The sequence below is a fragment of the Caballeronia fortuita genome (assembly GCF_001544835.2).
In the GTDB taxonomy this organism is placed as follows: Bacteria; Pseudomonadota; Gammaproteobacteria; order Burkholderiales; family Burkholderiaceae; genus Caballeronia; species Caballeronia fortuita.
The window spans coordinates 224,166-332,225 of record NZ_FCNX02000009.1 but is presented as its reverse complement, the minus strand read 5'-3'; the positions used below and the strand labels follow the sequence as shown (position 1 = coordinate 332,225).

Genomic DNA, 108,060 nt, shown 5'->3' with positions numbered 1-108,060 from the left:
AGCTTCTCTGACATTCGAACCTCCGTACAAACAGAAATTAGCAAATTTCTGCTGTACGCGAAATCGAGGCACGGTCACAAGCAACCTGCGACTGCGTCGCGACCAACGGCGCGTCTGTCAGCGCACCTCCCGAACGGGGTAACAGTTGAACTTGAGTGCTCACGGCACGATGCGCCGCTCGTCACGGCCTTGATCGCCGCGCTGGGAGAGCGTTGATGTTCCGCCTTGATTCCGACCTCCGCGTTTATTTGCATCGCGAACCGATTGACTTTAGGGCGGGAATCAACAGCCTCACGGCGTTGGTTGAGCAGTCGATGCAGCTCGACCCCTTCGCTCGCGCCGTGTTCGCGTTCCATAATCGCAAGCGCAACCGCGTCAAGCTCTTGTTGTACGAGCGTTCCGGCTTCTGGCTGATGTTGAAACGCCTCGAGGCAGACCATTTCGTGTGGCCATCCCGGAAGCAGCCCGTGATCGAGTTGACGACCGAGCAGCTGCATTGGCTTTTAGAAGGCATCGACATCGACGCTGTACGACGTCATCCGGCCCGGCAGTACCATCATACGAGCTGATGCGGCGCGCCTCGTCCAAGCGACGGTCCCAGTAGCTGTTACAAATTTCCGTAAACCCATCGAGCGTTGCCTTTCGCTACCGTGGGTACCATGGATGAACGCGAATTCTCCCAATTGCCTCCTGCCGCGCAGGCTTACATTCGCGAGCTCGAGGCCAGCAACCGCCAGTTGGGCGAACGCGTTCGCCATCTCGAGGAACAATTCCGGCTCGCGCAACACAAGCGCTTCGCGCCAAGCAGCGAGAAGCTCCAAGATCGAGTGTTCGACGAGGCCGAGCAGATCGCAATTGATGACCTTGATGAGGACGTAGACGAACTCGACTTACCAGACACAGGTCTGCCGGAGGCGGCCGAGCCTGCTCGCCGCAAACGAGGACGCAAGCCTCTGCCTGCAGATCTTCCGCGTCAGCGAATCGAGTACGACTTGCCCGAGGAGCAGAAGATCTGCCCCTGCTGCAGCAAGGCAATGCATCGTATGGGCGAGGAAATCAGCGAACAACTGCATATCGAAGTGAAGGCTTCAGTCCTGCAGCATGTTCGTTTCAAATATGCGTGCCGTCATTGCGAGCGTGTCGCTGAACGTACGCCGATTCTTACCGCGCCGATGCCGGCCCAACCATTGCCAGGCAGTCGGGCGAGCGCGGCCATGATCGCCACGGTGATGACGGGTAAATACGTCGACGGCACGCCGCTATATCGGATGGAAGAGGCGCTCGGGCGTGCGAACATTCCGGTGGGCCGAGGCACGCTGGGGCACTGGGTCATCAAGCCAACGCAATTGCATCTCGACCGCCTGTACCGGGAGTTACGCAAGACGTTGCTGTCGCAGCCGCTGATTCATGGCGACGAGACGACCGTTCAGGTGCTGAAGGAACCGGGTAAGGCCGCACAAAGCCAGTCTTACATGTGGCTGTACCGCACCGGGCAGGATAGCGAAGAGCCTGTAGTGTTGTTCGACTATCAACCTGGACGCGGCAAGCAATACCCTCAGGCGTTTCTTGCGGACTACAAAGGCGCGGTGATGTCCGACGGTTATAGCGCCTGGCGAACAGTTAAAGGTGTGACCCACTTGGGCTGCCTTGCTCATGCGCGACGCGGATTCGTAGATGCTCTGAAGACGCAGAAGAAATTAGGCAAACGCGCGCAGCAAGCACTCGAATTCTTCCAGCGACTTTACCGCGTCGAAGCACTCGCGCGAGAGAAACCTCCGAGCGGGGAAACGCGTGCTAGCTATACCTTACGACTGCGACAGCAGCACAGCGTTGCGCTGCTTGAGGCATTCAAAGCTTGGCTGGATGAGCAAGCACCTCAAGTGCCACCCGAAAGCGCGCTGGGCGATGCGATCAACTACACGCTCAATCAATGGGAGTATCTCAGCCGTTACGTCGGCGACGGGCAAGCCCAGTGGACAACAACATCGCGGAACGGGACATTCGCCCGTTTGCCACCAGCAGAAAGGTTTGGCTCTTCAGCGACACGGTCGCCGGAGCAAAAGCCAGCGCCGTCATCTACAGTCTCGTGCTTACATGCCGCGCGTGCAACGTCGAGCCATACGCGTACCTGCTTCACGTACTGACCCAACTGCCTCAACGAGCACAAGACGCCGACATAAGCGACCTACTGCCATTTCGGTTCATGCAGTCTCAGGTTCCGATCGACGCCGGCTGAGCAAAGAAAATACACGCAAACGTCACGCTTCCACGCCAACAGATTTGCGGCGCTCGGCGAAATTCATGCGCGCGCCGGTGCGCTCAAATTAGCGCTTACCATCGGCCAGCCGCTGCCGCTCAGGCGTGCCGTCGCGCTTCCAGACACGATAGCCGTTCGCGCTCACACCAAGGACCTCGGCAGCGCCGCCAGCGGATAGTGCCGGCACTGCGTGTCAATCCAGGCGAACTTCACAGGAGGCCCTTCGCGAAGAACGCCGCCGCTTTTTTTTCGATTTCCGGCTCCATCTGCAAGCGCTTGTTTTCCGCTCGCAGGCGCGAGAGTTCCATCTGTTCTGCCGTGACGACCTTCGCCCCGGGGCCGTTCAGCTTGCCTGCTTCGCGAGCCTTGAGCCAGTTGCGCAAAGTCTGCATCGACATGCCTAGCTCGCGCGCCACGGCGCTTATGCCTTGCCTTTCCTTGACTCGTTGCACAGCGGCTTCCTTGAACTCCGCCGTGTACACCTGGTGCGGTACCTTGAACATTTCTTCTTTCCTTCCTTTCGGTCGAGTTCATACGCGACCTGCTGGAAGGCGAATTTCAGGGAAAGCTAACCGGCCGCTAACAGCGGCACGATACATCGATATGTCGCGAGGGGCGCCTGCGCCATAGTCGGAGTATCCCGGCCTCAGGTATGCATCGAAGTCAAGCCGCCCGCATCTTCACTCGACAAGTGGGCCTTGTTAATGATCGACGGCGACCACCACGTTTAGCAGTTTCCAACCTGATCTTGTACGTTCAGCTGATAATGCGACGGTATCGTACGGCAAATGATTCAATCGCATGATGGCTAACGCCCTAGGGACGTTGTTGGATCCTGGTTGCTCCCGAACGAGGTATGGGAGGAGTGGGGAGATAGGTGCCTCCTTAGGGGTCAGCGGTAACATTGCATCCGCAAGCGACGCAGGGTGCACGTACACTGATGGATCGCGAGTCAACGAATGGATTCTCTTTAGATCGCTGCGACTAAATCGGGCTCTTTGATGCACCAATGCTGCAGCCACACCGTGGTCACGCATTCTCAAGAGCTTGAGCCGCGCGCACAGTTCCTCGATTGCACTCTTTGACTCGGACGGAAGGTACTTCCGAAGCGATTTGTCGAGATCATCATCTGTGATCCACGATTTGATGAGTTCATCAAAAAAAGTCCCTACGTCTTGCGGAACGTCGTATTGTTGTGACGTCTGTGCCGTAAGCTCCGGCAGCAGACTCGGTTTAGAGCGCACATTCCATGTGTCGCTGCCGTCCGGCAGAGTTGTCCCTTCCATGAAATGCACGTCCGGTATGCCCTGCGCTACAAACCAAGCTTTCTTCTCCGTCTTTGTCCGCGCATTAACGAAGGAGCGAACCATCGGCTCCAAACGATCCCAAGTTGCGGGAGAGCGCTTACGCCCGTCGATGTTTGGAAAACCGGTCAATGCCACGTACGAAGCTTTTGCCATTTCTAGCGCATCGTTGGGATACTCGAACGTGAGGTCAGCCTTATGCGAATCTGGGCCGCCTCGAGTCGCTGGGTGTGAAAGTGCCAACTCAGGGCTGCATTTCAATGCTTCACCGCCATCAAACACCGTTGGAAAACCCGCGTTCGACCAAGAATCCTGATAAACATGCATCGCCCCACCAAACAGCGCTAGCATCGACCCTTCTTTTCCTTTAGCTTCTTTGACAATACGGTGGATCTCTTGCCTTGCGGCTTCGCTTCCCGCCACCACTTCACGTTGGGCCGGCGGCGCTGGAACGCTGGTTTCGGAGGGCGCATGCGCACGTTGAACCCTTTTTGCTGCGGCGACGTCAGGCAGTGCGCAGCCATAATCGAGAACCGCGTCAATCGATTGCGGTCCGCCTGAGTCAACCTGTTGGTCTCCTCGGGCAATGGCGTCTGCTTCGTGCGACGCAAACCCCGCCTTGAGCCCGAGCCACTTCGTGAGTCCGAAATGTACGTCGCTCTCGTACGCGACAGCGCTGGAACTCGTCAACAGCAAGTTACTTGTCACTACGACCAGAGAGAGCCACCCAAAGAGTTTTTCAGATGGACTTCTCATCGGGGATACACCTCCAAGCTCCCCACTGTCGTCCCAGACCGGTGCAGCTCTATAGGAAACCGCCCCGTTCGATCCGCGACAAACTCTAATGACGACGTCTTCCCCGGTGCGAGCTCGATCTTTTTATCAACCCCATGAACGTGCAGCTCATCTGCTGCATCTGACTTGGCCGTCAATGAAACCGCATCTCCGCGCTTGAGTTTTATTGCCTTGGCACCTCCTATTACGCGACCTTGTGATATGACCAGGTCCATCCGTACAGTAGGATTCCCAGTTTGCGCCCAAGTTAATCTTCCGAAAGGTAGCAGAAGGGATCCGGCGGCTGCGGCAAGAAGAAGACGGCGAGTAGTCGATAACGTTGACATGTTCACGATGATGGAGAAATTGGTAGAGAGAGGATCCAGAGACCGCTTGCGGTGAAAAGAACCATCAGTCCTAGCATTGGCACCTGACTCAGCGTCGCCTGGCGAGGGGTGTCGAAGCTCCGCAGCGCCTCAAAATGAGCGATCACGACGCTGGCCACATGTCCCACGATGATCAGTGCAACTTGAGCATGCCATATGGTTTCGACATCCAAGTTCACTGGTGGAATGCGCCAAGTGGCGGTTCCAAGAAGATTCCAGCCAAAGCCAAAGGGGTCTGACACAAGCTTGATAAGTTGTGGCCCTTGCATCACAACCAGAAGAAAGTAGTGAGACACATGATATACAAACGCTATGGGAAGCAAACACAACGTAAAGCGCGCTAACAAGTCGCGAACGCTCAATTTAGAACGCCCTGTAATGGAAGAAAACCGCAAGAAGACGGCAAAAACAAAGAAATATAGAAGGGGCGATACAAAGAGAGCTACCCATTGCCACGCGCCGTACAGTGTTGTCGAGGCAACATATCGATTCTGGCCCGCTGCACCCCATAGCGTATCTACCCAGCTGATGTAAGGGTAGACGATTGTCCAGTACAAGTTCATCCAAGGTACGGTCTCATGAATCCCGTCGAAAGCGGTCGAAGAAAGCATGAAAAGTACAAAAAGTATCAATCCGAAATCGCGTCGATATTCTTCGGAAATTCTGAACATCGGTAGTCGAATTCGTGCGTTCCCTCCTCCTGCACGCACCGACATCATCCCCACTAGACGGCACAAAATTCCAAAAACCTCGGCATGAGCGATCCACGTTTCCTTGCCGTAGATCCAGGATCCGACGGTCATGACAAGGCTATAAACTACGAGCGCGACGGATAAACCGAGCGGTTTCACGTGTCCAAAAAGTTCGAGCGCAATAAGCGACATGTAGAGCACAAGTCCCGGAAAGTGCCCTAGGCGGTTGGGGTAACTGGCACGTCCACTGAAGTTCTTTCTCGTGAGCATCTCAATCACAGTTACCAGTCCCGTCCACGGATTGACAGGGGCGTAGAAGTCACCGAAGAATAAAACGGCGTAGGGCACGACAAGGAATAACACGACCCAGAATAATGTCATGTTAATATTTTTAAATACGTCCGTGCTTCCAATAAGCCCGGAGACCACGCAGAGCATCATGAGAGCGAGAACGATGGATTGCTGCCACGTAATGCAATTGTTCTTGCGCTTTGCTTCTTTCGACCTGGTCGGGGTGAGAGGTGAAGTGACTTCTGGGCTCGGGACCTTAGCTAGGACTGCGGCAGCAATAAAAGAAAGAGCAAGCACTACAGCGGCCCCCCCCGCGTAGAGGGAAAACGGCACCGGTAACGAATACTGTTGTACGAAGGCGTGTGCCGAGGCGTCAACGCTTGCACCGCCTAAGGCTACTGAAAACAAATATTTACGCTGCATAAACTCTCGAAGCTGCGTGCCGCGTCTGGACCAGTCAGCCGACGGTTGCAAGTCGGCTAGCCATGAAAATAATGCTATTTCGCGCTTCGCATATTTAGTCGCCCTTGGCAGCTAGACTGACCAAGGGCGGACCTGTTCGAGCATTCGGAGGACGCGTGCCGAACAAATCAGAGCTGCTTGTCAACCGGCGTGCTCGATCCTCGAAGCGGCCACACATTATTCGTGAACTTCAACGCGAAGATTCCCGTGTCTGAGCATCTGCTGAACAGCAGGCCTGTCTTGATATCCAGGATCGGATAGGCGGCACACTGTCCTGGCTGCTTCCCGGCTAGGGCCGGCGGGTTGAAGTACGCAATCTCCTTGATATGCGCAGGATCCCGGATGTCGTAGACGCGCACGCCCGATTGGAAGTAACCACACGCAAGGGTAGTTGCGTCGTCCCGGTTGTCGACGCTGCACATGTGCACGTCATAGACGAATCCCTCGATGCTAGCAATTTCCGGCATCGCACCGCAATTCTTCGGGTCGTTAGCCTCAAGGACGATCTTGTTGACCCGACTTGGATGGGTCTCATCGCTCATGTCGAAGAACTGGACAGTCCCATAAGGCGTCACTCCCGCACTGCATGCACTCTTCACGCCACCGGTGCTGAGTTGGCCCGCTCCGCCCTCGTTCATTGCGATCTGGAAGCGGTGTCCGTTGATCTTTACCGGAATGCTCGTCTGTGCAGCTGAGGCGTCCCGAGTCGACACTGCGGAGATGAAGCGCATGCGAGCATTTGGTTTTCGCGCCTGGATCTCGCTGGTATCGACGGTCATGTACCCGTTTTGCCAAGGTGCGTCGGCGGCTTGGGGCACCATGCCGCCCGGCGTCGTTGGGTCCCAACTCAGCAAAACCATGTACCCGCGATTACCATCGTCGCTGACGGACAGGCCGTGTGCTCCGCCCAGGGGCGACCGGGGTAAAGTCGGATTGTCTGCCGGCCGCGGTCCGATGCTTGGATTTTGAAACGTGGATATGAGCTTCGGTGCAGTCGGATCAGAGATGTCGATTGCGTGGTAAGCCCCGTGCACCGTATCCCCGATGTAGTAGGTCAGCCCATCCGCTGATATGGCCCCTTCGTGCCCATACGTGAGATCCTGGGCCGGCCAGTTTTTAGTAGGATCCTGCTCGATGCCGGCAGTCGAAAAACGAATGTTGGTGCTGCTTGCAAGGACCTGCGGGTGTCTGCAGTCGGTTCCCACGTCATAAACGTCGAACCCGGGTGCGCCCGGCTCTTCCCAAGGCGTCGTCTTGTTGTAAAACGCTGTCACTAGAAGGCCGCGCCCTTCATGCACGCGCAGACCTTCACCGGGATTGAGCATGGCCGCAGTCTTGAGGACTGCCGTCTCCACAATGGCCGCCGGGTTGGTCAGGTCCATGACGGTCGTTCCCGGGTTGCTCAGGAACGCGCCGCCTGCATATCCGCAGGTGTGCCCCGACTTGTCGTGCACAAGCGCAAACTGCTCCCACAGCGCTTCACCCCGGGAAGAGGTGCCGGCAGAGACAACCTTAAGATTGCAGTTGAAGCCCTTGAATCCCGCAGCCCTTTCTGCCATCGGAATTTGACCTTGGAGTCCTGTCTCGGCCCTATCGTCGTTACCGCAAGTGGCCTTGGCGACCGTATCGCTTTGAGCTGATGTTTGCGCCGGCTGGGAACTATCATTTCCTCCGCAAGCTACCAAGCCGGCAGCCACGGCACTGAATGTTGTAGCTAAGCATAGCTGCCTAGCCAAACGGTTGAAGAAGCTCATGATTCTGTCTCCGCTAGAGTCTTTAAAATAATGATGTGTTGGGCTCTGATTAGCATTCTTCGCAATGGCGAGCGAGCTACCAACTTGTCCGGCACGAAACGATCCTCAAAACGTCACTAGTATCTGGTCGCTACAGGCGGCTGCAATTAGCAAACTTCGGCGCAACGTTCACGAGCTTAGCTAGGCACGCCCGCCGATTGCAATACATCGCGTGCTTTTAAGATGATCGGAACATCAACCATCTTGCCGTCCACGGTTGTGGCCGAGCCCTTGCTTTTTTCGACGGCTTTGAGGACGCGCTTAGCCCAGTCAATCTCATCCGCATTCGGCGTGAACGCCGCGTTTACATGAGCAATCTGCTTTGGATGGATACAGAGCTTTCCTCTAAACCCTAGATCGCGGCCACGGAGAGTCTCAAGGCGTAGTTGCTCTCCATCATCGAGCGTCGCGGTAACACCATCGACTGGGCCGGCTAGGCCGGCCAGCCGCGATACTAGCGTGATTTCCGAACGGAAATACTGAAGCTCCTCTCCATCTCCGCGGATGCCCGTATCGACTTGGAAGTCGATAGTACCGAATAGCAACCGCTCGACTTTGGGACTGCGCGCAATAGCACGCAAGCTTTCAAAGCCCACGGCGGTTTCGATCAGCGGCAACAAAACAGCGTGGGGTGGTAATTTCCCCGATACGGTCGCAAGGAAGTCGGCGTCCTCTGCCTTTGGCACAACAATGCCGAGCAGGCCCGCGCAAGTTACGATATCGGCCAGATCGCTCTTAAACCACTCGGTATCCGCTGCGTTCACGCGAACGTATGCTTTTCCGCTCTCGCTGAGCCATTTGCAAACAGCGTCTCGGGCTTCGACCTTAGCTTCCGTCGCGACAGCATCCTCCAAGTCGAGGATGACAGCATCAGCGCCGGAGGCGTACGCCTTTTCGAAGCGCTCAGGACGATTGCCGGGTACAAACAGGTAGGTTTTTGCGGCCATTCCAGTTTCCAATTAGGCAGAAGCTTCGGCTACGTCTGAACGGTCGGCTTTCTTGTCCGGTGTTAGTCCAAGCTCACGCAAGATAGACTCAGTGTGCTGTCCTAACTCGGGAATAGGGTCCATTCGAGGATTGAACGACGCAGGAATGCCAGGCGGGAGAAGCGCCGGAATTTTCCCTGCAGGGCTGTCCACTTCCGTCCAGCGACCGCGCGCCTGCAATTGCGGATGGCGCCAGACTGCATGCATGTCATTGACCTGCGCATTGGCAATGCCTGCTGCGTCGAGTCGGCCGACAACCTCTGCTGCGCTCAGCGTCGACAGGATTGATGTAATGATGTCGCGAAGTTCCCCCTTGTGCGCAACCCGCTTCGGATTGGCACTGAAGCGCTCGTCCTTCGCCAGCGCAGGTCGCTGAAGCACCTTTTCGCAAAAAAGGACCCACTCGCGCTCGTTCTGCAGCCCAAGCATCACGGTTCTTCCATCTCCGGCTTCAAAAGGTCCGTACGGGAATATGGTCGCATGAGCAGCGCCGGCTCGTGGCGGAGGCGGCTGGTCCTCGATGGCATAGTAAAGCGGGAAGCTCATCCACTCGACCATGCTTTCGAGCATCGAAACGTCAATGCGGCATCCTTCGCCCGTCTTCTGGCGCTGCAACAAGGCGGCGAGGATGTTGGTGTACGCATACATCCCGGCTGAGATGTCGGCGACAGAGCAGCCGGCCTTTGCTGTTTCCTCCTGTGAGCCTGTCACAGAAAGGAAGCCGGCTTCACTTTGTATGAGCAGGTCGTACGCCTTCTTGTCTCGGTAAGGGCCGTCGGGACCGTATCCGCTGATGTTGCAAACGATGAGTCGGGGGAACCGCTCGCGAAGTGCATCGTAGCCCAACCCGAGACGCTCGGCCGCACCCGGTGCAAGATTTTGAACCAGGACATCAGTATCTTCGAGAAGAGCGTGGATGACTTCTCTTGCGCCGTCAGCCTTGAGGTCCAATGCAAGGCTCTCCTTCGATCGATTTGTCCAGACAAAGTGAGAGGACATCCCGTTCACGCGGCTGTCGTACGCTCGTGCAAAGTCGCCACTACCAGGGCGCTCGATCTTGATCACTCGCGCACCGAGGTCCGCAAGCTGCCGTGTGCAAAACGGGGCAGCGATAGCATGTTCGAGGGTGACGACTTTGACTCCGTCCAGTGGTCGCATGATTTCTCCAAGTAATTGCTTTCGTACTAGGCCGGGCCTCGGCGCCCGCCGTTGTATCCTGACCATTTAGCGAGAGATTCGTCTTGAGATCAGTGAGCGTCCAGCTCGGGGGCAGACCCGACAGGGATGGCGCTGGGACGATGCGCGTAGTACACGCCCTTCAGGCTCACGGCAGCAGCAGCCAATGCCGCAGGTACTGCTAGGCCGAAGAAAATGGTGCGAAAGTCGTAACCCATCGTCATCAAAATCCCGCCTGTGGAAGCACCAAGAATTCCGCCGAAGCGGCCAATGCCGAGCATCCAGCTAACGCCAGTCGCACGGTACTGCGTCTGATAGAACTGAGCGGCGAGAATAACCATCGACACTTGTGCCCCCATCGCAAAGCCTGCGGCGAAGACGAGAACTCGCAGAAGCGCGACGTCTCCCGGGTGCATCCCGATAGCAACGACACAAACTGCAGCGGCCGCATACGAAACGCCCATGACCACATGGTTGTTCATCCGGTCCATCAGCCAGCCCATCAAGAGAGTGCCGAACGTGCTGCCGAACATGAACATGCCGGTAACGACCGCCGCCTGGGCCAAGGAAATGCCGGCTTCCTTCATGAGCGTCGGAAGCCAACCCGTTAGCATGTAGACCACCACCAGACCCATGAAGTAGGTAGTCCATAGCAATGCCGTTCCTACGCCGTTGTTATGCCGAAAAAGCGCTTTGATCGACGACTCAGAAGCTGCGCCGACGACTTCCGGGACGGTGAACGTCGCGCCTGACAAATCTGTGTCGGTGGAGATGCGCTTGAGAATCCTCGCGACGCGTTCCGCAGACGCGCCCTTGCAGACCAGAAACCGGACCGACTCAGGAAGAACGACGGCAAGCAGCACAACCAAAATCAGGGGAAGGGCTCCCCCAACGATAAGAAGGCTGCGCCATCCGAACGCTGGGATGATATGAGAAGCAACAAACCCTGAGGCGGCCGAGCCGAGCGAGAAGCCGCAGAACATCAGGGTTGTCAGCAGTGCGCGACGTGCGCGCGGCGCATATTCGCTCATGAGCGTGACGGTGTTCGGCATCGCGGCACCCAAACCGAGTCCTGTCACAAACCGGAGAACCGTCAACGACCAAAGTGACCACGAAGCAGCGCTCAAAAGGCAAGCAAGGCCAAAGATGAATGCGGACGCCACGACGACCTTCTTTCGCCCGTACTTGTCTGCCAATGGACCGGCGGTCAGTGCGCCAATAGCAAGACCGAAGAGTGCCGCGCTCATCACCGGCGCGAGCGCGGCCTTAGTTACGCCCCACTCTGTTACCAATGAGGGGGCGATGAAACCCATCGCCGCGGTATCGAGGCCGTCGACCGCGACCACCAAAAAGCACAGTATTAGGATTGCCCACTGAAAGCCAGAAAAGCGGTGGTCGTCCAGAAACTTCTGGACATCGATCACGCGTTTGTTCATTAGTTGTCTCCAAAAATGCTTAAGGCTCTCGCCAAGGCGAGGCTTGCTTACCCCGGCATCGAGCGCAGTTGTAACCGGCGCTGTATCAGGTTCTAGTGTTTCTCGGCGGTAGCATGGAGACAAAGCTAACCTCTATCTCGGCATGGGAGGAAATATGACTTGGCCATGCCGGATATAGTTGAAATCTATCTCCCTCCATATTACGGTGTACCGGTGCCGACGAAGGGTTTCACGTTAGGGTAGCCCCTAGTAAACAACTTGCCGGAAGCAGCGGCAGGGGTGCTAGTTCGCTGTATCGAGCTCCTGACCTTTGCAACAAACTCTCATCCGCCGCGAGACGGGAAGAGAGTTTCCTCACGCAGGAACGCAGCGTAGATAGATTTTTATTCGAAAACTGGCGCTCGCGTTCGTGCAAAACCGTCGGTTCTGTACCCTGGGAGTACGCCAAGCAGCTAATCAGGTCTCAGATGCGCTTCGAGCGCGACGCCCGAGACCTGCTGCGCCACATGTAACTCTGGAGTTCGATTCTGGGCTCACAGGCAAGCTCTGGCGAATTAACTCGACTACGACTTCCCTCGAGGCCTCGATGCTTGAATTTTGGACAGATCTTCACCGTTCCGCGTGACGCGGGGATGCAACTCCGATATAGGCTTGGTCTATGAGGGGAAGAGCTAAACCATATTTCCCCGAGACCTTCGGGCCGTTCAACAATCCTCCGTAAAATTTCGGTCAATCCAAGTGAGGTCTTATATGTTCGCAAGAAAAGGTTGGTGTCTCAACGGTGTGCAGTTCATCGAGGTAACGAAACAGGAGGAGCGACTTAGACTTCAGGGCGTGGAGAAGACAGAAAGAGGATTCAGTCAACCGGCCGAGACACAAAGTGATTGGATGGAAACGGGTCAACCATTCATTTGCACCGAGTGGTAGGTCTTGCTAAGCAGACGCCCGGCTCTTCAAAGCGTAGGTCGGGGCTCCTCCTCGTGCCCGCAGCTGTATGCGACGCTAACTTGAGCCGCCAAGGCCCAAGGGGGGCCTAGGACCCGGGCGATACATGAAATCTGAATTTCGCGTTGCATACGATACAGCGTGAGCGCGGATAAATACTGCACCAATTTCGTCACTTAACCTGAAATCCGATGCTTGGCAAGGAAGTTGGCTAGGAGGCGACACGTTAGGAGGGGCAACTGTGAGTTCATCGATTGAGACTGCACATAAAGCCGGCGCGCGCTCTCGGCAGGCCGTCTTTGACGATTCGCCGCTGCAGGCCGTCGGCGCGATTACCGCATATGCGGCAAAAATGCCCCGAGGCCGTCGGCTTCAAGGCGCTCTGTTAGTCGGGCGGCGGCATGGCCGCGAATTCGCATGGCAACGCCGAGCGCCTGGAATCGGTGATGGGACGCGGAGTTGTTCCCAAACCTCGACTGGCTCACCGCGGCCTCGTATCCAATGATGGGCGTTCCCACCACGATGCTCACGCCGCTTTTTGTCGTTTCCCGCACACCAGGATGGAGTGCGCACATCGTCGAGCAGCGTATCGACAACAAGGTCACTCGGCGCGGCGCAAATTACATCGGGCCCGATGATCTTCAATCCGTAGCGCCCGCCGGACGGTTCCGGAAAAACGATCTCAGGTCCCCCGCGTGAGAAAAGACATGCGCGGGGGGCCCTGCCACTAAATCATTTTGGCAGGGCCTTTTTTTGGCACATCGCTTAACGGAGTGGTGGTCCAGCAATGCCCCCTCGCGAGCGGGCATCGAAGCAGCGCCCAAGCAACCCGCTCTCGGGATCTTCACAATCCTTATCAAGCATGGAACACCAAAGTCCATGATATGGGCCCGACACTTGTCATTAACATATGACCTGCCCCAAGCTAGACAATTCAGAAGCAGGGATTCCCGAAGCCGCTAGAAGACGGTGTCCGCGAAGTGAGAGCGTCGCGCTGCGCAAACCGACGCCCTCTTTTGGTCGGGCATACGCCACTGCGCATTACGATTGGATGGATCATCACTATCCGACTGAAGACGGTTCTTACTTCGTATCGCTTGTAAACCTCGAGCAATAAGGACTTTATGGATAGCTCCAATGCTGCAATCGAGCGCAACGGAAACCTCACGACCTCCGGACAGTCGCAAAACAGCACCGACAAGGATCGCCCTCTCTTCGAAGACGTTCGCTTCCTCGGTCGGCTGCTCGGCGAAGTGCTGCGTGAGCAGCAAGGCGACGCCGTGTACGACGTGATCGAGAGGATTCGTCAAACAGCCGTCAGGTTTCGCCGGGAGGACGATAAGGAGGCGTCGCAGGCGCTGGAAAAACGGCTCCGCGAGCTCTCGCCGGAGCTGACGGTTTCCGTCGTACGCGCGTTCAGCTATTTCTCGCATCTGGCGAATATCGCGGAAGACCGCCACCACAACCGCCGCCGCCGCATTCACGCGCTCGCGGGCTCGGCGCCGCAGCCGGGCACCATCGCCTATGCCATCGAGCGCATGCGCGAGCAGAAAAACGTCAGCGCCACGCGCAAGATGCTGCAGAAGTTTTTCGACGACGCGCTCATCGTTCCGGTGCTGACTGCGCACCCGACCGAAGTGCAGCGCAAGAGCATCCTCGACGCGCAGCACGACATCGCGCGACTGCTCGCCGAGCGCGATCAGGAACTGACCGCCCGCGAACGCGCGCAGAACGAGGCGGTGCTGCGCGCACGCGTGACGTCGCTCTGGCAGACGCGCATGCTGCGCGACGCGCGCCTGACCGTCGCCGATGAAATCGAGAACGCGCTCTCCTATTACCGCGCGACCTTCCTCGCCGAGATTCCCGCGCTCTACGCCGATATCGAAGCCGCGCTCGCCCAGCACGGCCTGCCCACGCGGCTGCCGCCGTTCTTCCAGATGGGAAGCTGGATCGGGGGCGACCGCGACGGCAACCCGAACGTCACGGCGGAAACGCTCGACGCCGCCATCACGCGGCAGGCGACCGTCATCTTCGAACACTATCTGGAAGAGGTGCACAAGCTCGGCGCGGAACTGTCGGTGTCCAATCTGCTTGCGGGAGCGAGCGATGCGCTGCTCGCGCTCGCGGATGCATCGCCTGACCACTCGCCGCATCGCACGGACGAGCCGTACCGGCGCGCGCTGATCGGCATCTACACGCGGCTGGCCGCAAGCGCGCGCGTGCGGCTCGGCGAAGGCGTGGTGGCCGTGCGCAGCGCCGGGCGCGGCGCAGCCCCGATCCGCGCGACACCGTATGCCGACGCCGCCGAGTTCACGCGCGATCTGAACGTGCTGATCGAATCGCTTGCGCAGAACCACGGCGCGTCGCTGGCGGCGCAGCGCCTGTCGCCGCTCGCGCGGGCGTCCGAAGTGTTCGGCTTTCATCTCGCGAGCATCGACTTGCGGCAAAGCTCGGATATCCACGAGGCGGTCGTGGCGGAACTGCTCGCGCGCGGCGGCGTCGTGGCCGATTACGCGTCGCTCGACGAAGCGCAGAAACGCGATGTGCTCCTGAAGGAGCTCGGACAGCCGCGGCCGCTGCGCCTACCCTACGCGCAATATACCGATCTCGCGAAAAGCGAACTCGGCGTGCTCGAAGCGGCGCGGGAAATCCGCGAGAAGTTCGGCGCGCGGGCGGTGCGCAACTACATCATTTCGCACACGGAAACCGTCAGCGATCTGCTGGAAGTCATGCTGCTGCAAAAGGAAACCGGCGTGCTGCAAGGCTGTCTCGGCCGCAAGGACGACGCCGCGCGCGACGGTCTGATGGTGATTCCGCTTTTCGAAACCATCGCGGACTTGCGCAATGCGCCCGTCATCATGGGCGAGTTCTTCGCGCTGCCGGGCATCGACAAGCTGATCGAAAATCAGGGCAACGAGCAGGAAGTCATGCTCGGCTATTCGGACAGCAACAAGGACGGCGGCTTTCTCACGTCGAACTGGGAGTTGTATCGCGCGGAACTGGCGCTCGTCGCGCTGTTCAAGGAACGCAGGACGACGCTCAGGCTCTTTCACGGGCGCGGCGGCACGGTCGGGCGCGGAGGCGGTCCGACGTATCAGGCGATTTTGTCGCAGCCGCCCGGCACCGTCGACGGCCAGATTCGGCTAACCGAGCAAGGCGAAGTGATCGCGAGCAAATTCGCGAACGCGGAAATCGGACGTCGCAATCTGGAGACGGTCGTGGCGGCGACGCTCGAAGCCACGCTCTTGCCGCACGAGAACGCGCCCGCACAGCTGCCGCAGTTCGAAGCGACGATGCAGACGCTTTCGGATGCCGCGATGGCCGCGTATCGCGCGCTCGTCTACGAGACGCCCGGCTTCACCGATTACTTCTTTTCCTCGACGCCGATTGCGGAAATCGCGGAGCTGAACATCGGCAGCCGGCCGGCATCGCGCAAGCTGCAAGACCCGAAGCATCGGAAGATCGAGGATTTACGCGCGATTCCCTGGGGCTTCTCGTGGGGCCAGTGCCGGCTGCTTCTGACCGGCTGGTACGGCTTCGGCAGCGCGGTGACCGCTTATCTCGATGAAGCCGGATCGGATGCCGAGCGCACCCGGCGTCTTGCCGCGCTTCGCAAGATGCACAAGACCTGGCCGTTCTTCAAGAATCTGCTGTCGAACATGGACATGGTGCTCGCGAAGACCGACCTCGCGGTGGCATCGCGCTACGCGCAGCTCGTCAGCGACAAAAAGCTGCGCAAGCTGGTGTTCGACAAGATCGTCGCGGAACACGAGCGCACCTGTCACGTGCTCACCGAGATCACCGGCCGAAGCGAGCGGCTCTCCGACAACCCGCTGCTCGCGCGTTCGATCAAAAACCGCTTTCCGTATCTCGATCCGCTGAATCACTTGCAGGTGGAACTGCTCAAGCGCCACCGCGCAGGTGAAGAGAACCTGCAACTGCCGCGCGGCATCTATTTGACGCTCAACGGAATAGCGTCGGGACTCCGGAACACGGGATAAGAGCCGTCGTAACTGTATTTCGGTAACAAGCGCGCTTTCGTAATAACCGCCCCTCAGGCCACCCATTTGGTGCGGGCCCTGAGGCTAAGCTTTAGTCGCGCGGCAGATAAGGGCGAACGGCGGCGTGACAGCGTCCCGAACTCTTCTTCTTGTCGCAGCGAAAGCAGACCGGTCGGACATAACGCGTCGGCGGCTTGTAATTGAGCACCTTGGATGTCTGACGGGTGCGCGCGGGCGTCCAGGCCGGCGCCGTGAATCGAGCGTCATCGTCCGGTCGTCGACGCAGCGGCGTCGCGCGGCGTGCGTAAGGGTGCAGTGCATCGGTTGCAAGCAGATGACACATCGAACCTGCACACGGGAACGAGCCACACTTAATGACCACCGCCGTCTGTCATAAAAGCGAGATGGCGCATGCGAATTATTCCAAGTAAAAGTGCGCCGCGAAGTGTCGCGCCGCTCTTCAGCTCTTAACATGAAACCGTCGCCATCCATTTCTTGCGGCACCGCTGTGGCAGAAGCTATGCTGATGATGAGCATGCGCACAAACAGTATCATATGATTTCGCTTCATCGCACCCGTAGCTGGATTGCCTACCGCAATGACACAAACCACTGACTTGTCCCTTCACGATCTGCCAGGCCACTACATCCGCCGCCTTCAACAATTGGCGGTTGCCATCTTTCTCGATGAGACCGCCACGTATGGAATCACCCCGGTGCAGTATGCGGCACTTCAAGGAGTTCATGACTGCCCTGAGCTCGACCAGCGCTCCCTTTCGCGCGCGATTGGATTCGATGCGTCAACGATCGGAGGCGTCATCGACCGGCTCGAAAAAAGGAGGCTTATGCGTCGCAGCCCATCATCAGAAGACCGGCGCCTTAAGCTGCTGACGCTAACGGATGAGGGTGAGGCGCTGCTTAGGGAGGTTCGCCCCGCCATGATGCGGGCGCAAGTGCGGATGCTCGAACCGCTGTCAGGGCCTGACCGCGAAAACTTCATGGCAATGTTGAAAATTCTGGTAGATCGATCGGACGATGGGTTCAGGGCTGTGGCCGAATCCGCCGGGTGACAGGTCGGCCTGAAGGCAGTCGACCGCCCCCCTTTACCGACTCGTGAAGCGCGGCATTCCAGGTTGTCCGCTGTGGAAACTGCGTGCGGCACATCCTTTAACACCCATCCATCCGAGCGAATCGCTTGCGCCGCCACACGGCAGCCTATTCCCGCTCGTCTAGAAGCGCCCTACCAAGCATGCTGCCGCCGTCCTGTACCGAACCTCAACAGGGCGACAGGAAGCGGCCTATACGATCGTTTTCTCGTCTGCACCGCACCCCACTCGGTATGAGAATAACTAAAGGTTGATGGGTCTACGGCAAGCTTGGTGCGAACCGGGAAACCGGCTTCGTGTGTTCCCAAAAGTCGTCACGTATCTCGTTGTTTGTCGGCGGTTAGCGTCTCGATGGATACGTCTCCGCGGCACCGACATATGGTACGACCGCCCGCCCACGGCCCCAATCCCGTCGTTGATGGGCATCAAGGGTTACTCCGTATTTGATCGCTTGATGTTGATGCGTATGCTTATGATATGTACACATACGATATTCCACGCTCCACGCAGAGAGCAAACGGCGCGCTCGAACGCATCTCATTACCGGTGAACTATCAGGTCCGACTCAAGGCGAGGGAGCCTGCGGCTGGACAGATCACGGCGCAGCTGCGGTCACCCGCATCCTCGACGGTAGAAACGCTTCTTTCCAGCGATCCATCGTCGACTCCTGACAAGCCGCCACTGAAGGTGTCGACGACGAAGTGGGCGGGACGCGATCGAGTACAAGGTATCTGGGAGTGTGTAGCCGTAACGACGAAGTTGGCGACGTTACCGATTAACTTCCCAGATTGATTCAAGTCTGCAGAATTAGGACATCTACATTATGCCCGTCACCAGATCGAGCACAGTCCCCATGCCGACGGCCCCTGAAGCCGAGCGTGAAGCCAAGCATTTGCGTACCGTGATTTGGATTGTGGCCCTTGCCTTGTTCGGTCTGATATTCGACGGCTACGATTTGGTCGTCTATGGGGCCGTGGTATCGACCTTCTTGCGGGATCCTTCGCAGATCGGCACGGTCACCCCGGTCACCGCTGGCCAACTTGGCAGCTATGCTCTCTTTGGGGTGCTGGTTGGGGCGCTTTTGGCCGGAACCGTTGCCGACTATATCGGCCGCCGCAAGGTGATGCTATTTGCTTACGCCTGGTTTTCGGTCGGAATGGCTATCACCGCAGCTATGACGACGGTAGCCAGCTTCGGCGCGATGCGCTTTTTTACCGGCTTGGGCGTGGGTGCGCTGGTCGCGACCACTGGCGCCATCGTGTCCGAATTTGCGCCCAAGGGAAAAAAGAATTTGTGTGTGGCTATCGTGTATTCCGGGGTGCCCCTCGGTAGCCTGCTAGCGGCCCTGGTGGCCATTCTGCTTCTCGGACACATTGGATGGCGCGGCTTGTTCTGGATCGGTGCCTTGCCGCTCGTCACGTTGCTGCCGCTGGCATATTTCAAGATGCCCGAGTCGGTCGCATGGTTGGTTTCTCGCGACCGCCTTGACGAGGCTCGTGAGATTGCCGCCCGCACCGGCGTGCAAATTCCGCAAGCGACACACTCTGCGCCTGCAACTTCAGCGAGCGTGGCGCACATCCGGGCCGGCTGGCTGGGGCTGTTCTCCTACTATGCGCTACCGACACTGTTGCTTGGATTAGCAAGCGCCACCGGTCTCACACTGGTGTACGCGCTGAACACTTGGCTACCGGAACTGATGCTGCGTGCCGGCTTCAATGCAAAGGGTTCCCTGTCTTTCCTTGTCGTTCTCAACGCTGGCGCGGTGATCGGCGCGCTGCTCGCTTCCAAGGTAGCTGACCGCTTCAATCCGAAGCCGGTAGTCGCGGTCTGCTTCGCCATCGGCGCCCTCTCAATTTATCTGCTAACGCTGGGGGCCAATATCGGCGTGCTGCTGGCGATTGTCGCCATTGTGGGGCTGGGTACCAGCGGCACGCAGACGTTGCTCTACGGCTTCGTCGCCACGTACTATCGGGCCAACTGCCGAGGTGCCGGTGTGGCTTGGTGCGCGGGCTTCGGCCGCCTTGGCGGTGTTGCCGGCCCAATGCTGGGCGGCTATCTAGCTGGCGGCGGCTTCCCTCTCGAAACTATCTTTTACGTGCTGGCCAGCCTGGGCGTGCTTGGCACTGTGCTCACCATTCTGGTAGCTCGCCCCGAATCTGAATAAAGGACAGGGGTAAAAGCGCCACACCCTTCAGGCTTTGTTGCGGCAAACGTAGCATGCGAACAACACCGTCCACGGTAAGTATCACAACAAGACAAGCGCGGAAGATGTTGCCTCTTCTGGAAAAAGTCAAGACTTTTTAGGATATCAAACGAAATGCAATTCTATCTCGACGGCTATGTTCCTGGCGACCCTGACGTCCGCAGGGCGCAACTTCCTGAGGCGCTCGATGTGCTGGTGATCGGAAGTGGCCCAGCCGGCGCGTTGCTAGCCGCGCAACTCTCAACCTTTCGCAACATCAGCGTAGGTCTGGTGGAGCGTCGCAGCGGTCCACTGGAATTGGGCCAAGCCGACGGTGTAGCGTGCCGCACTGTAGAAATGTTTGAGGCATTCGGGCTAAGTGAAAAGCTCGTGCGGGAGGCCTACTGGGTCAACGAGACCGTGTTCTGGCGCCCGGACCCGAGCGACCGTACGAAGATCGTGCGTACCGGCCGCGTCCCAGACGTGGAAGATGGGCTATCCGAGTTCCCGCACCTCATCGTCAACCAGGCCCGGTTGCAGCAGCATCTGCTGGACTACATGCGTCGCTCGCCCTCCAGGTTGGAATGCGCCTATGGCCTCGAGTTCGAGTCCCTGGAAGTGGAAAGCTCGGGCGATTTTCCGGTCATCGTCACGCTGCGCGATGTGGCCAGCGGGGCGGTCAAGACCGTGCGCGCCAAGTACGTAGTCGGCTGCGATGGTGCTCGCAGCAAGGTACGGGACGCCATCGGCGCCGTTCCTGTGGGCGATTTCGCCAACCACGCGTGGGGCGTAGTGGACATGCTGGCGGAAACTAACTTTCCGGACATTCGGCTCAAGGCCGCCATCCAGTCGGCCGACCACGGAAACATTCTGCTCATTCCACGCGAAGGCGGCTACCTGGTACGCTTGTATGTGGACATGGGCGAAATCAATCCCGATAATCGCGACGCATTCCGCAACTTCACCCAACAGGACGTGATCGCCGTGGCGCAGCGCGTGCTACGCCCTTACACGCTGGACGTGCGCAGCGTGGCATGGTTTGCCGTGTACCAAGTCGGCCAGCGCGTGACCGACCGTTTCGACGACGTGCCTGAGAATGAGCGCGGCCAGCGGGAACCGCGCGTATTCTTGGCTGGCGACGCGTGTCATACGCACAGTGCGAAGGCCGGACAAGGGATGAATGTCTCAATGCAGGATACGTTCAACCTCGGCTGGAAGCTCGCTGCCGTGCTCGAAGAACGCGCCAAACCCGAGTTGCTACAAACTTACACGTTGGAGCGCCACGCTGTTGGCAAGGGTCTCATTGATTTTGACAAGGAATGGTCGAAGATCATGGCCTCGCCGCCCAAAGACGCCGAGCATCCCGATGGGGTAGAACCTGAACACCTCGAGGCGTATTTCGTCAAGTCGGGACGGTACACAGCAGGCGTAGCCACGCAATATCCGGCAGAGTCCACCTGTCTCACTGGCGCTGCCGCGCACCAGAGTCTCGGCACGGGCTTTACGGTAGGCATGCGCTTCCATTCCGCCCCGGTGATTCGCGTGGCCGACGCAAAGCCGGTTCACTTAGGACACGCCGCGCGCGCTGACGGCGCTTTTCGCATCTACGCTTTCGCCGACGCTGAGGGAAAGAAACTGCGCGCGCTGCTGGACTTTTTGTGGACATCGCCCAATTCACCGGTGCTCCGCTTTACCCCGAAGGACACCGACATCGACAGCGTGATCGACGTGCGCGCCATCTACCAGCAAGGCCACCGCGACATTAAGGTCGAGGAGTTGCAGCCGATCCTGCTACCGCGCAAGGGACCGTTCAACCTAATCGACTACGAGAAGGCGTTTGCACCTGACCTCAAAAGTGGCGCGGATATTTTCGACATGCGCGGTGTTGATCGCGAGAAGGGAGCAATGATTGTGGTTCGACCCGACCAATACATCGCTGACGTACTGCCGTTGGATGGGCATGACGAAGTCTCTTCCTATTTCGACCGCTTTATGATCAATCAACGGTGACGATAACAGAGACCTTCGTCGTGCCGTGAACACGGTCGTTCGCGACGCTCTGCAAAGGCGACGAAGACAGGTGTCTCGTTTCAGCGCTTACTTTGACGCGCGACGGCACTACGAGGTTCGTGGCCGGGCCGGCTTCGCCGGATCCCGGTACCGGCCACGCGTCGCGTAGGGCAGCGTGCGTCGTTTGCATGTCTACGCATGTTGCGATCAGGAACGGCACGACAGAGATCGGGAAACGCCCTGCAAAGTGACCGCGCTGCTCGAAAGCTCTACAGGCCCTGGCGTCTGGCCTTGATTTCAATTGGAGCTAGAACGTATGTAAGCGAAACCGGACGGTTTTCAGCGGCTACGGAACTCTTCGCGCTCGAAGTGTCCTTCAGAAGGAACAGACGGTTGTTTGAGTTCAACAGCCTTACTCTTCAATACTGCATTCAGGGTCGCCGCAGTCAGATGCGCGACTGTGTCCTACCTCACTCCTAGTGAAATTGAGCATGAACATTCCCTGCATCATTTCTGTTGCGATTACTGGATCACTGCCGCGCAAAAAAGATAATCCGGCTGTGCCGATCACGGTGAACGAGCAGGTTGAATCGACTCAGGCGGCATTCGAAGCAGGGGCGACCCTTGTCCATCTCCACGTCCGCAACGATGACGAAACTCCTACGTCAAATCCCGATCGTTTCGCCCTACTGCTGGAAGGCATTCGAAAGTATGCGCCGGGCATGATCACCCAGGTGTCAACCGGCGGTCGCTCCGGGGCGGGCAATGAGAGAGGGGCCATGCTATGCCTACGGCCTGACATGGCATCCCTGGCAACCGGCTCGGTCAACTTTCCAACCCGGGTCTATGACAATCCGCCGGACTTGGTCAACTGGCTCGCTGCCGAAATGAAAGCCTACGGCGTCAAGCCGGAAGTGGAGGCCTTTGACTTGTCGATGATCTTCCAGGCCGCAGCTATGCAAAAGGCGGAAGCGATTGTTGGTCCTCTGCACATTCAGTTTGTGATGGGCATCAAGAACGCAATGCCGGTCGATCGCGAAGTGCTTGAATTCTACGTTCATACGCTCAAGCGGCTTTCGCCCGATGCGACGTGGACCGGAGCCGGCATTGGCCGCGATCAACTGACGATGGCTCGCTGGTCTCTTGAGCTTGGGGGGCACTGCCGCACCGGATTAGAGGACAATGTACGGATGGACAAGAATACGCTCGCCCCGTCCAATGCCGCGCTTGTACGACAAGTTGCCGATCTATGCCAGGAGTATGGTCGCCCTGTCGCAACAGCAGCCCAGGCTCGCGAGATCCTAAACTTGAGCTGATCGCCGCCGAGCACTTCCGAGTCGACTGTGATTCACCCCAAGCGCCAGCGCTTCGCCGCCGTTGAGCGCGGCGACATCAATCGCGTCCAGTGCGAGCGCATTCGGAATCGTTGCTGCGCGATTTACTTCGACGCGCCGCATAAAGGCGGTGGTGAGGCGGCGCTGTTTGAAGCGCATCGTGCTGGTGTTCTTGAGGTATTCGACTTCCCCAGATTGCTGAGACCTCGCCGTCGTCTGCAAACTGCATCCTTGCGCCAGGACCATCATCGCCGCCGTCAAGCAAGCACGAGCGCCTTATTAACTATCTAGGTGTTGTGCGACGAGCGACCAGTCGAAAATGACTGCTTGGGACGATCAATATTGGACCTGTGACCGGTTACTGGCTGCGAGGACCGATGTCTTACGTAGTGCAGCTCACGCATCGATAAAAAACGGAAGTCCGGACCGCCTGTTTCGCACTTACTACGTTGCTACTACGTCCTCTTCGCAAGGTGCCAACGAGACGTGCCGAACATTTCTCAAGGAGCACTTCCGCAGTATCGGAAGCTACAGATTCAGCCCACGGTCTTTCGCCTCGAAGTTGGATCAAGCCTTGGCGCGTTCAACTCAATGCCGTACTCCAAAATCTTCGTCCTCTGGTGCCGACCGTTTCTCAGCAGTTTCTGAGCCTCGACCGGAACGATAAATTTCGGCGCGGCCTCTCAATATATTAGTGTCGGAGAGAGATACCGATGAGATCAAGACTCGTCTCTTGCGCGGCCGGCGAGCAAACATCATCACGGCTATTCAGCGCCTTTGGGGCAACCGGTTTGTGCCGTCGACAATGTCTACGATCGAGTCGCTGGGTAGTGAACCATGCAGTGACCTCACTCGTATCTGCGACTTCACCGATTCCCGCATATTTTCCTTGATGACCAGTAGGGGTTGATCCGCGGCATCAAACCGATGCTGTGGGCGCGAGTCCCTGCTTGCCGGCGCGCCGCAGTGGTGGCGTCGTGCCGCTTTCATTGAACAGCACCACTTCGTCGTCGCGTCCGGACGTAAGCTGACGGATACTCCCGGGTGCGGTTGCATCTCGGCACTCATTTGCGTCCGATGACCGCTTTATTGAACGCCAGTATCAGATCCTGCACGTGGGCCGGCGTTGTCGGCCCCTTTACCAGTTCGTCCAGCAGCGCCCTAGGCGGTTCAGGCAGACGGCCCTGTGGCCGCTGCGTGAACTTACCGAGCGTTTCTTCGTCACCGGTATATCCGTGAGATTTTACGTTTCATGCTATGCCTCACCCGGACAATGCCGGACAGGTCCCCCTGATGACAACAGGGTCGAAAAGCCGCCAATCGCACCAGTCGCCAACATGCACACCGCTCGCGCCGTAATCATGCAATTCGCGTGAACTGACGCGCAGCCACGTTGACGAACATGGCGCCCGCGCTTGCGCATTTTCAAGTTGCATGCGCGTCCATCAATCGTCGGCCTACCGTCACTTCCGTCGCCGGGATTCGGCGGTTGCAGCCATCAGCTTGCATTGCGTTTTCCGGTGACTAGTCGGCGCGCCGTCGAACTGAAAACAGGTCCAAGGACCACCGGCGTGCAATAAGACTCCAAGCCCCGCCGGGAGCGATGAGCATGGTGACGATCGCCAGCGTTCCAAGGCCAACGAAATACCAAGTTCCGTACCCCGCAGTTGCCTCCCTTAAGGCGAAGTAAATCACCGTCCCGATAATGGGACCCTCAAGAGTTCCAAGACCGCCGAGAATCGTTATGAAGATGGCTTCCGCCGTCCATTGCAAACCAAAGCTGGCGTCGGGCGTAACTTGTAGCGTGCTCATATATGCGACGGCGCCTGCTAGCCCGGTGATAGTTCCGGCTATAACCCACAGCAGGAGTTTCACCCGGTAAATGGGCACGCCGCTCGCTTGCGCCGCGGCGGCGGAGTCGCGGACGCTCATTAACCCTAGCCCGAGCTTGCCTCTCAGGATATGCCGAGCGCCCCAAAGCGAGCCGATTCCTATTGCCAACGCTGCCCAGTAAGCGCCGAAGTTGCGGGTCTCGCGGCTAAACTCGCGCATTGCCATGAGGGGGAGGCCACCGCTGCCACCGAGCCAATCGCAGTTCTGAGCGCCGATACGTAGTACCTCAGCGAGCACCCAGGTCCCGACGGCGAAGTTTGGCCCTGACAAGCGAAACATTGGCCAAGCACTCAGGAGCGCGAATGCCGCGCTTGCCAAACCCGCGATAGGCAACGTCACCCACGGATTGACACCGAACTGGTTCGAGACAGCGAAAAGGGTGTACGCCCCGAGGCCAATAAAAGCATGCTGACCTACCGCGACGAGTCCACCATATCCAGCAAGGAGGTTCCACGCTAGCGCCACAGCAAAAACGGTCAAAATCTCAACCGACAGCCGCAGTGTCCCGAAACTCGCATAATAAGGAAGAAGCGCGAGTGCGAGTGTTATCAATACCGCGACTGACCACTTAGCTATCGCTATGGAGAGCTTCGACGCTGACGGCCGGCGCTCGGATATTTCGGCCCGGCGCAAGGGTATCTCTTTATCGCTCATTTGAGGAATTCCTTCTATTAAAACGCCGCTTGTTTAGCGTGCCGGGGCTTTGAAAATTCCCTCTGGTCGAGTGATTAATGCCACGAGGAATATCAAGTGCCCAAACATAGGTCCTAGGCCTGAGCTCACATGCGCCCCTACGACCTGGGCAAGGCCAATGATCAATCCGCCGATGAACGTGCCCCACAACTGCCCCACGCCACCGAGAACGACCGCCTCAAATGCGAAAAGAAGACGCTCTGGACCAGCGGTCGGGGTGAAGGGAGTACGAATCCCATACAACACAGATGCGAAACCAACCACACCCATGGTGAATGCTGCAACGAGCGCAAAGAACTTCTTGTCGTTCACCCCTATCAGGCGGGCCGTAATCGGGTCATCTGCAACTGCGCGTGCTTGCCGTCCCCAATGAGTCCGCGTTACAAGCGCGTTCGTGCCAGCGTAGACGACGACGCTGACGCCGGTGATAACTAGCGGAAGAACGCCAAACGAAATATCACCGACTTGAACACCAGCTAATCCTAGGGTGCCCGAGGGAAGGCTCTTCGTATCCGCTGTAAAAAACTGCAGCAACAGATTTTGCAAGACAACCGATAATCCAAATGTCACCAACAGCGGCGAAAGTGGCCCTCCACTGATTACTCGATTCAAAAGTAGTCTCTGAAGGAGCCATCCAATGCAAGCCATTATCGGCACGACAATGACAACCGATGACAGCGCATTTATACCAAGGGATGTCACAGCAACACTGGCAATGTACGCGCCAAGAACGATGAAGTCACCGTGCGCAATATTGATGATGCGCATCACACCAACGGTCAAGCTTAGGCCGAGCCCAAATAGGGCATACAAGGCACCAAGCATCAAGCCGTTAGAGACAAGTTCTACAGTTGCGCTCATATCAAACTCCAAAGTAGGCTTCCGCAACCGCATGAAAGTCGGCGTTCGCTGAGTTTCCTTCAAGCACAATACGTCCCTTCTGTATGCAGAAGTACCGGTCCGACTCAACTAAAGCGCGCTGCACGTTCTGTTCGACTAGAACGATTGCTGTTCCCGCGAGCCTTACCTTCTCCAACAGCCGATATACTTCCCCGACAGCAAGTGGAGACAAGCCAAGGGACACTTCATCGCATAAAAGATAGGAAGGGTTGCACACCAACGCACGAGCGATAGCGACCAGTTGCTGTTGGCCTCCGGAAAGTGCGGTCGCGGGACGTTCGAGGAGCGGCTCCAGCGCAGGTAATTCGCCGAGTATTCGCCTGGTCGTCCATTCACCTACCCGACCATTACGTTCACCAAGCAAGAGATTCTCTCTGACCGAGAGGCTGGCGAACAAGCGTCTACCCTCTGGCACCAATGCAATGCCCCGCTCCAGCTGTTGCTTTTCTGTGGAAGCACCGGCAGGCAACCCATTGAGCAACATGCTTTCGCTCGGAGTGTGCAGTGCTCCGGCAATAGCGCGGAGCAGAGTCGTCTTCCCCGCGCCGTTAGCGCCAATAAGCGCAACGGTCTCACCAGGCGCCACTTGAAAATCGACGCCGAATAACGCTTGGAACAGCCCGTAGTAGGCGTCGAGGCCTTTAATCCGCAGCATGCGCCCCTCCTACTGTACTTGGTGGTGACAGCGGAGGAACTTCCTCTTCCATCGCTAGTTCTTCTCCGAGATAGGTCTCTCGCACGATTTTGCTATTAATTACATCAGTCGGCTTACCGTCTGCCAAGAGACTTCCTTCGGTCAGCACTACGAGTCGTTCAGCTACCGATACGAGCGCATGGACGAGGTGCTCAATCCAAATGACTGTCACTCCGCTCGAATGAATTCCCCGAACAAGTTGCAACAACTCGGCGACCTCGGAGTCCGTTAGGCCGCCCCCAACCTCGTCCAGGAGCAACAGACGAGGCGACGTCGCCAGTGCCCTGGCAAGTTCCAAACGCTTACGCTGCAAAAGCGTCAAACTGCCCGCAGGGCTGCTACGCACATCAGATAAACCACAACGATCAATTGCGTCATGTGCTGCGAACGAAGCCTTGCGGCCAGTTAGCTCAGCTCCATACGTCGCTGCGACCAACGCGTTTTCAAACACTGTCATCCCAGCGAACGGCTGGGGCACTTGAAAGGTTCGACCAATCCCCGCGCGGCAACGCGCGTCTGCGCCCAGCGACGTGACGTCGTCTCCATCGAAGAGGATGCTTCCGGTATCGGATCTAAGGTGACCAGCAATCAGTCCGAAAGCCGTCGACTTTCCGGCCCCGTTCGGACCAATAACGCCGACGAACTCGCCTGTATTGACCGAGAAGCTGAGTCCCTTAATGACTTGCGTTGCGCCAAAACTCTTACGCACGTCTCGCAATTCTAGCAACACGTCCATACCCCCAAATAGCAAGTGCGATCCAAACGTGGAGACTGCCCTTACGCCTTCAACAGCTCAAACTTCCTCTGGGTTGGGATCTCCGGGGCCGTTCCGTTTGTCGTGATGTAGATCTCAGGGCTTCCCTTGTCATTGACAAACCATTGACCGCCGACCACACGCATTTTTGAAACGTTCTTGACTCCGCTCCCCGGGAAGTCGATTCGACCGACAATCGTGTCCATCTTCAGGTTTCGCACGGCCTCGACGACCTTCTTTGGATTTTTCGGGTCTGCGCTTGATTTCAGTGCTTGCACCCCCACTTCAAACAAAGCGTGCATTGGCCCGATCGGCTGAGTCCAAGCCTTCTTAGTCGCGCTTTGATATGTGTCGGCAAGTTGCCGGGCCGTTTCGCCAGTCAGGCTGCTCTTAAACGGGTAAGCCGGCGACCACCAGAGCTCGGTAGACATGCCGTTTGCTTTCTGTCCCAAAGCCGCGACGCCTGCCGGGAAAAGAAGTGCTTTAGCCACGGTCTCCGCTGCCGGCGCAAGACCCATCTGGGCCGATTGTTTTACAAAGCTCGCCCAGTCAGGAGGCGAAACAACACCCGTGACGATTTGCACGCCTTCCTTCTTGAAGGCCTGGATGTAGTTCGAATAGTCATCGCTTCCTGGCGCGAATCTTCCGAGGTCGACCACTTTGTAACCCGCGGCGACAGCCATCGCGGGGAAGCCTGTCTTCGGGTCTCCCATCGCGGCCCCTTGCAGGGTGTTCTCGAACAGAACGCCGACTACCTTCTTACCGGGAACGTTCTTCCAGATATCGAGATAGACCTTGCCGATGTCGTCGATACCCCAGAAGAAATGAAATATGTTGCTGAAGCCTTTCTCTGGACTCCCCTTTAAAGGGAACATCCAGGCTTGCCACGGGCTCATCGTCGTGACGCATGGTACCCCGTTGAGTTCACACTGCTGGGCTAGTCCCACGCCGGCGGTCACTTGCCCAAGCATGAGGTCGACGTTCTCGTTGTTGATGAGGTCCGCAGCGATGTTTGCTTGGCGGTCCGGGTTACTTTGGTCGTCCCGGTCGATGATCTTCACGTTGTAGCGCTTACCAGAAATCACCACGCCGCCGGCGACAGCTTTACGAACTTGGCCCAGGACAAAGTCATCTGCCTCGGCGAAAGGAGCGAAGGGTCCCGTTTTATGTGACACGTAGCCTATGCGGATTGTGTCGTCTGCCGCGAAAGCTCGGCGCGGTCCAGCCACAGAAAGGGCAGCGGCCGCGCTAATCGCCGTCCCGAGAAACTGACGACGGCCCGTCTTTGCTTTTGTCTCACTCATCTCTGTCACGCGCCTCAATTGTAGAAATCACAGTCGACTTACACACCTGTGCTTCGCTTAAGCACGGGAGACAGCTTACGCGCCCGGAGAGGGCCGAATCTGGTTGCCAAAAGACACGATTCTTGTCCGTCTCCGGCATGTAGGACCTATCAGCGATCGAATGCGAATGCAGATGAAGCGGCGAGCGGAAGAGCACGACCCGACCTTGCAGTTTGCCCTCGGGCATGCGGGAGACACGACACGCGGAGGCATACGTTGACGGGGACAAAACCGCTTACAGACTGGTCAGTCCGGACCCGCGCTCCTCCACTCGCGAGGAGACATCCCAAACTGTTCACGGAATGCGCGACTAAAATTCGCCGCGTCACTGAAGGCCCAGCCAAAAGCTATCTCACTGATGCTGTGGTTTTTCAGTCGCGGGTCAACGAGGTCGCGGCGGCAAGCTTCAAGCCGCAAGCGCGCAATGAGGCGTGACAGCTGCAGCGGTTCATGTCGGAAAAGTCGAGACAGGTGGTCGCTCGACATATGCATTGCGGCCGCAATCTTACACACCGAGAGATCAGGGTCTCTCAGGTTCTCGTTGACGAAGGCCTTCACGCGCGCGATATGGAACGACGATAGGTTCGAACCACGTCGTTGATTAGCCGCTGGAAGTCCGCGTAGTCCCGCAGCTGCCATGCAGGTCATGGATTCCGCGAAGCTAGACGCTGAACCCGGCGTGAGTTCCTCAACGCCTCCGAGTACTCCCGCAAGCATCTCGTGCAAAAGGCGTGAAGAGAGGTGCCCGGCCGGTATTAGGGTCGCTGTCAAATCCTCGAGGTTGGCCACATGCTGCAGCAACTGGGCTTTCGGATGTCGTATGACCAAGGTGTGGTGAGCGTCAGCGTCGCACCTAAGTTCATAGGGACGCGAGCTATCGTAGATCGCGAAGTCGCCAGGACCGAGGACGCACTGACGGTTATCTTGCGCGATGACAGTACTGCCGCGATGCTGCACGTGGACCAACACACAATCGTCTGCGCTAGCACTTATCAACGATGGCGTTCTGCGTACAACCAACTGGCTCGAACATAAATCGGTCACTACGAGCGGTCCAAGAGAGCACGCCCGAACATCCCCATGTACACGCTGTGCGTCTTCGGTGGTGTCTCCGTCAAGCCCAACGTAAACCCGACAGATCGCGTCGATCCAGTAGGCGAATCTCTCCCTCTCTGGCACTGACTGCGTGGAGAGGTGTTTGATTGCTGAGGGTCTTACGCCCACTTCCGAGTGCAGAGCTTTCGTCATGGCAGCCGACCTCATTCGCTTTCGCGACTGCTAGAGATATGCAGGTTCCGAGTCGCGGGAATCCCGACCGGTTATCCACGTCTTTGTCGGAAATGCGTAAGCTTCAATTTCGCGCAATGCAAAACAGGCGTCTTTGATAAGGCCAAACACGCGGCTCGGCCGACAGTCCGTACCGCATTCGACTGTGGCTGTGGCAGCGTATCCTATAGAACGTACCGCACGCGCATCACTATCTCCCGCGCATGCAAAGAAGGAACAAGTTCGGGGGTCTTGTCCCTTCTTCGTCATGAGCAAAAGTCAGTGTGCGTCAGTTCGTCGGCCCGGTCCCTGTCCCAGCCTTTTTTTGCGCGTCCTGGAGGTTGTGCGGGTAGCTCGGGTCGTTCTGTGTCGGGCGATAGCCAGAGCTTTCGAGCTTCTTGAGTTCTGCGTTTTTCCTCGCGCGCGCTTCCTTACGCTGGCGCTTGCGCTCTGCTTTGTCTGCGGCTTTGCTGATGGGGTTGCTGGTCGGTGCGGCCGAACTAGCTGCAGGCACCGCGGTAGCGTCTTGAGCTTGCGCACTGAAGCAGACGATAAACGATAAAGAAAAAGCGAAAATCAACTGGATGACGCGGCTCATAATGCCTCTTAAAGTTTAAGTGATAAATGGACACGTACGTCCATGCGCGGTGATACGTCTTGAAAAGGCCCGTGTCGCCGGTCCTCGCCGAGCTAGCATGCTTGTAGAGCGGCGGTGCTTCGCGTTTGCCTCTTCAAAAACGGTGCCGCAAGCCGACGCGAACCCCGCTCTGTGTGTTGCTGCTCGAGGGAGCGCCGAGTGCGGCCTCAATCTGTGCCGGATAGGCGTGGTCATGACCGAGAACGCCCACGACATACGCGTCCGTTCGCTTGGACAGCAGGTAGTCAGCGCCAAGGATGAATGTGTTTGCGCTTCCCAAGTTGTTGTTCCGCCATTGCTGCGTGTAGCCGCCCGACAGCACAATGTCGGGCCTCAACGAGTACTGCACGGTCGTTTCGAGCGTCGTCGCACGTGGCTTATTTGTCGAAGACAGCTCCGCCGATGCAATATTTGCTGCTAGTTGGAATGATCCGAGCGTGTAAGCCGCGCCCGCCGCCCATACCGTTTCGTTTGCCGAGCCGTTCGCCGCGTTATGTTGGTTGAAGTATGAGACGGAGCCCGCGAAGTTGCCTTGGGAATAATTGACGATGAAGTTCATCAATTGATTGGTTCCCATTGAGCCGGGTGTGTTACCGAATGCGTACATAGCGCCGGCGTTCAAGCCAGCGAACGTCGGAGAAACATACTTGACAGCGTTGCTAACTTGGTCGCCCCACACGCGATTGTCGAGAATGTAGCCACCGGATGCGTAAGACGAAAGACCCCATCCGAGGAGACCCGCTGGTGTCAACACACCGTTCGAGTATCGCGGAAAGGTTTCCCCGATAAAGTCGAAGTCACGACCAAGGGTCAATCGCCCCCATGGTCCAATCAAACCGACGTATGCCTTCCGATTGAACATAGATCCGCTTTGAATCAATTGCCCGTTCGACAGGCTGAAGCCGTTCTCCAAGGTGAAGATTGCGCGCACGCCGCCGCCGAGGTCCTCAGATCCAGTCATGCCCCATTGCGTCGGCTGAATCACCCCGTCCTGAAACTGGACTGCTTTTCCGTGCCCATTTGCGTTCGAGATATTGCTTGTGTACGTGATACCGGCATCGAGCACGCCGTACAGCGTCACAGAGGACTGAGCGTGGGCGTATGCACATGTCGCCATTGCTGCTGCCGCAGCAAGCGTTTTCCGTTTCATCTTCCGTACCTTCTTCTGTCTAGTTAAATGATTGGATTACTTAACAATGAATAGATAGGAACGACATCTGTTTGATCAGACGCTCGTTCTCGCTCAAGCAACTCTGCACTTCTACCGCCCACCGAGAGTTCCCAGTCAAGCCGACTTTAATGAACGTTTTTTTTAGCCAGCATCATCAAAATTGATGAGGTAACGCATGGAATCGATACCATTTACGGCGGACGCAACAACGCTGATCAGCGACCCTCCGACTTAGTCGTTTTCGGGACGGATTTGCAGCAGCATGGCATCGCCCGGAGAGTACCCAAGCGCTTGGCGCGTTGGCTGTTGTTTAGATAGAGGTCATCGAGCCAGCACTAAGGAGTCCTTTACATGCTGCGGAGAGCTCGTGGCGTCACCCTATCCGACAATGTCTTAGGCGTTTAAACAGTAAGAACGGCTTCCAGGCTTTCCTTCGAGACGTCAGATGCTGCCGCGCGCAGCACAGTCTCTCCATGGTCCAGCGCGATGAAGTGGTCTGCAAGCGACGAGAGGAAGCTAATGTTCTGCTCCACGATGACGAAGGAGGCGCCTTCTGCGGTGCGCTGGCGGACAAGTTCGGCCATTCGCTCGAGATTCTCCTGCGCTACGCCCTCTGATGGTTCATCGATGAGGGTCAACGCCGAGCGCTCACTGAAAACTCGACAGACGGACAACAATTTCTTCTCGCCCCCGCTCAATTTCCCAGCTTGCTGTGCAAGTCGCTCCTTTATCCGCGGAAACATTTTCAGTGCGCTCTCGAAGCGCGCGAAGCCGCGGTCGGGGAAACCAATGGTCAAATTGTCAGCCACGGATAGGTCATCGAATACCATGCGCTCCTGCGGAGCGTAGCTAATGCCTAACTTTCGCCTTGCGTGTGCGGCAACACCCGCGATACTCTCACCATTCCAAATCACATCGCCACTCGAAAGCGGAATGGTTCCCGTCAGTGCGCGCATGAGCGTTGTCTTCCCGACTCCATTGCGGCCCAGCACCCCAATAACCTGGCCCGGCCCGACTTCCCCTGATACGCCTCGAAGCACCATCGTGTCACCATAGCCGGCGACGACGCCGCGGAACTCCAGTGCGTATGACGTAGTAGACACGTCCTTCATTTTCGTCCTCCTGCATAGACAGCTTTCACTTCGCTCGATGCTCTGATGTCTTCGAGAGAGCCCGTCGCGAGCTTCTTACCTTGGTGCAGAACAATAACGTTGTCAGCAATGCGCTCCAAAGCACTCATGTCGTGCTCAATTACGAGCGCCGACGCTTCACTCTCTTCGACAGTCGACTTGATGGCAGTCATCATTTCGTGAGTTTCATGTGCGGAGAGTCCGGCACAGGGTTCGTCGAGGAGATAAAGCTTTGGTTCCATCGTTGCAACCATCGCGAACTCAAGCATCTGACGCAAGCCTTGCGACAGCGAGCCAGCATCGCTCGTTTGCCTTTCCTCGATAAAAGCAAATCGACCCTGAACGCGGGCTTTGGCCGGCGACGTCCAGTGCAGGGGCGAGGATTTCAGCAAATCGATTGGCCGAATTCGGTTCGCCCAAATTGCAATCCGCATGTTGTCCTCGACTGAAAGTCGATCGAAAACAGATGGTATTTGAAACTTCCGACCCACCCCCAGTCGCGAAACTTGCCATGCTTGTCGCCCGACTACGTCCTGGCCGTAAACGACCACCTTGCCAGTCTTGACGGGTAAACGCCCAGTCATCGCGTTGAAGGACGAGGTCTTGCCGGCACCGTTGGGACCGATTACGCAACTTATCCCTTTCCCCTGGACCGTGAGGCTCAGACCATTGAGGATACCAACACCACTTTGCGATACCTCAACATTGTGGAACTCGAGAAGCGGCATCGCTGCCTGGGGGCGTGTGTCACGGTTCAGCGTCGGCGCGGCAATCGGCGTGCTCGCGGCTTTGCTGGCTGTCTTGGCGCCAAGGATCAGGCGGGACCCGATGCGACCGACGCCGGCAAGTCCCTCCGGGAAAAAGCGAACAACTAAGATGAATATCGCTGCGATCAGCACTTGCCAGAAAGAGAACTGGTCACGCCATTGCGCGGCGAGCAATCCGATAATCAAAGCTCCGAGCTGGGCACCAAGCGGGCTGCGACGGCCACCGACGGCGGCCCAAATCACAAACTGAGCCGAGAGTTCAGTGCCGAGCGCTTGCGGCGTTACGATGCCTTCATGGGGAGCGTAAAGGGCACCTCCCAATCCCGCAATACCGGCAGCAATGCCGAAAGCCACCGCCTTGAGTCGATGTGTCGCAAATCCGAAGAACTGGAGCCGGTTCTCGTTCTCCGCCACCGCATTCCAAAGCACGCCGATCGGCCGCTTAACAATCCAGGTCAGAAAAGCTGTGATGAAAATTGCGCAGACCGCGATGACGTAGTAGAGATTGCCATAGCGGTCCGTGAACGGAAGGTCAGGTACCTCAGTGAGACCGTTGAAGCCGCCAGTGACCGAGCTCCATTGGTTGCCCAGCAGAAAACCGAGCATGGTCAGAGCGAGCGTGATGAGCGAGAAAAACGGGCCGCTGTCGATTCGGCGCGCAAACACCATGAGGGCAATGACGTAAGCCAACAATCCCGCTAAAAATGCTGCGACAACTACGCAAATGATTGCCGTCACGGCTGACGCGTCGGCGAACCATTTCAACCCGTAGGCACTCAAATATGCCGCCAGACCAAAGAACAGGGCTTGGCCCAGCGGCAAGAAGCCTGCTCGCCCCCAACAAAGAGCGACGCTCTGCGCCCCCATTCCGTACAACAACAGCAAGCCAACCTGTGTCGCGCTGTAGTCCCCTGCCCATGCCGGCAAAGACAGCAAGACACACGCTATGGCCGCTTGCGCCAACCACTCAAGACCGCGCGACGAGGCCATTTGGCTTGCTCCACAAGAAATAGATTGAGAGTACGAGGACGGCTGTATATCCAGCCGTTTGGTCCATCACGCCGGAGACGACGGACTGCGTGCCGCCAATTGCAATGGTTCCCGTTACTAATCCGAGCAGACTTCCCAAGCCGCCCACGACCAAGACAAAGAAAGACGTCAGAAGATAGTCAAGCCCCATGTAAGGTTCGACGCGGACAATCGGGGCCAGCAGCACACCTGCAATCCCGGTGACGACAACGCCGGTGATAAATGTGCCGCTGGCGAGCAACGTCGTGTTGATCCCCGCCGCCCGTGCAAGAGGTGCATTGCTTGCCATCGCCTTAATGCGCGCTCCGGCCTGACTCTTTGAATACCAGATTGCCAGGCACACAATAAATACAACGACGCCGATGATAATGAGTAGTCTGTAAAGGGGATAAGCCGTGCCAAAGACGCGGATAGGCGAAGAGTCCACGCCCGCCACGTCTTGATAGCCCCGACCGAAAACTGCCGCGACCGCCTCTCTGAGCAAAACAGACAGTCCCCAAGTCGCGAGCAGTGTGTCGAAGGGGCGTTGGTAGAGTGGTCGGATGAGAAACCGTTCGACAAGCCACCCAAGAACGGCACATGTCACAGCAGCTAGAGGAAGCGCCAACGCAATGGGAAGGTGCGCATGCTGCACCACAGCCACCGAGTACGCGCCTATCATGAGAAACTCGCCGTGCGCCATGTTCAGCACACCGAGGAGTCCAAACACGATGGCGAGCCCGAGTGTCGTCATAATGAGCGCGGCGCACGCATATCCGATATTCAGAGAGTAGGAAATCAACATGGGAATATCACATCAAGCATGGTCGATCGGGCATGCCTCGCCGGGGTCGGCTTGCGGGAATGTCTTGACAATGTCGTATGACGTTCCGTTCGCTTTTGCCAGGTATATATCCGAAATGGCGTTTCGTCGCTTCATCGTGACTTTTCCCCGTGGACCATTGAAGGTCGCGCCTTCCGAGGCCGCAGTCAGTGATGCAACGTCGAGGGCCCTAGCCTTTCCGGCCACAGCGTCGAGCATCATGAAACCCTCGAACACTGATTCGCCGACGGTGCTCAATACGGATGTGTTGCCAAACTTGCTGTGATAGCGACTCATGAATGCTTGAATTGCCGGGGTCTTGGCAGACGAGAAAAAGCCCGACGCAGCGTACAAATTTGCGGTCGCTTGCGCCCCGATACCGGCAACAGTGTTCTCTTCGAGAAGCGTGCCGTAACGAAGTACCTTATCGCTCAGGCCAAAGCTCGCGAAAGCCCGATTAAACGTGACGGAAGAACCGCCAACAAGCGTAATGAAGACGGCGTCCGCCTTGCTGTCCCGAATCTTGACGAGAGTCGAGTCGAAGTTATCGACCGTGAACGGAACATATTCCTCGCCTACGATTGAGCCGCCCGTGCTCTGGGCCAACTTCTTAGCAATGTCGTTGGACTTCCGCGGCCAGATATAGTCATTACCGACGAAGTACCAACGCTTGATGTTGAACTGCTGTGCGAGGTATGGCATGACCGGCGCGATCTGCTGCTTGGGCGTCTCACCAAGGAAAAACGTCCCCGGCGAGCAATCCGAACCTTCGTACGTCGGCGTGTAGAAGTACGGAACTTTGCCACGGAAGACGCCCTCGAGCGCCGTGCGAACAGCGCTGTCGTGTGACCCAATGAAGACTTCAGCCCCGTCGCGTCTCCAGAGGCGCAAAGCCGTCTGCGATGCTTCCGCTGGAGCGGTGCCCGAATCGCCCACAAGAAGCTCGAGGGGACGGCCGAGGATGCCACCGCGCGCATTGAGATCTGAGACTGCGAGGGTCGCGCAGTTCTTGCACGCTTCACCAAAAAATGCAGCCGGGCCGCTCATGTTGGCCATCAAGGCTACTTTCAACGGCTTTCCCTCTGCCTGCGCCGCTACCGAAAACGAGGGACCGGCGAAACCAACAGCCGTAACTGCGCCGGCCTTCATGAAACTGCGTCTATCCACGATTTGCTCCGATTTTCTTGAAGGGTTGGTCTGTCAATTCTTGTTACTTGCCGCCCCGTACTCAGGCTCAGGTGGCGGGAGAGGACCAAGCACCGCCTCAACCTCAAGTGCGGTGGCGAGGAGCTGGCGGTCAGTTCCCGGCGCAGCGTCGAGCGAGAGGCCTACCGGAAGACCTTCCGTTGTCAATCCTGCGGGGAGGGTAATTCCGGGCACGCCAGCGTTGCTTCCAGGTTCCATGTTCCGCGTGAATGTCGGAAAAATCGGAACCGAAACGCCGTGCAGAACCATGGTGCCGCTGGTCGAAATGGGGCACGCCGTCGTTATGGTTGTGGGAAACACGAGCGCGTCGGCGCGATGGTCCGCGACGACCTTCTCGTACGCTGCTTTCAACCTGGCACGTTCGTCCAACGCAGCCCGGTACGACTCTTCGCTCACCGCTCCCGGACCGGTAATGCTGTGGGCAATTTCTGCGACATCGGGACTTCCTATTTGTGCGACGATATCGGCGACGGTCATGTCATAGCCGTTTGCGTTCAGATAGCCTTGCAGGCTGGTTTTGAACTCATACATCGCGATCGTCGGAACCGCATCACCGAAGAAGTCGGGGTATTCGCGGAGGTCGACTTCAATCAGCTCGGCGCCGATTTGCTCAAGCTTTGAAAGGGCCGCATTCGCCACTGCTTCTACGTCGGAGGTCAAGCCTTTCCAGAAAGTAGTGCGAGGAACAATGAGTCGAATCCGGCCTTTCGATTTGCGAGCGACAGTCAGCTCTTCATCGCCGGTGATAATCGCATCCAGAAATGCGATGTCCCTCACGGTGCGTGCGATGGGGCCGACCGTATCCCTGGTGCGCGATATTGGCGCCACGCCGCCGCTCGGATAACGGCCGGACGTAGGACGCAAGCCAACTGCTCCACAAAGCGCCGCGGGAATCCGAACCGACCCACCGGTATCGGTCCCGAGCGCAGCCGGAACTACTCCAGCACCCACAAGGGCACCCGAGCCACCGCTGCTGCCACCCGGGATGCGGCTGAAGTCGTACGGATTGCGCACCGCGCCCATAACGCGGTTGTTGTTGGTGACGCCGAATGCCAGTTCGTGCATGTTCGCCTTACCGGCGACCATCGCCCCATGTTTAAGAAGGGACACGAGCGTCGGAGCATTTTGCGGAGGCACCATAGAACGCAACGCCATAGTGCCGTTTCCGGTGGGCATGGCAGCAGTGTCGATGTTGTCTTTCACCGCGATAGGAATACCGAGCAGCAAGCGCGGAGCTTCCGAGGAGCGGAGTTCACGGTCGCAGCGAGCGGCCTGAGCGAGAAGCAGGTTCTCGTCGAAATACGCGAAGCCGTTCAAGTACCGCCAGCGCGCTTGACGTTCGATCAGTCCGAGGGCGTATTCAACGCAGGAAAATTCGCGACGCAGGAGTGCGTTTCGAACTTCGGTAAGCGACAAAGCGACAGATGTGGGCATCGCCGGTGTTCCATTTGACTGTGACAGTCACAGCGTATGGACGGCTTCTTTTGACGCGTATCATCAAAATGTATGACCCTAGTCCGAAGAGGCTGCGGCGCCGGACTTGGTCAGGGAAAATCCCTAGCGACATTGCCGCAAGTCAATCCGCTCGATTTCAACCGAGTGCCAAAACGAGCTGGGCTCGATTCTGGCCCGTGTTTGCCATTATCCGTCGCAGGAGGTACGTAGACGATTCACAAGGTACTAGCTTAGAAGTCTGGGCGCCCCCGAGCCCGCGACGTCCGCAGGTCTCCGAATGCGCCTTCCGCGACCGAATATATGTTGATTCGTGCTGCATGCGCTCTCGTCGCAGGAAAATCGTTGGAGACCCGTGTGTGCTCAGTTCGCGGCGGCCTATGACTTCGTCCACAAGAGTGGCTACCAAGCGGCCAAGCCCACGCGGATAAGTCGTGTAACCTCTGGAAGCACAACGGCCCGGATCGTCGATGGCGGTTTCCGATTCCGCCAGTGCAGCGTGATTTCGAGAACAACCGGCGTTCGCCGAGTAATGCCAGGCCAGTCGTCGTCATGGACCTATTGCGGTGAGATGGTGGATGGCACGCGAGGAGCAAATGCCGCATCACAATTTATCGCTAGACGATACTCGCGCGGGCTAACGCCGAATCTATGGCGAAAGGCGCGACTGAAGTGAGCAGCGTCAGAAAACCCAGATTCGAAGGCGACCTCCTTGATGCTCCTCGCGGCAAACAGTCTGCTGCGAAGTGCCGCCCGCGCGATATCAAGCCGTTCTTGCCAAATCATTTCCGCAACTGACACGCCTTGTCCCTCGAACGCACGGTACATCGCGCTCACGGACATATTCAGCGCCTGCGCAACTCCACGAACACTTAAATCCGAGTCGGTGGCGTTCTCGCGTATAAAGGCTTTGATACGGTCTTCCTGCGCGCGGCTGGATTTCGAGCGCGAAACACCGTTCGCGGGCTGTAGCGAGCGAAGGTTGGCTGCAATGAGGTCAACAACAGCGTCAGACACACACAAAAGCGAATCTGGCGATGACTCGTCGATAGTCTCCGGGAGTCCTCGGAGCAAACCGCCAAGAAGCCGTCCCACTGGGGCTTGTCCCGTTATGCAATGAGCAGTCAGGGCTTCCGCGTTAGGAACTTGTAATCGAAGCTCACCTCTGGGAACGCTCACGACAAACTGCTCGAAATCCCCCGTGAAATCCAGGGCATAGGGCCTGGTGGTGTCATACATTGTGAAATCGCCTGGTGCCAGCGCGGTCCGACGGTCGTCTTGCGTGACGGAGCTAGTCCCTGACACCTGCATCACGACGAGAAAGAACTCGCCTTCATGGTCTGACGCCTTCGGGGACATTCGTTTGAGCGTTTGCTTCGTCGACGAAACTAGTCGCAAATCCAATTCAGATAGGGTCCAGTGCTTTAGCGACGCTTGCAGCGCCCGGTCGGAAGCCTCATCGCTGCGCTCGTACTCGAGCTTGACAAACATCTGCCGCAGCAGGTGCAGCCAAGCGTCAATTTTTTGCCCTCGAGGCACATCTTGGCTCACTGCGTAGTTGTACATGGCCTTCTCCCACGTATTGGCGCCCTCTTGGGCTGACATGCGTAACGGCGCCATGAAAATTCTGAAATTGGTCACATGACCACATCGTGGGCTAGCAACCTAGAATTCCGTTGGAATTTTTATCCAAGTGTTCTGACAAACGTAGTCAACGGTTCATTTTATTGCCTGCTTACCCTGCAACATCAACCCGTCTAGTTTCGTAGCGCTGCGACGGGCGCCTCGACCCAACGCGCTCGACGTTTATGCTCATTAATGGAGGACGAAGTGCAGAGCATCATCAATCAGAAGTTCAAAGTGGCAGCAGTGCAGGCGGCTCCCGAGTTCCTCGACCTGGATGCAGGTATCGCTAAAGCGATACGGCTGATTGAGGAAGCCTCGGCCGCCGGCGCGTCCCTGATCGCGTTTCCAGAGGTCTGGTTGCCTGGCTACCCATGGTGGATTTGGCTCGACTCCCCGGCTTGGGGCATGAAGTTCGTACAACGCCATTTCGAAAATTCCCTCGAAGTTAGAAGCGAGCAGTTCGAGAAAATCAAGGCTGCTGCTGCCGCCAACAAAATTTTTGTCGTACTGGGTTTCTGCGAGCGTGCAGGTGGCTCCCTCTACATCGCGCAGGCAATCATTGACGACCAAGGGCACTTAATTGCAACGCGTCGCAAGCTTAAACCCACGCACGCTGAACGTACCGTCTACGGTGAAGGCGATGGAAGTCATCTCGCCGTCCACGACACTTCGCTCGGCCGGATGGGTGCGCTCTCCTGCGCCGAACACGCACAACCGCTTACCAAATTCGCGATGTTCTCCCAGCATGAGCAGATACACATCGCTGCATGGCCAAGTTTTTCCATCTACCGCGGAGCTGCCTTTCAACTCAGTGCCCAAGCGAACAATGCCGTGAGTCAGGTTTATGCACTGGAAGGCCAGTGCTACGTGCTGGCGCCATGCGCGACTGTCTCGAAGGCGATGCTGGACATGTTGATCGACTCTGACAGCAAAAGCTCCTTGCTCCTGGAGGGCGGTGGCTTCGCAATGATTTACGGTCCCGACGGCGCACCGCTCTGTGCACCTCTTGACGAGAAAGCAGAGGGTCTGCTCTATGCAGATGTGGATTTGGGACAGATTGGCGTGGCTAAAGCAGCGTTTGATCCCGTTGGCCACTACTCACGGCCCGATGTTTTCCGCCTTCTGTTTAACAATAAACCTGCGACCCTCGTTGCCGACTTCGGTAGCGAGCCCTTGCGCGAGGCCGCGAAAGCTCCCGTCGCAGAGGATGCTGACGCTTTGTCGAGCAACACTGGCATGAAGGACTAGGCAACCGCGGGCAAAGCAGGTTACGCCGCGAACGCCTCGACATTCCCGGAAGAAGATCTTATTCCGGGAATGTCGAGGGACTTCCCTTTGCTACTTAGAACGGGTACTTGATAGGCGCGTCCATCGCGCTCACCCACTGCGTCTGGGTGAACTCGTGAATGTTTGCCGCACCGCCAAAGCGACCGCCGTTTCCTGATGCGCCCATGCCGCCGAAAGGCACGTGAAACTCGTTGTTCACCGTCTGGTCATTAACATGGACCATGCCGGACCTGATTCGTGAGGCAAGCGCCCAGCCACGCGACAGCGATCGGGTGTGAACTGCAGCAGCAAGCCCATACGGTGAAGAGTTCAGCAGTTCGACTGCCTCCTCCTCTGTATCGAACACCGTGATAGGTGCCACTGGTCCGAAGATTTCCTCGTTGAATGCCGGCATATCGGGCGTGACATCTGTGAGCACCGTCGGCTGGTAGAAAAGGTCGCTGTACTCGCCGCCAGTGCGCACCTTAGCGCCAGCCTCAACGGTCTTGCGGACAATGTCGTCGACCCGGTCGCGCTGCTTCTGATTAATCAACGGCCCGAGGTGCACTTGATCCTTGAACGGATTGCCGACCCTCAGCGCCTTGGCTCGTTCCACGAGCTTGTTCGCATAGTCCTCAGCCACCGAGCGATGCACGAGATGACGGCCTGTCTGCATGCAGATCTGCCCTTGATGGAGAAAGGCACCCCATGCTCCGTTTGAACTGGCCGCATCGAGATCGGCGTCGTCCAGCACAATGAGCGCATTGTTGCCGCCGAGTTCCAGGGCAACCTTTTTGAGCATCTGACCGCAGGTCGCGCCAATGGAGCGGCCGACTGCAGTCGAGCCGGTGAACGAAATCATGCCGACTTGCGGATGGCGAACCAATGCGTCACCCGCCTCCGGGCCGCCCGGAATGACATGCAACACTCCAGACGGCAATCCAGCCTCCTCAAATACCTTCGCGAGGAGCAGGCCTCCGCATACCGCGCTCTGCACGTCCGGCTTTAGGATGACCGCGTTACCGACCGCGAGCGCGGGAGCAACAGAACGAGTCGCCAGCAGCACGGGGAAGTTCCACGGCGCGATGACGCCGACCACACCGATGGGAACATGACGACAGATGTTCATGCGACCCGGCATGGTGGACGGGTACAGTTCGCCATCCGGCTGCATCGTCAGTGCGGCCGCAGCAATGAGTTGCTCATACGTTGCGTGCAACTCCCACTGCGCTTTGGCCGGAGTGGAGCCGCACTCGCGCACGTTCCACTCGTTGATTTCGCCTTCATTCTGTTTCAACAGGCGAGCCGCTTCGCGCAGAACAGCCGCGCGCTGGTCGAAGGGCGTCGCCGCCCACGCAAGCTGGGCCTTTGCCGCAGACTGGACCGCGCGTGCAATGTCGTCGCGATTTCCATTGCCAACATTGCCTAGAATCTCGCTTGTAGAAGGCTCAACGACATTCGACACGCCGCCGAGTGCGCTCACCCACCCATCGGAGTAAAGGCGACCGCTCCATTCTTTCGTTTCTGCGCCACTGTTCATGGTTTCCTCGCTACTCTGGTTCGTTGAATCGGATAAACGGTCTAATTACTTTACAGAAGCGACCGCGACGTCTGTGTTGCTCTCGGTACCTCGTTTGTTGGACGTGAGCGCGATCGCGATAGCTGCAATAACCCCCGGCACAGCAAAAAACAGGAAGTTCAGATTGACTGGAAGGTCCTGCGCAAACAGGTAGCCACCAACGGCAGGACCAGCCACCGCGCCGAAACGTCCAACAGCAGCGGCCCAACCTACACCGGTCGAGCGCACGTTCGCCGGGTAAAACAATGCTGCAAAAGCATGGACAAGGCCGAGCGTACCAATGGTTGTCGCGCCGGCCAGCATCAGCAAGATAGTCAGTACAATTTGATTCTGCTTGTAGCCAAGACCCGCGATGGAGACTGCCGCAACCAAAAAGAACAGAATGAGTGAGTACTTGCCGCCGATCTTGTCCGCAAGCCAGCCGCTCAGAAGACCACCGAGAATCGCGCCGATGTTTAGGGTCAGGAGGAACGTCAGGCTCGAGCCAAGCGAATATCCATTTGCGACCATCAGCTTGGGAAGCCAGGTCGTCAAGCCGTACATCATCAGCATGCACAGTCCAAAGCCAACCCAGATGAGAAGCGTGTTCAACGCCCGGCCTTCCGTGAAAAGCTGGACGGTCCGAAGCTGCCTGACGCCGTGCTCATGCATATCCATATGGGACGTCACCAACTGCCGTGCCGTACCCTTGAAGCTCGGCGCAATCTTGCACAAGATCTTATCGGCGTCGTCATACCTCTTGTTCGCAAGCAAAAACGAGATAGATTCCGGCAAATAGCGGAGAAGAATGGGAAGCGTCACCAGCGGCACGCCGGCGAGAAAGAAGTTTGCACGCCAGCCAAACTCAGGCGTAACAACTTTGCCTGAAAAGGCAGCAATGACGCCGCCGACGGGAAAGAAGCAGAGCATCGTAGTAATCATGATGTTCCGCTTAGACTTCGACGAATTTTCGGCCATGAGCGCGACAATATTCGGAACCATGCCGCCAAGACCGACACCCGTTAGCACTCGACAGATAATGAACTCCGTGGGGTTTGTCACAAATCCATTGGTCAAAGCCGCCGCGCCGAACACGCAAAGACAGATTAGGATGACGCGGCGCCGACCAAACCGGTCGGACGAGATTCCGAGGGTTAGAGCCCCTATCATCATTCCAAAGAGCGCACTGCTGCCGATAATGCCGGCGAGCACGGGTGAAATTTTCCAGTCCGACATCAAATACGGAAGGACAGACCCGTAGATGACGAGGTCATAACCATCGAAGGTCATGAGCATCGAGCACCAAAACAGGATGAGGAGATGGAATCTGTTCAGTCGCGCTTCTTCGACTACGTAGTCGGTGGTTCCCATGCTCATGGGCGTCTCCAATTGAATTCTGCTAAGCTTTGAGCAGAGCAGTATAGTTAGGTTACCTTATCGTCGGTTAAGAGCGAGTGTCCGTTAGGATCGGTCCTATGTGCCGCCTCTAAACCCTAAAGCGCTCTACCGCTTCCTCGCGCCAGATAATGCCTGCGCCGGCGACATCGCCGAAGTGGACCTTGCCATCCTTGAATTTGAGCGTTGGCTCGAGAACAGGGCCTGCCATGTCCATGCGCTCCAACCAGTGACAGGTGGGGGTGACCGCCAGCACATGAGCACTGAATTCCTGGAAGATGTGGCTTGACAACGGCAGGCGAGCTTGGTCGGCCAACGCCGAGGCGCGAAGCCAACCGGTCACACCGCCAATTTTCATGAGGTCAACCATCGCAAGGTCGCAGGCGCCGACAGACAATGCCAAAGACATTTCTTCCGGACCGAACCAGTTCTCGCCCATCTGGATGGGCGTGTTCAATTCGTCGCGGATACGGGCGTGCCCCTTGTAGTCATACTGCACGGTGGGCTCTTCAATCCAGGCGACCCCTTCCGGCTCCAAAATGCGCCCACGCCGGATAGCCTCGGGAACGGTCTGGCTCTGGTTGTAGTCGACCATGATCTGGATGTCATCGCCAACTGCGTTACGGATGCTTCGGATGACCTTCACATCTTCTTCGACGGTTTGGTAGCCGATTTTGGTCTTGATGGCAGCGTACCCCTCTGCAGCGGCGCGCTTCGCTCGCTGCGTCGCAAGCACGACGCCGTCCATACTGTGGCTGTCGTAGGCAGGAAGGGGCTTCGCAACACCTCCGAGCAGCTCGACGAGCGGGACGTTGGCTGCTTTGGCCTTCGCGTCCCACAACGCCATGTCGATGCCAGCTGCTGCAATTTTGACCAATCCGGTATTGCCGATGAGGCGAAATTTCGATTGAAAAAGCTGGTCAATCTTGTACGGAGCGAGAGCCTCGCCCTTAATGATTGTCGCCAACTCTTCGAGCATCAGCTGCGTAGGCTTGAGCGCCAGCGGGGTGTAAGTAAATACGTATGCGCGACCAACCACGTCGCTGTTCGTCTCGATATCGATAAGGACAAGGGGCGACGTCGCGACAACGCCCACCGCTGTCTTGACGGGGTATTCGAGAGGTACATTGACCGCGCGTGCTCGGAGTCCGGTGATGAGGATGTCGTTCATTGGCTTTTATCTAAGTCAGGCTTAGAGATGAAAAGGGGCAGCAATGTCGGCGTGGCACTCGCTGGCGTCCCATATGAAGTCGCTGCCCAGCTTCGACACAGACGGACAACCAATTTGCGCAAGCGTCCGGTCAATCTCGTCCATGAAAATGCTCAAAACTGCCTCGACGCCTTTGGGCCCTTGTGCGGCAAGTCCATACAGCGTTGCGCGACCCAAGAGCACTGCTTTGGCGCCAAGTGCGACAGCCTTTACTACGTCTGACCCACGCCTAACACCGCTGTCTACAAAAACCGGACCATTGATGCGCGCGGCTGTCGCAGCGACGGTCTCCATGGGAGAGATCGCGCTATCGAGCTGGCGGCCGCCGTGATTCGAGAGGATGACGCCGTCTGCACCAAGCTGTATGCATCGCTCTGCGTCTTCCGGGCGTGCCAAGCCCTTGATAAGAAGCTTGTGCGGCCACTGGTCCCGCAACCATTGAAGGTCGTCGAATGAGAAGCTTGCGTCCATCTGTCGGCTCATCAGAGCAGCCTGCAGCTCTGTGTCTTGAACCTGGTCACTCGCAAAATTTGCCAGTTGAGGCATCCCATTGCGCAGCAGGTCGAGTGACCAGCGCGGGTGCAATGCACCATCGATGAGCGTGCTCAAACTATATTTAACCGGCATGCCGAAACCGTTGCGCATATCACGTTCGCGCTTGCCGTTGACGCCGACGTCGGTGGTGAGAATCAGTGTCGTGTAGCCGCAGTCCAATGCTCGTTTGACAAGGAGCTCGGCGAGCTTTCGATGCACAACGTAGAGCTGGAACCAACGTTCACCATCCGCGCCTCGAGCGACCGCCTCGATCGACGCGGTTGATGCCGTCGACAAGGCGAAGGGAATGCCAAACTTGGCCGCTGCACGAGCCAGCACCAGATCTCCATCCGGCCAAAGAACGCCATTTAGACCGGTTGGAGCAATGACCACCGGGGCTTTCAGGTCCTTGTCAAAAATTTTCGTGCTGATGTCCCGCTTGCTCACATCAGTCAGGCGATGCGGACGGAAACGAATATCTTCGAAGACTTTGCGGTTGTGTTGCATACCGAGCTCGTCCTCTGCGCCGCCTTCCAGATAGTCGAAGACCATCTTGGGTAGCCGCTTACGCGCCAAGGCTCGATAATCCGCCACGTTTATCGGCTTGTTCATTGCACTTTCCCTCTGCCACTCACGCTGACTGCAGGTCAACTTCGATCAGCATTGGCTTTTTGCTCCCAAGCGCCTTGCGCAGCGCAGATGCCAATTCTTCGCTAGACCTCGCGTTGACAGCATCCACGCCGTAACCTTCAGCCAGTGCGCAGAAGTCAAGGCCCGGAACATCAAGACCCGGGACGTTTTCTGCCTCAAGTACGCCGGCAAACCAACGAAGAGCGCCGTAAGTGCCGTTCTTCATGATGATGAAGATCGCAGGGATGTCGTATTGTGCGGCCGTCCACAGGGCTTGAATACCGTAGTTGGCAGAACCATCGCCGATTACGCCAATGACGCGGCGCTCGGGTTTGGCCAGTTGAACACCGACAGCAGCGGGAAGCCCGAACCCCAACCCGCCAGCCGCGGCGAAGTAGTAACTGCCTTGCTCCGTCATGCGTAGCCGCTGCCACAACGCGTTGATTGTCGACGTCGCCTCGTTCACGTAAATGGCGTCGTGCGGCGCGATGTCGTTGAGGATGTCGAATACCCGTTCCGTGGTGAGGGCGCCTGATACTTCGGTCGGCGCCGGTGTGGCCCGCGGAGCCGGCGGCGGACGCCTCGTGCTATGCACATTCTTGCTCAAAGCGGCCAATGCAAGGCCGACGTCGGCAACGATTGCATCGCCCATAGGCGCGCGTGCCGCTTCGTTGATATCACAGGTAATCGAAATGAGTCGAGCGCCGGCGGGGAGGTAGTCGCCTGGCTCATACTGGTGATAGCGGAAGACTGGTGCGCCGACAACCAGAATAAGGTCGTGCCCTTCGAGGAGACGGCTGATGCCGCTAATGCTCGCGGGAAGCAGACCTTGGAACGATGCATGTGTCGTCGGGAACGAGCATCGGGGCGCCGACGGCGCCATCCAAACAGGCATCGCAAGTTTCTCGGCCAGTGTTACGGCGTCGCCATTGGCAAGGTTCGCATCCACGTCGGGACCAACGACCATGACGGGATTGCGCGCGCCGTCAAGAACCGAAACCAGCATCGTCAGCGCGTTGGACGATAGCGCCCCGGCCGACTGCACCGTGCGCTCCGCAAGGTGCTCAAAGCCAGGGCCGGCTTCCTTACTCCAATCGTCATAAGGCACGGAAACATAGACCGGGCCGGGAGCAGGAGCTGCCGCCGTGTGAATCGCGCGGCTCAATGCGAGAGGCACGTCTTGCGCGCAGGCGGGCTCGCAGCTCCACTTCACGAGGGGACGCGGCAGCGAGGCGGAATCCACGTTGGCGAGCAAAGCCTCGACCCCAATCATGGCGCGGACCTGCTGACCAGCGGTCACGACCAGCGGCGTATGGGAGTTCCATGCGTTTGTTAAGGCGCCCATTGCGTTACCCGTACCCGCCGCGGAATGAAGGTTTACGAAGCCAGGGCGGCCCGTGGCTTGTGCATAACCGTCTGCCATCCCTACCACCACAGCTTCCTGAAGGCCAAGTATGTAGCGGAAGTCTTTCGGGAAGTTCTTGAGAAACGGCAGTTCGTTCGAACCCGGGTTGCCGAAAAAAGTTGTCAGACCTTGCTCGCGCAGGATCTGGTAGCAGGCTTGGTGAACGGTTGTCATAGCTTTTCCTTATCAACTAGCCAGATAGTAAAAGCGCGCGCCCACCGAAGCCAATCATTCTTTTTTTGCTCAAAAAATAGATACGGTCTATATCAGGGTATTCACCGAGGAAGGAGTGATATGCATGCGAAGCGAAGGCGGCGACCGCTATTTGGCTGGGCGGGTTTGGCATCCACAATCGCCATCGCTATGAACACCGCCATCAAAAGAGCCCGACAAGGTGCAGCCGGTGGCGTGGCTGATTCAAGCCCGTTGGACGCCTAGCCGCTCCGGCTTTCAGCGACGCCTACTCTGTGGACGCGGAGCGGTCGCCGAAGAAGTATGCATACGGGTTATTCGGATCGCGCAAAGGTTTAATGTTGCATTGCGCAGGCTGAAGTAATAAGTAAGAGATCTCTTAACGATTCGCCGCCGCATTGGCGGTCCCGGCGGTCTCGTCGTTTGCCCAAGGCCAGCCGCTGACGCGCGCCGAGGTCACGGCAGATCCGGTTCAAGTCGAACGGGCCGGCTACAACCCGAGCATTGATCGCGCGACTTATACCGCAGCGATCGAAGCCGCAGAAGCCAAGGTCTCTTCAGGGAACGGCCAGACTGGCTACGGTGGCGACGCCGAGACGTCGTCGGCTTCTATTGGCCTGGCACACACGGGCAACAGCGTCACACCGGTCACCTCGATCATTGATCCGCGTCGAGAACCGACGGCTTCTTTGACCGTTTAAAAGAACTGGCCGCTGTCGGTCTGACAGACGGCCAGTTCCTTTTTCGACGCCGCCACCACCGGCTGAGCCGACGGCTTAGCCAGCGCTTAGCGACAACAGCGTCATCATCAAGGAGCGGTTGACGGAAAGCGCTCATCTTTGCGATCGAATCAGCGCACATTACGCGGAACCTGCGCGACGTCGAAAATCGGCATGGTCTCGTGCTAGATGCACGCTCATGCACGGCAATAACACCGCCGGTGAGACGTGTTAGCCATAGTTCATTCTAAAAATTAAGAGCGATCTCACGTTAACCGTCACCCGTCGAGGCCTCCGGCCAATGAAACTCCGGCAGCACGGTTAATCTGCAATACGCTTGACGATCGTCATTCCCAATCCGATTCCGAGTTCGTCCTGCCCAGAACCGTGATAAAACCGGTCCGATTTCAGACAACAACCGGTATGCGGGTTCGTGCGGGCGGTTCGAGTATTTTGAGTCATGAGGGCCGTGGCATGCCAAGACGGTCGATAGGCAAGGCGCATCGCTCGATTCGACAGTAGGATGCTATTGCGCTACCGGCGCCGGATGTTCGCGGCTACCCTCCCGGTACCCCTTCCGATTCGTCCAACGCCAACATCTCCCGATACTCGCGCGAGCAATGCGATCACCGACGCATCCAGGCGAGTGCATCATTGAGCGACTGCATATTCAGGCATTGATGGTGTCTATAAAGGTCTCTCGATAGGAAGGTAAATCCTTATTGTCTCAAAGAGGCGAACAGGTCAACATGCTTCGTAGTATTTCGGCACATCCATCCTACTCCGGTTCTCAATATTTAATGTTCGGTTAATACTTCATTGCCGCTGTGGTGTAGCCGCATGAGTTCACAGCATTTCCAGCACTAGCGGAATCGACAGGGGCGCGCTGTCGGGGACAGCAAAGAGTCCGCCACGCATCGACGGCGGAGATAGCCACGCAGCTGTAGAGGTCTCTCGTGAATCTTTCCGTTTCTGACATCACTTTGGACGAAATGCGCCTTTTCGGCGACATCGTTGCGCTGCTCGAAGAGTTGGGACCGATTGTCGATGTCAGAGGCGTCGTCCTTCCTTCCATCACAAAGCTCCTACGCGCCGACTATTGTGCGTCGTTTGAGTACGACCAGCGTTCTGGACTGTGGGTCAATGGAATCTCCTACAACGTCGATAAGACGCATGTGTCCCACTACGAGACTTGGTTTCAGCATAACGATCCGATGACGGACACGCTCAGGAAACGAGGGGCTGCCACTTTCGTCGAGGAAGTGATTTCTCGGCATGACCTTGACCACAGTGAGTTCTATAACGACTTTCTGCGACGCGATGGCCTGCATCATGGCATTAACGTTCACTCGTTTGACGGCGGCAAGCACATCGGCGATCTGAGAATTTGGCGAGCACAGTCTCGACCCGAGTTCACGGACCGCGACAAAGTACTTCTCGACGGCATTGAGCCGTTCTTACGACGTGCTCTTACTCGTCGCCGATGCTCGTCAGCGGACCTTACTGAGCGTGAAAACGATGTTGCTCAACTCGTTGCCACAGGATGTACCGACAAGGAAATCTCGCGCATACTCAACATTGAAGCATCGACTGTGCGTACCCATTTGCGTCGAGTGATGACAAAGAAGGGAGTGACGAACAGGTCAAAGCTTGCGGCCGCGCTCGTCTAGCGAATGTCTGCCGAATTGCTCTATTAGCCGAGGCATGCATCACCTGGATCGAAGTTTTGGAACCGCAGTGATGCAATGACGTAACTTCACCTTGTACTGGGTTTTTCAACTAAGCGCACTTGCAAGAGTGAGTTCTTAAACGCGATGGGTTGGGTGATACCGTCGTCGAAGCTGGCTTTGATGGAGCCGCATTACTTAAAGCGTAGCACTGCACGAGCGCCGATTGGTGGCGCGACGATGTTACAGATTCACTTTATTCAATGGTTTGGCGTGTCGGACCCAGCGATGGCAGAGTCTGTATCCGATGTTCCGTTGTATCTTGGTTTCGCGGGCCTGGTGGCGACATGACGCGCTTGCCGGACGAAGCTACAATCATTCGTTGTCGGCACCTGCTTGAGACAGTGGCATTGCTACTCGCAGAAACGGCCCTCGTTCATACCGTCGTCAGCACCGCGGCGAACGTGGATGATATCTACGCGGCACAGACGCTGTTGCATGGATGAAGAAACGGATATGTACGATGACGCCGGATATCAGGGCATTCACCCAAGTGAGTCAACTCGTGCGATATGTGGCGCATTGCGATGCGCTTGAGCGAATGAACGACGTTGAACCTTACTCTACCTGCTAGCTAGTTATATTGTCGATCGCTGTCGGAACGTCAGAGGTCGTGCGCGGCGGCCCGGAAAACTGCGGCGCAACTTCCGTCGTGCCGCAGCAGTTCCACTGCGCGGAGAGTCATCCAGTTCACGGGATATCAATTAGCAATCCTTTGTACCGTTACTGCGCTAATGCTCAGCAAAAGCCATTTGCTGTGCCGACCGACATCGCGCACGGCGGGCCTCCTCCGCTTACGGGGACGGGCGCTGCGCTCTGTGAAATGAAGTTTTGGAAAGAATGCAACCTAGAGACAGGCGCGCTGCCGGCGGCTAAGCCAGAACTCGGGTGGTGCGACAGCTAGGAGCCCAAGGTAAATTCCGGTACGTCTGTCCATTGCTCTGCCTGCATCAGATAAGCCGAGCGCGGATAAGGCCAGTCATGATTTTTTTCATTGTACAATAGATGGTATCTATAAAAGCGCTACCATGAGTACCGACCTCAACTTAGTTCGAACGTTCGTTGCAATATACGAGACACGGAGTGTTAGCGGTGCCGCGAAGCGGCTGAACATCACTCAGCCGTCAGTGAGTTATTCGCTCACGAGGCTCCGCGACATGCTCCAAGACCCGTTATTCACCCGCACGCGCGATGGAATGGTACCCACCTTCAACGCGACGCAGTTATTCAAGTCTTTCAAGAATGCCCTCAATAGCATTGAGTCGGCAATCTCAGCGACCTCCAAGTTCGATCCCACCACGTCTCAGCGCTCTTTCCGGCTAGCGCTATCAGACTTGGGCGAACTGTACTTTCTTCCGCTTCTCGTACGCGAATTACAGTGCATTGCTCCGTCAGTGGGCCTTGAAATCGTGCAGATTGTTAGCTCGCACACAGCGGAATGGCTACAGACAGGTTACGTCGACGCTGTCGTTGGAAACCAGCAGTATGTAGGTGGAGAAGCGAGAAAAACGACCCTGTTCAACGAGAGTTACTCGTGTTTGGTGAGTCGTTCGCATCCAACGATTGGCGATACGCTGACATTGGAAGAATTTGTTGCGGCCAATCACGTAGTCGTCGCGCCATTTACAGGACACCATCTTGTCGAAGACGTTCTCAGCGAGATGGGCCTTACTCGCAAGATCGTGCTCCGCGTGCCGCACTTTACAAGCCTGTTCTCTTCTATCGCCACGACCGACCTGGTTTTGACCTTGCCGACTAGGGTTGCGCGAGCCTATGCGCGCGAAGGACAAATGAAGGTTTTGCCCTTACCGTTTCAAATTCCCGCGTTCGAAGTAAACTTGTACTGGTATCCGCACGCCGAGGATTCGGCGGCCCAGCAATGGTTTTGCGAAACAATCAAGCGCACCCTGAGCGACGTCTAAATGGCGCCCGTCGCACTACGGGAATAGCGTGCAGACCCTTGCGCACCTCGCAGGTCGCTACGCATCATCGAACGACCTAACCATTATCTGGCTGCCCATGAGCCGCCGCCGTTCATTCCAAATCACAACCAACGCTAGCCTAGGAAACTGGAGCTCAGGGCAATTAGCGCGTCAGCAACGAGTCCCGGGCAAGAAAGAAAAGGTTCGTGCCCGGCTTCCAAAGAATACATAGCGCCTGCGCCTGCCGCGCTTGCCATTTTCTCCTGAAGCGCAACAGGAAGCACACGGTCCTTGGTGCAGAAAATATAACCCTTCGGAATGGCTTCGAACCCTGTAGACCACGACGCGGGTTCCACGATCGGCTTCATTGCTTGAGGCGTAAATCTCATTGCGTACTGCTCCGCAGCGCCGGGCTCGCAATCGTGCAAGAAGCTATTTCTAATCGATGCCGGCAACAGCCGCGAGGCGCGTCCCTCTTCTGCGATTTCGAATTCTGGCCCGACTCCGCCGGTCATCTCCATGCCTTCTGCGACAAGCTCCGCTACCGACTGCTGTCGCTGAGGAAGAAACGCACATAGATAAACGAGCTGGTCAAAAAGCTCCGGATCGCTTGCTGCCGCCGCGGTTATCGCCGCGCCGCCCATGCTGTGTCCAACGAGCGCGACGGGACCTGGCGGCAGTGTTCGCGCGCTTGCGATGATTGCTTCGGCGTAGGCAGCGAGGGAGACCTCGCTCGCAGGCGTTGTATCCGTGCCGCTTCCAGGGAGGTCTATCGCTTTGGCGAACAATCCGCGCTCGTTCATTTCCGCGACGACGCCATCCCAAACCCATCCAGCCTGCCATGCGCCGTGAACCAGAAGGAAGCTGGGATTCTTAGACGACTGTTCCTGGTTCCTGCTCCGGTTGGCAATTTGGGGCTCGCCTACGTTTCCTTCTCCGCCAGCACGGGTGACTTTACTCATGTTTGAATCCCTCAAAATAACAATTATTCTTCAACGGGTGGTACGTCAAAGGCTCGATACAAGCACTTAAATTGCCCTCGTAAATCATGCGATGCGACGCCCTCACCTGTGTACTCGAACGCATGGCCGCCATGAGAACACCGCAGGTTACAGGGACGCGATGTCTCCAAGAGTGCAGCGAGCACGGCCCCTGCTTTTTTGTTTGCTGTAGGTCTTGCGGTCTTGCAGAACGATGGTAGGCGCATCGTATAACAGGACAACCTCCCTGGCGGTGTGAACCAAACCCAAGCTTGTGCCTCCTCACGACGCCTTAGTTGCCAGCTAGATCCCGCTGATAGAAGCCCGTGAACCGCTCGAGGTGCCGCGCAGCGTCCGCGGAGTCGAGCCCCGGGTTCAGCACGGCGCTGGAGAAGCCGGTTCGCGCCATTTGAAGCAGTTGGTCGATTTGCACGTCGCCGGTGGCGCGAATGTCTCCTGAAAAGCCAATTCTTCGGCGCAGAAGGTAAGCCTGACTATACGCGCGGCCGTCAGTGAAATGCGGGAAGGCCAACTCGATTCGTTCGACGCCGCTTAACTCATCCACGAAAGTCATCGGGTCGGCGTCATTGCTCAATCTCAGGACGCGCCTTTTGTCGTCGGCTTGCGCCGCGCACGCATCAATAAGCTTCAAGCGAGGGATACTGCTCACTCGGTAACCTCATTTTTTGCTCGAGCGCCATTAGCGGCGACTTTAAACGGGTCGAGGCCTGTTCGATGTAACGTCTCGATAAACCGCTCATAACGACCGTGTCCCCGACGTTCGCGCAGGTCGCGGTAGGCGCAAATAATAGCTTCAACGGCGTCGGGTACCTCAGAGGCAGAGAAGGACGGGCCAATGACCTTCCCCGGCTGGGCCGGTCCGCTGGCCTGACTGCCGTCTGCACCGCCTAGGGTAATCTGGTACCACTCTTTTCCATCCTTGTCGACGCCAAGCACGCCGATGTGCCCGCTGTGGTGATGCCCACAAGAGTTGATACACCCGCTGATGTGGACGTCGATCTCGCCGATGTCATCCAGTTCGTCGATGTCCTGATACCGCTCGGCGAGCGCGTGGGCGATGGGAATGGAACGCGCATTTGCGAGCGCGCAAAAATCGCCTCCAGGACAGGCGATGATGTCTGTGGCCAGTCCGATGTTTGTGCTCGCAAGGCCAAGGTCACTGGCGGCCTGCCATAAGGCGTGAAGGTCATCGACGGCGACCCATGGCAGTACGATGTTTTGCGTGTGAGTCACCCTCACTTCGCCGCCGGAGAAACGGTCTGCCAAGTCTGCGAGCCGTTCTAGCTGTTCCGCCGAAGCATCCCCCGGCGCCTGACCGAGCCGCTTGAAGGACAGTGTCACGATGCGCAGTGACGGTTCTTTGTGAGGCGCCACGTTTCGCTCTAGCCACCGCTCGAACCGGCCGGAAGCGACCGGGATCTTCGTCGGCGAACGCCCGATCGACTTGTTGATTGTCACGGGTGAAACGAACGTCGCGGTGACTCTATCGAGGTCTTCCTGCCGTATGGTATGCGGACCGCCATCGAGCTCAACGATTTGTCTAAACTCCTCCTCAACATCGTCGATGTAACGCTGCCCTTCGGCCTTCACCAAAATCTTGATACGTGCTTTGTACTTGTTGTCCCGCCGGCCGTAGCGGTTGTACACGCGCACGACCGCCTCGATATAGTTCATGATTTGGTTCCAGGGAAGGAACTCACGCAGCACCCTTGCAATCATTGGCGTTCGACCCATGCCGCCACCGACCGAGACGCGAAAACCTAGCTCACCGGAGTCGTTGCGAATCAACCGAAGTCCGACATCGTGCCAATCAGTTGCTGCTCTATCCTCAGTGGCACCAGTAACCGCAATCTTGAACTTACGAGGCAGGTATGCGAACTCCGGATGGAGCGTTGTCCACTGCCGCATCAACTCCGCGAAAGGTCGCGGGTCCGCAATCTCGTCGACGGCTACACCGGCGCGCTCATCGCACGAGATATTTCGGATGCAGTTTCCGCTGGTCTGAATACCATGCATGTCGACCGAGGCAAGCAGGTCCATCACGTCGGCTGCCCGATCAAGCGGAATCCAGTTGTATTGCACGTTTGTGCGCGTCGTGAAATGGGCGGTGTTCGTTGGTAGCTGCGTTGACCCGAGCTTCGCCTGCGCATCCATGGCGCTTCGATATACGGACCGAGCCGGCGCGTCGTACTCGCGAGCAATGCGCGCAAGAACACGCAACTGTGCGCTGGACAGTTCCCCGTAGGGAACCGCTACACGCAGCATCGGCGCGTGCCGCTGCACATACCAGCCGTTTTGAAGTCTCAGCGGGCGGAAGTCGTCTTCCATCAGTTGCCCGGTTTGCCAACGCTCCAACTGGTCGCGGAACTGGGCTGCACGGCTTCTAACAAATTCTTTGTCGAAATGGGTGTAACGATACATGGACGAGAAACCTCTCCGGTCATGCTTTAACCGCGCTCAGCGCGCGGGCCAAACGGCTACGGTAGACGGTTCGACGATAAGCAGGAAGCAGCAGATGGCGGCGATTTCAGCGCAGCAGGCGGAGCTTCCGCGTCGCGCCCCTCGACCTGCCGCCGATTCCGGTAGCATGGCCGCGATATGGCGTTCAGGCGCGGCGTCTGCGCCCTCCGACGCGTTACCTATATCGGCGGTCTATAAGAGCGAGAGATGAATCGATTTGAGACCATTGCCAATAATTTGGCAGAACAGATTCGGTCGGGACATATTCCCGTCGGAACCAAGCTCCCGTCGTTGCGCCAAATTATTTCGCAGTATGGCGTTAGTCAGACAACCGTATTTCGCGCCTACTACTTGCTCGAGCAGTGGGGCCTAGTGCGCGCCGAGGAGCGCGCCGGCTACTTCGTCGCACCTGGCGCAACCCTAGGTGCGACGCCGGCTACAAACAACAGGGAAGATTCACCGAAGAAGGTCGACATTAGCGACCTGGTGTTTTCGGTGCTGGAGTCGACTCGACACCCAGATATCGTGCCCTTTGGTTCGGCGTTTCCTTCGCCGAAACTCTTCCCATCAGCGCGGCTCTTGAAGTCCCTGGTCGCGGGCACGCGGTCGCTCAGCCCTTGGAGTACTGTCGAAGACCTGCCGGGCAGCGACCATCTGCGCCAGCAGATTGGACTGCGATACATCGGCACGGGCTTCGCCGTTGGTGCGGACGAAATCATTGTCACAAACGGCGCTCTTGAGGCGCTGAATTTGTGCCTGATGGCTGTGACGCGGCCAGGCGACGTTGTAGCCGTCGAGGCGCCGGGGTTCTATGCCGCGCTGCAGGCAATCGAGCGACTGGACCTACGGGCGGTCGAGATTCCAGTAGACCCGGTCACGGGGTTAGACCTCGACGCACTGCGGAGTTCGCTGGAGCAACATCCCATCAAAGCGTGCTGGTTCATGCCTAACTTTCAGAACCCAACGGGCACGTCGCTGACCATGGAAAAAAAGCGTACTTTGGTCGAAATGCTGAGGGAGAAGCAGGTTCCTCTCATCGAAGACGACGTTTATCAAGAGCTTCATTTCAGTCGCGAGCGGCCCCTGCCTGCAAAAGCATTCGATACCGCGGGGCTCGTCATGCACTGCAGTTCGTTTTCGAAAACTCTCGCACCGGGCTATCGCATTGGATGGGCGGCAGCAGGCCGATTTGCTGACAAGGTGCGACGGCTTAAGCTCATGACGACGCTGTCAGCTTGCATACCGGCTCAGGCGGGACTTGCTGACTACCTTCAACATGGAGGATACGACCGGCACTTGCGGAGTCTGCGTTCGTCGTTCCAGGCACAGCTGGAGCAGATGGAAGAAGCACTACGCAAGTGGTTGCCCGACGATATCAAATGGACTCGACCGGACGGCGGCTATATGCTGTGGCTGCAGCTCCCGCAATCGATACGAGCGATGGAACTGCACTCGCGCGCCATTGAGCGCGGGGTCAGCATTGCCCCAGGGCCACTGTTCTCGCTGAGACATTCCTTCCAGAACTGCGTGCGACTCAATTTCGGCCATCCATGGGACGCCCGCTATGAGCGCGCAGTAAAGATCTTCGCTGATATCCTCGATGACCCGTCGGTGCACGATTGACCGGGTGAAAAATGGGCGCTGTTTAAGGGATACCTTAGAAACCTTGCGACGAACTCACCCCGTCCACAACTAAATGCACAACCCCAAAAATGAGCATCCCAATCAGCAACGCGAGTACGACAGCGACGAACGGAAGCATTACCATGTTGACGTTAGCCAAGTCCGCTTTGTGGTTCGCGCGCTTGCGCACTCCAAAAAAGCTAGCCAATACCATACATACCATCCGAAAAAGTTCCACGATTCTTCTCCTGTGACGTAACCCCATTTGTAATCTTCGCCTTTCGGTTTGGTTCAAGAAAGAAGCAGTTCCCGTGAAAAACAAGGAAGCAGATCGGTCGGGCCGTTCGTGCCTACTACGCTGCACCGACCTTGATAGTGTGAAAATCCCCCAATCGGCTGCTCGCGCTTTCGCCCTCCCTGTGGTGCCGAGTTCCTCATCGTTGCCCATCAGAGGCATGATCTCGCTGAGGGTACCGCTCCCGAGTCGCACGACGTTGGTAGGGCTGTCTCGCACCGTGCTCTGAAAGCGTACACCGGGAAATCATTCCGCAGCGCGCTTAGCAAGCCTTACACGGCCGACCAGTTGGAGGCGACGCTTCGAAAAGCACGGAGGGAGGAGGAATGACAGAGAAAGCTGACGCTCGAGCGTTGTCGCCCTCCTCCATTTTCGAGCTTTTTTTACGCGCATTGAGCCAGAGCGCGGATCCTTTCGGGCGACACAAAAAGTGAGATCTGTGCCAGCTGAGTGAAAACTGCTGACACGGTTGTGGAGAAGATCCGGGCGGCACGCCTTCCATAAGGTGAGGCTAACGCCCACAACCGTCGCTGATCGACCCTGAGCGGTCGCTCACGGCTCGATGTCCCAGACGACCTGATATCGAGGTGGAGCGGCCGTTCGATGCGCCGAAAGCGCGTGGGGCCATGAATTGCCGCTGACCGCCTATACGGCATTGCTCCATCACGGATTCTGGTTCGAGGACATCGCCAGTCCGGCCGTGTTCGCACGCGATCCGCATCTCGCCTGGGGCCTCCACAGGCACCGCCTGGCGTTGTATCGGGCCACTGAGCGGCATGCGGGCTTCCAGATCCTGCGCGACTGGGCCGCGCCCATGACACCCACGCCTTGCAGTGCGCCGGGGCCTTCATCGACGATGCCTGGTCGGCCGCCTGCTTCGCGCCACAGCTAGACGACGCGCGCTGCCGGCTGCTGGGCGACTGGCCCGTCCCAACAACCTGATGTTCGGCGATTACCACTGGGTCGAGCGCTTCGCGCGCGCAGGCCGAACGCCGTCAGCGCTTGCTCGACGCAGTGACGCGGCTGGTGGTGGGCGCTGGGCGCCGGGACCGCGCTGCCGACCGTGCGCCGTTTCAGCGAGCGCCACGCGCCGCGCGTTGTCCGCATCAACCCGAGGAAAGTCAGGTCGATCCAGCGCATGGCGTCGGCATCGACCTGGGCGCGGTGGCGGTCTTGCAAGCGATCGATGCATGCACGGCTCTGGGCGACTCGAGGGCGCCGCGTTCAGGCCGCGCGCGATACCGAATCAATGGCATCGCGACGCACCTTGTCGACGTATTTCCCAAACGCGATGCTGGAGAGCATGCCTGCCGCGAACGTGATGGCAAAGGCGGCGAGCGTTTCGAGTGCTGAGTTGTTGTACGGCATGGTTTTAGACTCCGGTGAGGGGATGCGTCAACGCCTGAGTGCGTGACTGACTTAATGCTAGGTGCGCAACTGGACGCGCCGTGTCCGGAAGCGGGGGGAAGCATGCGAGTCCGCAGAAATCACGGAGACAGAATGAAACGCGGCCGCTAACGGCGGCCGCGTGGTCCAGCAGGGTTCAACGCGGATCAGGACTGCGGCGACAGGTAGCGATAGCTACCGATGCGCAGGATAGTTTCTTCATGCCGATTCTCGCAGTACACGGCCAGCAGGTTCGTGTCGTTGGCGGTTAGGTGATTCCAGTGACCATCCTCCATCCGTAGTTCCTTGAAGCTCAGCCCGTCGTCCTGGCTCACCAGAATGGTTCCGCCGCTGCTCGAGGTAATCAGGCTCACGTCTTGCAGCGCGAAGCATTGGCCGATGTGGATCGGCGTGTCGCGATGCGTCCACGTATAGCCTTTGTCGGAGGCGAACAGTTCTGACGCGACGCACATCAGCCCGCCGCCCGAGCCGAGGTGCACGGATGTCGTGCTGGACGCGGAGTAGCGCGAGCTGCTGTCCCAGTCGCATTTTTGCCACGCTTTGGCCGCGCCGTAATACATGACGAACGGCGGCTGCTCGGGCTTCTTTTTGTCGCGCATGTACGACCAGTCGTATTTGCAGAACGCCAGCAAGCTATTACTGCCGGGCAGAGCGCAAATCCTTTCGATCTCCACGCCCTCGTCGGCGCGCGGCGTCTGATCCCAGGGCTCCCACGGGCCGGCGAGATCAGCCCCGCGGAAAACGAGGGTTTGCGCATAGGAGCCCGACTTGGTGGTGTCGGAAAAGAAGCCTTTTTCGACATAGCTGTAACGCCGGTATTTCGTCGCAGTCCACAGCCACATGCCGTTGACATACACGATGTCCTGATAGGACAAGTGCCCGTCATTGAGAGACAGATTGCTGTTGTTCGCGGGCGCGGGGCCGGCACTGTGTTGCCAATTCAATGCGTCGCGCGAGTAATAAAAGCCCTCGGGGCGCGGACCGCGCAACCACGAGCGGTTCCACACGATCCACACGCCGTTGACGATCTCGAGCTTCTTCAGGCTGACCTCGCATTCGGGCGCATCAAGCCGCACCTCCTGCCATTGCAAACCGTCTTCGCTGCGATAGAAGCGGTCCTTGGAATCGATGCTGGCCACCACAAGCCAGATTGTCCCGTCGGTGCGGATGTGAGTGATTTTCTCCGCTTCGAACGGCGGCTGCGCCACTTGCTGCCATTCGAGGCCGAGCAGGCAAGGCTCGCCATCCTTCACGATGGCCACCGACTGCTTCTCCAACTGTTCCAATGCCTGCTTCTGCTGCCATTCCACGCGTTTGCGTTCCTTCATTGCGATGACCGAGGAATCGAAATCGCCCTTGACGAAGAACTCGAGCTGCTCGGCGGCTTCGGTGCACACGCTGGAAAATGCATTGAGCGTGTGATCGATCTGGTTGTAGTAGCGCTGGAACTGGTCGCCCCAGTCTTCGTTGTCGGTGGAGTCGTCCAGCACGTAATCGGAATAGGCGATGTCGTCCGAGAATTCGAATTTGGGCAGGTTCCAGCGCGCAATCCGGCTGTTCGCCGCGTAAAGCGCCGTTTGGTGCTCCGACAAAAAATCGCGTGCCTTCTTCCGGAGTTCGTTCAGGCTCGACAGCGCGGAACGCCGCCCGAGGCTGTAGGCGGCGGAGCCGGCCTTATCCACCAGGCCGCTCAGGAAACCGCCGTCGGAAGAGGGCATGTAGTACGCATACTCCATGGCCTTTATGGACACGCTGCTGACCTCCAGTATGATCTGCAGATTGGCCCAACCGGCCACGCTGAACTGCTTGAGCACCTCGGAATAACAGGCCTCGAAACGCAGCGCGCGGTAGCGCACCAGGTTCTTCCAGCCCTGCGTGCTCGCGTTCAACTGCTGGGCCGCTTCGAGCACGGCGGCGGGGTCCTCGCCGTTCACCATCAGCAACAGGTTTGGCAGGCTGTCTTTCAGATTCGCCGGCTTGAGCAGGCCGAGGACGATCTTGATCGCCGGGCTTTCGATCGGCTTTTGCGCGAGCGTCAACAGGAAGAAGGCGTCGAGCAGCCAAGTGGCTTTCTTGTTCTCGTCGTCGAGCAGGGCCTGCATGATCGGCTGGCAGCGCAGCGCCTTGCGCGGATCATCGGCCAGCGCGAGCACGTCCTGGAGCAGCTCGGGCGCGCCGGTATGGTCTGCCAGCAGCGCGATGAATTCGCGCGCCGGGCGGTTCAGCGCCGCGGCGTTGTCCACGCACAAGGCCAGTAGCAGCAGGTAATCGCGCTTGGCTTGGTGGCTGCCGCACGCATCGAGGACAGTGTGCGCGGTGATGTCCGGCAGCGACGACACCAGCGCGATCTGCTCCGGCGCGGCTTCCGTATCCAGAGTGGGCGCCTCGGGCGCCACGTCGAGTCCGTGCTGATCGCGATACACCGCGATAGCCAGTTGGCCGCCGCCGATGATTTCGCAGATCAGATCCCGAATGCTGTAGGTCGCGGCCAGGCCGTTCAGCTCCTGGCTAAAGAATTTGGCGATGATTTTCTCGCGCGCCGCGTCGCTGGCGCACAGATCCGGATCGCCGATCATGTCGGCGATCTTCATGTAGTGATCGGCCAAGAAATACAGCGCATTGAAGCCGACGCCGGAAATCGACTTCTGGATATAGGCCGAATCGATGTCGTGCGCGTCGGTCGACAGCGCGACGGTGGCGCGGTATTGATCGAGGCCCACCACGCCGATCTGATCGATCAAATCATTAATGAAATCGAGCAGGCGCAGGGATTCATCGCAATTCACGCCGAGCTTTTCCAGCGTGGTGACGACGTAATTGCCGACGTCGCGGCCGGTCAGCATCGCGCCCGGATGCTGGCGCAAGAAATCATAGGCAAGCCGCAGAACCAGCAGGTTCTTGGGGATCGGCGCGAAGCGCCGCTTGTTGGCTTCGATATTGAGCGCCCAATTGCTGAAACTCGTGTTGTTCTCGACATGGCGCAGGCGCTGATCTATCCGGTCGATCGCCTGTTCCAGAAAATCCCGGGTTTCGATGATCACTTCGTTCATCGTACCGAGGTTGTTGCGGATCACCGCTATGCCTTGCGCCGTGATCAGGTTCTGGTGCTGCAACTGCTGCAGGTAATGCCAGGAAAAGCGCTGCATTTGCAACATGTCCGCCTGGTTCAGCGCTTGGTATTCGCTGGTCCTGCCGCTAACAGCATGCGCAAGGCGCCTGAAGAAACCGGCTTCCGACTGGCGCGCCAGACGCTCCTGGCTGGCCGTGACGAGCCTTGAGGCGTCTATCGCCAATTGCTGCGTGACGGTGGCATTGGCCCGGTGTTTTTCGACGAGCCCGTTAATCGCCGCGAGTTCCGAACTGTCGAGCGGCACCCCGAAAATCTGCGCGGGTTCGCTCAGGCTGGCTTGATTCATCGTGATATCTCAGAGATTGTTGATCTTGCTTTGCAGGCGCGTGCGTTGCGCCTGCATGGTCTTGATTTGCTGCTCGAAATGGCGCTCGGACAACACGAGCCCCTGATGAAACTCTGCGAAATACGCTTGCGAACGTGTCAGGTACTGCAAGGCGCCATGCGCGTCCAAACCATTCGCCACCACCTGTTCGGTGGCCGCCAAAGTCAGTTGGAAGGGTTTCTCGAGATGATTGTCGAGCGCGATATTCATTGCCAGCGAAGTGATCATGCCGCCCACCAGGCTGCCGATCAGCATGCCCACCGGGCCACCCAGCGCGCCAATCGAGCCGCCCACCGAGGCGCCCACCACGGCGGCACCGGTCTGGAAGATGTTCTTGCCGGTGCGTGTTTCCAACTCGTCGCGCGTCATCTTGCCGGCCGCGAACAACACCAGACATTGCACCAGGTCCACGGCGCAGACCGTCGCGCCGGCGATCGCGCCGCTGGCCAGGCTAGACTGGAACGCCGAACCCGAGAACAGCGATGGCAGCGAGCGCGCCGCGAGGCTTACACTGGCGGTGGCCGCGCCGGCCTTCAGGGCGCTGTCGCCGGCCGCGATCGCGGTGTCGCGCAGGATGCGCAGCGCCGCCTGCTCGGCGCTCAATTCGCCGTCGCGCACCAGCTTGATGCTCTGGAAGGTGTTGATGCAGCCGGCCGTCACCGCCGTGATGATGGCCGCCGAGCCGGCCGCGCGCAGGCTCTGCCGGACCGTGGCCTTGTTCAGATAGCCGTCCTGCATGCGCTGGTGGACGTCCTTGCCTTGCTGCGTGCCGGCCCCGAGCTGCTCGGCCTCGGTCTTGCTGAGCGGGGCGGATTGCACGCCGTCCACCTCCATCTGGCCGGCCGTGTTGTCGCGCACCTTCTTGGCCGCGCGCGCCACCTCGGGGCGGGTCTGCCCATTCTTCAGCACGGTCTTGTGCGCGGACGCCTGGATGCCCTCGATCTGATCGGACGGTCCGATAAAGCGGTCGGCCCGCTCGTAATGGTGAACGCCGTCGCGGGTCGAACGGAAGGCCTTCTGAGTGGCGTCGGCGTCTTTGAAATACTTCAGTTGCGCGCCGAGCACCTGCTCGCCGTCCTTCATCACCACGATGTCGTGGGTCGGATCGTTGCGGGTCAGCGGGGTTTGCCTGAAGCCGTCGGTGAAGGCGCGCACGTCCTTGTCTTTAAGGATCGCATCGAGATTGAAGGATTCGGCGTGAAAGGTTTCGGCTGCGAAACCACCTTTGATCGCAGCGTTTTGCGCGGTGGCCGAAATATTGCCCATGATGGTATTGGCTTGATTGATCTCGCCGATCATCTGGCCGATTTTCTGAGTAGCCTCGGCCGGCCAGATCGGACAGACGCTGACGGTCTGGACAAGGGTTTTCTGGTATTCGTTATTCATTCGTCGATCCTGACTGAAGGCGTGGCTGAGCCGATACTAGGCACTGCGATAATCGAAGGACGGCGCGGGTTCGCGCCGGCGAGTGTCTCGCGTTCAAGTCGGGTCATTGTGAATCCGGATCTGGACATGGCATGTCCGATTCGCGGCCTGATATGGCAGCATGCTCGGGATTCACGCGTGTTCGAACCAAGATATCCGCTCCACTCATGCTCACACTCGAAGAAAAAACCGTACTCGACGTCATGGCGTCGCAGTCGCAACGCGCCTGGCCCTCGGGCGAACTCAAAAGCGCGGTGCTGGCGCGTTTGCCGCAATTGGGCGAAAAAACCGTGCGGCGCCTGTTTGTGAAATTGCAAAACGCCCGTTTGATCCAACGCGATGGCGAGGGCCGCAATACCCAATGGACGCTGTTGGCGCGCGGTCCGCGTGATTCCATGCGGCCGCCGGTCGATCTTTCACTGGCCCTGCTGAAATTGCGCCAATTGGCGAGACACCATGTTCCCCCCGGCGTTATCGGCGATTTTCAGGAATATCTTGAGGGTGCCAATCGCGTATTGGGCATGTCGCCTTCGGATTCGCGCATTCGCAGCGCGCAGGCTTGGGTCGGCAAGACCGCGCGGGTTGAGCCCGGCTATCCGATGCTGGCGCCCGAAGTCGACGACGCGGTGTTCGATGCGGTGTGCGCGGCGCTGTATCGCGACGAATCGCTGGCCATCGCCTATCGCACCGCCGATGTGCCCGAAGGCGAGCTGCGCGATTACCTGGTGCTGCCTTACGCTATCGTGGAAAAGGCGCCGTTCTGGTATCTGGTGGTGAGCCTGCGCCGTTCGAGCGGCGCGCAGGGCGCCCCGTTCCTGCTGCGCATGGACCGCATCTCCACAGTGCAGTCGCGCGGCTTCATCATGCAGCGCGATGCCGGCTTCGATCTGGCCGCTTTTATTCGCGGCGAAAAGATCTTCGAATGGTTTCCGGAGCCGCCCGAGCCGGTGGTCCTGCGCGTGACCGAGCCGAACGGCGTGCGCAGCCCGTTTCGCGCCGCACGGCTGGCCGGCGATCAGCGCACTACCGAAGAGCCTGGCGGCTTCGTGCTGACCGCGACGCTTACGCCTTCGCTGGCGCTGCGCAACTTGCTGCTCGGACATGCCGCGACGGTGGAACTGCTGGCGCCCGAGCATTTGCGCGCGCGGATCGCCGCCGAGTTGAGCGCGGCGGCGCGGCGATACGAAGGCCCGGCCGTGACGCCGGCGCCGGCGGCCGAATAAGGCCGCCGGGCGCGCGGTGCTTCAGTCGGGGGACGGGCTCGGCATGGCGAGGTAGAGGCCCGTCGGCAGACAGATGCCAGTCATCGGGCGATTCGCGTTAAGAATGACCTAAGGCGCAGCAGCGGGAATGTGGTTCGCTATTGCGGATGCGCACAACGTGATTCGACCAGTTGTGTGAAGACGCACCAGTGCCTAAGCACGCCCATCGCCGCGACGTAAGATTCCGGCAATCGAATCCAACGAGCCTCGAGCGGCCTGGCATCCAATCAGCGCCCTGTCTACGCCAGATCTTTCTCAATCACTGTCTCGACAAGGGACAGGTGCTCCTCTTCGAGTCGCGCCACGGATACGCCCAAACGTTCAGCGTAGCGCGCGCTCATCCCCTCAAAAGTCGATCTGACTGTGTTTCCCAGCAGTTCGCTCGGCAGTAACTGGGTATAGCGGTACAGATCCTCCGCGATGTCTTTACCGCCTGTCAGCGGGGGAATCGAATCGCCACGATCATTGGTCGCTACGCGGGTCGCGCAGATTGCCCAGTAGCACGTCGCCCAACACTCAAGCACATCTATGGGCAAGCCGTCGTCACCGTCGATATCCAGAACAACCTTGCTGATAAGGGGCTTTCGGCCTCCTCCGTGATTCCTGAAAAAGTCGAACAGCAGGTTACCTACCAGGCGTCGCCAGCTTTCATCGCCACTAATCGGTAGGACGCCCTGCATGCGCCCAGAGGCATCTGAGCCCGTCGGGAGGGGATCTGCTTTCCTACAACCCGCGCCAAGCACGACGACAAGTAGCACGCGCAACCGCAGAAGATCGATCACGCCAAGCGGGCGCTCAGCCGCATCCTGTTGAAAGGTCATCTGACGGGACCTCACTGCTTTGACGATACTCTGCCGCGTATCACGCATCGCCTTGTACTTGCTACGCTCTTCCAGGTCCTTCTTCCCGCTATCCGTGTCGGTCAGTGTTCGTTGCTGCTGCGCATTGAAGCGCTCGTCTTCCTCGAGCGCTTCCTCCGCCGAGGCAGTCTCATCACCCATCGACAGACCCGGGATTTCATCCGCTTCGTCAATGGTCTGCAACAGCGGTTTTTTCTTGCCGATCAGCGCGTTAATGAACTCGCGGACAGACTCCTGATGCGAAGCACCGAGAAGGCTTCCAGGCGTATCGGCTTCTGTAGTCTCGGAAGACCGTCCCTCTATGAACTCTTCATAGCTCAGCACGCGCCCCGCCGGCTTTTCGCACTTTTCAGTTTGGCCGCGCCGTCGGACGGGCTTTTTCTCCTCATCTGGACGGGCTTCCTGCTCCGCAACCGCCAGCTTGTGCATGATATCGAGGAGCCATAGCCCCTCGGATGCGTCCGTATTGTTAAGTTGCGACAAGGCGTCGTCGACACTGCGCGTCGGGGACTTGCGTTGCGCCTGCCGGATTGCCTCTTCGACAATCACAACGCCCGGCGACGATTCAAAGCCCTGCCAGCGCACAGTTGCGAAGTGCGGCGCCTCGTGCCCCTCGAACCGGTATCTCGCGGGCGATCCGCTTGCGCTCACTCGTGTCAGAGCGCCCGCTACCGGTTTGTCATCGCTATCGGTCAACTCAATTCTGGCTTCAGCGACGTTTGCCCCCTTAGGCGGCCACCAGCGAAGCGTCTGCTCGCTCAACTCAAAACGTCCGGGAAGATGGCGCTCCAGGTCCTTCAGCGGAATTTCCTCGGAGGACTGGAACTTGGGAACGTCCGCAACACTCAATTCCCCGTCCAGTGCGCTTTCGAGTCCGAGAATTTGCACGGCTTCGCCGGGCGGTAGCTCGCGATAGAGACACGCCTCTGCGTTCTCACCCCGGGCCGCGCCTTCACCAAGTGCGGCCTCAGTGCAGTTCGCGCTGCCATAGAGTACGCAGTCGGCAGCGCTCGTCTCGGCGATGAACACTTTCGCGTGAGCAAAGCGGCTCGCCTTCGTGCCGTCTACCTTGTCGACGTTAAATAGCCGGATAGACTCTTTCTTGCCAAGCGCGTGGACGGGAAAGAGCGCGTTTTTCGACTGTAGCAAGAGCGCGACGCTCTTTGCGCCAAGCCGGTCGCGCAACTCGCGCAACGCACCCAAGTCTGGATCCCAATAGGGGCTTGCGACTACTAGCCGCGTGACCTTGCGCCGTCCGACCAGTTCGGCGAACTGTTTCCCAATGCCCACGGTGCCAGCACTGGAGAGAAAGGCAAGGCGGCCGCCCTCTTCCAGATCGATAACGGCACCGTCCGACTGCTCGTGGATCCATGGCGTTCTGCGCATCGCCCATTCGATCTGCTTTCGGGGCATCGCCGCGTCTGCTACGTAACTGGCGACATACGCAAGCGCAGCGCGCATAAGCGGCAGCGCCTGGAAGGCATCATCCTCGGCACGCACCTCGCCCACCACTTCAAGATTCCCGGCGAGACCAGCCGCGGTCATGTTCGCCGATGCCACCAGAAGACGGCCACCCGCTCTGCCCAACTGCAGTATCAGTTTCGGGTGAAAAACCCCACTCGCAGGGGCACCAACGATCGAGTAGCGACGACCCGCATGCCTAGGCCTAGTCTCGCCCGGCGCGAGTGCAAAACCGAGCATCCTGTCGTCGGCGATGACAATGTTGTTGTTACATCCTGCCTCCCGAAGGCGCGCCAGTGCGATCGACTCATAGGCGTTCAGATCGACGTTGAAGGTCGTCACGATGCTCGTGTGGAAGCCCTTCGTCGCAAAGCAGTCGAACAGTTTCACGCTGCCTCCATGATCCTTTTGCCAGCCGCAGTGAGACCGCTATCGTCCACCAGGTATAGATCGCCCAGAAAAGAAATCGCCGGGGCGAGTCGGGGATTCGTGAAGGATGGGCTGTCTTTCTGCCTAACGCGTACCTTCCCGTCATCGGTTTCGAGCAGGAACGTGTAATCACCTTGCGACCGTAGTTTCTGAATCGCCACCCACAGATGGCGCTCGATGATCCGCTCACGCAAAAGGCGGCTCACGATGTCGCCGATCGACTCCCCGGCGCGTGCCTTGAAGAAGTTCAACTCCGAGACGATCGACGGAAGATAGATTGAACGCGAAAGCACCGGCAACTCAGACTGCACGCGCTCTAGTTGATCAATGAAGCGGGCGTATAGCACCGCCAGGAGCCTCAATGCGTTTGCAGCATATTCGCTGGTGCTTACTGCGACGTCGCTGGCACGCGCCGTAATCGCATCTTGCAACATCCACTCGGCCGCTGGTTCGTCGGACCATGCGTTTTCCACCATCCCGATCGAGTCAACGAGATCCTGCCAAGTCAGCACGTCCTCCCCGACTTCTGCGGTGATACGGGGAACAACAGCCGACAGCAAGCGTCCCATCGACATGCCGGAGGGACTGCCACCCAAAATATCCAGCAAATACTTGAGCAAAGCGCCGTAGCACACTTGGAGCATATCGTTCGCGTGGTACACCTTCCACGCAAATGCCTGCGCTTCCTCTGCGTCCGGGACGGCTGGCAATGGTTCACCGGAGTAGCCGTGGGCGGAATAAAGCGCCCACCTGACCTCCCATCGGTCGGGCCAGCAGCCGAGGTATTGCGCGGTTCGCAGTACTAGTCGGAGTGTCTGACTGCGCGGCGTCGCCCCATTGTCTGGAGCATTCATCCGTCCAAACAGGATGTCCTCGTAAAGCTGCCGCTCCACACTGTCTTCTTCGATCGCCGAGGGGAGCATGTGAGCCATGCGCTTCAGTTCGCTCTTCTGGACGGCACCGCTCTTGACTGTCTCCAAGAACAGGGTGCCAGCACGCCCGACTGCGGTCCCAAATGCCTTAGCGAGGCGCTCCCCAGTATAACTGGTGGGCACTGGAATCTCGTGCTTGTCTAGGTACGTCAACAGCCCGATCTCCTCAAGCTGGGAACCATAGGCCGCCCCGAAAGCGCCGAATTTCTGCTTGAGGTATTGGGACTGCCCGGACTGCCGATCTGTGTAGCGAGAGAACCTGATACCGCTTCTGCTTTCGGCAGCGAGCGTTCGCTTTGCCCACCTGCTGCCCGCCACCCCGCGCGCGTCGTCGCAATCTTGGGCAACAAGGGCGTACAGCGCCTCGGCACGCCTCACGAATCGGCACCATTCATCGACTGAGGTATCCCGGACCACCTTCGAATAGTGCCGCGCCAACCACACATAAAACCCGTAATAGCGCACGCGCAATGTCACGTTGCTGATACCTGGCAGGAGGCGCTGATAGAGCGCAACACTGGTAGTTTGCATTCCGAGCGGGTCAAGTCCGCTCTTGTCGTCTCGGGCGGTCCAGCCCGGACGGCCCGTCCCCGTCGTTTCGTTGTCGGCCACTTCTTCCCCGCTTTTTCATTGTCTTGCCGGTCCGCTCGTGCTTCCTTGATGCGCTCGATCAAAGGTGCCCCAATCAGTGCAGCAAGATTATGCCAGCGACGTGTCGGCGCGCAATTGCCGCCGGTCGTCAAATCAACGCTTTGCGTCGGTGATCCGGTCACCATTAAATATTTCTGGACTTCGGCTTGAATTTTCTCGAAATCCCGTGAGATCGCTGAAGGCGATCCGTCGATAGGCGAATGACGATTGTTTAGCCTAGGACAGTCACTCAAATGACCGTTTGTGCGCGACGGCCAACGACCGCAGATGGCCGGTGCCCGCCCTCCTGATCCGCCACGCTCAACTGGCGCGGGATGCAATGCGTCATTCAGCGGCAACGACGACTGACGCCCGTCCTTGCCTCGCTGCAATGCGCTTCGTGCACCATTGAACAATCATCGCGAGCAACGCCGCTTCGAGGAATGCCACGATCGGTCGTTGGAAGGGAAGCGCGAAAGTCAGAACAAGACAAAACGCGGCGAATGAGAAACGCCCCAGCACCATACCTCGCAATAGCGAAATCACGAAAGCCGGACCGTACGCGCGATGCGACGAAACGGAAAGGATGATCCCGAGCAGCGGGAAGACCGCAAGCAACCCGCTCCACGTTGGGCCTACCCAGGCCGACACCGATGTGACAGACAAAGTCAGAAGAGCCCCAGCGGTCATTCTGCCGAGCAGATCGAACCGAGAAAGAGGCGCGCCGGCCGTTACGGCCGAAGTCCTCGGCAAGAACGACTGCCCACAGCAAACTGCTGTGACTGCAGCGATCGAGGCCCAGAATGGCGAGGTCGGCAGGAGCGAGAGACCGCATGCGGACAGGAACCAGACGATGAGACCTGCAATTAACGCGATTGGCCAACTGCGCGATCGGCACGTCCACGCATAAGCGAAATTGAACGCCTCGGACGCTAGGATTGCCGCCAGCGATAAGTTCGCTGCGCGGGCTCCGAAGGCAGGCCCGTGGGAAAGCGTCAAGAGGTACAAAATCGGCCCAGCTACAACCGGCAATCCAGCCAACCAGCCAGCGACCGACGGTCACCACCACTTCCCTGACATCGAAACGACAAGCAGAAACAACGGGACCAGCGTCAGCTTGAGCGCGAGCATCATGATGTCAAGGCACTTAAAGCCGCATTCTAACGTGTGGCGGGGTGCCGAAGGCCGGCGAACGCCGCGATTACCCAGAGCGCTTTCGCTTGCCGACCCCGAGTTGCCTTCCGACCAGATCCGCATTGAGTGGCGGATATCGAACAGGGTGCCGACCTTGAAATGGCGACGCGCGCAACTGACGAATGTCCCTTCATGGCCGCTATGAACACGGATGTGCAGCTGTATTCGCCTAGTCGGACGCACGTGCCCGCATTTCAGCGAGCTTTCTTTCGTCGCGGCTTATAAGTCGCGCTGCTGCGCGCATGCCGATGATTTCCTTGGCAACTTGACAGTGAACGTGGTGCCGGCCTCACGGGAGGATGCAACCGCGACCGAACCGCCGTGCGCCCGAGCAACTTCTTTGACGATGAACAGGCCTAGCCCGACGCCGCCCGTCGACGGGTGCGCACGCGCCCCAGTCTGCGGGACGCGCTTGAGCGGATCAAAAATTTCCGAGAGGCTCTCGGCCGGGATTGGCTCGCCAAGATTGTGAACGTCGAGTCGTGCGCAGGCCCCTTCTAAGGCCGCGCTAACGGTCACTGGAGCATCTGCGGCGCCGTGACCGAGTGCGTTGGCGACCAGATTCGAAATCACCTGATGTAGCCTATCCCGGTCCCAGTAGCCGTCGACGGACTCGCTTTGAGTGACCTCGATGGTGCGATCAGGGTGGAACGCCTTCAGTTCCTCCACTGCGTCCAAGCAGACATCACGCAACGACATGTTCACAGGCGTCATGGCAAGATGGCCGCCCATGCGCACCTGCGTGAAGTCGAGCAGATCCCCTACCAGCTTCTTCATCGTCGTTGCGCTAGAGAGGATACGTCCCGCTGCTTTCATCTCCGGACCGGCTATCGCGTCACTGCGTAACAAATAGTGCGCCGACATCACAATGGCGCCGAGGGGGTTCCGCAAATCATGCGCAATCATCCCTGACATCAGTTCGCGCGACCGGTCGGTCTGCGACGCGTACCAAGCGATCGACTCCGTCAACGCCTGATCGATCGCTTCGTCAAAGCGAACGACTTCTTCAATGGCGGTAGCAGGATCGTCAACATTGGCGTCGCGCCATCGCCTGAGCACGTTTGCGCGGAGAGCACGGAATTCCGACATCAACTCCGTCATCGAAAAGCTGGCGGCAAGGCGGTCTCGTGCGTGACTCCTGGCGTCTTCGGTAAGCGGAGGTGAGTTCTGCGGCGAGTCGCCACGGCTTTTTCCGGACCGTTCTGCCTCGCTTTGACGCGAGTCCATGTCATCGGCTGCGTGCTTCAGCAAATCAGCGGCAGTGTCGCGCAACTCCTCGGCCGTGAGCCGCTTGGCGCTTTGCACGTTATCTCGCGCGAACGCAGCGAACTCGTCAACAATTCCATCCACCTCCACACGGATGTAGTCGGCAAGACGGACGTAGCTGCCTTTGCTACCCGGTGGTCGCGAAGATCAGAGACGAACAAATCCAGGGACGAAGTCCTGCCCGCCCTTGCCACTCAGCAATATAGAGTCGGAAAACACGGCCACAGCGCGTTCAGAAACTCCCGATAGGGTTTCACGACGGTTTCAGGACGATGGCGTACTTTCATGCTCCTGAAACGCACCCGACGTAGGAATTACCTATAGACTCCGTTGCGACGCGATTAGGCTAGGAAAGAGCGGCTTGTTCTCTCGTTCGTTCTGAATTCTCGCAAGTAGAATCGGTGTCACCGGGCACAACCAGCTCCGGACTTATCTTTCGCGCACACATGACTGAAGTTCGAGAAACCATCGCAGTGGAGCAACGGCGCTCCATGCTGATCTACGCGGTCATTGTCGCCGCACTGGTAGCGTGCGCCATCGCTGCGGTATTGCAAGCTCACGCCGTGATCGAGGACGTCGATCTTGTGAACGACGCCTCGTTGCTTATCAAGCGAAGCAATGCGCTTCTTAGCGGCGTAGAACGAGCGGAGACCAGTCAACGCGGCTTTCTATTGACCGGCAGCGAAATCTATCTGGAACCGTTCGAGAACGGCAGTACGAAAGCCTTAACAGCGCTGCAGGAGCTAACTCATTCCCTTCACCGTCCACATCAACGGGAAGCGCTAACTAAGATTACGGCGGATGTGACGACCAAGCTCGACGAGCTGGCTCTGACGATAGATCTGCAAAGGCGTGGACAGCACGACGATGCGTTAAAGGTCGTCAACACCAACGCCGGCAGGGACGCAATGGACCGGATACGTGTGCAGGTCTCAAAGCTTGCCGCCGAGTGCGAGGCAAGAAGAGCCGCCGGGCTCGCTGACGAGACGCACCGGGTTGAGTTGACCGGCTGTGCGTTCGCCGGGCTTTTACTTGCCGTCGCAGCAATGCTCGCGTTCGCTTTCAGGATGCAGAAGAGGGCGTTCCGGGGCGTCGTCCGGGGCACCGAGCGGATGAGTCGCGCAGCGTACCGCGATGCGTTGACGGGACTGCCAAACCGGCGAGAACTCGATCGAACGCTCGATCACTTGCAGGACGGCGCTGGCGACGACGGCGGCCCGGTCACAGCTCTTTTCATTGACCTGGACGGCTTCAAGTCGGTGAACGACAAGTTGGGCCACGCGACCGGGGACGCACTCCTCCGTCGCGTCGCGGATTTGTTAAGGGACGTTACTCGGTCGGGCGATACGCTCGCCCGGGTCGGCGGTGACGAGTTCGTACTTATCGCTCCTGGACTTCGGAGCCGTCATGAAATCGACCAGCTATGCAACAGGCTCCTTTCCGCCGTTCGCCCGCTTGCTGATGACTTTCTACCGGTCGGCTTGAGCATCGGGACTGCGACGCGCGCGGCGGCGGGCGAGTCACTTGGGGGCCTACTGAAAAGGGCAGACACGGCGATGTATGAAGCCAAGCGAGCCGGTGGGGGCTATCGGTTCAGTGACACAGACCCAGCATTGGCGCTTGTGTAGGCCGGCGATTGGCGATGCATGCCGGGATTATCCGCTTATCCCAGCCCACCGGCGATCGGCGAGCTAGACGTTCATACTGCAACGACTCGTGCAGCGTTCGTCGTTGGCGGCTGGCGTCATGGGGCCGTAGCCGACCCAGGTTGTGTGGAAACTTGATGGAATTTCGATGCCGCGCATGACCGCGCCCTCAGCGGCGCATTTGGCTACGTTTGCGCTCATTACGGTGACGACGAGGGTAAGCGTCTCGGGTGCGTTTTAAAGGAGCGTGATGGCTTTGTTTAGGACCTCGAGGTCCTCACGCACCCACCATCCGCATTGCCTTCATCGTCTTCTTGAAACCTAGGATTCTCAGCACTCGCGTGAGATTGTAGGCGAGTACGTTCAGACTCATCTCGGTACCTACGTTAGGCAACCTGCGAGTCAGGAACTGCGTGTAGCCCATCCAGTGCTTGAACGTTCCAAAGACATGTTCAACGGTTCGCCTGCGCACCGTCATCGCGTCGGGCGTCTTGTCGAGCCGGCGTTGCACTGCCTCCAGCACCGACTCATGCTCCCATCGACTTATCCGTCGTTGGCCGCTGGGAGTGCACTGTGACTTCATTCTGCATTGCGAACAGGCGCTGCTCCAGTATCGATGTAGCTGCATCCCGTGTTCCTCGCTGGTGTATCGGTAAATTGCTCGCTCTCCAGCTGGACATTGGTATTCGTCGTCCCGCGCAATGTAGATGAAGTCTGCCTTGTCGAACCGGCCATGGTATTTCGCACCTGACGTTGTTGGCTTCGGCAGCATGACCGCAATCCCCGCATCGGCGCACTCCTTAATCTGAGTTCTGGTGTAAAAACCACGATCGGCGACTGCCCGCAGCCTTGTCTTGCCCATCGCGTCACGCGCAGCTTTTGCCATGGGGCTTAGCTGTGCCCGATCACTGCCAGAGTTTGTGACCTCGTGAGCCACGATGAGATGGTGCTTGGCGTCAACGGCCACCTGCACGTTGTACCCCACCATTCCCGAGCCTTTGCCGCTCGTCGCCATGGAGCGCGCGTCGGGATCTGTCATCGAGAGTTGGCCATCAGGCTGCGTTTTGAGTTGCTCCTTGATCTGATCGAGGTTCCGCATCTGCTCGCGTAAGCGCGCGATCTTATCTTGCAATCGGGCCGTCTTCGCTTCGAGCTCCGCGGGTTGCGTACGATCGGCGGTCTCCAGCGCGCTCAGATACCGCTGGATACTCTCCTCGATCTGCTTCTGGCGCTTGTCGACTTTACCCTCGGTGAAGTTGCGATCCCGCGTATTGACTGCCTTGAACTTGCTACCGTCAATTGCGACCAGCGCTTGCGAGAACAGCTTCAGCTCACGGCAGAGCATCACGAAGCGGCGACACACGTTGCGAATGCCGGTACCGTTGTCACGACGAAAATCGGCTATGGTCTTGAAGTCCGGCGCCAGTCGGCCCGTGAGCCACATCAACTCAACATTGCGCTGGCATTCGCGCTCAAGACGCGTGCTTGATTGAATCCGGTTAAGGTACCCGTAGATATAGATCTTCAGGAGCACTGCTGGATGATAGGACGGGCGACCTGTAACCGACGGCATTGCGCCATCGAAGCCCAATGATGCAAGGTCAAGCTCTTCAACGAATGCCTCGAAAACCCTTACCGGATTGTCCTCAGCAACAAAGTCATCGAGGCATTCTGGAAGCAGCGTCACCTGCTTGCGATCTTCACCTTCTATGAATCGCTTCATCCGGTCACCCATCTGAATCAGTTAATCCAGTTTAGGCGATCGACGTGTTTTCACACAAGCTCGACCCGTTGCAGCCGGTCGAGCAGTCTCTGTCCTAAGGTCGGTATCGGAGTGGAACGGTCATTCCATGTGGCTCGGAGGACGAGTCGTCGGCCTCTGCGGACGCTTAGACCCGTGAGTTCGTGAGGCGGCTCAAGCCGTGCCAGAATGACGTCTTGCTCGCCACTCGAATTGCTATCAAATGTTTAGCATAAAGAATGCGCTGAATGTCTGAGCACGCGGGCGGCTATTGCGCTCATGCGTTTGCCTTCCCATCGGTCGTCAACGCACCATCCATGGGTTGCTCAGCGCGAACAGTGTATGCAATCGCTGTGTGTTCTTCGTCAGGCCGCGATAGCGCACTTTCAGATGCGACTGTGCGCGGCGATGAACATGGTGACGGCTGACCGGCAATAGGATTCGATTTTGTTGTCGTCCGCTGCTCTCGCCTGATCGAAGCGTGCGATAAGCAGGAGATCGGATCCTCTAAAAAGCGCGGCAAACAAGCGGGCGGACCGGAGAGGATCGGGCACGTTTAGAAGAGCCTTCGCGTGCAACTGACGCAGCAGCGCCTCGATTTGGGCGATGACATGGGCGGGGCCGGCTTCGTAATGGAGCTTGCTTAAGGAGGTTTGATTCGTCTTGTCGGCCATGACCATGGCTTCGACACTGCGGACGTCTGACCTCAACAGCGTGCGAAGCAGTGATGATCCCACCGCCATGAGCTGATCTTCGACGGAACCGTCGACGTCTTCGAGAAGGGCCTGTGGTGCAAACGACTGATGGCAGCCGGCCTCGATGGCCGCGCTGAACAGCGCCTCCTTGTTCTCGAAGTGCCGATAGATGCTGAGTTTGGATATCTTCGCCCGCTGGGCGACCTTGTCCAGCGTCGTCGCTTGAAAGCCCAATTCGACGAAGAGTTCGGAGGCGGCGTCGACTATCGTCTGGCGAAGCGCCCCGTTGGCGGGCCGGCCACGGCGGTTCCGTCTATTTTCGATCACGACCATTTCAGTACTTGACAGTATCACAATTGTTTAATTACGATACCACGCAGGACTATAAATGTGCAAGCCAACGGGCCGGCATGCTCTAAATCGAATTCCCGGAGGGGCGCCCGGCGATATCGAAGCGGCAATGGCAGGTGGTCAACATAGAGATGGGCGACTTTCTCTTCGAGGCAGAAACCCTGCTCGCTGCCCGTCTTGGCCACGTATCGCTGGACGTATTGTGCGCCAGGCCCAACGACCTCAATCCACAACACGGAGCCGATCACCATGAATGACGTCATTATCATCGGCGGCAGCTTTGCCGGCCTCGCCGCTGCACTGCAGCTCGGCCGTGCCCGCCGCAAGGTCACCGTTCTTGACACCGGCAAGCCGCGCAATCGCTTTGCCGGCCACTCGCATGGCCTGCTCGGTCACGATCACAAGCCGCCGCTGGACATCCTGGCCGAGGCGCGGCAGCAGCTGACGCGTTATCCCACGATCAGGCTGGTCAATGCGCGGGCCGACAGCATCTCCGGCGCCATCGATGATTTCTCCGTCCGCACCAGCGATGGCCAAAGCCTCAAGGCGCGCCGGCTGATCCTGAGCTATGGCCTTGTCGATAAGATGCCTGCTGTTCCGGGCTTTGCCGAAGGCTGGGGCACGTCCATCGTTCCCTGCCCCTACTGCGACGGCTACGAGGTTGCCGACCAGCATTGGGGCCTCGTCTGGTTCCGTCCGCAGTCGCACATTCAGGTCAAGCTGTACCAGGATTGGACCAACACGTTAACGGTCTTCGCAGATGGCCATGACATTGCGCCCGATATCCGGGCCGATCTGGCGCGCCGCAAGACACGGGTCGTCAATGGCAAGATCACCGGGATCGCCCGTCACGGGGGGCACAACGCCACCGTCAAGCTCGATACCGGCCCCGATGTCGAAGTCGACATCCTGTTCGCGCATCCGCCCACCAAGCCGTCCGCAAGCCTGCATGACGCATTGGGACTCACCACGGTCGACACGCCTCTCGGCATCGTCCTCAAGGTCGACGAGCGTCGCGAAACCAGCATGCCCGGCATCTACGCCGCCGGCGATCTCGCGACCCCCGGAATGCCATCGGTTACCCAGGCATCATCGCAAGGTGCGATGGCGGGCATCTTCGCCCAGCAGTCGATGCTGGTTTGAGAGCACAGACTCCCCTAAGGACAGGCGGGTGTTCCGATTGAGAATTTGGCTGAGCCACATTCGATGACAACTAGCTGAAGAAGAGAACGATGACGAAACAACCAATAAACAGCTTCGCCGGAAAATGGGCTCTGATCACTGGGGCATCGAGTGGCCTCGGCCTTGAATTCGCAGATCTACTGGCAGCGCACAAAGTCAATCTCGTATTGGCGGCCCGACGGCACGATTCGATGGAAAAGCTTGCCTCCGATCTCCGCCGCAAATACGGGGTGGATGTGCTGGTCGAGGCGACCGATCTTGCCTCGCCGGGCGCGGCCAGCCGCTTGAAATGCAGTCTCGACGGGAGGTCGGTGACCGTCGACATCTTGTTGAACAACGCCGGATACGGCCTGCACGGCGACTTATTGGAAACGCCGATCGAGCGCACCGCGAACATGGTCCAGCTCAACATCACGACGCTCACAGAGCTGACCTATCTCTTCGGCCGCGATATGGCCAAGCGGCGATCTGGACATATGCTTCTCGTCGCTAGCCTCATGGCCTTCCAAGCCGTTCCCAGCTACGCTGCCTATGCGGCGACCAAGTCATATGTACTCGCCCTTGGCGAGGCCCTGCACGACGAACTTCGCCCGCATGGTGTGGTTGTTACCACTCTCTGCCCGGGGCACACCGCGACGGGCTTCGATGAGGCAGCCGGCGCAACCACCTCGGCCTTGCTGCGCCTCCTCACGATGAAGCCTCGTCCGGTCGCCGCGAGCGGTATTCGGGCGTTGTTGCAAGGAAAGGCTATGGTGGTCGCGGGCCTATCGAACAAGCTGATAGCCTTTTCAAATCGTCTGACGCCCCGATCAATGCAAAGGGCCATGGTGAAAAGAATTGTGGACGCTTAACTCCTAAAGCGCTGGCGCGTGGGGTTCCTCGAACAAGCGGGGACTCTGACTGCGATGCGCGCTGTGGCATCGGACGGCTTAGTTAAGAGCAATTCAGAACACGGAGATATCATGGACCTTCCCATTGTGCTGCTCCACGGCTCCGCCACCGGCTCCCATGCCTGGGCAGCAGTCCGCACGAGTCTGGAGGCACACGGAGCCAAGGTGCTGGCGCCCGACATGCTCGGCTACGGACGGTCGCCAACACCGAGCGAGGCGTGGCAGCCAAAGGACGAGGTGGCCCACCTGCGCGGGTGGCTCGACATGCAGGGCGTCGGCGCGTTCCACCTTGTCACCCACTCGATCGGTGCATTTTTCGGACTTCACCTGCGGCTGGCCGTCGGGTTTCGCGTGGTGCGGCTCACGTTGGTCGATCCTGTGGTCGTCAGTGTGCTGCGCGTGCCCGGGGAGGAGGACGCCCTGCGCGAGGTGCAGACCCTCTGCGATCGGTTCATGCGCGCGCTCCCGGATCACGATGCGGCCGCCTGCCTGTTGGTGGAGCACTGGAGCGGCGCCGGTGCGTGGAGCGCGCTGGGCGAGAAGGGTCGTGCGCTGGTTGCACGGCTCGCACCGCGGCTGCGGCTCGAGATGACCACCAGCGCAGCCGATCGGACCTCGCTCGCCGAGCTCGCCTCGGCTGCGGTGCCGACCTCGGTGCTCGTCGGCGAGCGAACGTCGACCGCTCCGCGGTCGGTGAGCCGTCTGCTCGCCGGGGCGTTCGACGCCCGCAGGGTCGTTGTCCCCGGGGCTGCACACATGATCCCACTGACCCACCCCGCCGCGGTCGTCGAGGCGATTCGCGCCGACATGGTGGCATCGTGAACCGCGCCGAGCGCTCGCTCCAGGTGATGGGCCTCGAACAGACCAGTCAACCCGTTCAACACCAATTCCAGGAGTCGCCAGTGAAGTTGTTCGGTCACACCATTCTCGTCACCGGCGAGAGCGCCGGTACCAGTCTCTCGGAAACCTCGACATGAAACATCTCCATCCCATCCTTATCACCGGTGCTGCTGGCCAAGTTGGAGCGATCGGACCGAGCGTGACGAAGTCCCTGCTTGAGCGCGGGCTGAAGGTGCGCGCCATGGTCCGCCAGGAGGACAGCCGGGCGGAATCGCTGAGGGCGCTTGGTGCCGAGGTGGTCGTCGGAGACCTGCTCGACCTGGACGCGGTACATCGCGCGGTGGAGGGCTGCAAGCGCCTGTACTTCAGCATGTCGGTCAACGAGAAGTATCTCGAGGCAACGACGAACGTGGCGGTGGTTGCCCAGAACCACGGCGTCGAAGCGTTCGTGAACATGTCGCAGATGACGGTCTCGGAGATGAGCATCCGCGAGACCGCGCGCAGCCCGCAGCACAGGCAGCACTGGCTGGCCGAGCAGGTCTTGCGCTGGAGCGGCCTGCCGGTGGTCACGATGCGTCCGACCGCCTTCATGGACGCGTTCTTCTGGCGATTTGCCGTTCCCACGGTCACCGCTCGCGACGCGCTGATGTTGCCGTTCGGAGAGGGAAGGACGTCGCCTATCGCGGCCTACGACGTCGCGCGATGCGTGACGGAGGTGTTGGCGGACCCCGGGCCTCACCTTGGAAGGGTCTACGAGCTGGCCGGCCCGCGTGCCGAGACCCCTCGTGAAATCGCCGAAGACTTCACGAAGGTCCTGGGGCGTACGATCACCTACATGGACATCCCGATGGAGCCGTGGCTGGAGAGCCTGCGGTCATTCGGCGCATCCGAACATGTGATCGCACACCTGGAATCGATGGCACTGCTGCACCGGGAGGGCCGATACGACCGATCCTCGGGCGATGTGAAATTGCTGACGGGCTTGCCGCCGATGTCGATCGAGGACTTCGTGCGCGCCCATCGGAACGACTTTCTGAAGGCAGACGCGCGCAAGCCTTGATCTATCGCTTTTAGGCCCGATGAGCTGCATCATCCCCGGAATTCCCTGGCGGTCGCCGCTGCGCCTAGCGACCGGGTGGCTGGAGATGATGCGCACTGTGGCATCAGATGGCGCAGTCAAGAATGAATCAGCACGAGGAGATGGCATGACAGAGCAAAACGCTTATCAGGTCGCCGACTGGAATGGTCAAAGCGGGAAGCGCTGGGTCGCCCAACCAGGCCCGGCTCGACGCGATGGTGGCAGGCTTCGGCCAGGCCGCGATTGAAGCCGCCGCGCCCGTCACGGGCGAGCGCGTGCTTGACGTCGGCTGCGGCGCGGGCACGTCGAGTCTGGCTCTGTCCGCCCGCGTCGGCGCGGGAGGACAGGTGCTGGGCGTGGACCTATCCGAACCGCTGATCGGGCCGGGCGCGCGCGCTTGCGCCACAGGATAAGCCGGTCCTGTTTCAAGTGGCCGACGCCAGCAGCGCCGAGCTGCCCGAGGTTGCGTTCGACATCCTGTTCTCGCGTTTTGCGGTGATGTTCGTCGACGTTCCGACAGCGGCGTTCGCCGATATGCGACGCGCGCTCATGGTGTCTTTCGGCCGTCCGCGCCGTGGCAATTTTGTGTGCCCACATCCGCGCATATCTCGGGCATCGTCAATCTCTTGGTCACGCCGCGTTTCGTTGTGACAGCGCCTTTGAGAAGTCCAATTGAACCGGACGAGCCGGCTTTTACTAGCTTTAGCGTCGCACAAAACTGCGAAGGCCGGGACATGACTCGGCTTTGTCGCGGGACTCGCGGCGCCGCATATCGGCGTGCGGAAAACACCACCTTGCAAGCCGCCACCCTTCATCAGTAATGGTTGAGGCGTTACGTGCCATGCGTCACGAGCGGGACGACAGGATTTGCCAGGCTTGTCTGCGAAGTCCGGCACGGTGACCCTAGGGAATGCGACAGCCACTGTTCAGATCAACTTGTCTTCGGTTACTTCCCGCCTACAATGCAAGCTATCGAGGGCACCGTCGCTCTTCGCGAAACCCCATGGCAGCACGCGTCATGATAGGCCTACAGATGCGAGCTAAGAGCCGCGCGGCATTAGTCTCAGGGAGGGCTCCTCGGCGGCCGTGGACTGGCCATACAGTGTTCACGCGGAACCGATATGTGCAAAACTTCGTGAGCTTGTTTTCTCTTTTGGCCATGTCGGTCTCAAAAGTTCAGCTCGTCGAGCTCGGCCGCACTCAGGCCGCTCACTCGGGTTCTCCGTTCACGAGCAGCTTGCGCACAGGGGTCTTTTTGCTCGTGAAGACTCTCGAGCGTGGTTCCCGGCGCGATGGCTTCAAGGTAGCGGAAAATCCGCCCTACCGCGAGACACAGGTCTCCGTGCTCCAAGCGGTAGGAGGTGTTACGCGACAATCCAGCCCGTGCGGCTGCATCAGTTTGCTTGACACCGCGCGCCACGCGCTGGAGGCTCAACAGCTCGCCGAGTTGTCGACTGCTTGAGCACGAAGGGCGGAAGGCTCACAGTCTCGTCAACTTCAATGTTGTCAAATCGGGCCACTGCAGCAGGTATGCTCGATTAAACGAGCGATTCGTCGATTGGATGCAAGTCTTAACTGGAAGTGCAAATGCTCGTCAAGTCTCACAATTTTGGCTAACTGCTCAGGTCGCGTGAGTCGGTAGTTGGATTCAGTCGGCGACAGCCGGGAGTCTGCCCACAATGCATTTTCCGAAACCCTATCCAGACGAACTTTTGGGAAGTTTGTTGATTCGATCTTCTCGTCGTCTAGGGCTTCCCATGAGAAAGATGGTTCAGTTCGCGGGGCTCGCGCCTCCGGAGTATCCGTCATTCATCATCCCGAGTAATCTGTCGCGCATGGCGGACTACACGGCTACGCCCGCTGCGGAACTGCTCGAGAAGCATACTCTTTTCGAGTTCGTATGTTTGACCTACGATTCGTCGGAGATCGACGGCCTCCGCCATGCAGCCATTAACGGCGATGGGGTTCACTCTCGCTCTGCATACCAAGCGCAATTTCCACAAAGAAGTCGGCGCGTATCGTTCAGGCGATTCTGTGCAGCGTGTGCGGCCCAAGATGAGCGTGAGTTCGGCGAGGCTTATTGGCATAGGATGCACGCCGTTCCTGGCGTGCTGACATGTCCGGAGCACAATTCGCGTCTACTAGAAACCTCCGCATACCTTCCCGATGGTTTGCGCAAAGAAACAGTTTTCTTACCCAACGAGACTCATGCATCGCGTCCTTGGTTCTTCGCCTCAAAGTCCTTTCAACGGGTTTTGTCTGCGCTCGCTTTTGAGGCGCTGCAACTGGAAGCGGGAAGCTGGCGAGACTGCCTCGATGTGTACGTTACTGCGCTGCGCGCTAGAGGATACGAAGACCTTCGCGACCGCGAGACGCGACGGCGGCTGATATCCGATTGCGAGCGATTTTTCGGTACGGAGCTCTTGGATGCCTTTGATCTTTCGCTCACACAGCCTGCGGCAACAACTTGGCTTATGCGACTCACATCCGGTGAACGTCAGCATCGACAGTCGACTCTCTCGCACCTTTTTCTGCGGTGCTTTCTCGGAGCGCCGCAAACTTGCCTCGGCTGACGGCTCAAAGGGACGTCCTTTTGGATATGTATCCGTCAGCACATCCCGTGTTGACAGGACTTCAATCAGATATTGAGGATTTTTCGTAATAGACCGTACGAGACCCGCCAGTGTCCTTCCGAGTCTGTCACGGCGATCGACGCCGTTTTCGAGTTCAGTCTGACGACGGTGCCAACGCGCTCGTTCAAATGCTTGTCGGTGAATCCCACGGTGTCGCCGATGAAAAATTGTTCGGGTCGCGGGCGCGCTGGCGGCGCTTCCTTTTGAATTGGGGTTGCGTTGGCATCGAGGAGAATCGCCGCATACAACACTGCCCATCGGCGTCGAGTCACGTTGTCCTGTACGACCGCTTGCGTATGCCGAAGCTCGGCGATAGTGCCTTCCGAAGGCGGTCCCAACGGATTGTCACCGATGTATCTGACGGTCATGCCGATGTGCAGTCGTTGACGGACTTCGAGAATGCGTCGGGGGTCATCGAGCATTTTGCCGATGGTCAGATAGAGGCGATACGACTCGGCGCTGGGCGCCTGCCGAAGGGAGTCCAGGATTTCCATGAATGTCGGGGTATTTAGCGGGCAAGCGGCAGCAGTTCATGCACGCGATTGACGGGATGCGATGGCAACTTCTCTAGTGTCTCTTTCAGCCACGCATAGGGTTCGAAGCCGTTCAGGCGAGCCGTGCCGAGCAGCGAATACATGGTGGCCGTCGCACGAGCGCCTCGCGGCGAACCTGCGAAGGTCCAGTTGAGTCGGTTAAGAGCATTCGGCCTGATCTGCCGTTCCAACGCGTTGTTGTCCGGTAACAGGACTCCGCTCTCTGTATAACGAACCAGTGCTTGCCAATGCCGTAACGCGTAGCCAAACGCTTTGGCGAGCGGTGCCTGAGCCGGCAAACCGATGACGTTGCCTTCCAGCCATTGACGGAACTTTGCAAGTATCGGTAACGCCTCAGTTGGCCGCGCCGCATATTTGACGTCAGGCGTCCGATGGTTGATTCGCGACTCGATGGCATAAAGCTGGGCGATCCACTGCAGCGCCTGTGCCGCGAGCCCCGGCTTGCTTTGGGTAATTCGGCCGTGGGCGATCGAGGACGCCTGGAGTCGCTTGCCTTTCTCAGCGAGCGTGAGTCGGTCGCACGGTGCCCCCTCCGAGGCGAGTCTGCAAACACCATGAGCTTGTTTACCGGTTGGCCATGTTGTTCTCAGAAGTTCAGCTCGTCGAGCTCGGCCGCGCTCAAGCCGCTCACGCGGGTTCTTCGTTCACGAGCAGCTTGCGCAAGTAGTGCAGGGTCCTTTTGCTCGTAAAGACTCTCGAGCGTAGTTCCGGGGGCGATCGCTTCGAGGTAGCGAAAAATCTGCCCTACCGCGAGACCCGGGTCTCCATGCTCCAGCCGATAGACCGTATTGCGGGACAATCCAGCCCGTGCTGCCGCCTCAGTTTGCTTGACACCGCGGGCCACGCGCAGGCGGCTCAAAAGCTCACCGAGCTGTCGGCTCTGCCCGCGCAAGTGGGAGGGAAGACTGGCTGCTTGATTGACTTTCATGTTCGTAAAATCGGCCACAAACGCTTTTATGCTCGATTTAACGAGCATCGAAGCCGAATCGGGGGCAACCGGCGGCTGACGGGTTGAGCCGAAGTCCTTTTCAAAATTCGCACCCTCGGAAGCGTAACTTTTTCAAAATTGATTAGCTCTCTCAGTGACTGAGTGTGATGCAGACCGATTCACGGGCGACTTCGAATTGCGCTGAGAAAGCGTCGAACCTTTTTTCGCGAGACTGTCGGCCAACTCGTTCATTCGGTGACCGGCGTGGCCCCGGACGTGGTGGAAATTGACTAGACCGTGACGGTTGATTGCGTCAGACAGAGAATCCCAGTGCTCGAGATTCATACCCTTCTGGAATTGACCGCGCATGGTTTTAACGACGTAAAGCGAGTCGGTATGGACGTCGACGGTCGAGCCTTGCGGCAAGTCGTTCAAGCCATACGCCACCGCGCGAATCTCGGCGATTTGATTCGTCGCGTAACCAATCGCTTTGAAGCCTTCGCACACTACCGCATCCCCACTCGTTACCACCCAGCCGCAGCCGGATGGCCCCCGATTCCGTATTGTTGAGCCATCGCAGACGAGCGCAAACCTTCCGGCGTCCCCATTACGGAACGTCGCGTTAGCTGTGGATGCCCCGGTTCCTCCCGACGGTGGTTCCGAAACTGTCTGTTCCTTCGCAAGGAAGTCTGCCACAGCCCTACTCCGCTGGTGCACTAACGCATCGACGGCTTCCCGGAGGGCTCGCCTCGTGCGGCAGGTCGGTACCTTATGCCACGCGAGCGCGGCTCGGACAATGTTGTCGGAGAGCGACGGAGACGATTTCACGGCAGCAATTTGCATGGTTTTGTGAAGTTTCGACATACGACCGCGAGCTTCAATGCAGCCGCGATCGGGGATGATGTCGGGATATCTCGAATAAAATGCCGCGAAGTCATCCGAGACAACTTTGTTCGTGACGGCTTTGAAGATGGTAGCGAAGCGAATCTATCTCGCCTTGACCTCTTTCACAATTGGCCGCCGAGCGCAACGTTGTGCAGTAGCATTGAGGTGCCAGGTTCATCATGTGCGGCTGCATGCCGCTGCCGGGTAGGGGCCCCTTTCCGATTGCCGCGCTCAGCCCGCGCTGGAGACTTGTCATGTCATTCTTGACTCAGTTCGAATCGTTGATGCTCCAGCGAGGTGTCACGCTTAAGACGTTGGCCGAACGCATGGGCATGTCGGTGCCTGCTGTAAGTTCTTCTCTAGTCAGGATGGACAGCGATGCGAACTCAACTCTGCTTGCGCTCGCCGCGGCGATGGAAGCCGAATGGATTCTTGTTCCGAAAGAACATGTCCGAGAGTTAAAGCGATTGCCGGACAGAGACGGAACGGCCCCCGACTATTCGGCGCTTAGCGCCGCTGAACTGTTTCTCCGGTCGATTTCTGACAGACATCGTTCCTAGACTTGCACTCGCGCTAAGCTGTTCAATTGCCTCTGTCATAATTGTTCCGACGCCCGGGCCACGGTCACCTATCGTCGGTGCCGCCGGCGCGTGCCCGTCTCCTTGCATCGTGGCGTTTCGGCTCTCCCGCTTCCTAACCGATGTCTACGAAAGCGCATTGTGATCGAGCGAACCAGACGGAGAAGCTGCACAGCAATGCGCCTGCCGTCCAGGCAGGCAAAACATTGTTAACAACGACTCTTGTGAATGAATAGGAGACTCTTGGGTTTTGGGCAAAACTCCCCCTTAGCCAACCGGGATGCGGTTGAGCTCGGGGGAGTTGCGCCCTTTGACGGGCACCACGGTCGGCTACATCGCCGTGACTCAATCGAATTCTTCGAGGGCATGGGCGCCTCGCTGTTCCCCCTCCGACTGTTCCTCCCAGGGTCGCACCCATGAACGTCCGCTTGGTGCACTTCACTGGCCGCGGCGTGTCGAGCCCACTCCTCCAGCAAAGAAAGTAGGGAAGCCTGTTTATACCGTCGGAGACGCCGAGAGTCACGCCGAATTTCACGCTCGTGTTCTTCGAACTTCTCGCGACGCCGCGCGACGGACGGCCTGACACGACGCATCTAGCGCGTTTTCGCAAAGCCACCGCTTCAGCTGCCGCTGGGTGGTTATCGAACCCAAAGCCTCGTCGGCACGCGTCACGAGGAAGTTTTTCCAGCGGGCGAACGGGACCGCCGACACTTTCACATCAAGCGTTAGCCAGCGATGAACCCCCGTCGTTTGCGCGTGGCGAAGAACGCGCATTATTCGGCGCTGTCCCTCCTCATAGTGGTCCAGCCCCGCGCTAAATGCTTTCGTGCTTCCAACCACGCGCTCTCGCAAGCCCGCCGGAAGAAGATTCGATGTGAACATTTCTCCGAGGGTGTCAATCCAGCCGCAACTTAGAACGATCTGCACGGACGGATACGGGCGCAACAAATCGGCAAGCAACTGCGCATACTCGAACGCTTGCTGTCCGCCGAGAAGAAGAATGTTTCCGTCTCTGTCCATCATCGCCGTGCCAACATGGAGAACGCCGCCGAAGCCCAAGTAGATAACCGGCTTGCTCCAGTCAGCACAGTTCGGCATTGCATGCATATCGTCGATTCCCGAGTCCTGTGGTTGCGAGCACGGAGTGCTGGCAATGCGTCCGTGGGGGCATACCTCGGTGTCGCGCACCCTGGACCAGCGCACGCTGCGACCCCACAAACGACAGCTTAATCTCATATATGGGATTATAGGCGACATGTTTAGCCTTTGCAGGCGTTTCGCGTGAGTTGAATGTGAGTCGTGCCGGGAAGTCGAAGGCGGGTCAGGTGTGCTTATGCCGCGCTGCGCCTGCTGCGACTAGCGCCGCCACAGAGCTCTACCCTCAAGGAAAGTGGGTAAGATCGACTCTGAAGTCGGCTCGTCCTAATGCCCGCATGCATTGCAGGAAGAACGCAAAGCTGAAGCTTCCGCGAGACAGTTTGTTCGCGATGGCGCGCTCTGTTTCGTCGACGCCGATGTCTGTAAGCATCCGCGCTAACTGGCGATAGCTCACGCCTTGCCGAGCAAGCTCTGCACGCAGGACGTTGCCAGCCATCTGATACCAGTCGGTCATCCGCATAGGGGCGTAAGAAAACGCTCATTATTCCCCGCCCCATGACGCGTCGGTCCTAAAATCCCACATATGGGATTAAAACATCCAAAATGAGATCTTTACGTCGAAGTGTCTCCCCTGGACTTGACCAGAAGCTTCCCTTGCGTGCTTTCGACGTTTCTCCAAGCTCTCGCGCCGCATTACGCCGACTATCTCCCCCAATACTTCAACGACATCCAAGCGGTCGGCGCTCAGCACCAACCGATAGCGGGCTGGAGACCGCTCGCGGAGGTGGATGCTTGCGAAGCAAACCCGACCGAGAATCGCAATGTCGAGCTTTGCGTCAACGGTTTCCTTCGAGCATCCGGCCGATTTGCGGGTGATGAACGCCGTCGCTCGTCGCGCATATGGATACGGCGCGTCAGGTGTGACGTACCCTCCATATTGCATCGCGCCTGCCGCCCGTGCCCAGACGCAGCGTCGAGGGTCAACCTCGTCGATAGCCACATACGCCGGTGCCTGCACCGGCGCTGTCGAATGGGCACCGATGCAGACCGTCACTATCGTTCGAGACCATTCGGAGGCCCAAGCGCTTGCAATCTCTCGTACCAAGCAAAATTGCCTCTTGCTAATTAGCGCTTCGACAGGCGACTTTCCCCGAAGCGCCCCATGGCCTGACGTTAGAAACGAAAGGCGTGCACTGGGTGGGGCCGGTCGGATAATCCTGCATAGAGAGAAGAGTCGGCGTCGGTCATGCTGTGGTTCCGACAGGACTGCCGGGAAGGAGTTTTCATTTCCGCATCCGAGGGAAAAGACGCTGCACTTGGAAAGAAGCGAGTTGAGCATCTCCTCGCTTATGCCCAAGCGAGCACGAAATTCGCAGCGAGTGATGACTTCTTGGCTGAGGTTCATCGGCCATATGCCTCGGAGGATGGTGACTTCTGCTTCGACGTACCTCGTCGCAGGGTGTAGATGAAACCGGCCTCGGTCGCCCCTGCTGCCGCCCAGTCCACCGTCCGCCTCAAGCACCGCGACGTTCAACAGCGTGTCCGGACCGAAATCACAGCAAAAACTGCAGCGCTCTGCGCGCCATAATCACTGCATCGTCGCCAACCACGTACGGAACGCGATATTCGAAATTAGTCGCGCCAGACGGTCGGACAGTTACATGCGCTACATCGGCACCACACCGTACGTCAACGCGAGTAAGGACTGGACCGACATCGCGCACAAGCACGGCGTCAACCGTTTCGTAGACGAACAGCGTGGTCTGTGTTGCTGACGGGTAAGGACCGGGTGGTGACGGTTCTGCCAAGGCATCGAGCGCGCGCGCCCAAATCGAGTCTGCATGAGCATCTGACACACCATCGCATACAAGGCTGAATGACGGACCGTCGCAGTCGCCCAGATATAAAGAAACATGGGTGTAGCGATTGGAAGCCGAGGAGCTGGTTTCGCGGTGATTGCTCATAACCATGCGTCACGGCCGGAAAGGCGGTGCGCCGAGCTATGCCATCAGCACTGCCGGGCCACCGCCGTTTCATCGGGGGGTTTTTTCACTGGCGCCGACCAGATCGTCGGCGCGGCGGTCGCTGAAACAGCCATTTCAGTGTCCGTCGGATAGTGCCGGAGCAGCCCGATGGCAACACTACTCACCAACCCTGCGATGGATATCTGCTCGTCCTTGGCCAGCGTCTGCAGAAACCAACGCGTATCAAGCACGGCACGTGTCCGGTCACTTGGCGTAGTCATGCGATCCTCCGGGGCGAGAAGGTGCGTCGCGTCGAAGTAACCTCCGATGCGCTTTCGAAAACAGTAAACCGACCATACGGATTCAGCCAACCCGGATGAGCCACTGTCGCCATGCAATCGATAGCAACGGCCCGAGATCGTGTGCCCTCGTCCATCCTCGGAGTCAAACGATACGATTGGCGAACTTACGCGACCTACGCAAGTCGCTTCGTTGAAGCCGACGAAGTGGAAACCGCCGTCTGGCACGACTGCCATCACGCGCCATTCAATCAGTCCGATTTCTAGCTCGACTGAAGCCAAGCGAATGTCTGACGTTGACATGGGACTCGGATCGGAAGGAGCAGGCTTGCCTTTCGTCTGCAAATTCGGTCGAATTGCGGGCAGCCAGCCGAAGGGGACGCACGAGCTTGTGTGATTGGACTTGTAGCTTGCGGCGAGCGTGTATTTGTACACGTCCCTCGGATTATATCCAATGTCGCGAAACTTGCAAGGGATAGAAGTCGTCTGAACTTCAGGAGCCCGCCCTGCCCGCCAAGGCGGCGACGTTCAAGGACGAGAAGTCGAGGAACGACCGAACGTCCTCAAACCGGCAAACCGTCGCGCATTGAAGAAACAGCGCCGCGGAAAAAGTCCCTTCCTCGCCTTGTACTCTCAGATTCTCAGGCTGAACCTCGATGCCGATCTCCGAGAGTCGCTGCGCAAGGAGCCGCCAATCAAGCCACGGCTGTTGTGACATCAAGTAACCCAGAAGGCTAGAGGCACGGTCCTCCCAGGTACCAGCCGCCGCCCACCTTTGCGCCCAAGCTTCCGGGCAATCGACCCGTGCCGCCGCGAGCGCTTGGAGGAAGAAGGTAAAACGAAAAGTACCTCGCTGAACTTTTCCTTCGACCGATCTGGCGGACTCCGATATGCCCATTCGATTAAGCTCTGCGGCCAGCTGTGCATAGCTCACATCCTGACGTGTGAGGGCGACACGGATCGCGCGAGACGCCAGCCTCGCCCACGACCCTTCGGACCCATCCGCGTCTTTCGCTTGCATTTGCGTCGACATGTACTACCTTGGTGTGTATATCTGCACGCGTTCTCTAGAAGTCAAAGTCAATTCAGAGAGCCTTCGACGTCGCTGTCATAGCAGCCTCGCGCATCACAACCGATAGCGCACGTCGCTTCACAGATAACCGAGCTAAGTCTTTCATGAGCTCCGTCCTTTATTTGGGCGTCGAGGGTGTCGTCTTCCCGCGACGGACTCGCTCTCTGGTCGCACGCGGCTCCTCGGCGTCAGGCATACCGGCCACGAACTCCCAACTCCTAGATGAACTTTCAGCCATCGTTGAGGCAGCATCCGACGTGGAAGTAGTTCTGAACGGTTCCTGCGTTGTAGACATCGGGTACCGCAGGATCCTGAGCGTTCTCCCAAACGGACTGGCCTCTCGAACGGTAGGCGCGACGACTTCGGGCAATCGGCTGCATCGGAAGACCGACTTGCGAAAGCGAGCGGATGTTCTTCGCGCGGACGTAACCCGCCGCAATCCCCGCACATTGACGATCGTCGATGCTTCGCGAAGCGCAATACCTTTCGAATACGTGTCTTGGTCGGTGCTCGCTATCTACGACGATTCTGTCACGCTCAGGCAGACGGTAGAACGCGTTCAGCGCCTTCTTTTACGCAACCTCACAGACCTTCCGCCAGAAACCTGACGGCGCGCAGTAATACTCTCACATCTAAAGCGCCCGCGGAACCGCCAACCTAAAATGGTCGTACCTGGCCGGCCGCGTTACGGCTACGGCCTTCGCCAATGTCACCGCATTCGACGCTCCCAGCCGTAAAACGGTGCACGCAGCTGTCAACCCGCTGGTCATGGCGTACGCATCCGGTGCTACGTCAAGCAGTCACAAGACACTGTTCCTAAAACCGGTCGTTTGGTCTCAACTTTAAAACGGCCCGAGTTTCGACGACCCGCAACTGGCAGCGCTATACGCACCAATAACGCGGCGCCGCCGCGAGTCCTTGGTGGGGTATGCGCGATGCCACGCGGTGTCAAGAAGTGGACGGAGGAGTTAGTCGCACGTCGGATCCGAGAAGGATACGGCGAAGGCGAGGGAGCACAGTACAAGCCGTGGGTTGGCACCGCTGACTTCTCCTCTCTGGGACGTACGCATCGTGCTTACAGTCAGCGATTCGGCCGCACGATCGAGATGGTGTCCGACGTCGAGTGGAACACCTTCGTTTGTCTCGAATTCTGCAAGCAGGTCACAGCAGTATACGAGGGGTTTCCATTGCCGCGGGAAACCACCCTAGAGGTGGCGGCCGCCTTGGGCGTCAACCACCCTACATACCCCGGCACTTCGGTTCCCGCGGTGATGACAGTTGACTTCCTGGTAGCAATCGACCAAGAGGCTGGGCCGTGTCTGAAGGCGTTCGACTGCAAACGGTCCGAAGACGCCGAAAACGAACGCGCTGTCGAGAAGCTACAAATAACGCACGCGTATTTTGCTGGCTGCGACGTGAAGCATCACCTGGTCTTTCACTCGTCGCTTCCGATGCAAAAGGTCCGAAATATCGAGTGGTTTCGCGGAGCGACATGGAAGCCCGGGCAAACATCTCCATCGTTTGAGCAACTGCACGAACTCTGCGAGCAGATGAAAAACGAATTCTCTCGTTCGACGCGCCTCGACTCACTAGCCGAATACTGCAATGGTTTTGACCGTCGTCACGGCGTCGCGCCCGGCCTAGGTCTGCGCGTCGCACGCGTGCTCCTCTGGGAGCAAACGCTGCGCTGCGATTTGAACGTCCCACACCTGGAACAGGCGCCAATTAGCAGCTTCACGTTGTGCGCCGATGACGAGCAGCCTCCAAGCAGAGTCTCAATCGCCTGAATACTGCTTTTCTTTAACGACTCGAAATCAAGCCATGCTGCTCAAGAACGACCTGTTCGATGCTGCCGACCAGACGCGGTACCGCGTTCTCTCCATTGACCCGGAGGGGCACCGCGGGTGGGTCATGCCCGTGAGTGGTCCCGGTCGCTGGCCCGAATATCGAGACTTCGGCGTCTTGACGGGTCACGTATCGGTCAAGGCGCTTCGCGGGTCGGACGCTGGTCAGCAACCTGACCTCGCGTTTTATTCAGAGACGGCGAGGCGGCGTGCATACAAAGCCTATGACGCTATCGAGCCGCTCATCAACCATCCTCACATTTTCGTTGCGTCCGCCCGAGGACCGTTGGTCGAGGCGCGCGCGAGAGAGCTGGGCATTTCCGAGACGACGCTCTATCGGTACCTGCGCCTGTATTGGCGTCATGGGCAAACGCGGCTTGCGCTCATTCCTGACTTCGACAAGATCGGGCGCTCGAGCGCGGCATTGACTGCTGGGCGCGGTCGTCGGCCCAAGGATGGAAAGTACCGCACGTTTCAGATGACGCCTGAAGACGCCAAGAACGTTCAGACGGCGATCAGGAAATATTATCTCGACGGTGAGATATCGACCCTCGCCGGCGCGCACTTTCGTATGCGAGAGGAGTTCTACTCTTACCTCGACGGCAACGGCACGAGATATCTGCATCCCGACGGAGAATGCCCGTCGATATTTCAATTTCGACACATCGCCCGAACGAAGTTCACGCTCACGGAAATTCTCCGGAAAAAGCGCGGGTCGAAAGAATTCGACCGCGAGCATGGCGCTCATCTCGGAAGCGCGCTCGAAGAAGCTGTAGGCGTCGGCCACATCTACGAAATCGATGCAACCATTGCAGACGTGTTCCTTGTTGCGCTGGAAGACCGCTCGACAATCATCGGAAAGCCTACGCTTTATCTCATCTACGACCGCTGGAGCCGACTCGTAGTTGGTTTCTATGTTGGCCTCGAAAACGCCTCGTGGACGGGCGCAATGCTCGCTATTTTGAGCGTCGCAGCGGACAAGCAAGCGTTGTGCGCCAAGTATGGCATCCCATACAACTCGGAGGATTGGCCCGCCGACGCTACTTTTCCAGAAAAGTGGATCGGCGACCGTGGCGAGATGAACAGCAACAATAGTTATCGAATTTGCGACGGAATGCAGTCGATTGTCGTCAACACTCAGTCCCTTCTGCCGCATCGAAAGGGCACTGTCGAATGCGGGTTTAGGCTGCTTCACGCGTCGATCGCAGATGTGACGCCCGGATACGAGCCGCCAATGAACGCCATCAAGCGTCGACAGAAGCGTTACTATCAAGACGCATCTCTGACTTTGGACGAATTCACGTCGATAGTCATCAAGCATGCCATCGCACACAATCGAAAAATCATGAAAGGCTATCGATTGGAGCCGCGGCATGTGCTGTCTGGCACGCCGGCGGTGCCCCTTGATTTGTGGAACGACGACGTCGCACGTCGCAGCGGCGCGCTTGCCAGGTATGACTATGATTTTCTGCGCTTACAACTGCTGCCGAAAGATAAGGCGACCGTTACGCAAGACGGGATTAAGTTCAAGCGGCTCGTATTTGATTGCCCCTCAGCAAACGAGCTTGGATGGTACGTACAAGCAGGACGACGGGGCAACTTTGCAGTGGAAGTATCGTATGACCCTCGCTCGGCCTCCTCCGTCATCGTTTATAACCCCGCAGACCGTCGACAGACGTTCGAGTGCAGGCTCGCGCCTGCGAGCAAGGAATTCGCTGGCTATTCGTTCGCCGAAGTCGAGTATATCTTCCGTCGAGCCGAGCTGAACAATTTTGAGAATAAGGCTAGCGCCGATCAGGCGAAGGCTGAGCTGCGGCAATACATTCGAGGCCTGAGCGAGACTGCGGTCGCAGAGCGCAAGCTTGCAAGCAAGGGTAAGTCGCGCTCAGGACGACGGGCCGATACTGCTTACGCGCGAGCAGCGGAACTCGCCGCGCGGCGACGCGAAGACGCGGCCATGCCATCGATTACTGAGCCCCTCCCCACGAACGTTATTCCAATGCAAACGGCGCCGTCTGCTCGCCCGGCATTTGATGACCGCGGTAAGAGCGAGCCTTCACCGCAAGTGGAGTCCGGCGCCATAGGCGGTCCAGCGAAAGTGACCTCATCGCCTTTGCGAGACATGTTACGCCGAAAGGCACAGGAGAAACTGAATGCACGCGGCTCAGAATAAGGTCGTTGTGGAGGCACAATACACGCCGCAACGTATTCCGCGTTATCGCGGGAACCCCCTCATAGAAGCGCTGCCGCCCTCCGTCGATGATGACACGCTCATTGACAGAATCATGGTCGCCCCGGACTTCGACGCGGAACAGCGAGATTGGGAGACGCACGAGAGACTGCAAATGGTCGCAGGACTGTCCTCGTTCCTGCGGCCAATGGAGCGTCACGTTCAGCTGGCACGTGCTTTTGACACCCTAATCCGCTCCGGGTACGTGGGAAGACGCCCGTCATCAGTGGAGCATGTTCGCGTGTTTCAGCATTTGTACGAGGCGATGCAAGCCGGGCGAGCCTTCAACCCGCCGTACCTTCCCCCTACCGAAGAGCAGTTGTCGTCAAGAGTTATCGGAATGTCGGGTACAGGAAAGACCACGACAATCCGCCGGATATTCTCATGGTATCCGCCTGTCATTTATCACCGCGAGTGGCATTGTTATCAGATACCGTACTTACATATCGAGGCTCCCCATGACGGACTGTCGACGAAGGGGCTCGCCGCCTCCATCCTCCGGAAAATTGACCAGCTGGTTCCAGATGCGGACTATTTTGGGATGCACGTCAACAACCATCGCAATAGCGGTGAATTGCTGCTGAATCACGCCGCTCGCGCCATGCATGACCATTTCGTCGGCGTGCTCGTTGTCGACGAGATTCAAAATTTGCGCAACGCGGGCACATCGAAGCAGACGCTCATGTCTGCCCTGGTCACCGCTTCCAATGAACTCGGTGTCCCCGTTGTTTTTGTCGGCACGCACAAAGCGTCCGAGTTGCTCGGGCTTGATTTCAGACAAGGCCGGCGCAGCGCGGGGCACGGCTTCCCGACGTGGTCAACCTTTCAGTCGAGCGGCGACCTGTCAAGCCCTGGCGAATGGGAGGACTTCCTGCTCGAGTTGTTCGAATATCAGTGGATTAAGACGCCCGTGACACTAACTCAGGGCATGTCGAACACAATGCTGGCGTGCTCGCAGGCAGTGCCTGACATTGCTATCAAGCTTTTTGCCTGTGCGCAATGGCGCGCCATGCTTGATCGAAGCGAGACGTTCTCGGCGGCGACGATTAAATCGGTCTTCGGCGCCGAACTCGAGCCGGTCAAGCGCATGCTGGATGCGATGCGTACGGGCGACACGCAAGTATTGCGCGCGTATGAAGACGTCCCCCCGCTTTATTTGAGCTCACTTCTCGAAGACAGCCTCGCTAGCTTCGAGGGTTCTCGCCAACGTGGCGCGAGCGTTCGACCTGGAGATGACGAATTCATTCCGGCCGTTGCAAAGGTGCTTCAGCAAGCAGGCATCGACGACGAGCGAGCGGCTTGGGCCGCGAAGAAGGTCGATACAGCCGGAAAGGTCACAGGGGTCGCGGCCGGAGCAGAAGCGGCGTTAGCGTTGACGAAGCCGCGCTCCCCCGCCACGAGGAGCAAGAAGAAGTCGGCCGAGTCTGCCGTAACGCTCGCCCCCGACGACTACCGTCAGGCGATTTTGCGAGCCAAGACGGACGGTACGACTGTTTTCGGTCATCTGGTAACGATGGGGGCGGCGTGCCGGCTAGATGAGGTTTTGGGCCTCTGAGGCTGCATATTGCCTGTCCCGGTTGAATGTCTTTGCGGTACAGGCGAGGCGCGCAGGCGCCGACGCGGACAGATTTGGCTTCGGTATCGAGAAGGAGTGGAAAAAGGCTAAAACGGATCCCTTACACGCCGAGCCAAACCACACTGCAAGGACACAGAGAATGAACCAAGCCATCAACCGAAATGCGTGTCGTCAGAGCGACGGCATCGTTATCGTCGACAACGTTGCGTTGTTCGACGAACTCGCAACTTGTGCGGAGCACGCTGGTTTAACCGCGTGCGCTGCCGTGGCCACGGTATTCCTGCCGAAAGAGTTGCAGCAAGCGATATCCGAGACACATGTTTTGGCTTTTGCCATTCCTGCCAACGAAGAGATTGACTGGGACGCACAAGCCGCGGACCTTCTCGTCCCGCATAACGAATTCGACTTCGAGCACCGCCAGGCAACATCCCTGTTTCTTCTCGGGAACGGCCCCGTCGCGTTTGAGCCGAAGTATGGATTTCAACCTCTCTTTGGCTCCGATGGCTCGCTCTTCGTTTTCTTCTTGCATCGAGACCTCACCTATCTCGTCCGATACAGCTGGAGCGAGCGTTTCCTCAATACGTGGGAAGCCTTGGATGCGTCGGCCGGAGAAAACTATCAACACGACGACGAAAGAGCGGCACGAAGCATCTTAGTATTGGGGTCGCCCGTCAGCGGGGCGGCCGATGATATCGCTATCGCACCGGCTGCATATTTTGAAATCGGGAGCGATGGACGGCTGTCTCAGTACTTCGCGTCGGCGCGCATTCGGTCGAGACCGGACCTTTTCGTGGAACGGTGCCCTGACGCCTGTTCGTGGAACGATTAAGCGTCGTCAATACACGACGCTCGGGCGGCACGAAGGCCCCCGCTGAACTGTCACGTTTATTTTCGCAATACCGTCGCGCCTCGAGCTCGGCGGTCGTTTCCTGCGGCACATTGCCTACGAATCGCCTACGCCCCCGCCATAGGTTGTTAGGTAACGGAATTCGCCGCTCGCTGCGCGCGAGTACGTTTCGAAGAAAGGACGGCACGATGCAATTAAATCGACGGACGAGCGGTAAAACCGCTTCTCCGGCCGACTTGGAAAGCGGCATTACGACGACCAATGCTATTGAGCTCATTCGAGCGACCGGCGAGTCAGGAAGACGTCGAACTTTCCCACTTGCGGCTCGAGACCTTCCGGTTGGTGCAGATCTGCGGCACGGCACGTCCCCCTGCATTGTCGTTCTGGCCGAGCCTGCGGACATTGCCGACATCTCGAGTACCTTCGAAATCAAGTGCTACGGTCCGCCAGAAAAGCCGAACCGTCGCCTTTTAATCCAGCTGGGCAGCTCGCCAATTGCGATAGATTTCGACTCGCTTGAAGTGAACCTGCTCTCTCGGCAATGCTTTTCTATTCTGTTTGTGCATGCAGTCGGATGGACGATCGCTCGCTTCGATGTCGCGGACGGCGACCGGCAGCGATTGCTCGCAGCCTTGTTCGGGACTTTTGGGAATATCGACTGCAAGTCGTTCAGCCAACCGGAGTCGATGCTTCCAAGTAATGTCCGATTCGGCTCGCTCGACGTCGATTGATTCCTTCTCTATGCGTCGAGCCGCTTACCGGCTGCGACGCGAGGCAATACCGAACGATCTCGGCCTGAACAACTCTTTACAGCGGACCCGACGGCCGGATCGGCCAGCAGTGAGACTTGTAGGCTGGAAAACTCAAAACCGTCGCGCTGTCCATCTGAACCGCTACCTTCTGAAGCGCGGAACCTGGCCAAACCAGTCTGAGCAGCACCGCGAGCGCAGGAGCGTGCCGCGCGCCGGCTGAAAGCGTGGTCAACCGATGCCTGAAGCGGCAGGTCGCGCACGCGCCCAAGGGGACCGCCGTTGAACGGCGAGATTTTTGCACCCGTGTCTGAGCGGCCGACGAGCAGGCTAATCGCGAGCCTAGGACGCAGCGCGATCGAGGCGAAGCTCCGACCGGTCGTGCGCTGGTCGACGGTGCGAAGACCTCGTCGCGCATCAGAGGCCGGGCGGCTCGTCCTCCTCTCTCTGAGAACCAAGCCACTCCTTCGCTTTGGTGAGCTGCTGCCTTCGGTAGGCTAGGACATCCTCGGTTCGCACAACCATCTCAGCTCCGTCGCTGTGATGCAGCGGAAGCGATCCCTGCTGAATCAGCTTTATCACATGAGCCCGCGACACGAAAAGCAGACCTGCGATTTGTGCGACGGAGAGCGTACCGTCCCCCGCCTCGTCCAGCTTTGATATCTCTCCTCCTTGCTCGTCAACCAAGGCGGACTGACTTCATCACGTTCTTGATACAACGTTCTCGGAAAATAGCACATGTGTCGGTCCGCCCTTTCGCGGGCGGCCAAACGTTCAAACCGAGGCTACGTCGGCTCGGTAGTGTTTGGCTGCCACGAGCCCTCCCTCGATAAATTCGCTTGCCGTTTTAACTTGCGGTTGCGTGGAAATTAGCAAAGTCGTTCGATCGCTCGACTCCGCCGTCATCCGCCTAATCTTTATAAAGGATCCGGCCATATGGATGCAATCATTTTAGGTAAGGCGGTCGCTATACGTTCCTTCAACTGAGGAGCGACAGCATGTGGCTGCATTCGATTGAACGCAAGAACGGGCGATTAGAAGGGAAAGTAATTGACAACGACGGAAGCGTAGATTGGGTAGAGGCTTCTTCGTTATGGCGGGTCAAAATGCGAGAGTCTGGCAAAACCCAGCTCAGGCTTACGACGAATCTCGACGATTGGGAGGTCTCGGACTCGGCGGAATATCTAGCCTTGTCAGGCACGTATTACTGTGGCCCGGGTGACTCTCACGAAATCTACGTCGCTCATCATCTAGGCTTGCGCGTGCTGATTCCTGCCTTGGTTGTAACGAAAGCGCTTTTCACGCCAAACGCTATCTTCTTCAATCATCTTTATCGCCCGGCAAGCCTCGACCAAGTTGTTGCGCCAGTAATGCACGCAACAGGTCTTAGCTGCGTACTGATACAACTCGGATTGTCCCGCCGCGTACGGGTAACTCCGCCTAAGCCAGCGCTTCTCCAGTGGATGTATTTCTTCCCGTCGGCACGTGGAGCGTTTGCTTCCATCCGCACGAACGCTTTGCGTAAAGCGATTGGCCTTGAACTGCCGAAGCTGCTGGCTGATGGCGTACTCACCGGTTCGCTTCATGGGCGAGTTTTTGTCGCGTCTTCGATGTGCCTGCATCACTTGAAACCAAAAGAGCAGGCTTTTTCCTGGGCCGGCAAACAACCAGTTGAGTTCACACTTCGGTCGACAGAAGGCGCTTTAGAGCGTCTCAATCCGATACTGAAGAACACGAACCTCATTGGAGGACCGAATGGATGGGGTCTCGCAGACACAGAATGGTCACAATTGAAACATATCATCCGCCCCTATCATATAGAAGCCTCGAACGATGACCGAATGATAATAGATGCAATACTTATCAAACTTGCTACTGGTATGGGGTGGCACAATGTGAACGAGATGTTGGGAAACGCACCGAAAGTGAGTTCCTTTTACCAACGTCTTCGACACTCCGGTCGATGGGAGGAATTCGAGGCATCGCTACTACGTCTTCGGCGAGGAGAAGAGCAAACTTCCTTGGTGCCGGGTCAAGACGCCGTATTATTTGCGCACAACCCGAGGATAAGGTTGCGTCCGCGCAAGCGCACTTAGTTTGACTGCGAATGTTTGTCGACTTTGAGACTGGAGCGCATTTCATGGTCGACGCGCGTGCAAGCACGCTCGGCAGACACAGGAGGCTACCAGCTCACCATCGATGCGATTCCCCATAGGAAGGGCGCTTAAGCTCCGAGGAGCGCATCACGGCAAACGCACGAGCAAAAAGTTAATTCTCTTGGCGCTACGCGATAAGAGGTGCGCGTCGAGAACATTGGGTGTTATTTGGCTGCCGCGGGACAAGCTGGGATGGACGGCAACTTACCGTTACCTTGTGCAACGAATTTCGGGCATGCATAACTGCGGTTGGCTGACGTGCGAATGATGCTGCAGCGGCGAAGCGGTAATCACAGGCAGAAGTTGATCGAACGTCTGCCACGCGCCTGCACGGTCGTTCTGGTTTGCGCGGAAGCGGTCACGTCATCGAACACGCCTGCCCCGAGCAGCGGCGATTGAGCTGTGACCGGGCAGCGTTGACTCCGCACGAAGAACTGTAGCGCGCGGGCGCCCCTTCCCAACGCGATGAGGCTGGCTGCAACGGAGTGTGAAGGCACCCATGGCGGTGCTTGGCATCCGAAAAAAAGGGGCCGGTCTGCTGGTCTGCGAAAACAGAACACGGCCGACATGCGCACCCCCAAATGAACGGTGTTTTGCAATCACCAAGCACCGGTTTCGCCTGGAGAAGGGCCGCAGCGAAAAGTTCCTGCGGCATCTCGCGTCGATTCAATGACGGGTGAAAGATGCTTGGCTTGGATGCAGCGCGCTTGCAATCGAGCCGGGATGACTCAACTGCTCTTCAATGCTCCCCGCCAATAGCAGGTTGACTGAATGACGCTGATTTGACGCGCCCTTGCCCCAGACGGTCGCGCGTTTCAGACGGTTCCCAACCGCAACCATCCCCGTCATCAGCTCCGACGACATTGTTTCTGTCGCTTTCGCTTTGTGGGGTTTGAACGCTCCTGTATTGGACGGCAGAGCGAAACCCACTTTGCCGAACAGACAGTTGTACGGAGCACTGTCGGGCAGCAAAAGCGCAAAAGCACTTTCGCCGGCGCTCGTCCAGGTCCTCATTGCAGACCCGATTTCTGAGGCGTTTGCATCCGATAACCAATGGACATGGAGGCCCCAGGTCGTAAGCGTGAACTGATGAAGTTGAGCTGAAGCGTGCTGCACCGTCTGGGACGTGAGCGACACGGGGGCCTCTGCGTTTAACGCGGCCTCTAAAGCCACGTAATCAAGATGGTCAAGCGACGCAGTTAGAACGGGGAAATCTGCACGTAAGGACTGAGCCAGTGGGAATCCGTCCCTGAATTGCCACGCTGCGGCGATTCCGCCTAATGCAAACGAGCCGCTGCTGTCTTCGATTTCGTAGTTCATATTCTACCTTGGGTGTTTCTGGACTTCCGGCTATCCGCCGGCTCTGGGTTTGTCTGGGCAGCTAACGCTGTCACGCAAGCGACGTTGCTCCCTGTGACATATAGCGATGTACGATCGCGATCGCGTTTTCTAAAATGGAACGCGGCGAACATCTAAAACGGATGTCGTACCGCAAAACAGCGCTCATAGTCCTCATCTGTTCGATGCCGTTTGTTGACCGGCGAGCCGGTCGACAAACGCAACTTGCTTACGCGTGGAGGATGACCGCGTGAGCTGCGCTAATCGACCCATAGACTTGACGTAGCTGAATCCGGTCCGGCGAAACGTTCGCGCATTCTCGGTAGGTCGTGCTTTCAGCAACGATAGATGCGTAGAACTCCGTAGGCTGGAGCAGCCCGTCAAGAGACTCGAGAAGGAAGGGATTCCACCGGTAGCGTACCGATGCGACGCAGTCCGAAAGCACATAAACAACCGTTAGAGCGCCGTCTGCCCGCTCAAGGACCGGTGCCGCATCGATGTAGTCGAGCGCGATTGACCCGGTACGAAGCCGAAGCATCGTCCGCACTGGCCCACTGTCCCAATCGGTCGCGTTGTAGGGAATGAGCCAATCTGCAGTTTGGCGAGGCCAATCGACTTCGACGTGAGGTGGGCGCTAGACGCGGATATCGGTCGAACGTCGTTCCAGGAGCAGTGAAGATCCCCATGTCACCATGCTCAGTCGTGGTGGTGAGTAGGTCATTGAACTCTGTGGTCTGCACAAGGGACACACGTTGCGCATCGGGAGACGCGGCGGCATATTGAAGCGGTTGCCGTCCAAGCATTGGAATCTTCCTATTTGTGAGCAAGGACGTACAAGGCGGCGCTTTATATGCGTTTCGGACGAGCCTATCGAAGATGGTTCACAGACGCTCATCCAGATGTTCTTCTGCTTCTCCCCTGTCAATTTGGCGTCCAAATGCGAAAGCGCGGCTCGATAAGCCGTGCTCCAATTGAAAACACTGCGTTTGAAAATTCCTCTGCCGATGCGCTTGGGATGTGGGGCAGTGTTCATACGCGAGCGAGCACAACGAACCCCACATGAGCGGCTCATCGCAAACACCAAGGCCCTGGGGAGCCTTCGCATGTCAAACAGGCCTAATCACATACAGGCACGCGGCGTCCATGCAATCTGCGGCTCCGCGAAGCGTCACTGTACTTTCTACTTTATGCGTGTTTGAAGCGAGGATGACGTCAAGAGGCGTACACAGCGCCGGTTTCGGTAAGTCGTCGCACGAGCGGCCGGTGGTAGCAATCCTCTCAACACCGCCAAGCCTTGTTCGATTTTCCTGCTGCGCTTGAACGAATTTGACATGATCGAACGGACAGACCGGACGGATTTCCAGACAACGCCGGCAGCGTGCTTCGATCACAAAAGCGCCGGCACAGCGTTTGTCTCGGAAATAGCCACAGGTGTAAAAAACGCGGCTCGTAAAAGCCGCGATCTGTAATCATTCCAGCCTCAGTGCACCGACATTCCCCCGTCTGCCATCACAGGCTTGTCGCGCACCACATTGCCGTGTACATATTGCTGTTGGCGGGGGCTCACAAGCAGGTTGACGATGACCCGGTCCAGAGGGGTTCCCGGGATGTCGGTAGTAGCCTGGGCCTCGAAAAATCCACTGCTCGCAACCTCGCTGACCATGTCAAAGAATTCTTGCGAAGGCTCCAAACGAATTTCGTCCCTGAAGCGGTCGAGCGTCATGCTGCCTGCAGCATAGTCTATGACTACATAGGCCAGCTGGTCTGAATGGCCAATTGCGATGGGAACCTGCCCTCGCTTTCTCCATGCATCAACTGCGCGCCACACATCCCTGTCAGACATGTCTGCGAGCCAGTAGAGCTGCACGCCACCAACTTGAAAACGAATGGTCATAATCTGCATCGCGTCGCCTGCTTGCGAGAGGCTTTCCGTATTTCCAAATCCGAAGCAACTAGGAGCAGTTCCGTTTCGATGTGCCTGCATGAAGGTGGTGAACTCTGAAGGGTCCAACGTTGCATTCAAAACAGGCAAGTTTCCCGGAAGTTGCTTCGCCATCCGGCACGAAGACTTGAACTCGGCGTTCGGGGTAAGGCCGCCAATAGCAAGCGCAGAGAACGTGGTATCGAAAAGCGTATTTTTAGGCATGTTAGATTTCCCGTTTGTCCTATCAGATGGAGCCAGCGATTCCTGAGCTGCTGTGCAGATCAGAGCGGTTGCTGGCAGCAGCTTTCGAAGTGCTGCTGTGACATATAGCGAGCACACTGAAGACGGCAAAATCTAAAACGGTGTCGCGTTGACTGAAGACGACAACAACGGTTTTAAGCGATGCGGCCCTCCGTGAGAAGAGGTTGACTGAACGGTTGCCATAAGCCGGCATGGCAATCCTGTTTTGGCGAGAAACGGTCATCGCACCCGCCGGCTACCTGCTAGGAGAAGCGGAGATTCGCTTGCGGCCGACTGGGCGTCATTCATTCGGCGTACAGAGCTTTGGCGCGGTGCCGGCTCGCCACACGATGCGGCTCTCTGCGGGGCGTGAAGGCAATCTATTGCGGCGGCACTCGTGCCGTGCCATATGACGGGGCGATCGTCGGCCTTGCGAAGACAAACTGCAGCGACGTCTTGCGGATCGTCAAGCTAACAGCATGGAGCAATCAACAAGCACCCGCTTGCTCTCTGGATGGAAGCCGCAGCGAGCGATGTATACGGCGCCACCGCGTCGAAATTAATGAAGAGTTGTCGTTCCTTGGCTTGCATGCAGGCCGCTTGCAAACGAATCGCTATGACTCAACTGATGCGGCCCGGCAACAACAGGTTGACCGACTGGCGCGGGCTCGAACCGCCCTCGCGTAGGGTCGTGCCGGATTTGAGACGGTTCCCGACCTCAAGCATGGCCATCATCAAACCTTGGCAATCTGATGCTTCCGACTGGGCTCCCCGAGGTTGCCCCGCTTCCTCCTCCGGCGGTATATCAAAACCCAGAGTGCTGAAAAGACAATTGCACGGAGACTCTCGGGAAGCAGGAGTGCGATAGCGCTTTCGCCGAAACTTCTCCAGCTTCTCGGCGTGGACAGGATTTCCGGGGCGTTCGCATTGGACAACCAATGGACACGAATCCGAAGTCATGAACGTTAGTTGATGCAACGTAGCCGCCGGATGCGGCACCATTCTGGATGTAAGTAACGGGAGGGTATTTGCATTTAATGCGGCGTCTAAAGCGACGTAGTCAAGATGTTCAAGCGAGGCGGTTACAACGGGGAAATCCGCCGGCAAAGACCGAGCCAGCGGGAATCCCCGTCTGAATGGCCAGGCTAAGGCAATTCCCCTGATATGCCTCACGTAGCAACGTCACTTTGACATTCCACGACGTCCATTAAAGCGCTAGCGCATCCTCTTGCAGCACATGCACTGTTGCTAGAGAGGACTCACGAGTACGTTGACGATGACTCGGTCCAGCGAAGTCCCGGGGATATCGGTGGCAGCGAGCGATTCTATGTAACCATCCTCCAAAACGTCCCTGATGTAATACAAAAATTCCGGGTGAGGTTTCGGCCGATTCCGTCGCCTGATTCTCTCATGCTCCATATTTTTCGAAGAATAAGCGACGATAAAATGCCTACTTTCGTTCGCACATCTTACAATGATTGGTATTTTTTTATACCTGCCCCATATTTGAATCGCGCGCCACAACACTGGGTCCGACATCTCCGCGAGCCAATAAAACTGCACGGTGCCGATTTGAAATCTTAACGTCATGGTTCTTATTAATTCGCCAAGTAGCGATAGACCACCAAACCAGTGAGAACTGAAGCAAGTTGGGTCCATTCCACTACTCATTAGTTTCTGCAATACGGAGAAATCCGCAGCGTCGATTGTCGCGGAAAGAACTGGCAAGTCTCCGGGAAGCTGTTTTTCCGCGGGAAAAGGCAGTTTGAGTAGAGCGTTCGGCGTAAGGCTGCCAACGGGAAGCGGAGCAAAACCCGCGTCCGGCAGTGCGTGATTTGACATGATTCAGTATTCTCCTTGTGTGCTGTCATAGGAACCCGGCGATTTCCGGAGCTGTGGGCCGGTCGTGTGCAGTTCCCGGCAACAGCTATCGGAGTGCTGCTCTGACATATAGCCAACGGGTTGAAAATGACAGTAACCTAAAGTGGTGGCAGCCATCTAAAATCGCCGAACTCGGCTTTCCACTAGGCAATTTATCCACCAATTCAAAGAGATAGTGCGGACAGCGCCTATCGAGCCATGAACTTAGCGTGGATAACCGTTGTCCGACGAAAGCCTCGCCGTCGCGTTGTATGTAATGAGCCAATCTGCCGTTAGGAAGGCCAGATGACCTCAACGTATTGGCGACCGTCACAACCATCGTAGCGTGGTCATCGAGCTCTAGGCGCGGGAGTCGCTGAATCTAAAACCCAAGCAGAGGCGGCCCGCGTTTTAGGGTCGTAAAGCGAAGTCGCCGGCGAGCCCCGTTTTCCGAACGTCCCGTTTGGTGAAGTCCTGATCAATATCAGCACACCGCCCACTTTCCGATAGGCATAGAGGGTCGCTTTGCGTCGCCTTGGCGCCACGCATTTGCTCTAGCTAGCGGCACCTATATGGCACAACGGCTCTTTCGATCTCGCCGGTTGGGAATGTCTCCGCGTCCGGGAGTAGGTCACCGGTCAATGCAGCCCCTCGTCCAAACGCGCGTCCGCGAATCGCCTCCTCTCAGACTTCCACTTCGGCGCAATCCATCGGGTAGCTCGCGTTCCCTTCGCAGCAGATTCAATAACAGAATGAGGCGACTCACCTTCCCAAGCACGCATCGATTAGGCAGTCCGCAATCGCTCCCGCAGTCTCTCGACTTCAACTCGCGAACGCAGCGGCGCAGCGGCGCAGCGCCAAACGCTACCCCGCGGCCCGCGTCTCGCCGAATTTCACCGTCCGAACCTAAAACGGCCAGCGCGTTGACGTCTTGGAGCATTTAAACACCGCTCCCTTAACTTGACACCTTTGCTCAAAGCGATTGAGCTCTTTGCAGATGGCCGTTGAGGCCATCTGCTCACACTTAAAAGCCATTACTATGAACGCCTCCATTTTTTCAGAAGATACTCATACTTGCCGAACCTCTCAGTCCTTTGGCATGCTGGTTCCCGCGCAAGCTTTCTTTAGCGAGCTTCCCCAAGATGCAAACGCGTTGGTTGCCTTTATCGATTCTGGTGAAGTCACACGCGCCCATCAAAAAGGACTCGTGAGCGCAGACGCTTTTCAAGAGAAGGGCCTGCTTTTCATCGACGTGTGTGTCGAACTCAACGGATTCAAGGTCGATTGGCTGGCTGACGCGCGTGACATCGCTATCCGCGAAAACTTTGCAATGTGGAAACGCCTTGGAAGTGTTCCTCTTGTTCTCGCCAGCAAAGAGGTGTCGCGTTGTTTTCAGCTTCCGTTCGCCAACGTAGCGGACATTCCTTGGCCGCAGGTCACGGAATGTCCCGAGCAAGCAACGGCTGAGTCCCGGGAATTTGTCGAAGTCGCTACCAAGTTAGTAGATGCCCAGTTGCTTCAAAACTTCCCTTGGGACCCTACTCCTGAACCGCTCCGATACATATCTGTGAACGCCCTGTTGACCAAGACATCAGTTGAATTTGTCCAGCCCAGTGCATTGTTCCAACACCACAGCGCGCTTGGCGACAAATTGAGACGCCTCGTGGGCTAAAGTCAGTCCTCCCGAGGGGCATCATCGATGACCCTGCGACTCATTGGCCTAACAGCTACCACACAAGCGAACGGGCAGTCTCGAATGCACAGGACTGTCCAGTGGCTAATTACTTGCGATGACTGCCCTCGATTTGCGCAAATAGCATGGGCGTCATCGGGGTTTGCCGCTCGTCTGCTCAACGGGAGCTCCACACGATAGCCGCGCCGTTCGTCGGCAAGGAGCTTGGCCGCAACCGCATAAACCTGCTACTGCGCCGCGTGACCGAGTGCCTTATCGCAACCGGATTCATTGCGCGCGTGCCTATCGCTGCGCACAGACGCTGGCGTCGGGCACGTTGAAGGTCAACATTGTTGTCGGCGAGGTAGGGTTGGATCTTTACCAGTGCGTGAACTTGATCGAACTCTAATCCGTTAGCCGGAGATCGTCCAATGA

General features: G+C 58.0%; 76 protein-coding genes and 11 pseudogenes. 35 read left to right on the top strand and 52 right to left on the bottom strand.

Annotation, left to right across the window (positions count from 1 at the left end; translation table 11 throughout):
- Nucleotides 1-102: 102 nt before the first annotated feature.
- From AWB77_RS36915 to AWB77_RS37585, 4 genes and pseudogenes are all read left to right on the top strand, one after another.
- A pseudogene (locus AWB77_RS36915) lies at nt 103-216 on the top strand (IS66-like element accessory protein TnpA); the annotation flags it as partial.
- Nucleotides 216-569 carry an IS66 family insertion sequence element accessory protein TnpB gene (tnpB, locus tag AWB77_RS19375; protein WP_061136053.1) on the top strand — a complete coding sequence of 118 codons (354 nt, stop codon included), beginning with the start codon at nt 216-218 and terminating at the stop codon, nt 567-569. The pseudogene AWB77_RS36915 and the gene tnpB, both read left to right, overlap by 1 nt.
- A gap of 90 nt (nt 570-659) precedes the next feature.
- Complete coding sequence (gene tnpC / locus AWB77_RS19370) at nt 660-2,144, top strand: IS66 family transposase (protein WP_510183488.1); 1,485 nt, start codon at nt 660-662, stop codon at nt 2,142-2,144.
- Nucleotides 2,087-2,236: a transposase domain-containing protein gene (locus AWB77_RS37585; protein ID WP_510183489.1), complete on the top strand. Its 150-nt coding sequence runs from the start codon at nt 2,087-2,089 to the stop codon at nt 2,234-2,236. The genes tnpC and AWB77_RS37585 overlap by 58 nt, the downstream gene beginning before the upstream one ends.
- A gap of 94 nt (nt 2,237-2,330) precedes the next feature.
- Here the strand turns inward: AWB77_RS37585 and AWB77_RS35115 are convergent.
- From AWB77_RS35115 to AWB77_RS19335, 7 genes and pseudogenes are all read right to left on the bottom strand, one after another.
- Nucleotides 2,331-2,760 (bottom strand): annotated as a pseudogene (locus AWB77_RS35115) (transposase); the annotation flags it as partial.
- A 198-nt stretch (nt 2,761-2,958) separates the two neighbouring features.
- Complete coding sequence (locus AWB77_RS35895) at nt 2,959-4,317, bottom strand: hypothetical protein (protein ID WP_074168909.1); 1,359 nt, start codon at nt 4,315-4,317, stop codon at nt 2,959-2,961.
- A gap of 367 nt (nt 4,318-4,684) precedes the next feature.
- Nucleotides 4,685-6,127 carry a hypothetical protein gene (locus tag AWB77_RS19355; protein ID WP_061136050.1) on the bottom strand — a complete coding sequence of 481 codons (1,443 nt, stop codon included), beginning with the start codon at nt 6,125-6,127 and terminating at the stop codon, nt 4,685-4,687.
- Nucleotides 6,128-6,294: 167 nt separating this feature from the next.
- Nucleotides 6,295-7,920, bottom strand: coding sequence for an LVIVD repeat-containing protein (locus AWB77_RS19350; RefSeq protein ID WP_157694844.1), 1,626 nt, complete (start codon nt 7,918-7,920; stop codon nt 6,295-6,297).
- A 176-nt stretch (nt 7,921-8,096) separates the two neighbouring features.
- Entirely contained in the window at nt 8,097-8,906 is an 810-nt protein-coding gene (locus AWB77_RS19345; protein ID WP_061136048.1) for an HpcH/HpaI aldolase/citrate lyase family protein, read from the bottom strand.
- Nucleotides 8,907-8,918: 12 nt separating this feature from the next.
- Complete coding sequence (locus AWB77_RS19340) at nt 8,919-10,103, bottom strand: CaiB/BaiF CoA transferase family protein (RefSeq protein ID WP_061136047.1); 1,185 nt, start codon at nt 10,101-10,103, stop codon at nt 8,919-8,921.
- A gap of 89 nt (nt 10,104-10,192) precedes the next feature.
- Complete coding sequence (locus tag AWB77_RS19335; RefSeq protein ID WP_061136046.1) at nt 10,193-11,557, bottom strand: MFS transporter; 1,365 nt, start codon at nt 11,555-11,557, stop codon at nt 10,193-10,195.
- Between the two features lie 1,198 nt (nt 11,558-12,755).
- Between AWB77_RS19335 and prpB the strand changes: the two are divergent.
- From prpB to AWB77_RS35890, 8 genes and pseudogenes are all read left to right on the top strand, one after another.
- Nucleotides 12,756-12,888: pseudogene (prpB, locus tag AWB77_RS36910) on the top strand (methylisocitrate lyase); the annotation flags it as partial.
- A gap of 39 nt (nt 12,889-12,927) precedes the next feature.
- Nucleotides 12,928-13,201 (top strand): annotated as a pseudogene (locus AWB77_RS34500) (citrate/2-methylcitrate synthase); the annotation flags it as partial.
- A gap of 494 nt (nt 13,202-13,695) precedes the next feature.
- Nucleotides 13,696-16,503 (top strand): annotated as a pseudogene (ppc, locus tag AWB77_RS19325) (phosphoenolpyruvate carboxylase); the annotation flags it as partial.
- A 598-nt stretch (nt 16,504-17,101) separates the two neighbouring features.
- Nucleotides 17,102-17,572, top strand: coding sequence for a MarR family winged helix-turn-helix transcriptional regulator (locus AWB77_RS19315; protein ID WP_061136043.1), 471 nt, complete (start codon nt 17,102-17,104; stop codon nt 17,570-17,572).
- A gap of 889 nt (nt 17,573-18,461) precedes the next feature.
- A complete protein-coding gene (locus tag AWB77_RS19310) occupies nt 18,462-19,772 on the top strand; it encodes an MFS transporter (RefSeq protein WP_061136086.1) in 1,311 nt (436 codons plus the stop codon).
- A gap of 153 nt (nt 19,773-19,925) precedes the next feature.
- The gene (locus AWB77_RS19305; protein WP_061136042.1) at nt 19,926-21,800 is read left to right on the top strand and encodes an FAD-binding monooxygenase; all 1,875 of its coding nucleotides are present in this window, start codon (nt 19,926-19,928) and stop codon (nt 21,798-21,800) included.
- A 491-nt stretch (nt 21,801-22,291) separates the two neighbouring features.
- A complete protein-coding gene (locus AWB77_RS19300; RefSeq protein ID WP_061136041.1) occupies nt 22,292-23,116 on the top strand; it encodes a 3-oxoadipate:acetyl-CoA acetyltransferase in 825 nt (274 codons plus the stop codon).
- A 27-nt stretch (nt 23,117-23,143) separates the two neighbouring features.
- Complete coding sequence (locus AWB77_RS35890) at nt 23,144-23,425, top strand: hypothetical protein (protein WP_157694843.1); 282 nt, start codon at nt 23,144-23,146, stop codon at nt 23,423-23,425.
- Between the two features lie 747 nt (nt 23,426-24,172).
- On the opposite strand, the pseudogene AWB77_RS37465 reads toward AWB77_RS35890, so the two are convergent.
- From AWB77_RS37465 to AWB77_RS19230, 15 genes and pseudogenes are all read right to left on the bottom strand, one after another.
- Nucleotides 24,173-24,312 (bottom strand): annotated as a pseudogene (locus AWB77_RS37465) (IS256 family transposase); the annotation flags it as partial.
- A gap of 346 nt (nt 24,313-24,658) precedes the next feature.
- Nucleotides 24,659-25,681, bottom strand: coding sequence for a branched-chain amino acid ABC transporter permease (locus AWB77_RS19295; protein WP_063936522.1), 1,023 nt, complete (start codon nt 25,679-25,681; stop codon nt 24,659-24,661).
- A 33-nt stretch (nt 25,682-25,714) separates the two neighbouring features.
- Nucleotides 25,715-26,581, bottom strand: coding sequence for a branched-chain amino acid ABC transporter permease (locus tag AWB77_RS19290; RefSeq protein WP_061136040.1), 867 nt, complete (start codon nt 26,579-26,581; stop codon nt 25,715-25,717).
- A gap of 1 nt (nt 26,582) precedes the next feature.
- On the bottom strand, nt 26,583-27,275 hold the full coding sequence (locus AWB77_RS19285; protein ID WP_061136039.1) for an ABC transporter ATP-binding protein: 693 nt from the start codon (nt 27,273-27,275) through the stop codon (nt 26,583-26,585).
- Complete coding sequence (locus AWB77_RS19280) at nt 27,262-28,050, bottom strand: ABC transporter ATP-binding protein (RefSeq protein WP_061136038.1); 789 nt, start codon at nt 28,048-28,050, stop codon at nt 27,262-27,264. Before AWB77_RS19280 ends, AWB77_RS19285 begins: the two co-directional genes overlap by 14 nt.
- A 41-nt stretch (nt 28,051-28,091) precedes the next feature.
- A complete protein-coding gene (locus tag AWB77_RS19275; protein WP_061136037.1) occupies nt 28,092-29,372 on the bottom strand; it encodes an ABC transporter substrate-binding protein in 1,281 nt (426 codons plus the stop codon).
- A 285-nt stretch (nt 29,373-29,657) separates the two neighbouring features.
- The gene (locus tag AWB77_RS37460) at nt 29,658-30,659 is read right to left on the bottom strand and encodes an AraC-like ligand-binding domain-containing protein (protein WP_063936528.1); all 1,002 of its coding nucleotides are present in this window, start codon (nt 30,657-30,659) and stop codon (nt 29,658-29,660) included.
- Nucleotides 30,660-30,966: 307 nt separating this feature from the next.
- A complete protein-coding gene (locus tag AWB77_RS19265; RefSeq protein WP_061136035.1) occupies nt 30,967-31,275 on the bottom strand; it encodes a hypothetical protein in 309 nt (102 codons plus the stop codon).
- A gap of 133 nt (nt 31,276-31,408) precedes the next feature.
- Nucleotides 31,409-32,464 (bottom strand): porin, encoded by a 1,056-nt coding sequence (locus AWB77_RS19260; RefSeq protein ID WP_063936521.1) that lies wholly within the window; start codon nt 32,462-32,464, stop codon nt 31,409-31,411.
- Between the two features lie 422 nt (nt 32,465-32,886).
- Entirely contained in the window at nt 32,887-33,597 is a 711-nt protein-coding gene (locus tag AWB77_RS19255) for an ABC transporter ATP-binding protein (protein WP_061136034.1), read from the bottom strand.
- Complete coding sequence (locus AWB77_RS19250; protein WP_061136033.1) at nt 33,594-35,372, bottom strand: branched-chain amino acid ABC transporter ATP-binding protein/permease; 1,779 nt, start codon at nt 35,370-35,372, stop codon at nt 33,594-33,596. Before AWB77_RS19250 ends, AWB77_RS19255 begins: the two co-directional genes overlap by 4 nt.
- Nucleotides 35,350-36,195 (bottom strand): branched-chain amino acid ABC transporter permease, encoded by an 846-nt coding sequence (locus AWB77_RS19245; RefSeq protein WP_061136032.1) that lies wholly within the window; start codon nt 36,193-36,195, stop codon nt 35,350-35,352. The genes AWB77_RS19250 and AWB77_RS19245 overlap by 23 nt, the downstream gene beginning before the upstream one ends.
- Before the next feature lie 12 nt (nt 36,196-36,207).
- Nucleotides 36,208-37,380 carry a substrate-binding domain-containing protein gene (locus AWB77_RS19240; protein WP_061136031.1) on the bottom strand — a complete coding sequence of 391 codons (1,173 nt, stop codon included), beginning with the start codon at nt 37,378-37,380 and terminating at the stop codon, nt 36,208-36,210.
- Nucleotides 37,381-37,413: 33 nt separating this feature from the next.
- Complete coding sequence (gene iaaH / locus AWB77_RS19235) at nt 37,414-38,853, bottom strand: indoleacetamide hydrolase (protein ID WP_063936520.1); 1,440 nt, start codon at nt 38,851-38,853, stop codon at nt 37,414-37,416.
- A gap of 576 nt (nt 38,854-39,429) precedes the next feature.
- A complete protein-coding gene (locus AWB77_RS19230) occupies nt 39,430-40,437 on the bottom strand; it encodes an AraC-like ligand-binding domain-containing protein (RefSeq protein ID WP_167354157.1) in 1,008 nt (335 codons plus the stop codon).
- Between the two features lie 264 nt (nt 40,438-40,701).
- Between AWB77_RS19230 and AWB77_RS19225 the strand changes: the two genes are divergently transcribed.
- On the top strand, nt 40,702-41,745 hold the full coding sequence (locus AWB77_RS19225; protein WP_244158579.1) for a carbon-nitrogen hydrolase family protein: 1,044 nt from the start codon (nt 40,702-40,704) through the stop codon (nt 41,743-41,745).
- A 94-nt stretch (nt 41,746-41,839) separates the two neighbouring features.
- Here the strand turns inward: AWB77_RS19225 and AWB77_RS19220 are convergent, their stop codons facing one another.
- From AWB77_RS19220 to mdlC, 5 genes are all read right to left on the bottom strand, one after another.
- Nucleotides 41,840-43,303, bottom strand: a complete 1,464-nt coding sequence (locus AWB77_RS19220; RefSeq protein WP_061136027.1) for a benzaldehyde dehydrogenase — start codon at nt 43,301-43,303, stop codon at nt 41,840-41,842.
- Between the two features lie 45 nt (nt 43,304-43,348).
- Nucleotides 43,349-44,698: an MFS transporter gene (locus AWB77_RS19215; protein ID WP_061136026.1), complete on the bottom strand. Its 1,350-nt coding sequence runs from the start codon at nt 44,696-44,698 to the stop codon at nt 43,349-43,351.
- Between the two features lie 109 nt (nt 44,699-44,807).
- Nucleotides 44,808-45,887: an enolase C-terminal domain-like protein gene (locus AWB77_RS19210; protein ID WP_061136025.1), complete on the bottom strand. Its 1,080-nt coding sequence runs from the start codon at nt 45,885-45,887 to the stop codon at nt 44,808-44,810.
- A 21-nt stretch (nt 45,888-45,908) separates the two neighbouring features.
- Entirely contained in the window at nt 45,909-47,072 is a 1,164-nt protein-coding gene (locus tag AWB77_RS19205; RefSeq protein ID WP_061136083.1) for an alpha-hydroxy-acid oxidizing protein, read from the bottom strand.
- Nucleotides 47,073-47,091: 19 nt separating this feature from the next.
- A complete protein-coding gene (gene mdlC / locus AWB77_RS19200; RefSeq protein WP_061136024.1) occupies nt 47,092-48,669 on the bottom strand; it encodes a benzoylformate decarboxylase in 1,578 nt (525 codons plus the stop codon).
- Nucleotides 48,670-49,085: 416 nt separating this feature from the next.
- Here mdlC and AWB77_RS19195 point away from each other — a divergent pair, with 416 nt between their 5' ends.
- The 4 genes and pseudogenes from AWB77_RS19195 to AWB77_RS19185 all read left to right on the top strand — a co-directional run bounded on the left by AWB77_RS19195 (nt 49,086) and on the right by AWB77_RS19185 (nt 53,055).
- The gene (locus AWB77_RS19195; RefSeq protein WP_061136023.1) at nt 49,086-49,388 is read left to right on the top strand and encodes a DUF4148 domain-containing protein; all 303 of its coding nucleotides are present in this window, start codon (nt 49,086-49,088) and stop codon (nt 49,386-49,388) included.
- 974 nt (nt 49,389-50,362) lie between these two features.
- Nucleotides 50,363-51,076 (top strand): helix-turn-helix transcriptional regulator, encoded by a 714-nt coding sequence (locus AWB77_RS19190; RefSeq protein ID WP_061136022.1) that lies wholly within the window; start codon nt 50,363-50,365, stop codon nt 51,074-51,076.
- 96 nt (nt 51,077-51,172) lie between these two features.
- Nucleotides 51,173-51,631, top strand: a pseudogene (locus AWB77_RS36905) (transposase); the annotation flags it as partial.
- A 530-nt stretch (nt 51,632-52,161) separates the two neighbouring features.
- On the top strand, nt 52,162-53,055 hold the full coding sequence (locus tag AWB77_RS19185) for a LysR family transcriptional regulator (RefSeq protein WP_061136021.1): 894 nt from the start codon (nt 52,162-52,164) through the stop codon (nt 53,053-53,055).
- 134 nt (nt 53,056-53,189) lie between these two features.
- Here the strand turns inward: AWB77_RS19185 and AWB77_RS19180 are convergent, their stop codons facing one another.
- The 3 genes from AWB77_RS19180 to AWB77_RS19170 all read right to left on the bottom strand — a co-directional run bounded on the left by AWB77_RS19180 (nt 53,190) and on the right by AWB77_RS19170 (nt 56,477).
- Nucleotides 53,190-54,017: an alpha/beta fold hydrolase gene (locus AWB77_RS19180; protein WP_061136020.1), complete on the bottom strand. Its 828-nt coding sequence runs from the start codon at nt 54,015-54,017 to the stop codon at nt 53,190-53,192.
- 310 nt (nt 54,018-54,327) lie between these two features.
- Nucleotides 54,328-54,687, bottom strand: coding sequence for a DUF934 domain-containing protein (locus AWB77_RS19175; protein ID WP_244158578.1), 360 nt, complete (start codon nt 54,685-54,687; stop codon nt 54,328-54,330).
- Nucleotides 54,688-54,701: 14 nt separating this feature from the next.
- A complete protein-coding gene (locus AWB77_RS19170) occupies nt 54,702-56,477 on the bottom strand; it encodes a nitrite/sulfite reductase (RefSeq protein ID WP_061136018.1) in 1,776 nt (591 codons plus the stop codon).
- A 246-nt stretch (nt 56,478-56,723) separates the two neighbouring features.
- Between AWB77_RS19170 and AWB77_RS19160 the strand changes: the two genes are divergently transcribed.
- Nucleotides 56,724-58,139 carry an aminotransferase-like domain-containing protein gene (locus tag AWB77_RS19160; RefSeq protein ID WP_061136016.1) on the top strand — a complete coding sequence of 472 codons (1,416 nt, stop codon included), beginning with the start codon at nt 56,724-56,726 and terminating at the stop codon, nt 58,137-58,139.
- Between the two features lie 34 nt (nt 58,140-58,173).
- Here AWB77_RS19160 and AWB77_RS19155 read toward each other — a convergent pair whose 3' ends face one another.
- The 4 genes from AWB77_RS19155 to AWB77_RS19145 form a co-directional block, all read right to left on the bottom strand.
- On the bottom strand, nt 58,174-58,377 hold the full coding sequence (locus AWB77_RS19155) for a DUF2970 domain-containing protein (protein ID WP_061136082.1): 204 nt from the start codon (nt 58,375-58,377) through the stop codon (nt 58,174-58,176).
- A gap of 1,281 nt (nt 58,378-59,658) precedes the next feature.
- Complete coding sequence (locus tag AWB77_RS36410) at nt 59,659-59,802, bottom strand: hypothetical protein (RefSeq protein ID WP_167354156.1); 144 nt, start codon at nt 59,800-59,802, stop codon at nt 59,659-59,661.
- Nucleotides 59,803-59,987: 185 nt separating this feature from the next.
- Nucleotides 59,988-63,257 (bottom strand): PIN domain-containing protein, encoded by a 3,270-nt coding sequence (locus tag AWB77_RS19150; RefSeq protein WP_061136015.1) that lies wholly within the window; start codon nt 63,255-63,257, stop codon nt 59,988-59,990.
- A 9-nt stretch (nt 63,258-63,266) separates the two neighbouring features.
- Nucleotides 63,267-64,682 carry a hypothetical protein gene (locus AWB77_RS19145; protein WP_061136014.1) on the bottom strand — a complete coding sequence of 472 codons (1,416 nt, stop codon included), beginning with the start codon at nt 64,680-64,682 and terminating at the stop codon, nt 63,267-63,269.
- Between the two features lie 206 nt (nt 64,683-64,888).
- On the opposite strand from AWB77_RS19145, the gene AWB77_RS19140 reads away from it, so the two are divergent.
- Entirely contained in the window at nt 64,889-65,944 is a 1,056-nt protein-coding gene (locus AWB77_RS19140; RefSeq protein WP_061136013.1) for a helix-turn-helix transcriptional regulator, read from the top strand.
- A 278-nt stretch (nt 65,945-66,222) separates the two neighbouring features.
- Here the strand turns inward: AWB77_RS19140 and AWB77_RS19135 are convergent, their stop codons facing one another.
- From AWB77_RS19135 to AWB77_RS19120, 4 genes and pseudogenes are all read right to left on the bottom strand, one after another.
- Nucleotides 66,223-68,694, bottom strand: coding sequence for a phospholipase D-like domain-containing protein (locus tag AWB77_RS19135; RefSeq protein WP_061136012.1), 2,472 nt, complete (start codon nt 68,692-68,694; stop codon nt 66,223-66,225).
- A complete protein-coding gene (locus tag AWB77_RS19130; RefSeq protein ID WP_061136011.1) occupies nt 68,691-70,277 on the bottom strand; it encodes a hypothetical protein in 1,587 nt (528 codons plus the stop codon). Before AWB77_RS19130 ends, AWB77_RS19135 begins: the two co-directional genes overlap by 4 nt.
- Nucleotides 70,278-70,640: 363 nt before the next feature.
- Nucleotides 70,641-71,426 (bottom strand): annotated as a pseudogene (locus AWB77_RS19125) (hypothetical protein).
- Nucleotides 71,427-71,708: 282 nt separating this feature from the next.
- Nucleotides 71,709-72,839: a sensor histidine kinase gene (locus AWB77_RS19120; RefSeq protein ID WP_510183487.1), complete on the bottom strand. Its 1,131-nt coding sequence runs from the start codon at nt 72,837-72,839 to the stop codon at nt 71,709-71,711.
- A gap of 362 nt (nt 72,840-73,201) precedes the next feature.
- Between AWB77_RS19120 and AWB77_RS19115 the strand changes: the two genes are divergently transcribed.
- Nucleotides 73,202-74,383 (top strand): GGDEF domain-containing protein, encoded by a 1,182-nt coding sequence (locus tag AWB77_RS19115; RefSeq protein ID WP_061136009.1) that lies wholly within the window; start codon nt 73,202-73,204, stop codon nt 74,381-74,383.
- Between the two features lie 295 nt (nt 74,384-74,678).
- Here AWB77_RS19115 and AWB77_RS19110 read toward each other — a convergent pair whose 3' ends face one another.
- Together AWB77_RS19110 and AWB77_RS19105 are read right to left on the bottom strand one after the other, a co-directional pair.
- Nucleotides 74,679-76,124, bottom strand: a complete 1,446-nt coding sequence (locus AWB77_RS19110) for an IS1182 family transposase (protein ID WP_061136081.1) — start codon at nt 76,122-76,124, stop codon at nt 74,679-74,681.
- 404 nt (nt 76,125-76,528) lie between these two features.
- Nucleotides 76,529-77,170: a TetR/AcrR family transcriptional regulator gene (locus AWB77_RS19105; RefSeq protein ID WP_374728701.1), complete on the bottom strand. Its 642-nt coding sequence runs from the start codon at nt 77,168-77,170 to the stop codon at nt 76,529-76,531.
- Between the two features lie 267 nt (nt 77,171-77,437).
- Between AWB77_RS19105 and AWB77_RS19095 the strand changes: the two genes are divergently transcribed.
- The 6 genes and pseudogenes from AWB77_RS19095 to AWB77_RS19065 all read left to right on the top strand — a co-directional run bounded on the left by AWB77_RS19095 (nt 77,438) and on the right by AWB77_RS19065 (nt 83,751).
- Nucleotides 77,438-78,331, top strand: coding sequence for an NAD(P)/FAD-dependent oxidoreductase (locus AWB77_RS19095; RefSeq protein ID WP_061136007.1), 894 nt, complete (start codon nt 77,438-77,440; stop codon nt 78,329-78,331).
- A gap of 89 nt (nt 78,332-78,420) precedes the next feature.
- Nucleotides 78,421-79,221 (top strand): SDR family NAD(P)-dependent oxidoreductase, encoded by an 801-nt coding sequence (locus AWB77_RS19090; protein WP_061136006.1) that lies wholly within the window; start codon nt 78,421-78,423, stop codon nt 79,219-79,221.
- Nucleotides 79,222-79,332: 111 nt separating this feature from the next.
- Entirely contained in the window at nt 79,333-80,082 is a 750-nt protein-coding gene (locus AWB77_RS19085) for an alpha/beta fold hydrolase (RefSeq protein ID WP_061136079.1), read from the top strand.
- Nucleotides 80,083-80,233: 151 nt separating this feature from the next.
- Nucleotides 80,234-81,160 (top strand): NmrA family NAD(P)-binding protein, encoded by a 927-nt coding sequence (locus tag AWB77_RS19080; protein ID WP_061136005.1) that lies wholly within the window; start codon nt 80,234-80,236, stop codon nt 81,158-81,160.
- Between the two features lie 145 nt (nt 81,161-81,305).
- Nucleotides 81,306-81,727 (top strand): annotated as a pseudogene (locus AWB77_RS19075) (class I SAM-dependent methyltransferase); the annotation flags it as partial.
- 1,130 nt (nt 81,728-82,857) lie between these two features.
- The gene (locus tag AWB77_RS19065; RefSeq protein ID WP_074168906.1) at nt 82,858-83,751 is read left to right on the top strand and encodes a TnsD family Tn7-like transposition protein; all 894 of its coding nucleotides are present in this window, start codon (nt 82,858-82,860) and stop codon (nt 83,749-83,751) included.
- A 65-nt stretch (nt 83,752-83,816) separates the two neighbouring features.
- Here the strand turns inward: AWB77_RS19065 and AWB77_RS19060 are convergent, their stop codons facing one another.
- The 5 genes and pseudogenes from AWB77_RS19060 to AWB77_RS19045 form a co-directional block, all read right to left on the bottom strand.
- Entirely contained in the window at nt 83,817-84,305 is a 489-nt protein-coding gene (locus AWB77_RS19060; protein ID WP_061136002.1) for a hypothetical protein, read from the bottom strand.
- A 14-nt stretch (nt 84,306-84,319) separates the two neighbouring features.
- Complete coding sequence (locus AWB77_RS35875) at nt 84,320-84,448, bottom strand: transposase domain-containing protein (RefSeq protein ID WP_157694840.1); 129 nt, start codon at nt 84,446-84,448, stop codon at nt 84,320-84,322.
- Between the two features lie 24 nt (nt 84,449-84,472).
- Nucleotides 84,473-84,820, bottom strand: a pseudogene (locus AWB77_RS37455) (IS66 family transposase); the annotation flags it as partial.
- 131 nt (nt 84,821-84,951) lie between these two features.
- A complete protein-coding gene (locus AWB77_RS19050) occupies nt 84,952-85,341 on the bottom strand; it encodes a helix-turn-helix domain-containing protein (RefSeq protein ID WP_244158577.1) in 390 nt (129 codons plus the stop codon).
- A gap of 84 nt (nt 85,342-85,425) precedes the next feature.
- Nucleotides 85,426-85,989, bottom strand: a complete 564-nt coding sequence (locus AWB77_RS19045) for a ribonuclease HI (RefSeq protein ID WP_157694839.1) — start codon at nt 85,987-85,989, stop codon at nt 85,426-85,428.
- A 443-nt stretch (nt 85,990-86,432) separates the two neighbouring features.
- Here AWB77_RS19045 and AWB77_RS19040 point away from each other — a divergent pair, with 443 nt between their 5' ends.
- Nucleotides 86,433-86,738, top strand: a complete 306-nt coding sequence (locus AWB77_RS19040) for a hypothetical protein (RefSeq protein ID WP_063936526.1) — start codon at nt 86,433-86,435, stop codon at nt 86,736-86,738.
- 549 nt (nt 86,739-87,287) lie between these two features.
- On the opposite strand, the gene AWB77_RS19035 is transcribed toward AWB77_RS19040, so the two are convergent.
- The 4 genes from AWB77_RS19035 to AWB77_RS19015 form a co-directional block, all read right to left on the bottom strand.
- On the bottom strand, nt 87,288-87,863 hold the full coding sequence (locus tag AWB77_RS19035; protein ID WP_157694838.1) for an HAD domain-containing protein: 576 nt from the start codon (nt 87,861-87,863) through the stop codon (nt 87,288-87,290).
- A 274-nt stretch (nt 87,864-88,137) separates the two neighbouring features.
- Entirely contained in the window at nt 88,138-88,368 is a 231-nt protein-coding gene (locus AWB77_RS19030; protein ID WP_061136076.1) for a DUF6471 domain-containing protein, read from the bottom strand.
- A 1,494-nt stretch (nt 88,369-89,862) separates the two neighbouring features.
- Nucleotides 89,863-90,552: a BPSL0761 family protein gene (locus AWB77_RS36900; protein WP_244158576.1), complete on the bottom strand. Its 690-nt coding sequence runs from the start codon at nt 90,550-90,552 to the stop codon at nt 89,863-89,865.
- Between the two features lie 58 nt (nt 90,553-90,610).
- Nucleotides 90,611-91,150, bottom strand: coding sequence for a DUF6471 domain-containing protein (locus AWB77_RS19015; RefSeq protein WP_061135996.1), 540 nt, complete (start codon nt 91,148-91,150; stop codon nt 90,611-90,613).
- 1,145 nt (nt 91,151-92,295) lie between these two features.
- On the opposite strand from AWB77_RS19015, the gene AWB77_RS19010 reads away from it, so the two are divergent.
- The 5 genes from AWB77_RS19010 (at nt 92,296) to AWB77_RS18990 (ending at nt 98,417) form a co-directional block, all read left to right on the top strand.
- On the top strand, nt 92,296-92,976 hold the full coding sequence (locus AWB77_RS19010; protein ID WP_244158575.1) for a TnsA endonuclease C-terminal domain-containing protein: 681 nt from the start codon (nt 92,296-92,298) through the stop codon (nt 92,974-92,976).
- A gap of 34 nt (nt 92,977-93,010) precedes the next feature.
- Nucleotides 93,011-95,206, top strand: coding sequence for a TnsB C-terminal domain-containing protein (locus tag AWB77_RS19005; protein ID WP_061135994.1), 2,196 nt, complete (start codon nt 93,011-93,013; stop codon nt 95,204-95,206).
- The gene (locus AWB77_RS19000; protein ID WP_061135993.1) at nt 95,187-96,818 is read left to right on the top strand and encodes an ATP-binding protein; all 1,632 of its coding nucleotides are present in this window, start codon (nt 95,187-95,189) and stop codon (nt 96,816-96,818) included. The genes AWB77_RS19005 and AWB77_RS19000 overlap by 20 nt, the downstream gene beginning before the upstream one ends.
- Before the next feature lie 160 nt (nt 96,819-96,978).
- The gene (locus AWB77_RS18995) at nt 96,979-97,668 is read left to right on the top strand and encodes a hypothetical protein (RefSeq protein WP_157694837.1); all 690 of its coding nucleotides are present in this window, start codon (nt 96,979-96,981) and stop codon (nt 97,666-97,668) included.
- Between the two features lie 206 nt (nt 97,669-97,874).
- A complete protein-coding gene (locus tag AWB77_RS18990) occupies nt 97,875-98,417 on the top strand; it encodes a hypothetical protein (RefSeq protein ID WP_061135991.1) in 543 nt (180 codons plus the stop codon).
- A 435-nt stretch (nt 98,418-98,852) separates the two neighbouring features.
- On the opposite strand, the gene AWB77_RS18985 is transcribed toward AWB77_RS18990, so the two are convergent.
- Nucleotides 98,853-99,122, bottom strand: a complete 270-nt coding sequence (locus tag AWB77_RS18985) for a helix-turn-helix domain-containing protein (RefSeq protein ID WP_061135990.1) — start codon at nt 99,120-99,122, stop codon at nt 98,853-98,855.
- Nucleotides 99,123-99,433: 311 nt separating this feature from the next.
- Between AWB77_RS18985 and AWB77_RS35105 the strand changes: the two genes are divergently transcribed.
- The gene (locus AWB77_RS35105; protein ID WP_082852681.1) at nt 99,434-100,531 is read left to right on the top strand and encodes a transposase; all 1,098 of its coding nucleotides are present in this window, start codon (nt 99,434-99,436) and stop codon (nt 100,529-100,531) included.
- 726 nt (nt 100,532-101,257) lie between these two features.
- Here AWB77_RS35105 and AWB77_RS18975 read toward each other — a convergent pair.
- Both AWB77_RS18975 and AWB77_RS18965 read right to left on the bottom strand, forming a co-directional pair.
- Nucleotides 101,258-101,911, bottom strand: coding sequence for a hypothetical protein (locus tag AWB77_RS18975; protein WP_061135988.1), 654 nt, complete (start codon nt 101,909-101,911; stop codon nt 101,258-101,260).
- 1,498 nt (nt 101,912-103,409) lie between these two features.
- Complete coding sequence (locus AWB77_RS18965) at nt 103,410-104,075, bottom strand: hypothetical protein (RefSeq protein WP_061135986.1); 666 nt, start codon at nt 104,073-104,075, stop codon at nt 103,410-103,412.
- A 2,917-nt stretch (nt 104,076-106,992) separates the two neighbouring features.
- On the opposite strand from AWB77_RS18965, the gene AWB77_RS18955 reads away from it, so the two are divergent.
- Nucleotides 106,993-107,625: a hypothetical protein gene (locus AWB77_RS18955; RefSeq protein WP_157694836.1), complete on the top strand. Its 633-nt coding sequence runs from the start codon at nt 106,993-106,995 to the stop codon at nt 107,623-107,625.
- A 179-nt stretch (nt 107,626-107,804) separates the two neighbouring features.
- Nucleotides 107,805-107,992 (top strand): annotated as a pseudogene (locus AWB77_RS34475) (POTRA domain-containing protein); the annotation flags it as partial.
- Nucleotides 107,993-108,060 lie beyond the last annotated feature (68 nt).

Excerpts from the sequence above, each read along its gene's own strand:
- AWB77_RS19010 (WP_244158575.1), top strand. The coding sequence starts at position 92,296 with ATGGTGTCCGACGTCGAGTGGAACACCTTCGTTTGTCTCGAATTCTGC.
- AWB77_RS18975 (WP_061135988.1), bottom strand. The coding sequence starts at position 101,911 with ATGAACTACGAAATCGAAGACAGCAGCGGCTCGTTTGCATTAGGCGGA.
- AWB77_RS19185 (WP_061136021.1), top strand. The coding sequence starts at position 52,162 with ATGAGTACCGACCTCAACTTAGTTCGAACGTTCGTTGCAATATACGAG.
- AWB77_RS19215 (WP_061136026.1), bottom strand. The coding sequence starts at position 44,698 with ATGAGCATGGGAACCACCGACTACGTAGTCGAAGAAGCGCGACTGAAC.
- AWB77_RS19255 (WP_061136034.1), bottom strand. The coding sequence starts at position 33,597 with ATGAAGGACGTGTCTACTACGTCATACGCACTGGAGTTCCGCGGCGTC.
- AWB77_RS19160 (WP_061136016.1), top strand. The coding sequence starts at position 56,724 with ATGAATCGATTTGAGACCATTGCCAATAATTTGGCAGAACAGATTCGG.
- AWB77_RS35105 (WP_082852681.1), top strand. The coding sequence starts at position 99,434 with ATGTGGCTGCATTCGATTGAACGCAAGAACGGGCGATTAGAAGGGAAA.
- AWB77_RS18965 (WP_061135986.1), bottom strand. The coding sequence starts at position 104,075 with ATGCCTAAAAATACGCTTTTCGATACCACGTTCTCTGCGCTTGCTATT.
- AWB77_RS19050 (WP_244158577.1), bottom strand. The coding sequence starts at position 85,341 with ATGCTCGTTAAATCGAGCATAAAAGCGTTTGTGGCCGATTTTACGAAC.
- tnpC (WP_510183488.1), top strand. The coding sequence starts at position 660 with ATGGATGAACGCGAATTCTCCCAATTGCCTCCTGCCGCGCAGGCTTAC.
- tnpB (WP_061136053.1), top strand. The coding sequence starts at position 216 with ATGTTCCGCCTTGATTCCGACCTCCGCGTTTATTTGCATCGCGAACCG.
- AWB77_RS19275 (WP_061136037.1), bottom strand. The coding sequence starts at position 29,372 with ATGAGTGAGACAAAAGCAAAGACGGGCCGTCGTCAGTTTCTCGGGACG.
- AWB77_RS37460 (WP_063936528.1), bottom strand. The coding sequence starts at position 30,659 with ATGACGAAAGCTCTGCACTCGGAAGTGGGCGTAAGACCCTCAGCAATC.
- AWB77_RS19140 (WP_061136013.1), top strand. The coding sequence starts at position 64,889 with ATGCTCACACTCGAAGAAAAAACCGTACTCGACGTCATGGCGTCGCAG.
- AWB77_RS19260 (WP_063936521.1), bottom strand. The coding sequence starts at position 32,464 with ATGAAACGGAAAACGCTTGCTGCGGCAGCAGCAATGGCGACATGTGCA.
- AWB77_RS35895 (WP_074168909.1), bottom strand. The coding sequence starts at position 4,317 with ATGAGAAGTCCATCTGAAAAACTCTTTGGGTGGCTCTCTCTGGTCGTA.
- AWB77_RS19340 (WP_061136047.1), bottom strand. The coding sequence starts at position 10,103 with ATGCGACCACTGGACGGAGTCAAAGTCGTCACCCTCGAACATGCTATC.
- AWB77_RS19355 (WP_061136050.1), bottom strand. The coding sequence starts at position 6,127 with ATGCAGCGTAAATATTTGTTTTCAGTAGCCTTAGGCGGTGCAAGCGTT.
- AWB77_RS19300 (WP_061136041.1), top strand. The coding sequence starts at position 22,292 with ATGAACATTCCCTGCATCATTTCTGTTGCGATTACTGGATCACTGCCG.
- AWB77_RS19110 (WP_061136081.1), bottom strand. The coding sequence starts at position 76,124 with ATGAAGCGATTCATAGAAGGTGAAGATCGCAAGCAGGTGACGCTGCTT.
- iaaH (WP_063936520.1), bottom strand. The coding sequence starts at position 38,853 with ATGCCCACATCTGTCGCTTTGTCGCTTACCGAAGTTCGAAACGCACTC.
- AWB77_RS19335 (WP_061136046.1), bottom strand. The coding sequence starts at position 11,557 with ATGAACAAACGCGTGATCGATGTCCAGAAGTTTCTGGACGACCACCGC.
- AWB77_RS19220 (WP_061136027.1), bottom strand. The coding sequence starts at position 43,303 with ATGAACAGTGGCGCAGAAACGAAAGAATGGAGCGGTCGCCTTTACTCC.
- AWB77_RS19145 (WP_061136014.1), bottom strand. The coding sequence starts at position 64,682 with ATGAATAACGAATACCAGAAAACCCTTGTCCAGACCGTCAGCGTCTGT.
- AWB77_RS19210 (WP_061136025.1), bottom strand. The coding sequence starts at position 45,887 with ATGAACGACATCCTCATCACCGGACTCCGAGCACGCGCGGTCAATGTA.
- AWB77_RS19095 (WP_061136007.1), top strand. The coding sequence starts at position 77,438 with ATGAATGACGTCATTATCATCGGCGGCAGCTTTGCCGGCCTCGCCGCT.
- mdlC (WP_061136024.1), bottom strand. The coding sequence starts at position 48,669 with ATGACAACCGTTCACCAAGCCTGCTACCAGATCCTGCGCGAGCAAGGT.
- AWB77_RS19105 (WP_374728701.1), bottom strand. The coding sequence starts at position 77,170 with ATGGTCGTGATCGAAAATAGACGGAACCGCCGTGGCCGGCCCGCCAAC.
- AWB77_RS19000 (WP_061135993.1), top strand. The coding sequence starts at position 95,187 with ATGCACGCGGCTCAGAATAAGGTCGTTGTGGAGGCACAATACACGCCG.
- AWB77_RS19205 (WP_061136083.1), bottom strand. The coding sequence starts at position 47,072 with ATGAACAAGCCGATAAACGTGGCGGATTATCGAGCCTTGGCGCGTAAG.
- AWB77_RS35875 (WP_157694840.1), bottom strand. The coding sequence starts at position 84,448 with ATGTATTCGCTGCTCGGCACGGCTCGCCTGAACGGCTTCGAACCCTAT.
- AWB77_RS19170 (WP_061136018.1), bottom strand. The coding sequence starts at position 56,477 with ATGTATCGTTACACCCATTTCGACAAAGAATTTGTTAGAAGCCGTGCA.
- AWB77_RS19080 (WP_061136005.1), top strand. The coding sequence starts at position 80,234 with ATGAAACATCTCCATCCCATCCTTATCACCGGTGCTGCTGGCCAAGTT.
- AWB77_RS19245 (WP_061136032.1), bottom strand. The coding sequence starts at position 36,195 with ATGTTGATTTCCTACTCTCTGAATATCGGATATGCGTGCGCCGCGCTC.
- AWB77_RS19310 (WP_061136086.1), top strand. The coding sequence starts at position 18,462 with ATGCCGACGGCCCCTGAAGCCGAGCGTGAAGCCAAGCATTTGCGTACC.
- AWB77_RS19290 (WP_061136040.1), bottom strand. The coding sequence starts at position 26,581 with ATGAGCGCAACTGTAGAACTTGTCTCTAACGGCTTGATGCTTGGTGCC.
- AWB77_RS19035 (WP_157694838.1), bottom strand. The coding sequence starts at position 87,863 with ATGCATGCAATGCCGAACTGTGCTGACTGGAGCAAGCCGGTTATCTAC.
- AWB77_RS19280 (WP_061136038.1), bottom strand. The coding sequence starts at position 28,050 with ATGGACGTGTTGCTAGAATTGCGAGACGTGCGTAAGAGTTTTGGCGCA.
- AWB77_RS19115 (WP_061136009.1), top strand. The coding sequence starts at position 73,202 with ATGACTGAAGTTCGAGAAACCATCGCAGTGGAGCAACGGCGCTCCATG.
- AWB77_RS19015 (WP_061135996.1), bottom strand. The coding sequence starts at position 91,150 with ATGTCGACGCAAATGCAAGCGAAAGACGCGGATGGGTCCGAAGGGTCG.
- AWB77_RS19295 (WP_063936522.1), bottom strand. The coding sequence starts at position 25,681 with ATGAGCGATAAAGAGATACCCTTGCGCCGGGCCGAAATATCCGAGCGC.
- AWB77_RS19005 (WP_061135994.1), top strand. The coding sequence starts at position 93,011 with ATGCTGCTCAAGAACGACCTGTTCGATGCTGCCGACCAGACGCGGTAC.
- AWB77_RS19030 (WP_061136076.1), bottom strand. The coding sequence starts at position 88,368 with ATGACCGACTGGTATCAGATGGCTGGCAACGTCCTGCGTGCAGAGCTT.
- AWB77_RS19345 (WP_061136048.1), bottom strand. The coding sequence starts at position 8,906 with ATGGCCGCAAAAACCTACCTGTTTGTACCCGGCAATCGTCCTGAGCGC.
- AWB77_RS19060 (WP_061136002.1), bottom strand. The coding sequence starts at position 84,305 with ATGGAAATCCTGGACTCCCTTCGGCAGGCGCCCAGCGCCGAGTCGTAT.
- AWB77_RS19250 (WP_061136033.1), bottom strand. The coding sequence starts at position 35,372 with ATGGCCTCGTCGCGCGGTCTTGAGTGGTTGGCGCAAGCGGCCATAGCG.
- AWB77_RS18955 (WP_157694836.1), top strand. The coding sequence starts at position 106,993 with ATGAACGCCTCCATTTTTTCAGAAGATACTCATACTTGCCGAACCTCT.
- AWB77_RS19065 (WP_074168906.1), top strand. The coding sequence starts at position 82,858 with ATGCATTTTCCGAAACCCTATCCAGACGAACTTTTGGGAAGTTTGTTG.
- AWB77_RS19090 (WP_061136006.1), top strand. The coding sequence starts at position 78,421 with ATGACGAAACAACCAATAAACAGCTTCGCCGGAAAATGGGCTCTGATC.
- AWB77_RS19150 (WP_061136015.1), bottom strand. The coding sequence starts at position 63,257 with ATGAATCAAGCCAGCCTGAGCGAACCCGCGCAGATTTTCGGGGTGCCG.
- AWB77_RS19230 (WP_167354157.1), bottom strand. The coding sequence starts at position 40,437 with ATGTACAACTACGCAGTGAGCCAAGATGTGCCTCGAGGGCAAAAAATT.
- AWB77_RS18990 (WP_061135991.1), top strand. The coding sequence starts at position 97,875 with ATGCAATTAAATCGACGGACGAGCGGTAAAACCGCTTCTCCGGCCGAC.
- AWB77_RS19085 (WP_061136079.1), top strand. The coding sequence starts at position 79,333 with ATGGACCTTCCCATTGTGCTGCTCCACGGCTCCGCCACCGGCTCCCAT.
- AWB77_RS19040 (WP_063936526.1), top strand. The coding sequence starts at position 86,433 with ATGTCATTCTTGACTCAGTTCGAATCGTTGATGCTCCAGCGAGGTGTC.
- AWB77_RS36410 (WP_167354156.1), bottom strand. The coding sequence starts at position 59,802 with ATGCCGTACAACAACTCAGCACTCGAAACGCTCGCCGCCTTTGCCATC.
- AWB77_RS19305 (WP_061136042.1), top strand. The coding sequence starts at position 19,926 with ATGCAATTCTATCTCGACGGCTATGTTCCTGGCGACCCTGACGTCCGC.
- AWB77_RS19265 (WP_061136035.1), bottom strand. The coding sequence starts at position 31,275 with ATGAGCCGCGTCATCCAGTTGATTTTCGCTTTTTCTTTATCGTTTATC.
- AWB77_RS18995 (WP_157694837.1), top strand. The coding sequence starts at position 96,979 with ATGAACCAAGCCATCAACCGAAATGCGTGTCGTCAGAGCGACGGCATC.
- AWB77_RS19285 (WP_061136039.1), bottom strand. The coding sequence starts at position 27,275 with ATGCTGCGGATTAAAGGCCTCGACGCCTACTACGGGCTGTTCCAAGCG.
- AWB77_RS19350 (WP_157694844.1), bottom strand. The coding sequence starts at position 7,920 with ATGAGCTTCTTCAACCGTTTGGCTAGGCAGCTATGCTTAGCTACAACA.
- AWB77_RS19180 (WP_061136020.1), bottom strand. The coding sequence starts at position 54,017 with ATGAGTAAAGTCACCCGTGCTGGCGGAGAAGGAAACGTAGGCGAGCCC.
- AWB77_RS19315 (WP_061136043.1), top strand. The coding sequence starts at position 17,102 with ATGACACAAACCACTGACTTGTCCCTTCACGATCTGCCAGGCCACTAC.